Origin of the sequence: Aeromonas sp. 604282 (assembly GCF_049170575.1) — a bacterium.
In the GTDB taxonomy this organism is placed as follows: Bacteria; Pseudomonadota; Gammaproteobacteria; order Enterobacterales; family Aeromonadaceae; genus Aeromonas; species Aeromonas veronii_A.
Genome location: NZ_JAAKMV010000005.1, coordinates 57,672 through 173,014, shown reverse-complemented (window position 1 = coordinate 173,014; position 115,343 = coordinate 57,672). Strand labels below are relative to the sequence as shown.

The window sequence follows — 115,343 nt, the reverse complement described above, 5'->3', positions numbered from 1 at the left end:
ACTCGGCATCAGCCCGCGCACCCTGCGCTACAAGCTCGCCCAGATGCGGGATGCGGGGATCGATTTGCCCGCCTGAGTCAGGTTGTTTGCCCGAGAGTGAGGGCGAAGCTTCATCGTGCTGGCGCTGTCATGGTCTTGACAGCCCGGCTCGATTATCATGGGGCCCTTGGCGCTTTGAGCCTGGCCCCTGTTTTTATTGGTAAAGCAGGGGACCGAGCCTTAATAAGGGACCCCTATGATCTCTCATCGAAAACTCGAAACCGTACTGAACCATCTGCTCGAACCTCACGCCATAAAGGATTACTGCCCCAACGGCTTGCAAGTGGAGGGGCGCGAGCGCATTCGCAAGGTGGTGACCGGAGTCACCGCCAGTCAGGCGCTTATCGACGCGGCGGTGGCTGCCGAGGCCGATGCTATTCTGGTCCATCACGGCTACTTCTGGAGCGGTGAACCGGCCCAGATCACCGGCATGAAGCAGCGTCGGCTCAAGACCCTGCTGACCCACGATATCAACCTGTTTGCCTACCATTTACCGCTGGATGTCCATCCCGAGGTGGGTAACAACGCCCAGCTCGCCAAGCTGCTCGACATCAAGGTGCGTCGCGGTCTGGAGCCGTGGAACAGCAAGAGCGTCGCCATGGTGGGCAAGCTGGAAGAGCCGATGAATGGTGCCGACTTTGCCAAGCTGATTGCCGATCGCCTTGGCCGCGAACCACTCTATTGTGGCGACAGCGGCCCCGAGCTTATCCGTTCCGTAGCCTGGTGCACCGGTGGCGGTCAGAGCTACATCAATCTGGCGGCGGAGCAGGGCATCGATGCCTTTATCTCTGGCGAAGCCTCCGAGCAGACCATTCACACCGCTCGCGAGATGGGGATGCACTTCTACGCCGCTGGCCATCACGCCACCGAGCGTTATGGTGTCAAGGCGCTGGGGGAGTGGCTGGCGACCGTGCATGGGCTGGATGTCACCTTTATCGATATCGACAATCCGGTCTAGGGTCGCTTGGCCGCGTAGCGGCGTAATCGGACCTGACCTAAGCCATCGTGAGGTAGGTAGAAATGACAAGGGAGGCCTAAGCCTCCCTTGTTGTATCTGACATGCAGTTGTTAGCGGTTACTCGCAGGCGTAACCCGCGGCACCCAGCAAGGTGCCATCCAGTTGTACGGCGCCATCAACCATCTGCAGCCTGCCTTCGCAGAACCAGCGTACCACCAGCGGATAGATGCTGTGCTCCTGCGCCTGTACCCGTGCCGCTACCTCGTCCGCACTGTCTCCTTCAAAGATGGGCACACGGGCCTGCAGGATCACCGGGCCACCATCCAGCTCTTCGGTGACGAAGTGGACGCTGGCGCCATGCTCGCTATCACCGGCATCGATAGCACGCTGGTGAGTGTGCAAGCCCTGATACTTGGGCAGCAGGGAGGGGTGGATATTGATCATCCGCCCGGCGAAATGGCGCACCAGATCGCCGCTCAATATCCGCATAAACCCGGCCAGCACCACCAAGTCCGGCTGATAGTCTGACATCAGCGCAAGCAGGGCGGCGTCATACTCCTCCCGGCTGGCAAACTGCTGCTGGGCCAGAATAGAGGTCGCCACGTCTGCCTCTCTGGCGCGAACCAGACCATAGGCATCGGCCTTGTTGCTGATGACGCCGACCACCTCACCGGCAATCTTGCCGCTGGCACAGTGGTCGATGATCGCCTGCAGGTTGCTGCCGCTGCCGGAGATTAGCACCAGGATGCGTTTCATAGGGGAGGTCATTTGGCTGTTGATCCGGTCATTCATTGAATGACGACCTGCTCCTCACCATCGGCTGCCTTGGCGATATGGCCGATATGCCATGCATTTTCGCCTTCCGCCTTGAGCAGGGTCAGCGCCTTCTCCAGCTGGTTGGCGGGCAGGACGATGATCATGCCGACACCGCAGTTGAAGGTGCGATACATCTCGTGACGGGTAACGTTGCCAGCCTGCTGCAGCCAGCTGAACACTGCCGGCCACTGCCAGCTCTGCTCATCGATTACCGCTTGGGTGTTGGTGGGCAGGACGCGGGGGATGTTCTCCCAGAAGCCACCACCTGTGATGTGGGAGAGGGCGTGGATCTCGCACTCCTTGATGAGCTTGAGCACAGGTTTCACATAGATGCGTGTCGGCTCCAGCAGGGCGTTGGCCAGGGTCGTGTCACCCAACGGTTGATGCACGTCGGCCTTGGAGACTTCCAGAATTTTACGGATCAGGGAGAAGCCATTGGAGTGAGGGCCGCTGGCGGCCAGGGCGATCAGGGCATCCCCTTCACCGACCTTGCTGCCGTCGATAATTTTGCTCTTCTCCACCACACCGACGCAGAAACCGGCGATGTCGTAGTCTTCCCCTTCATACATACCCGGCATCTCGGCGGTCTCGCCGCCCACCAGGGCACAGCCTGACTGCTCGCAACCGGCACCGATCCCGGTGACCACTGCGGCCGCGGTGTCCACGTCCAGCTTGCCGGTAGCATAGTAGTCGAGGAAGAACAGCGGCTCGGCGCCCTGTACGATCAGATCATTGACGCACATGGCTACCAGGTCGATGCCCACAGTGTCGTGCTTCTTCAGGTCGATGGCCAGCCGCAGCTTGGTGCCCACACCATCGGTACCGGAGACCAGTACCGGCTCCTTGTAGCCCGCAGGGATTTGACACAAGGCCCCAAAGCCGCCAAGACCACCAAGGACTTCAGGACGACGAGTGCGCTTTGACACGCCCTTGATACGTTCAACCAGTGCATTGCCGGCATCGATATCTACGCCAGCATCCTTGTAGCTCAGTGAGGTTTTGTCAGTCACGAGTATTCCCCGTCATGTAAAGAAGTGGAGGGTAAAATTCGGGGCGTATTCTAACAGTGGCGGTGAAAAACCAGAAAGGAAATCGTTTGCGCGTTTTTGCGCGGAAATGCTCTACAAGCGGTGGCTTTTGTTGTATGATTCCGCGATTTTTTTGCGGCAGGTTAGAGGAGATAATAATGAAAGTCGTTGAAGTCAAACACCCCCTGGTCAAACACAAGATCGGTCTGATGCGTGAAGGCGATATCAGCACCAAGCGTTTCCGTGAACTGGCCAAAGAAGTGGGCAGTTTGTTGACCTATGAAGCGACCTCTGACTTCGAAACCGAGAAGGTTATCATCGATGGCTGGAATGGGCCAGTAGAAGTTGACCAGATCAAAGGCAAGAAGGTAACCGTCGTACCCATCCTGCGTGCCGGCCTTGGCATGATGGATGGCGTACTGGAGCACATGCCGAGCGCCCGTGTCAGCGTGGTCGGTATCTACCGTGATGAAGAGACCCTGCAACCGGTTCCCTATTTCGAGAAGATTGTCAGCAACATTGAAGAGCGTCTGGCGCTGGTCATCGATCCGATGCTGGCCACTGGTGGCTCCATGATTGCCACCATTGATCTGCTGAAGAAGAAAGGCTGCCAATCCATCAAGGTGCTGGTACTGGTTGCCGCGCCGGAAGGGATCAAGGCGCTGGAAGCCGCTCATCCTGACGTAGAGCTCTACTGCGCTTCTGTCGACCAGGGGCTGAACGAGAAAGGTTACATCGTGCCGGGTCTGGGCGACGCCGGCGACAAGATCTTCGGTACCAAATAAGTTTATGCCTTGACCTGCTTCCCATGTGGAAGGGGTGATCGGAGCCGGCGCATCGCCGGCTCTGCTGTTTGTGGCCGCTTGTGCCAGCCTTGCCGCAGGGCGCTCCTTGCCGCTACCATAAGCTTACTCTCCCATTTCGAGACTCTGTTCATGTTCAAACGTGTTGTGACCGCCCTCTGCTGCGGCTTGTCGTTCATGGCCTCGGCCGCTCAGGTGACCGACCTCTATCAGGGCAAGGCCCCGACCAGTGGTGACATGGTGGCCGCTCAAGGGCAGGCACTGGGTCAGGTACTGATCAAGGTGACCGGCAAGCGCGACATCCTCACCCAGCCGGTGGTGGTCAAAGCGCTGGCGGCCCCGGGCGACTATGTCAAAAGCTATGGCTATCAGGATCAGGACTCCGTCAAGTATCTGAAAGCCGAGTTCAAGAGTGACAAGGTCAACAGCCTGGTCTCCGAGAGCCAGTTTGCCCTGCTTGGCCCGGCTCGTCCCCAGATGGCGATCTGGCTGGTGGTGGATCAGGGGGAGCGTCGCCTGCTGGCAGATCAATCCAGCGATGGTTGGGCGCAAGCCTTGCGCGAGCAGGCCCAGGCGCTGGGGCTACCCATCAGCATTCCGCTGATGGATCTCGATGACAACATGGCGGTCAGTGCCACCGACGTCTGGGGACGCTTTGCCGACCCGATTTTGCAGGCAAGCCAGCGCTATGGCGCCGAGATGGTGGTGCTGGGCAAGCTGACACCGGAAGGTGACAAGTGGAGCATCGATTGGGGACTCTACGGTCCCAAAGCGGCCGGTGAAGTGACCGAGCTGACCCGTGGCAATAGCACCGGCACTCAGGCCGAAGTGGCGCAAGGGTTTGCCGATACCCTGGCGGCCTGGCTGGTGAAAAACTACGGTGCCCGCATTTCGGGTCCGGCAACCAGCCAGACCCTGGTGGTGGATGGCCTCTCCGAAGTGGACAGCATGATCGCCGTGCAGAAGATGCTGCAGGGGATGGCCAACGTCAGCAAGGTGGCGATCGGCAAGCTGGAGGGAGACCAGGTCACCTTCAACTTTACCCTGCAAGGGGATCAGGCCGAGCTGGTGCGGGCGCTGCAGCTTGAGAGTCGTTTGCGCAAGGTTGACGATAATGGCAGCGGTTTGCGTTACCAATGGTCGCAGCCCTGATTTTATAAGGCTTTTGTAGACCGCCCGGCTTGCCCGGGCGGTTCTCTATCTGCCATTGCGATGGTACACTTAGCCACAAATGTCACAGTCAAAGCCCAACGAGTGAAGCAACCGGCCCAACTGTCTTTAGCCGTACAACTACCGGATGATGAAACCTTCGTCAGTTTTTATCCCGGCAACAATGCTCATCTGATCACCGCTCTCAAAAACGCGGCCATCGGTCAGGGATCGCCTTTCCTCTATTTCTGGGGAGCCAAGGGATCCGGACGCTCTCATCTGCTCCACGCCACCTGTGCCGAGGTCAACGCCCGCGATGCGGCGGCGGCCTATCTCTCCCTCGATCAGTTTGAACAGCTCGACCCCAGCATGCTCGATGCCCTCGAAAGCTTGCCGCTGGTCTGTCTCGACAGCCTTGAGGCGATCGCCGGCAATGCCGTGTGGGAGCGGGCGCTGTTCGATTTCTATAACCGCTGGCAGGAGAAGGGCGAGGGAACGCTGGTGGTCACCGGCTGCAGCGCACCGCGCAAACTGGGGCTGCAGCTGCCGGATCTCGCTTCGCGCCTCGACTGGGGGGTGAGTTTCCATCTCGAAGAGCTGGATGACGAAGGCAAGCTCAGTGCCCTGCAGCTGCGTGCCGAGCTGCGGGGCTTCAAACTGCCCATCGATGTGGGCCGCTTCCTGCTGAACCGACTCTCCCGCGATATGCGCACCCTGCTCACCACTCTCAATCAGCTCGACAATGCCTCATTTCGCGCCAAGCGCAAGCTCACCATCCCCTTTGTTAAAGAGATCCTCGAGCTCTGATCCTCTCGGCGGTGTGCGGTTGTGCACCTGACTTTCGTTTGAGTGGCAGATAAAAAGAAACCCCGGCTTCAGACCGGGGTTTTGCTATTTCAAAGGGCTCTGCCTATCAGTGGAACTGATCTTCTTCGGTGGAGCCGGTCAGTGCGGTGACCGAGGATTGGCCACCCTGAATGACGGTGGTCACCTTGTCGAAGTAACCGGTACCTACCTCCTGCTGGTGGGCCACGAAGGTGTAACCACGGCTGGCGGCGGCAAATTCCGGCTCCTGCACCATCTCGACGTAGTGCTTCATCCCTTCGCCACGGGCGTACTGGTAGGCCAGCTCGTACATGTGGAACCACATGTTGTGGATACCCGCGAGGGTGATGAACTGGTACTTGTAACCCATATCGGAGAGCTCCTGCTGGAAGCGGGCGATGGTGGCATCGTCCAGATTCTTCTTCCAGTTGAAGCTCGGGGAGCAGTTGTAGGCCAGGATGCGATCCGGGAACTTGGCCTTGATTGCTTCGGCAAATTTACGCGCTTCGTCCAGATCCGGCTTGGCGGTTTCACACCACACCATGTCGGCGTAGGGGGCGTAAGCCAGACCGCGAGCGATGGCCTGATCGATACCGGCACGCACCTTGTAGAACCCTTCGGCAGTGCGCTCGCCAGTCAGGAAGTCTGCATCGTACGGGTCGGCGTCGGTGGTCAGCAGGTCAGCGGCGTTGGCGTCGGTACGGGCGATCACCAGGGTGGTGGTGCCGCACACATCGGCTGCCAGACGGGCGGCAACCAGCTTTTGCACCGCTTCCTGAGTCGGTACCAGCACCTTGCCGCCCATATGGCCACACTTCTTGACGGAAGCGAGCTGATCTTCGAAGTGCACGCCAGCGGCGCCCGCTTCAATCATTCCCTTCATCAGTTCGAAGGCGTTCAATACGCCACCGAAACCGGCTTCCGCATCGGCCACGATAGGCAGGAAGTAGTCGATAAAACCCTCGTCCTGCGGCCCGATCTTGTTGGCCCACTGGATCTGGTCGGCACGGGCGAAGGAGTTGTTGATGCGCTCCACCACGGACGGTACAGAGTTGGCCGGGTAGAGGGACTGATCCGGATACATGGTGGAGGACAAGTTGTTATCCGCCGCCACCTGCCAGCCGGAGAGGTAGATCGCCTCGATCCCCGCCTTGGCCTGCTGCACCGCCTGACCACCGGTCAGGGCGCCGAGGCAGTTGACGTAGCCTTTCTTGGCGTCGCCGTGGATCAGGCCCCACAGCTTGTCGGCACCGCGCTGAGCCAGGGTGTGCACCGGCTGCAAGCTGCCGCGCAGGTTCACCACATCTTCGGCGCTGTAGCCGCGCTTGATCCCTTTCCAGCGGGGGTTTTCCGCCCAGTCTTTCTCGATAGCCTGGATCTGTTGCTCACGGGTCAGTGCCATATCAGTTCCCTCTTTCATTGATTTCACGTTTCCATTGACTTGTTATTGGCGAGCCCCGCTGGGGGCCCGTGATTCAGAGCCGCTCGTAACCGGGCAGCGTCAGAAAATCGATCAGGGTGTCGGCGCAGGTGATCTCTTCCATCAGTTCACTCGCCTCGGCAAAGCGTCCTGCTTGCCAGCGTGCGGCGCCCACCTCGGCTTTGACCACCTCCAGCTCCTCGGCCAGCATCTGGCGGAACAGCTCTTTGGTCACCACCTTGCCATTCGACAGGCTCTTGCCGTGGCGGATCCACTGCCAGATGGAGGTACGGGAGATCTCGGCGGTGGCGGCATCTTCCATCAGACCGTAGATGGGCACGCAGCCGTTGCCGTTGATCCAGGCCTCCAGATATTGCAGGGCAACCCGGATATTGGTGCGCATCCCCGCCTCGGTGCGCTCGCCCTCACAGGGTGCCAGCAGGTCGGCGGCGGTGATGGGGGCATCCTGCTCACGCAGCACGCCGATCTGGTTCTTGGCACCAGCCGCAATGGTGGCATTGAACACCGCCATGGCGGTATCGGCCAGGCCAGGGTGGGCGACCCAGGTGCCATCGTGGCCGTTGTTGGCTTCGCGCTCCTTGTCGGCCTTGACCTTGGCGAAGACCTGCTCGTTGACGGCGGCATCCTTGGCCGGAATAAAGGCCGCCATACCGCCCATCGCCAGCGCTCCGCGCTTGTGGCAGGTCTTGATCAGCAGCCGCGAGTAGGCGGAGAGGAACGGCTTGTCCATGGTCACCACCTGACGATCAGGCAGTACCCGATCCGGATGGTTCTTCAAGGTTTTGATATAGCTGAAGATGTAGTCCCAGCGGCCGCAGTTCAGCGCAACGATGTGATCCTTCATCTGATAGAGCAGCTCATCCATCTCGAATACGGCTGGCAGGGTTTCAATCAGCACGGTGGCCTTAATGGTGCCACGGGGCAGACCGAACTTGTCCTCGGTCCAGGCGAACACCTCGCTCCACCAACGCCCTTCCAGATGGCTCTGCAACTTGGGCACGTAGAAGTAGGGGCCCGAGCCTTTGGCCAGCAGTGCCTGATAGTTGTGCAGGAAGTAGAGGGCAAAATCGAACAGGCCGCCGGGGATGGGTTCGCCATCGAAGGTGACATGTTTTTCCGGCAGGTGCAGACCGCGCACCCGGCAAATGAGGACGGCCGGATTGGGGTTCAGGGTATAAGCCTTACCTTCCGGACTGGTGTAAGAAATGGTGCCGTTGACCGCATCGCGCAGGTTGATTTGGCCCTCGATCACCTTGTTCCAGGCGGGTGCCAGTGAATCCTCGAAATCCGCCATGAACACCTTGACGTTGGCGTTGAGGGCGTTGATCACCATCTTGCGCTCGACCGGGCCTGTGATCTCCACACGGCGGTCTTGCAGGTCGGCAGGAATGCCGCGAATGGTCCAGTCACCTTCACGGATGTGGGCGGTTTCCGGCAGGAAGTCCGGCAGCTCGCCACCATCGATACGGGCCTGACGTGCCACACGTTGTTTCAGCAATTCCCCTCTTTGGGGAGCAAAACGTTCCACCAGTTCGGAGACCAGAGCCACCGCGTCCGGCGTCAGAATTTGCGCGTATTCGGGCAGCATCTCGCCCTGGATGCGAAGGCGGGCGCTGCAGTGGGTCTGAGCCGGTGCCGACATAAGGTTCACTCCTTTGAGAATTACATTTTGAACTTACTAACTACGACTAAAGTCGAATCCCTGTTCCTGAAACGTTCCCGCAACAACGGGATAACACGATTGATAAGGTGCGAAATATTGTTGATTACGTCAACAGTTTTTTTTAAACGCCTGTTTTTTTGATATAGTTAAGTTGATGTTTTTTATTGCTTTATTTGGTTGGTATAAAAACTCTACGCAGATGGTTATGCTCCTGCTTTTTCCCATCTGACAACGGCTAATTTGGGCCGTTACCTTGCCCCTCGTTCTGTAACTTATTACGTAATAAAATTACAGATGCAAAAACAAATCCCGACCTAACTCCAGGCTTTGCCAAAACAGCCGTATAAAGTGCGTTTGAATGTGGCAATGAATGTTTTGCTATTGCTAGATCTAGTTGGTGAACGTGTGTTTTAAACTTGGTGTGGTGATGCAGGCTCTGTTGGCACCAGCGGTTGCAACGATGGAAAGTGAAGCGCAATAACGTAGGTTTGTATCAATTGTCGGGGGGGATGCCGGGGAGGGAAGAGGGAGACGCATTAGTCAATAATACTGCCATCCTTGATAGAATTAGCAGTTTGTTGTTTTTTGCAGATTTCTCGCCAAGGGTGTGAAACTGAGTGTGTTGAACAGGCGATGCCCCAGTGATTGAGCGGCCATCTGGCCGGGCTCAATAGTCATCATCCGGTTCGGCAAGATCGATCACATCCAGCTGGATGACCTGTTCATTTTCGCTTTCGGTGTGGCAAGGGGTGTCGTGAGGAACGGAATAAAGCGTAATGGCGGGTGCGAAATCGGTGTTCTGGTTCATGCCTGGTCCTGTGTTGCACGCAAGCCGGACAAGTGATCCCTTCACTCGTGTTTCCACCTCCCTGTGTTGTCTACCGGCGGAAAGTTGCGCATCTTAATGAGTTCGGCAAAAAGATTCAAGTGGTTCTGAGTGTTTTTTGTTCTTGGTAGGCTGGCGTTGTCAGGAGGATAAATCGGAGGCAAAAAAATAGCCCAGTCGTTTGACTGGGCTATTCTCGGGGAAAATGGTCGGTGTGAGAGGATTCGAACCTCCGACCCTCTACACCCCATGCAGATGCGCTACCTGGCTGCGCTACACACCGACGGAGTCAGACTCGGCTGACGGGGAGGAAGTCTAATAGCATGGCCAAACGGGTGCAACTCCTTTTTTATCATAGAGATGCCGATTGCTTCTTTATTGCTCAGTCGGGATGCGGCTTGGGTCTGACGTGCAGATTTGGCATAATCGCCGCCCTGTCACTGCGAGCTATCATGCCTGCTATCTATGGATTCATCTGAAATGTATGGATAGCTGGAATGTAAACAGCACAATTGAACAATATAAAGAGGGGATGGGCGTGAAACCATTAGAGGTCCCAGAAATACCGAGTCAGGCACAGAGCCAAACCGAGCAGGACGAACAGTGGATGCGCCATGCCATGGCATTGGCCGCCCGGGCCGAAGGGATTGGCGAGATCCCGGTCGGTGCCGTACTGGTGCTGGATGGTCAGGTGGTGGGAGAGGGGTGGAACCGCTCCATCAGCGAACACGATGCCTGTGCCCATGCCGAGGTGATGGCAATCCGGGCGGCGGGCAAGCAGCTGGCGAACTACCGCCTGCTCGACACCACTCTTTATGTGACGCTGGAGCCCTGCTGTATGTGTGCCGGTGCGCTGATCCATAGCCGGGTCAAGCGGGTGGTTTACGGCGCCCGAGATCTCAAGACCGGTGCCGCGGGGTCGGTGTTCGAGATCTTGCAGGACCCGCGCCACAATCATAGAGTCGAGCTGACCGGCGGCGTGCTGGCCGATGCCTGCTCGGCTCAGTTGTCGGCCTTCTTCAAGCGCCGCCGCGCCGAAAAAAAGGCGGCCAAACTGGCGCTGCAACAATCAAACGATACCCTTTCCTGAATCATTCGGGGGCAGCGCAGGCTGCCCTTGCTGATTATCCTCATAAATATCCCTTTATAAACAATATATTGCGTCCATCTTCCTTCGAAAGGATCCCCGCCCATTTTTCCGTTAACAACCTCTGTTAAAGCACTCTCGATGTAACAAAACTGTCATGCAACCGCCATATAATGCCGCGAAGCCTAGCTTACATTGAGGTCTTGCATGTCATCGGAATCGTTAAACCTGGTCATGGCGGGCAGTAGAAAACGCCGGATCAAGGATAAATTGGCCAAATATGGCGTCACCACAGGCGGAGCTCTGGTACTGGTGGCGCTGCTGCTTATCTTCTTTTATCTGCTCTATGTGGTGAAACCCATCTTCAATGGCGCCTCCATGGAGCAGACCGCCTCGTTTACCCTGCCTGCCGCAGGGAAGACCGCCTGGCTCGGCGTGGAAGAGCAGAACGAGATCGGCTATCGCTTCAGCGATAAAGGGCAGGTCAACTTCTTTGCGGTGCAGGGAGATGACAAGATCAAGGTCGGCCAGTCACTGGGTCAGGCCCAGGTTGCTGGTGACATCACCACGGTAGCGACCCCTGCTCCTGGTCAGCGGCTGATCGCCTACGGCTTTGCCGATGGTAAGGCGCAGGTCGTCCAGCCAGCGTTCAAGGTCTCCTATCCCAACGATGTGCGGGTGATTGAACCCAGCCTGCAATATCCCTTCGGCGAAGAGCCTGTGGTGATCGACCCGCAAGGGAAGGCACTGCAACTGATGGTGTTCGAAGCCACCAAGGACAAGATGGCGACCGCCGCCGTGACCGAAGATGGTCGTGGTGTGATGACGGTGATGAGCGGTGAGGAGAACTTCATCTCCGGGGAGATTGAGTGGAGCAGTGAAAACTATACGATTCCCTCCCTGCCGCGCCATGTGGATCAGATGTTGCTTACCCCCAATCTGCGGATCCTGTTCGTGCGCGAGGGCAATCGCCTCTCCGTCTATGACATTCATAACCTGAGCGAAATCTCCCTGCGCAACGTGTTGGAGATCAATGCCCCCAACGCCAATGTGACCCGGGTTCAGCTGCTCTCCGGCGCCTCTTCACTGCTGGTGGGTAATGACAACGGCGTGATTTCCCAGTGGTTCGAAGTGGCGAAGGATGGCAAACGCCAGTTCACCCAAATTCGTGACTTCAAGGGCGATGGCGCGGTAGATCTGCTGACTCCCGAGCACTTTCGCAAAGGCTTCATCAGTGCCGACAAGGACGGCATCATCAGCTTCTTCCACGCCACCGGCGAGACCAAGCTGCTGACCGAGACGGTGGAAGGGGGCGAACTCTCTGCTCTGGCCATCTCCCCCCGTCACAACCTGTTGCTGATGCAGCAAGGGAATACCTTCAAGCTCTTCTCGGTGGAGAACGAGCACCCCGAAGTGACCTGGTCTGCCCTCTGGCAACAGGTGTGGTACGAAGGGTATCCGGAGCCCCAGTATGTGTGGCAATCCACCTCCGCCAGCAACGACTTTGAAGCCAAGCTGAGTTTGGTGCCGCTGGTATTCGGTACGCTGAAAGCCTCTTTCTACGCCATGGTGTTTGCTGTGCCGCTCGGCGTGGCCGGTGCCATCTATACCGCCTACTTCATGTCGGCGGGGCTGCGCAAATACGTCAAGCCGACGGTCGAGATCATGGCGGCGCTGCCGACCGTTATCCTGGGCTTCCTGGCGGGTCTGTGGTTGGCGCCGATCATCGAGGGGGCGCTGCCCGGGGTGATCCTGCTACTGGTATTGCTGCCGATGGGGATGCTGCTGACTGCACTGCTCTGGAACTATCTGCCGGAGCGCGGCAAGTCCTTGCTGCCGGATGGGTGGCACGCCATCCTGCTGATCCCGGTGCTGCTGCTGATTGGCTGGGGGGCCTTCGCCCTGAGCCCGCTCATCGAGAATGCTTTTATGCACGGCGATTCGCGCATCTGGCTGACTCACGAAATGGGCATCAAGTTTGACCAGCGCAACTCGCTGGTGGTCGGTATCGCCATGGGCTTTGCGGTCATCCCCACCATCTTCTCCATCGCTGAAGATGCGGTCTTCTCGGTGCCCAAGCACCTGACCCAAGGCTCGCTGGCGCTGGGGGCCACCCCGTGGCAGACCCTGAGCCGGGTGGTGATCCTCACCGCGAGCCCGGGCATCTTCTCTGCGGTGATGATGGGCCTCGGCCGCGCCGTGGGCGAGACCATGATCGTGCTGATGGCTACCGGCAACACCCCCATCATGGACTTCTCCATGTTCCAGGGGCTGCGCACCCTCGCCGCCAACATCGCGGTGGAGATGCCGGAATCGGAAGTGGGCAGTTCCCACTATCGGGTACTGTTCCTCGCGGCCTTCGTCCTGTTTGTGTTCACCTTTTTGTTCAACACCCTGGCCGAGTTTGTCCGTCAGCGGTTGCGTGAAAAATACAGCTCGATGTAAGGGGCGGCTCTGTAATGGACAAGGAATCGACAATGGGTAAGTGGTTTAAATCAGGGGCCCCCTGGATCTGGATGACCGGCGGAGCCGTCAGCCTGAGTCTGGTGGCGGTACTGGGTCTGCTGCTGCTGATCGGATGGCGTGGTCTGGTCTACTTCTGGCCGCACCCCATCTATGAGTGGCAGCTGGAGGACGCCAGCGGCAACAAGAGCGTGCTGATCGGCGAGATCAACGATCGCGAGCTGGTGCCGGTGGAGCGACTGCGCGCCGCAGGTCTGCCGCTGGAGGGGGAAGAGCGCGAGCTGCTGACCCGCTATCTGGTCAAGACCGGCAACCGTGAGTTCGTCGACCTCGATTTTCGCTGGGTATTGGAGACGGACATCAAGTCCCAGAGCCAGCCAGCCGAGCTGGCCATGGTTGAGCGTGCCACCAACGGTAACTTCTACGGTTATATCGTCGGGGTAAAAGAGGATGGCCGCGAGCTGACTTCGGATCTGCATCCTGCCCTGCAGCGGGTGCTGGCGAGAGCCAATGCCCTCTCCGAACAGGCCAACGATCTGCAAAAAGGGGACATCGGCAGCATCAACTATCAGCTGGAGCGGCTGCGCCTGAAAGAGCGCAAGGCCGAGCTGGAAGAGAAGCTGACCGATCAGCTGAAAGCTCAGCTGGAGCGTGAACGTCAGGCCCTTAACGATCGTTATCAGGTGCTGGAAAAAGAGCTCTTCTCACTGCGCAGTCAGGCTGACCGGGACAGCATCACCGTCAAGGATATGCGTGGCGAGCTGGTGACCATGCCCATGTCCAGGGTACTGGATGTGGTATGGCCCAACGACATGAGCCTGCTGGCCAAGGTGGGTCACTGGTTCCACCAGATCGGCAAGTTTGTATCCGACGATCCCCGTGAGGCGAACACCGAGGGCGGCGTCTTCCCGGCCATCTTCGGCACCGTCTTCATGGTGTTCCTGATGGCGATCATCGTGACCCCGCTCGGCGTGGTGGCGGCGGTCTACCTGCACGAGTACGCAGGCAAGAACAGCCTGACCAAGATCATCCGCATCGCGGTGATCAATCTGGCGGGCGTGCCCTCCATCGTCTACGGCGTGTTTGGTCTGGGCTTCTTCGTCTACACGCTCGGTGGCTCGCTGGATCAGCTGTTCTACCCGGAAGCGCTGCCGAGCCCGACCTTTGGTTCACCTGGCGTGATCTGGTCGGCGCTGACCCTGGCCATCCTGACCCTGCCGGTGGTGATCGTCTCCACCGAAGAGGGGCTGGCGCGGATCCCGAGCACCATCCGTCAGGGCTCGTTGGCACTGGGCGCCACCCAGGCCGAGACCCTGTGGCGCATCGTGCTGCCGATGGCGAGCCCGGCCATCATGACCGGCCTTATTCTGGCTATTGCCCGTGCAGCCGGTGAAGTGGCGCCACTGATGCTGGTGGGGGTGGTGAAACTGGCACCGACCCTGCCGATGGATGGCAACTTCCCGTATCTGCATGTGGAGCGCAAGTTCATGCACCTGGGCTTCCACATCTATGACGTCGGCTTCCAGAGCCCCAACGTCGAGGCGGCCCGCCCGCTGGTCTATGCCACCTCCTTCCTGCTGGTGACGGTGATCGTGGGTCTGAACCTGACCGCTATCGGTATTCGTAACCACTTGCGCGAGAAATTCCGGTCGCTGGAACATTGATAGGCCAGCCACCACAGAGACGGGCAGGGGACAGGGTTCCCTGCCAGCCAAGCGTTCCGGCCGCGGGCGATGAGATTGCCCGCCGCCACCGACAGATTTTGAGGTAACAGATGATCAACGTAACGACCACGTCTACCCAGCACACCGCGCTGGACCTGCTTAACCTGAGCCCGGAGCAGACCGCGCTGGAGGTGAAGGATCTCAACCTGTACTACGGCAGCAAGCAGGCGTTGTTCAACGTCAACATGAAGATCCCCAAAGGGCAGGTGACCGCCTTTATCGGCCCGTCAGGCTGTGGCAAATCGACCCTGCTGCGCTGCATCAACCGGATGAACGATCTGGTGGAGATCTGCCGCATCGACGGGGAGATCCTGCTGCACGGCCACAACATCTATGACAAGAGCGTGGATGTCTCCGCCCTGCGCCGTCAGGTGGGCATGGTGTTCCAGCGCCCGAACCCGTTCCCCAAGTCTATTTACGAGAACGTGGTCTATGGTCTGCGCCTGCAGGGGATCAACGATCGCCGCACTCTGGATGAGGCCGCCGAGCGCTCCCTGCGCGGTGCGGCCCTGTGGGACGAAGTGAAGGATCGTCTGCACGACAACGCTTTCGGTCTCTCCGGGGGTCAGCAGCAGCGTCTGGTGATCGCCCGCGCCATCGCCATCGAGCCGGAAGTGTTGCTGCTCGATGAACCGACATCGGCGCTCGACCCCATCTCCACCCTCACCATCGAGGAGTTGATCAACGAGCTCAAGAGCCAGTTCACCGTGGTGATTGTGACCCACAACATGCAACAGGCTGCGCGGGTGTCGGATCAGACCGCCTTCATGTATATGGGCGAGCTTATCGAGTACTCGGATACCAACACCATCTTCACTACACCGGCCAAGAAGAAGACCGAGGATTACATCACTGGTCGCTATGGCTAAGGCGTGGTTGAGCCAGGGTTATGGATATGAACATGATGAGCAGCAATAAACAGATTACCGGTCAGTTCAACGGCTAAGGCATAATCGGAGCAATCAAGGATTATTTGTATGGACAATATGAACCTCAATAAACACATCTCCGGTCAGTTTAATGCCGAGCTAGAGAGCGTGCGCAACCAGGTGCTGGTGATGGGCGGTCTGGTGGAGCAGCAGCTCACCGACGCCATTGCGGCGATCCACGATCAGGATCTCGATGCGGCGCGCAAGATCGTGGCCAACGACCACAAGGTCAACGCGATGGAAGTGGCGATCGACGAGGAGTGCACCCGCATCATCGCCAAGCGTCAGCCGACTGCCTCCGACCTGCGACTGGTGATGGCCATCATCAAGACCATCACTGATCTGGAGCGTATTGGCGACGTGGCCGACAAGATCGCACGCATGCTGACCGACAACGCCAACAAGCCGCAGCCGCCGCTGGTGTCGCTGGAGAACATGGGCCGTCGCACCATCAAGATGCTGCACGATGTGCTCGACGCTTTCGCCCGCATGGATCTGGATGCGGCGTTGGCGGTCTACAAGGAAGATGACAAGGTAGACCGCGAGTACGAGTCCATCATCCGCGAGCTGATGACCTACATGATGGAAGATCCCCGCACTATCCCCCAGGTTCTCAACGTCCTGTGGGCGGCGCGAGCCATCGAGCGGGTCGGCGATCGCTGCCAGCACATCTGCGAGTACATCGTCTACTACGTGAAAGGCAAGGATGTGCGCCACACCAAGGCGGACGATCTGGGCACCCTGCTGGGCAAGGGCTAACCGGAAGTGAATAAAAAGGCGCGTGAAGCGCCTTTTTTGTTGCATAACTGGTCGGAGTAAGATAAAGCCCCCAACTGGCTGTTTTCTGATAGAATACTCCCCCTGTGTGAGTCCCGGATGGGCTCACGGTCCGGTCTCCCGGGCCCAGTTTGCCGTCTTGTGCTAAGGCGGGTGTAGCAATAGGTTAATCATGAGTTTTGCCGATAGTTTGTTCTTTTTAATGCTGCTGGTTGGCGGCAGTGTGTTCTTCTCCCTCTCCGAGATCTCTCTCGCCGCGTCTCGCAAAATCAAATTGCAGGTGATGGCGGATGAAGGTAATCGCCAGGCCGAAAAGGTGCTGGCCCTGCAGGCCCAGCCGGGCAACTTTTTCACCGTGGTGCAGATTGGCCTCAATACCGTCGCCATTCTGGGCGGTATCCTGGGTGAGTCTGCCCTCAACCCCGCCATCAAGGGGATTGTCTCCCAGTTCTACCAAGGGCCCTGGCTTGGCGAGATCAGCTCCGGTGCCTCCTTCGTGTTCGTCACCGGCATGTTTATCCTGATCGCTGATCTGATGCCCAAGCGTCTGGCCATGACCATGCCCGAGCAGATTGCCGTGGTGGTGGTGCGTCCCATGCTCTTCTTCGTCACCGTGTTGATGCCACTGGTGTGGGTCTTCAACGGATTGGCGAACTCCCTGTTCCGTCTGATGCGCGTCTCCACGGTGCGTAACGACGAGATCACCTCCGACGATATCTATGCGGTGATGGATGCCGGTGCCGAGGCGGGGGTTATCCAGCGCGAGGAGCATCAGCTCATCGAGAACGTGTTCGAGTTGCAGTCCCTTGGTGTCACCTCTGCCATGACGGCCCGCGAGAGCCTCATCTACTTCACCCTGCAAGAGAGTGAAGAGAGCATCAAGGCCAAGATCGCCGAACATCCCCACAACAAGTTTCTGGTCTGTGACCACAACCTCGACAGCATCAAGGGCTTTGTCGATGCCAAAGAGCTGCTGATCCGCGTTATCGGCGGCCAGAGCATCGACCTGATCGGTGGCAACCTGGTGCAGAACGTCATCATCATCCCCGATACCCTGAACCTCTATGAGGCGATGGAGTACTTCAAGAATCATCGTGGCGACTTTGCCGTGGTGATGAACGAGTACGCGCTGGTGGTGGGGATCGTCACCATGAACGACCTGATGAGCACCGTCATGGGCGAGTGGGCGACCCACGTGGTGGAAGAGCAGATCGTCCAGCGCGACGAGAACTCCTGGCTGGTGGACGGGGTCACCCCCATCTCCGACGTGATGCGCGCCTTCGATATCGAAGAGTTCCCCGAGAACCAGAACTACGAGACCATCGCCGGCTTTATCATGTACATGCTGCGCAAGATCCCCAAGCGTACTGACTCGGTCAAATACGCCGGTTACAAGTTCGAAGTGGTCGATATCGACAGTTACAAGATTGATCAGCTGCTGGTTACCCGGGTCGAACCGGCTGTGGCCGAGAAGCCAGCTCAGGAATCGTAAAAGGAGCGACATAAGAGTCATGAAGATGCAGTCTCATTCCCGTGCGCTGGCCTGTGTCGCGCTCGCCCTGGCACTGGGTGCCTGTAGTCAGAGTGCGCCGCGCAAAGCCACTGTGGCAGCCAAGCCGGTAACCCCCAAGCCTGCCGTGGTCGTCCCGCAGCCGGATCCCGATGCGGTGGTACAAAGTGGCATGGCCGAGCCGAGCCCGGTCTTTGACGAGCAGTATCACGGCCCGGATCAGGGATCGCTGGAGTCGGTGACCGCCCTGTTTGCCCGTGGCTATATCGAGTCTGCCATGCGCGAGACCATGCTGGCGGCGGTGCACAACGACTATCCGCTGCTCGGCATGCGGGATGTGCGGTTGACCGATCCGGTCTCCAAATTCCTCACCTCCGAGCATGCGGCCACCACGGCCCATGACTACCTATATGCAGGCGTACAGCGTCGCCTCGGTCGTCCGCTCAGCCCTGCTCAATGGGAGCAGATCTGGCGCGGTTTGCCGCAGCAGGGCCGGGTCTCCGACTGGGTCAAACAGATTAAGCGAGTGCTGGCCGGGCGTTAAGTCGCCAGCGGATCAAGATTGTGATGAGGCCACCTTCGGGTGGCCTCTTGCATTTCTGCGTTTGCCTCGCCGTTTGCACGCTGATTTCTGCTGATACTGATTGCCGCCCGTGGCACTTTGCTTTATCTTGCTTTGGCCATCTAAACATCTATATGTTTTTATGGCTGCATAATGGAAGGGCTTCCCAGGATGAAGCAGGACGATCTGCAGCGATTCAGCGTGAAACCGCAGATCAACAAAACAAACAGATAAATACGCAAATAAACAACGCACATAACAAAGAGACACGACAGATGGAAACCAGGGAATTGTGGGTGCTGGATGGGGGCATGGGGCGCGAGTTGGCACGGCGGGGGGCACCGTTTCGTCAACCCGAGTGGTCGGCGCTGGCCTTGATGGAGGCGCCAGAGACGGTGCGTGACGTGCATCAGGCCTATGTGGCGAGCGGGGCCAGGGTCATCACCACCAACAGCTATGCGCTGGTGCCGTTTCATATCGGCGATGAGCGTTTCTTTGCCGACGGGGAGGGGTTGGCTGCGCTGGCTGGTCAGCTGGCCCGCGAAGTGGCTGACGAGCAGAAGGGGGCCGTGCAGGTGGCGGGTTCTCTGCCACCGCTCTTTGGCTCCTACCGTGCCGACCTGTTCAAGGCGGACAGGGTGAACGAGCTGGCCACGCCGCTTATCCGGGCGCTATCCCCTTATGTGGATATCTGGCTGGCCGAGACCATGAGCCTGATTGCCGAGCCACTGGCCCTGAAAGCGCTGCTGCCTGATGACGGCAAGCCGTTCTGGGTCTCCTTCACACTGGAAGATGAGGCGCCGGGCAACGAGCCGCGACTGCGCTCCGGCGAACAGGTGGCTGATGCGGTTAGCGCGCTGGTGGCGGCCGGAGCCGATGCCATCCTGTTCAACTGCTGTCAGCCCGAGGTGATTGAGGGGGCGCTCGAGGTGGCCAGCGCCCGATTGCAGGCGCTGGGCCGCGCTGACATTCGCCTCGGTGCCTATGCCAACGCCTTCCCGCCGCAGCCCAAAGAGGCCACCGCCAACGACGGACTGGACGAGATCCGCGCCGATCTGGGGCCGCTGGATTATCTCGGCTGGGCCGAGCGCTGGCGCGGGGCCGGGGCGAACTTGATCGGCGGTTGCTGCGGTATCGGCCCCGAGCATATTCAGGCGCTGAGCAGCCGGTTGCGCTAAGGAGCTTCCATGAAAGAGAGCAAGATCGGGCTCTGGTCCCTCACCGCGCTGGTATTCAGCTCCATGGTGGGGGCGGGGATTTTCAGCCTGCCCCAGAACATGGCCGAGGTGGCGGGGGCGCGCGCCGTGCTGATCGGCTGGGGCGTGACGGGTGTGGGCATCCTGGCGCTCGCCATGAGTTTTCTCTATCTGTCGCGACTCAGACCGGATCTCGACGGCGGCATCTACAGCTACGCCCGCGCCGGTTTTGGCGATCTGGTGGGCTTCTTCTCCGCCTGGGGGTACTGGCTCTGCGCCACCATCGGCGTGGTGGGTTATCTGGTCATTGCCTTTGCGGCGCTGGGCAGCTTCGTCGATACGCCGGAGCAGGTCTGGTTTGGTGAGGGCAACACGCTGGCAGCGTTTGTCGGCGAGTCCTGCATCCTCTGGGCGGTGCACCTGCTGGTGGCCCGCGGCGTGCAGCAGGCGGCGCTGTTCAATCTGGTGGCGACCCTGGCCAAGAGCCTGCCGCTGCTGCTGTTTATCCTGTTCGCCTGCTACTGGTTCGATCCGGTCACCTTCGCGGCGGATCAGCAGGGCAGCACCCTGGCGGTGCCGGTCTCCGAGCAGGTGCGCAACACCATGCTGATCACTCTCTGGGTCTTCACCGGTATCGAGGGGGCAGCGGTGCTGTCGGCCCGCGCCAGAAACCGGCGAGATGTGGGCACGGCCACTGTGCTTGGCGTGGTATTGGCGTTGCTGCTCTATGTGCTTATCTCGGTGCTGGCGCTCGGAATATTGAGCCGACCCGAGCTGGCGGCGCTGCCCAACCCCTCCATGGCAGGGCTGATGGCCAAGATGACCGGCTCATGGGGCAAGCTGCTCATCAGCGTCGGCCTGATCGTCTCGGTGCTTGCCTCCTACGTGAGCTGGACCCTCTTCTCCGCGGAGGTTCCGTTCAGCGCGGCTCGACACGGTGCGTTTCCCGCCATCTTCCGGCGCCAGAACCCCAACGGGACGCCTATAGCATCGCTCTGGCTCACCAGCTTGACGGTGCAGACTTGCCTGCTGCTGGTATGGCTGCTCGGCAAGGGCTACACCAGTCTGCTGCTTATATCTACCTCGATGATTTTGGTGCCTTACCTGCTGATCGGCCTGTTCTTGCTCAAGCTCTCGTTCAGCAAGAAGGGTGAGGGTGGTCAGGGCCGCGGTCTGATGCGGGCGGTGGCACTGATGTCGAGCGGTTACGGCTTCTGGCTACTCTATGCCGCCGGGGTGGAGTATCTGCTGCTGTCGTTGTTGCTCTACGGGCCGGGTCTGCTGCTGTTTCTCTACAGCCGTCGTCAGCTGGGCGCAGATCTTTGCCTGAGTGGTCGCGAGCGGCTGTTGGCCGGAGTGACCTTGCTGAGCCTGATCCCCGCCGTCTGGTCGTTCGCCCATCTCTGACATCGAAGATGTGACTGATCATAAAAGAGAGCGCCGCCGTGGCGCTCTCTTGTTATTAGGGACTGGTTATCAGGGGCTTGCTATCCGGGAGTTGTGACCCGGGGAGAAGGCTTAGCGGCTGGCAGGCCCAGCCGGTTTGCCAAACAGCACTGCGAGCTTTTGTCGCCAGGGTAGGCCACGGGCGTCGTGCAGCATGTCGCGCCACTCGTGGAAGGTGAGGGTGAGGGGATTGAAGCTGTGGATCGGCTTGGTGATGCCAAAGCGACACGGCTCGGCCGGATCTTCTTCGACAAAGGTGCCAAACAGCCGATCCCAGATGATCAACACCCCGGCAAAGTTGCGGTCTATGTACTTGGCGTTGCTGGCGTGGTGCACCCTGTGGTGGGAGGGGGTGTTGAAGACCCACTCAAGCCAGCCGAGTTTGCCCACCACCTGGGTGTGGACGAAGAACTGGAAGCCCAGACTCAGCAGCACGGTGGCGACCACCGCCTCAGGCGGGAAGCCGATGACAATCATCGGGATCCAGAACAGCCACATGCCGGAGATGGGATACATCAGGCTCTGGCGAAAGGCGGTGGAGAGATTGAGCCGCTCCGAGCTGTGATGTACCACGTGGGAAGCCCACAGCCAGCGCACATGGTGGCTGGTGAAGTGGAACAGCCAGTAGCAGAGATCCTGCAACAGGAACAGCAGCAATACGCTCCAGAAGGTGATCTCGATGTCGAACAGTCGCCAGCCCCAGAGGGTGTCATACAGATAAGCAATGGCGATGGCCGCCAGCGCATCTCCCCCTTGGTGCATCAGGGCCAGGGCGGCGTTGGCGAACAGATCCCGCCACTGGTAGGTGGCGGTGGGAAAGGCCGCGCCATGTTTGCGCAGGTAGAGCATCTCCCAGCCGATAAAGGCCAGAAAAACCGGGGAGAGGTAGAGCAGAAGCAGTTGCACATCCATATGCGGCCATCCATTCAGAGCAATTGCTCTCCAGCATAAAGGATGGCTTTAATATTTCATTAACATTTTTCTGCCAACGAAGAGATGGCATGAAATATGGCGCGGCAGCAGAGGAAGGTGCGGCGGATGGCTATGCTTGATGCAGGCTTTTTCAGGAGGTGCTGGCTTATGCGCGTCTGGTGTTGCTTGTTGCTGGGGTTGTGCATGATGGCCCAGGCCAAAACCCGTGTTGAAATTTTGGCCGATGCCAACTATCCCCCCTACTCCTGGCAGGAGGGGGAGGAGGTCAGGGGGATCTATGCCGATATTATCCGCGAGGTGACCTCTGCCATGCCTGACTATGAGGTGGTGCTCAAGCCGATGCCGTGGCGGCGCGGTCTGAGCATGGTGGAGCAGGGCAGCGCCTTCGCCATCTTTCCGCCTTACTACCAGCCCGACAGTCGCCCCTGGATGTGGCCCTACTCCCAGCCGATGCTGGATGAAGAGCTGGTGGTGATGTGCGGCGCCAGTGTGGCGGCCAATACTCCGCAGGCCAGGTTTCCGCTCGACTATCATGGTTTACGCTTTGGCATGAACGCCGGTTTTGCCGTCGGCGGTGATGCCTTTTGGCAGGCGGTAAAAGAGAAGCAGATCGACGTGGAGGAGGTGAAAAGCAATCGGGAGAACTTGCTCAAGATTGTCCGCGGCCGGGTCGATTGCACCATCAATGATCGCCTCTCCCTGCTCTATGAGTTGCTCAACATGATAAAGGCCGATCAGCTGGCGGTGGCCGATATGTCCTTGCTCAAACAGGGGCCGGTGCTCAGCAAGGAGCAGGGGTTTCTCGGCTACAGCCGCAAGGGGGAGTACCCCTACAAACAGGCCTTTATCGACCAGTTTGACAAGGAGCTCTATCAGCTCAAAAAACGTGACGGGGTGAAAGTGATCGTGGAGCGCTATTTGGGAAAGTCCCCGCGCTGAGCCGATGAGAGGGGCACTCGGGTTCAGCTGGGTTAAGCCTGCTCAGCGTGACGCACAAGAAGAGGGACCTTGCGGTCCCTCTTCGTTTATCCAGCAGAGCGTGTTGGCTACAGCACCTGACTGAGGAACTGGCGTAGACGCGGGGAGGGGGGATTGTCGAAGAAATCGGCCGGTTTTTCATCTACCAGCAGTTCGCCACTCTCCATAAAGAGCACCCGATCCGCTACCTCGCGGGCAAAGCCCATCTCGTGGGTCACCACCACCATGGTCATTCCTTCGCGGGCCAGCCCCTTCATCACATCCAGCACTTCCCCCACCATTTCGGGGTCGAGCGCACTGGTGGGTTCGTCAAACAGCATAATGCGTGGCTGCATGGCGAGTGCCCGGGCGATGGCCACCCGCTGTTGCTGACCGCCGGAGAGTTGGGAGGGATAGCTGGCCGCTTTCACCGACAGCCCCACTTTCAGCAGCAGCGCCTTGGCTCTGTCTTCGGCCTCACGGCGCGACAGGCCACGCACCTTCTGCGGAGCGAGGCAGATGTTATCCAGCACCGTCAGGTGGGGGAAGAGGTTGAAGGACTGGAACACCATGCCCACCTCTTCCCGCAGCTTGTTGACATCGCCCGGCTCTGTCAGGCAGATGCCGTCCACCACGATATTGCCGTCGTTGATGGTCTCCAGCTGGTTGAGGGTGCGCAGGAAGGTCGATTTGCCCGAGCCGCTGGGGCCGACGATCACCACCACTTCCCCTTCGGCCACCTCGGTGCTGACATTTTTCAGGGCGTGCACTTCGCTACCGTAGAACTTCTCTACGCCGGTCGCTTTGATGATGGGATCAGTTGCTTTTCGCATATTTCACCTCGAGACGGCGTACCAGAAAAGAGAGGGTGCCGGTGAGCACCAGATAGAGCAAGGCGACGGTAAACCACACCTCGAACGGACTGAAGGTGGAGCTCACCACCTCGCGTCCCGCCTTGGTCAGATCGGTGATGGAGATGACCGAGACCAGCGAGGAGTCCTTGATCAGGTTGATGAATTGGCCTGCCAGCGGTGGCAGTACCCGCTTGAACGCCTGCGGCAGAATGACATAGCGCATGGTCTGGGCCGAGGTCATTCCCAGGCTGCGGCCCGCCTCCATCTGCCCCTTGTGGATGGAGCTGATACCGGCGCGGACGATCTCCGCCACATAGGCGCCGGTAAAGACCGCCAGCGCGGCGACCCCGGCGGTGAAGCGGTCGAGGTTCAGCACGGTGCCGATAAAGAAGTAGACGATGAAGATCTGTACCAGCAGCGGCGTGCCGCGGATGAGCTCAACGTAGGTGACCGCCAGATTGCGCAGGGCGGGATTGGGGGAGAGGCGCGCCAGCCCGGCCAGGGTACCGAGCAGGATGGCGAAGATGCCTGCCACCAGCGAGAGCTTGACGGTGACCCAGACGCCCCAGGCGATGGGGCCTGCGGTCCAGCTCAGTTGGGTGTCGAGGGTATCGCCACGAAAAACGGTATCCCCTTCGGCGACTTGTACGCCGGTACTGGCGATGGCTTGCCGCACGTTGGGGTCGAGATCGTCTTGCAGGAACAGCTTGCCCTTCTCGGCCTCGCTTGTACCTGCAATCACGGTGCCGTCAAATTCGGCGAGATTCTTCTGCTCCGCCTGATAAGCGATGTATTGGGGAATGCGTTCCCAGCGCCAGGTGTAATCCACAGACTGGACAGCCTTGTAGATGCCGAATACGGCAACCAGCAGCATCAGCAGGAAAACCCCATGCCAGAGTAGCTGATTGGGCTGTTTTTCCATCTGTCTTGTCGGTTTGGGTGTGTGCACAGTCACAACCTCTTCTCGTTATTGTGTGGGGAGCTGCGTGGTGCAGGGGCGGCATGTGCCGCCCCCAAGAGGTTATTTGAGCTGATTCAGCCAGGCGTTGGATTCGAACCACTTCTTGTAGAGACGGTCGTAGCTGCCATCGCCCTTGATCTGGCGAAGGTAGTTGTTGAACCAGTTGAGGGTGTCCTGATCCCCTTTGCGGATGGCCCAGGCCAGCGGCTCGAAGGTGAACGGCTTGTCGAGGTGCACCACGGCGCCCTGATTCTGGGAGGCGAAAATAGCGTTGTAGGGCAGGTCATAGACGAACGCATCGACCTTGCCGTTGATCACCTCCAGCTTGGCGTCATCCTGGGTTTCAAACTGCAGCAGGGTGGCTTTGGGGATCAGGCGCTTGACTGCCTGCTCGCCGGTGGTGCCGAGCTTGACCGCGATCTTGTATTTCGGGTCGTTGAGGTCGGTGAAGGATTTGATTTCGCCCGCCTTCTCTTTACGCAGGACTATGGTCTGGCCGACCACGATGTAGGGATCGGCAAAGTTGACCCGCAGGTTGCGCTGGGGAGTGACGGTCATGCCGCCCATGATGACGTCGAACTTGTTGGTCAGGAGTGCCGGAATGATGCCATCCCAGGCGGTGTTGACGAACTCGACCTTCACGCCCATCTCTTTGGCGACCATCTTGGCGAGATCCACATCAAAGCCGATGTATTGGCCCTGCTTGTTGGTCATCTCGAAGGGTTGATAGCCGGCATCAAAGCCGACTCGCAGCACGCCGCGTTCGAGCACGGCATCCAGGGTGGAGGTAGGGGCTGGGGTCGGGGCCGCCGTGGCGATCCCGCAAAACAGCAGGGTAGAAAGAATCAGTTTTTTGATCATAAGTGACGTCTCTGTCGGTGGTGTGTTCGGCCTTGAACCTGATCCCGTGCGACTCCGTGGCACAAGAGACTGCTGCATCCGGCAACAGGCAAGACAGGATGAATGTCTTGAGCGGGACAAAAGCCCCATATGAGATGCTATGAATAGTGGTTGAGTGAAAAATGTACCAAAAACAGATTGTGTCAGAAGACTCAACAGGTTAGAGACATTTATTGCTCATGGCTTCATTCATAAAATCACACGAAAACAACATATCTATCTAATGGGGTGGGTTCAAGCCCAAATTATCCCCAAGACATTTTGTTACAAAGCCTGGGTGTCGCTTGCGGCTCTTATTGAGTTGCTGGGCTCCGTAAGAGGCTTTTTATGGGGCTAATGCGGATACGTATTGGTGGGATATCACACGCATTGCTCTGTTTGTCAGCAAACGAACGGGCTTTATTGTGAAAACCATCAAGTCGCACTGGGTCTTGGCAAACGCTTCTCATATACTCAGTTACCCTCTCTGCATGGCTTTGGTATGGACGCCTCACTACTGCTTAAGCTGGATATTTTTACCTTGATGATCATGGCCTTGTGTGGCTATTGTCTCGGTTTCCTCACTCTCACCATCATCCGCGTTACCCACAACGATATTCCCGGCGTCGGGGTCTGGTGGTGGTCCAGTCTGTTTGCCATGCTGGGTCAGGCGGGATTTGCCAGTCTGCTGCTGACACCCACCCCCTATGGCTCCTGGGTGGGCAATGTCTTCCTGATTTTTCATGTGTCGTTATTGCTGGTCGCCCAACGCTGTTTCTTCCGTCAATCGCCGGGCTGGCCTGTCTGCTGGGGATTCATCCTGCTGTTTGCCGCCGTCATGACCTGGTCGGTCGCCATCGATGGCCGGATTGCGGTGCGGGTGATGATCAGCAGCGCCACCTTCCTCATGCTCAGTTCGCTCATCATCTGGCAGCTCTGGCGTCACGGTCGACCCGATTATCAGGTGGCGGTCTGGGTGCTGATTGGCCTCAATCTGGTGCTGATCGCCATGACCCTGATGCGGATGTTTACCGTGTGGGGCGAGGTGATCGAAAGCCCGTTCCAGCGTCAGCTGTTCAACGTGTTGCCCTATGTCTCCATGCTGGTGGGTAGCTCCATGCTCACCTTCGGGGTGCTGCTGCTCTGCAACCAGCACCGGGCGCTGGAGCTGCGCTATCAGGCCAGTCATGACCCGCTGACCGGGTTACTCAATCGCCGTGGTTTTATGGAGCGTCTGGCCCGGGGACGCCCTGCACAGCAGGGGGCGCTGGTGGTGCTTGATCTGGATGACTTCAAGCAGATCAACGATCGGCATGGTCATGAGGTGGGGGATCGGGTGCTGGAGCGGGTCGGGTTGGCACTGCGCGAGCTGGAGGGCGTATTGGCCAGTCGCTTCGGGGGCGAGGAGTTTGTGCTGCTGTTTCGCCATGCCACCGCAGAGGAGGCGATCGCCCGTTGTCAGTCACTGCGGGTTCAGCTTGCGGCCAGCGAGGTAGAGGGGATCCATATCACCGTCAGCATGGGTATTGCTCACTGGCAGGGGGAGTGGCACTTTGACAGCCTGTTCAGCCGTGCGGATGACGCTCTCTATCGGGCCAAGCGGGAAGGAAAGAACCGGGTCTGTCAGGCTGCCTGATGCAGGAATAGGTTCAGGAATAAAATCAGGGCGAGGTGATCCGCGCCCTGGCTGTTTCTGTTTGCCGGATATAGCTTGTCAGCTGCCACCCGCTAATCTGCATTCGCTTGAGCGGCTCTCGGTGCCTGCGCCTTGAGGAAGGGGAGCAGCAGCAGAGCCGAGACGCCCGCCGCCACCGAGATCACCACGAAGAAGCCGTTCCAGTGCCAGATCTCCATCACCTTGGCCAGCGGATAGCCCGACAGCGCTGCTCCCATATAGGCAAAGAGGCCGACAAAGCCGGTGGCCGCCCCCGCCGAGTTTTTGTGGGAGCACTCCGCCGCCGCCATGCCGATCAGCATCTGGGGGCCAAACACGAAAAAGCCGATGGTAAAGAAGCAGGCCGCCTGCATCACATAGCTGAAGAAGGGCATCAGCCAGAGCGACCCCACCGCCAGCAGGATCCCCACCGCAAAGATGAGGTTCATCGGGCCACGGTTGCCGTTGAACAGCTTGTCCGATCCCCAGCCCGCCACCAGCGCACCGATAAAGCCTCCCACCTCGAACATGGAGATGGCCGAGTTGGCGCTCATCAGATTGAAGCCGCGCTGCTCGGTCATGTAGAGATTGCCCCAGTCGTTGATGGCGGTGCGCACCACATAGACCAGCACGTAGCAGCAGGCGAGCAACCAGATATAGGGGTTGCCCAGCACATATTTGCGCAAGATCTGGCGATGGGAGAGCCCCGCATCCTGGGTCTGCTGGGCAAGCTCCATGGCGTCCTTGCGCCACTCGCCTACTGTCGGCAGCCCCATGGCGCTCGGGGTATCCCGCAGCCGCCAGCAGAGGAACAACCCCGCAAGGATGGCGATAAGGCCGGGCACTATCATGCCGTAGCGCCAGCCATGTTGCAGGGCGATGGTGCTGACGATAAGGGGAATGAGCGCCCCGCCGACGTTATGGGCGGTGTTCCAGGCCGACCACCAGACCCCGCGCTCGGTACGCGAATACCAGCTTGTGAGCAGCTTGGAGCAGGGGGGCCAGCCCCAGCCCTGGAAGAAGGCGTTGGCGACCCAGAGGGCGGCAAACATCCAGAGTGCCGACGAGAGGCCGAACAGGATATTGATAACGCCGGTGGCCATCAGTCCGACACCCATAAAGTAGCGCGGGTTGGCGCGGTCACTGATGATGCCGGAGAAGAACTTGGAGCAGCCGTAGGTGATGTAGAACAGGGTCCAGAGCATGCCGATGTCGGACTTGTCCAGCATGCCGCTCGCCAGCATGTCCGGCATGGCGAAGTTGAAACTCTTGCGAGTGAAGTAGAAGACCGCGTAGCCCAGATACATGGTCAGCAGCAGGTGCAGCCGCCAGTGGCGATAGGTGGCGTCGATCTCGCCCTGATCCCGGATAAGGGGCCGGGGCGGCGCGCTTCTCATAAAACTCAGCACAGGCAGGCCCTCTGGTGGTGATTAGCCATGACTCTCTTCCCGTCTGCGACTGGGCAGGTTGACCGTCAGCTGGGTGCCGTGGATGCAGGAGAGTTGCAGACTGCCTCCGAGGGCCTGTACCCGTTCGCGAATGCCGAGCAGGCCATAGCCCTGTTGCGGGCGGCTTTCAGGCAGACCGCGGCCATCATCTTCCAGTACCAGTTGCAACAGCTCGCCGCTGGCCCGGGCGCGAATGGTGACCGAGTGGGCGTTGGCATGTTTGACCACGTTGTTGAGCCCCTCCTGACAGACCCGAAACAGGGTGACCCGCTGGGCATCGGAGAGATCGCCATCTGCCAGTTGCCACACCAGCCGGGTGACGATGCCGTGACGCTCCAGCTCCAGCTCTCTGAGCAGTGCCCGTACCGCCTGTTCCAGAGTCATGTCGTCGAGCTGGCGCGGGCGCAGCCGCCCGAGCAGACCGCGCACAGCGTCATAGATCCCGAGCGACAGTGTGTCGATCAGGGCGCTGCTCTGGCCCACCCCGGCATTATCGGGGGCAAGGCGGCGCACGATCCCTGCCTGGGTACGAATGGCTGTGATGGTCTGGCCGATGTCGTCGTGCAGCTCGCGCGCCACCTCCTTGCGGATGCTCTCCTCGGTCTCCAGCAGCCGCTCAGTGAGTTGGCGATTGTGGGCAAGCTGGCGGGTCAGCGCCTGATTGAGCTCGCGCTGGCGCTGGATCCCGGCACCCAGCAGCAGGCCGGTGAGGCTCTGGGCCAGCAGGGAGAGCAGCAGATCGAGGGGGTGGTCATGCCAGGCTTGGCTCGCCAGCAGGGCGATGGTGTTCATCAGGGTGGCGAGCAGCGCCCCCTGCCAGCCGTAGCGCCACGCCATGGCGATGATGGGGATGGCCAGACAAAACGGGGTAAAGCGTACCAGCGAGTTGGGCAACCCCAGTTGCAGCCAGAGGCTCAGCACGAACAGCAGCAGATACCAGACCAGATGGCGAAAACGCCACTCCACCGGCTGATCCACCAACGCAGGCCCCAGCGGCACCCAGGTGGCGCGGGTGAGGTAGTGCCAGATCAGCATGCAGGTGGAGGTCAGCGTCAGCCCGCCGGTCAGGCTGAGCAGCAGGGCCGAAAGGCCATCTTCCCCCGCCAGATACCAGAGCAGGGCTTGCAGCAGCGCAGCTGCCGTGACGGTGGCGAGCAGCAGCAACAGTTGTTGCCAGTCGTTGCGCACCTGCTGGCGGCGGGCAATCAGCAGCGGTATCAGGGTCAGCAGACTGCCCGCGACCAGCCACGGCCAGTGGGGTAGCCCCACTTCCAGATTGAGCCAGTAGAGCAGCAGCCCTTCGCACAACAACAGCGGCGGCCAGTAGTGGCCCGGGCTTTGCAGCAGCAAGCCGAGGCGCAGGCCGAAGGGGAACAGCAGCACCGCCAGCGCCGGGCCGCCCGCCAGATGCAGGCTGATGCTCCAGAGACAAAACCAGCCGGCGGCAAAGATGAAACAGGCCGCCAGCGCGATGGCGACATAGCTGGCAAAACGGGAGATCACCAGCTATCCAGCATGCGGTGGGCCAGCTCGACGTTGTTGCTGACCTTGAGCTTGTCCATCAGATTGGCGCGATGGACGTGAACCGTCTTGGGGGAGAGGCCAAGCTGCTCGGCGATGGCCTTCACCTCCAGCCCCTGTGCCAGCAACTGGGCAATCTCCCGCTCCCGATTGGTGAGGGGATCCCGGCTGCTGCTGGCCAGTTTCTGGGCGATGTCCGGCGTCAGATAACACCCACCCAGGGCGGCGGTGCGCACGGCAGCGATCAGCTCGTCCGGACTGCAGCGTTTGGAGAGAAAACCCTTGGCGCCGGTCTGCAGCGCCTGCTCGATGAGGGCAGGGCTGTCATGCACCGAGAGCATCACCACCGCAAGGCCGGAGGGGAGCTGCTTGAGCAGATCCAGCCCCGATTGGTCGGGCATCGAGATGTCGCAGACGCAGACGCGCGCCCCGCTGCCGGGCAGGCCGGCAAGGGCGTCGCTGGCGGAGCCGAATTCGGCGACCACCTGCAGGTCGGGCTCCAGATTGAGCAGTTGGGCAAAACCGGATCGGACGATCTGGTGATCGTCGATGAGGGCAATTTTTATCATGATGTCAGCCTGAAATTCGGTGCGTCATGACCATGACGCGGCCAACAAGATACCTGCCCCCCGAGTCAGGCTCAAGCAGCAGCAGGAAAAGGGGCTAAAAACCGGGGGGCAAGGTGTGTAAAGCTTGATCGGGATCAGCTGGCAAGGGCGAGCAAGCGGGCTGATCAACAGGGGGATGACCAGCCCGGGGGACTCAGCGGTGCAGCTCGCCGGCGCGCTCCGGCTGATAGACCACTTCCAGAATTTCGACCTCGATGGTGCGACCGGCCGGGCCCGGCCAGGCGATGCTGTCGCCCACTTTCAGACCGAGCAGGGCGCTGCCCACCGGCGCCAGTACCGAGATGTTGCTCTCGTCGCCCTTGGCATCGCGCGGGTAGACCAGGGTGAGGCAGAACTCGTTGCCGCTGCTCTGCATCTTGAAGCGTACCTTGCTGTTCATGGTGACCACGTCCGGCGGCATGTCGGCCGGTTCACGGATCTCGGCGCGGTCCAGCTCCTCTTGCAGGGCCAGATGCTGCGGGTGGTTGCCGAGCAGTTGTTCGATTCGGTCCAGATCAAGGCTGGAGATAACCAGATGAGGTTGTTTCATAAGATATTCCTTATCAAAAGCGGATAGGCCCAGACCGGCGGGCGCAGGTTGGCCATTACACTGGGTGTTACAAAAATGGATTCAACAGGTTCAATCGATAGAAAATGCCATGCCCCCAAACGACTCGCGGCCGAAGGAGCGAGGCGGGGGCTCACCAGGGTGTGAGCAAATGCGAAGAAATAGCGAGTATTTTCATAGGCCTACCATAACCATTCTGGTCAGTCTTGGCAACCGCGATTGAGTGACTACTCAGGAGCCTGATAATTGTACTGGCGGATGATCCGCGTGAGCGAGCCATCACGGCGCATCTCGTCTATCACGGCTTGCCAGCGCTGCGCCTGTTTGAAGGGGAAATCCTTGTGGGCAGCCAGATAAAACTGGGTGCGCATCAGGGTTTCTCCTCTCATCAGCCGCTCGGTTGAGAGTCCGGCAAGCTGCTGGTTGTAGAGAATGGCATTCCATGCGCCGACCCAGGCATCGATGCGGCCCCGATGCAACTTCTGGGCATTGAGCTCTTCGGTGGCTACGGTGTCACTCTCAAGCTGGAGCCGCTGTCTGAGTAGATGCTGGCCGAAGGAGTAACGCAGAGTGCCGGTCTGCAGCGGAGGGAGGTCCGTTACTTTCAGTGGTGCGGGACGAAAGCGACGATCGCTAACGATGACGAAGTCATCCTCCAGTAGCGGTGTGATCCAGTAGTAGAGGTGTTCCCGTCGGGAGCTACGTACCGGCGGGATCAGCAGCACATCCTTGCGGTGAATAGCTTGGGTAAGAGCCCGAGCCAGTGGCATCAACTCGATAGTGAGCGGTTCTTTGAGGCGTCGGGCGGCCTCTTCCATGATTTCGATGGCCATGCCGCTTGGTGCCCCCTGCTGGGAGCGGATGGCATAGGGGGGCAACTCGGCCGCTACCAGCACAATAGCCTGGGCACTGGTGTTCACCAGCAACAACAGCAGGGCAAAAAAGGGCAGGCAGAGAGCGCGCATCAAGGTCGTGAGCCAGAGTCGAATATGCAGAGTGTAACATTCCTGCCTGCGTTGTCGTTGTGCCCGCTGAGAGGTTGGGATCTCAGTCGAAGAAATCCCGCAGATCGCGCATTTCGTAATCAGCGAGTTGCTGCCAGGGGAGCTGGGCAGGCAGCTTGCGCAGGGTCACCTCCATCCGGTAGCTGCGATAGCCGTCGAGACTGGCCGATTCGACCACCAGCGGGAGCTGCCACTGACTCGACCAGAGAATGCGGGTTCGTTGCTGCCCTTCGCGTTTTTCATACCAGCGGGCCTGCTCTGGAGCGGCCTCATCCAGCGGGGTCATTCCCTCGATCAGCGCCGGGTTGACGAGATGGCGGATCCGCGGCCAGTCGGGCTTGAAGGCCACCTGGCCATACTCTTCCACCGGCACCTCAACCAGCTGGTTGTGCCAGCTGTCGGCATAGCGCAGCTGAATTTCACCCTCATCACTGCGACTGACCCAGCGGGCCGCCATCTGGTGGGTAAAGTGCTTGTGGCCGGGCGTGGCGTCGTGAGTGGCGTGATAGGCACGGGCAAGGGGGAGGGGAATGAGCCGCTGGCTCCACACCTGATTGCCCACCCGCAACCACTTCTCTTGCCAGACACGCTCTCTGGCGATGCCATCGCTGCCGGTGTTCCGGTCGTGATAGCTGATCCGGGCGGCGAGATCCGGGGGCGTGTCGTCAGCATGCAGGGGGAAGGCGAAGGTGCTGCCAAGCAGCCATAACGAAAGCAAAAGTCGCATCATCATCTGTCGCTCGAAAGAGCCGGGGCCCGGGCCGCTGAGTCAATTGCTCAGATGCACCCTGGCCCCTGCTGCTTACAGGCCGAGCGCCTCCCGCAGTTTGCCAAACACCTTGGTGTTATCGAGTGTGCCCTTGAAGCGGTTGCTGCCGGCGCCATCGGCAAACAGCATCACATCGCCGCCGCCGTGGGTTTCCGATGTCAGTTTGACGCCGGTCTCCTGCAGATACTCATTAGCCATCACCTGATCGCTGGTGAGGACGGAACGCACATCGGGGCGGTTGGGGCCGTTACCGAACACCAGGGTGGTGAAGGGCTTGCCATCCACGTCGTTCTGGGTCGAGCCGTCGCCATTTTTCACCAGATCCAGCACCGGATTGCCCTTGGCGGAGTAGCCGTTAATGGTCATGGTGTGGTCATGGTCGGCGGTGACCACGATCAGGGTATTGTTGAGGTCCACTTTACCCAGCGCCGTCTTGACCGCCTCATCCAGAGCCACTGCGTCGGTGAGCGAGCGCTTGGCATTGGTGCCGTGCAGGGCGTGATCGATACGGCCACCCTCTACCATCAGGAAGTAACCCTGGCTGTTCTGGCTCAGCAGGTCGATCGCCTTGGCGGTCATTTCGGAGAGGGAAGGCTGGGTATTGGCAGCCCCTTTGGCGACCCGATCCAGCTCGTAGTCGAGGTGGGATTTGCTGCTGAACAGACCGAGCACCTTGCCGCTGGTGACCTTGTCCAGTTCACTTTGGGTGGTGACATAGCTGTATCCCTGCGCCTTCATCTCCGCGGTCAGGTCGCGGTTGTCATTGCGACCGCCCTTGTTGCTGGCGCTGTAGGGGGTCCAGTGGTTGGCACCACCGCCCATCAGCACATCGACCCCATCCTTGAGGGCACTGTTATAGCCAGCGCCCCCAGGAACGGCCTGTGCGGCGATGTCATAAGCGGCATCCCGATGGCAGATGTGGGCGTAGGTAGCCGCCGGGGTCGCGTGGGTCAGCTCGGTAGTTGTGACGGCCCCGACCGATTTGCCTGCCGCCTTGGCCAGCTCCAGGATGGTGGGCACCGGCTTGCCGTTATCGCTGCTGCAATTGTTGACGGTTTTGTTGCCATTGACGTCTTTGCCGGGGGCAACGGCTTTGGTGTCGCTGCTCATGGCGATCACCTCGTTGTTCATCTTGACCCCGGTGGTGTAGGCCGCCATGGAGGGGGCCGAGTCGGTGGTCTGGGCATCGTTGGAGAAGGTCTTGATGCGGGCACTGCGCGGCAGTTTCATCATCTCCAGATTGCCCTCTTCCCCCACCTTGAACAGGCGGGTGGCGGTGAGCACGGTGGGGCCCATGCCATCACCGATAAAGAGAATGACGTTTTTGGCATCACCGGCTTGTGCCTGGGAGGTTGCGCCCAGCGCACTGAACAGGGCGGCGCAGACCAGCGTGTGCTTGATGGATGTGTTCATCTGTTTGCTCATGAAAGTGCTCCTTACAGCTTGGCCGCAGCCTTGATCTTGCCGAACACGGCGGTGTTATCGAGTGAGCCATGGAAGCTGTCAGCCCCCTTGCCGATGGCGCCGAGGAAGACATCGGTGCCGCCGTGGGTCTCGTTGCCGATCTCGCCCACCTTGACCACCACTTCCTGGTGGTAGTCATTGGCGGAGACGGTGGCATCGTCGAGCGGGGCGACGCTGCTGCGCGGGCCATCTACCCGGTTGTAGCCGTTGCCAAAACCTATGATGGTGTAGGGCATGCCCTCGCTATCCTTGCTTGGCTCGCCAGTCTCGTAGTTCTTCACCAGCCCGAGTACGCCGGGGTTGTCGGCGGTGGTCTTGCCGGTGCGCTTGGCATAGCCGTTGAGAACGAGCGTATGGTCGTGGTCGGCGGTGACCACGATCAGGGTGTTTTTCAGCTCGGGGTCGCTCTTTTTTACCTCGTCGATGGCGGCCTTGATGGCGTTGTCGAAGGCGATGGTGTCCTGCAGCGCCCGCTTGGCGTTGGTGTCGTGCAGGGCGTGGTCGATGCGACCCCCTTCCACCATCAGGAAGTAACCCTTCTCTTTGCCCTTGAGCTGCTTGATGGCGGCCAGGGTCATCTGGGCCAGTGACGGCTCGCTGGCGGGACGGTCCAGGTCATATTTCATGTGGCTGGAACCAAACAGACCCAGCAGTGGCTTGCCCGCCTCGGCCTTGTTCAGCTCATCCAGATTGCTGGCAAACTGGTAGCCCTTGGCCTGCATTTCGCTGATGAGGTTGCGGCCATCCTCCCGCTTGCCCTTGTCGGCTTTGGGCAGGAAGAAACTGCTGCCGCCACCGAGCACCACATCCAGCCCCTCCTTGAGGGCGCTGTTGTAGCCTTTGCCGCCCGGTACCAGCTGGGCAGCGATATCCGCTTCCAGATCCCGGTTGCAGATATGGGCATAGGTAGCCGCCGGGGTGGCGTGGGTTACCCGGGTGCTGGTTACCACACCGGTACCGCGGCCATCGGCTTTGGCCAGCTCCAGCAGGGTAGTCACCGGCTTGCCGGCGCTCTTGCTGCAGTCACTCTCATAGGTGGCGTCGCCGTCCATGCTGATGACGCCGTTGTTGCTCTTGACCCCGGTCATGTAGGCCGCCATGGAGGGGGCCGAGTCAGTGACCTGGGCATCGTGGGAGAAGGTCTTGATAAAGGCCGTCTCTGGCAGGGTATCGATGGTGAGATCACCCTCTTCGCCGATACCGTAGATGCGGGCCGCCGTCAGGGTGTTGAGGCCCATGCCGTCACCGAGGAAGAAGATGACGTTGGTGGGTTGGGTTGCGGGCTTGGTCGCCACCGTGTCATTGTCTGATTTGCAGCCGGCAGCCAGGGCGGCGCCGATCATCACTGCAAGTCCTGCCATTTTTCTCATTGGGGTTCGCTCCTTGTAAAACCTGAGCGCAGCCTAGAGGGGGCAGATGACACTTTTACTGACTATCGGTGACGGTTGTGTGAAAAAGTGATGAAAATGTTACACTATATCAAAGTGTTATCTATCAATTGAGCCGGTTGGTCCGGTCGCTTCCGGCAAGGTTGCTCCGCCTCGGCGGTTTGCTGATTTGATGAGGTGATGGTTAGAATGACCTGTCAAAAGAGGCCTGCAGCAGGTAAAATGCGCCCCCTTCGTTCGATGCCCGCGGCAGAGCGCCTGTTGTTCCATGCGCGCGCCCGCAGCCCCCACAGAGAGTAACGGATATGTCCATCAACTGGTTCCCCGGTCACATGCACAAGGCCCGCAAAGAGATTGCCGAGGTCATGCCCCAGGTCGATGTGATCATCGAGATGCTCGATGCCCGCATCCCCTTCTCCAGCGAAAACCCGCTGGTGCCCGAGCTGCGTGGTGATACCCCGGTGATCAAGGTGCTGAACAAGGCGGACCTCGCCGATCCGGCGATCACCGATCTGTGGGTGGCGCACATGGAAAAAGAGAAGGGGATTAAGGCGCTGCCGTTGACACAACAAGAGCCGGAGAAGATCAAACAACTGCTGACCCTCTGCCACGAGATGCTGCCGGAACGCAACTTTGAGCTGCGCGGCGTGCGGGCGATGATCATGGGGATCCCCAACGTGGGCAAGTCCACCCTGATCAATACCCTGGCCGGGCGCATCATCGCCCGTACCGGCAACGAGGCGGGGGTGACCAAGTCCCAGCAGCGGATCAAGCTGGATAACAACGTCATCCTGACCGATACCCCGGGTTTCCTCTGGCCCAAGCTCAACCCGCCCTCCTGCGGTTATCGTCTGGCCATCACCGCGGCCATCAAGGACACGGTGTTCGACTATGCCGATATCGCCATGTTCGCCGCTGACTACTTCATCAAGGCCTATCCGGAGCGGATCAAGGCGCGCTACCAGATTGACGAGTTGCCCGAAACCGAGATCGAGCTGCTGGAGATGATCGCCCGCCAGCGGGCCTTTATGCGCAAAGGGGGGCTGGCCGACTTGCACAAGGCGTCCGAGATCCTGATCAACGAGTTCCGCTCCGGTTTGCTTGGCCGCATCTCGCTGGAGACGCCGGAGATGGTGAGCGTCGAGATTGTCGAAGCCGCCGCAGAAGCCGAGCAAAAAGCCAAAGAGAAGGCCGAGCGGGAAGAGGAACGTCAAGCCCGCGCCCGCCGCAAGTACGCCCGCAAGCGTCAGAAATAGTTATCCTCAGGCGTCCCGAGCTTGCCCGACAACGAGCGAGCTTGTGTGACCCAGATGACGAAACAAGAAGAGGCGACCCCAGGGGTCGCCTCTTCTGTTTTATCTGGTGAAATGCCCGACATATAAAGGCATGTAATCAGCCAAAACGTTGTCGCGCCGTCTCAAACAGCGACATATGAAGCGGGATCAGCTGTTGCCAGTCGCGGCGATAGCCGCCACCGGGCACTGCAGCGATGGGCACGCCGTGCAGCAGTGCACAGTCAAACACCATGGCATCGCGCAGGCGAACCGCTTCATCACTCAGGGAGAGATAACCAAGTTCGTCGGCATGATGCACATCGACGCCCGCCTGATAGAGGATGAGATCCGGCGAATAGAGGCGCAGTGCCAGTGAGAGCGCCTGTTGCAGTGTAGTGAGATAGGCATCGTCCGTCATGCCGCTAGGCAGCGGAAAATCGAGGTGAGAAGCGGCTTTGTGATGGGGAAAGTTGTGCTCCCCATGGAGGGAGAGGGTGATGATATCGCGCCGCCCGGTGCACAAGGCCGCACTGCCATCTCCCTGATGCACATCGAGATCGACGATGAGTACCTGTTCACAGCCCCCCTCGTCGAGGCAGGTCTGGGCGGCAATCACCAGATCGTTGAACAGACAAAAACCGCTGCCGTGATCCCGATGGGCGTGGTGATAGCCGCCGGAGATCTGCAAGCCGCAGCCCTGCTCAATTGCATAGCGGCTGGCGGCAATGGTGGCACCCACCGAGCGCAAGGTGCGCTCCATCAGCATGGGTGACCAGGGAAAACCAATCTTGCGGATGGCGCGATCTTCAAGCTGGCCGCTCAGGGCCGCCGCGACATAATCAGCATCGTGAATGCGGCAGATTTGCTCCCGGGTGGCCGCAGGTGCTTCGCCAAGGGGGTAACCCCGTGCCTGCAACTGCTCAAACAGCCCCTGATACTTGGCCAGCGGAAAGCGATGGCGTTCGGGTAACGTCAGGGAGGAGTAGAGGGGGTGATAGAAAATGCGCAACGACATGGTGCCATTCTCCCTGGCAAGGTGGCGCTTTCTATATATGGAATCAGCAGATGAACCCATATATGCACTCTCTACATAACAAGAAAGAGGAAGCGCGTAAATCAAGGCGAGTCGTGAGTGAGGCCACAGGATATGGAAAAGGGGAGCTTGGCTCCCCTTTCTGTCAATATCTCAGCCCGGCTTATTGCTGCTGGATAACCCAGATCTGGAAGGCTTTGCGGGTTTCCGCATCCGCCTTGTTGTACCAGTTTTGCAGCTGGGTCAGGGCTTCCGGATTGCTCTGTGCCTTGCTCGGCGCAGCCACGACTGGTGCGCTGGCGGCTGCCATCACGGCAGCAGAGGAGACAGCAACGGTTTTGGGCTGGTTGAATGCTTTGCCCATGTTGATCAGCTCTTGCTGATAGTCACGGGTCAGCTGGAAGCCCTCTACTTTTGGCATCACGAATTGTTCGCTGCTCACTTGCTGCCCTGTGACCTTGTCTTTCAGCGCCACTTTCTGATCTTTCAGGAACTGTTTGGCTTCTGCTTCATTACGGGGCTTTTTATAGTCCAGCACCAGTTGCTGATTGTCGGCGGCGGTGAAGTTCAGCACCAGCGGCTCGGCGGTCACCAGCTTGATTTCGTTACGGCTGGAGTAGTTGCCTTCAAAGGCGACGACCAACTGGTGCTTGCCGGCAGAGAGGGGGAAGGTGCTGGTTTTGTCGAGCAGCTTGGGGTTGATGGATTGGCCATCGATCAGCTGCACGATGTAAGGGTTGGATACTTCCAGTTGGGCATCAGCCAGGGCGCTACCGGCCCACAACAGACCAGCCAGCGCCGGTACCAGAACAGTCAGTTTCATTTCATCTCCTTGAACAGTCAGGCGATTGCCCACTGAAAACAGGGGCTCATTTTTACAGGTTTGGCCTACTGCGGCAATGGCTCTTTCCGGTGGCTAAAGAGTGCTCTGCTGTTGATTTTTTTGTTTATACAGTGGTTTGATTACTCGATCCGCCGAGAGAACGGCGGGAGGGCATCGAGCAACCCCTTGCCATAACGTTTGGTCAGCAATCGCCGGTCAAGGATGGTGACCCGCCCCCGATCGGCCTCTTTGCGGATGAGTCGACCACAGGCCTGTATCAGTTTGCGCGATGCCTCCGGCACTGTCAGTTGCAGGAACGGGTTGCCTCCTCGCTGCTCCACCCACTCGGCGGTGGCCTCCTCGACCGGCGAGTTGGGCACCGCAAAGGGGAGCTTGGTGATCACCAGATTGGTAAGGTAGTGACCCGGCAGATCCAGCCCCTCCGAGAAGCTGCCGGTACCAAACAGGATGCTGGCCTGACCGCCATCGCATTTTTGCTTGTGCAGGGTGAGCAGGGCGCTACGGGAGGCTTCCCCCTGCACCAGCAGTGATAGTCCCTTGGCTCGCAAGCCAACAGCCACCTCATTCATCTGCCGGTAGGAGGAAAAGAGCACCAGACTAGCCTCCTTGCCCGCCAGAATGCGCGGCAGCACGCTGACAAGCTCGCTGGTAAAAGCAGGCGAGTTGGGTTCGTGCGCCATTTTGGGCAGATAGAGCTCGGCCTTTTGGTAGTCAAACGGTGAGCGCAGGCGCAGATATCGGGTGCCGTCATGCTCTTTGAGCCCTACCTGATGGCGAAAATAACTAAAGGATGAGAGGGCGGTGAGCGTTGCCGAGACCAGCACGGCCCCCAGGCATTTCGACCAGAGCCACTCCTCCAGCAGATATCCCACCTCTATGGGGGAGGCATGCAGCCAGATATCGCCATCATCGCTCTTGGCCATCCAGCGGGCGAGCGGGGTTTTGCCTGTCGGGATATGGCGCCCCAGCATCTCCCACAGGGCGCAGAAACTCTCCAGCCGCTGCAGATGAAAACCGCTCTCGGCCAGCAGGGGTTCTGCCTCCTTACGGCGGATCTCGCCATCTTTCAGTGCTTCACCGATCGCTCCCTGCATCCTATCCAGCGCCCGCAACGCTTTCTTGCTCGACTCCTTGAGGTTCTCTGCCAGCATGGGCAGGGGATCCGGCAACACCCCCTCGGCGAAACGATAGTGGGGGTCACTGCCAAACAGCCGATCGTTGGCGCCGAGCCACTGCTCGACCGCCTTCAAGTCGGGTTGGATGGAGGCCAGCGCATCCTGCAATTTGAGTTGGGGGTCGAGCAGGCTTTCCTTATTAAGCGTCCGCGCCAGCTTGCCTGCGCTTTGCACCAGCTTCTCCAGCCAGCGGCGTGAACCTTTGATACTGGCCGACGCCGCGCCGTGATCCCGGGCAATGGTAGGCAGGTGATGGGCTTCATCCAGTACATAGATGCATTCATCTGGGGGTGGCAGGATGATACCTCCGCCCATGGTGAGATCGGAAAGCAGCAGCGCATGGTTGACCACCAGTACATCGGCGCTATCCATGTCGTTGCGGGCGCGATGAAAGGGGCAGTGCTGGTGATGGCTCAGCGCCTTGTTGCAGGTGTGGCGGTCGGCGGCGATGCGATCCCAGCAAGTGTCGGGAATGGGCTCTGGCCAGTTGTCCCGATCCCCATCCCATTTGCCATTGGTGTAGGCCTGCCACAGGGCCTGGTAGCGATCTTTGTCGCTGTCAGATGGCTTGGATTTGCTCAGACTGCCAAAGTCGAGCTCAAAGTTGGCCATCTCGGCACCACTGGCTGCCTGCTCCAGCAGATGTTCGCAACAGTAGCGCTGGCGCCCTTTGACCAACATGAAACGAAACGGCAGCTCGCTGTGGCGGTGGTAGAAGGGAAGGTCTTTGTGGATCAGCTGCTCTTGCAGCGCCACGGTGGCGGTGGAGATCACCAGCTTCTTCTGGGTAAGGCGAGCTACCGGAATAGCGCCTTGTGCATAGGAGAGTGATTTGCCGATGCCGGTGCCGGCTTCGGCAACCAGAATGCGGCGCTGTTTATCGTACTCCCCGGTTAACGTCTTGGCGATTTCGGCTACCAGAAAATTCTGCTCCTTGCGCGGTACAAAACCGGGTAATTCATCCGCAATCTGGCGATAAGTTTGACGGATGATGGCTTTGAGGCGAGTCGAGAGCATAAAGATAAAGTCAGCTTGGGAGTTAATCGGAAGACAAGGATACCCGTAACCCCTTGGAGAGGTCGAGGAGACATCCATTCTCACAATGGTTTCTCGCTACTTAGACAACCTTGGGGGTTTATCAGGCATCTGGCTTCATGCGCATACAAAACACACCGTTTAAGTTCAAAAAAGCAGCTAAATAGATTGCAAACGTTTCCCTTTTAGCTGCTTTTTAGGTGAGATCTGGCTCACATTTTTGTCTCCATGACTATGGTTTCCATAAAAAGTTCCAAGTTTTTTCATTGCGGTTCAAAAAATCCGGTGCTAGTCTCGGCGGCATAGTGATGCAAAGAACATCGCTAACACAGGGAATAACAACAACTTAGTGTTTAATTACAGTAGGCATTGGAAACTATGAAAAAGACAATTCTGGCTATTGCTATTCCGGCTCTGTTTGCATCCGCCGCTAACGCAGCAGTGATCTATGACAAAGACGGTACCACTTTCGACGTATACGGCCGTGTACAAGCTAACTACTACGGTGAACACGATGATACCGACGGCGAGCTGATTGGCTCCTCCCGTCTGGGTTGGTCCGGTAAAGTTGCTCTGAACAACACCTGGTCCGGTATTGCCAAGACCGAGTGGCAAGTAGCTGCTGAAAACTCTGACAAGGGCAGCGACGGTAAGTCTAGCAAGTTCGATGCTCGTCATATCTATGCAGGTTTTGACGGCACCCAGTACGGTAAAATCATCTTTGGTCAGACCGACACCGCTTTCTACGATGTGCTGGAGCCGACCGATATTTTCAACGAATGGGGTGATGCAGGTAACTTCTATGACGGTCGTCAAGAAGGCCAGGTTATCTACTCCAACACCTTTGGTGGTTTCAAAGGCAAGGTTTCCTACCAGACCAACGACGACGTAGCTGTCAAGATCACCGACGTAGGTCAGAAAGTTAAAGAAGATGCAATCTTCGGTTCCGATGTTAAGCGTAAGAAAGCCTATGCAGCTGCCGCTGGTTACGACTTCGACTTCGGCCTGGGCTTCAATGCCGGTTATGCCTACTCTGATCTGCAGAACAAAGTTAACGGCAACACTGGTAAGAAAGACGAGTGGGCTGTTGGCGCGCACTACGCTATCAATGGTTTCTACTTTGCTGGTGTTTACACCGAAAGCCAAGTTAAGAACAAGAGCCTGGGTATGAAAGATGACGGCCGTGGCTACGAGCTGGCTGCATCTTACAACGTAGACGCCTGGACCTTCCTGGCTGGCTACAACTTCAAAGAAGGCAAGGCCAACGCTCAAGCTGCCGGTTCTACTTACAAGGATCTGGTTGACGAAACTCTGCTGGGTGTTCAGTACGCCTTCACTCCGAAGCTGAAAGCTTACACCGAGTACAAGATCCAGGGTATCGAGAAGCATGACGACGAGTGGACTGTTGCTCTGCAGTACAACTTCTAATAAGTTGAACAAGAGTAATATCCAGGCTTGAGTCTTTGACCAGGCTACGAATGGCCGAGATAATTTCTCGGCCATTTTCTTTTTTGGCGACAACGTATTGGCGCCATGATAAATCGCCGGATTGCTGTGTTAAGTGATCTTTGGCAAACCATCTGTCTCGGTTAATCTCTCCTGCTTCCTGCTTCCTGCTTCCTGCTTCCTGCTTCCTGCTTCCTGCTTCCTGCTTCCTGCTTATCTCTTTGATGGGAGGCACTGTTCTTCTTTGCGTCGTACAGCCTTGCTCGCAGCCGTTTGGTTTGACCGTTAGAATCTGGCAGCCCTTGCAAGGGGCGGTGCTATTTGCGCGGATTGCGTGGATATTGAGGAGGCATACTTGCTGGATGTGAGGCAGCGCCAGATGAGGGCATTGAGGCCAGTCAGCGGTGGGGCTCGACGTAAGGCCGAGCGTGACTGACGTCAGTGTTTAAATATGTAACAAATAAAATGGGAAGATGCTCAGGCATCTTCCCATTCTGGCGATATGAGGTAGCTGCTTTTGCAGGATCAGCCGTGTTGGCGGCGGTCGTTGGCCTGGGCCAGTAGCATGCGGCTTTCACGCAGGAACTGGTCGGCATGTTCGCCGAAGAAACCGGAGACTTGCGAGAAGGCCTCGATGAAACCGTCCCTGTCTCCCCGATCCAGCAGCCCCAGCGCTTCGCCGAAGTTTTGGTAGTAGCGGCGGATCATCGCCAGATTCTGCGGTGACGACAAAATGATGTCGGCATAGAGGTGGGGATCCTGGGCAAACAGCCGCCCCACCATGGCCAGCTCCAGCCGGTAGATGGGGGAGCTCAAACTCAGCAGGCGATCCAGATTGGCCTGCTCCCGGGAGAGGTGCCAGCCATAGGCAAAGGTGGCGAAGTGACGCAGCGCCTGAATGAGGGTCATCGCCTCATCGTGGGCCTTAGCTTCCACCTGTTGCAAGCGGGCGCCCCAGATGGTCATCTGATCCAGCAGCCATTGGCTGGCTGCGGGGTTACGACCCTGACAGCAGACGATCACCTGCTTGGCGAGGCTTGCCACATCCGGCCCGAACATGGGGTGTAGTCCCAGTACCGGCCCCTGATGTACCGCCAGCATATGTTCGAGCGGCGCCGCCTTCACGCTGGTGACATCCACCAACAGGCAGTGGGTGGGCAGGTTGCCGAGGCGGTCGATGATCTGGCAGGTGATATCGATGGGCACCGCCACCATCACCAGACCGGCTCCGGCGAGGATCTCGTCAGCGCGCGCCCAGTCGGCTTGTTCCAGCGTCTCGACCCAGTAGCCTGAGAGGCTGAACATATGGCCGAACAAGCGACCAAGCTGGCCCTGACCACCGATGATGACCACTTTGCCAAGGTCCGGCTTTATGCATTTGAAGCCGGTATCTTTCTCGCTGGCGTAAGATTCGCGCATCACCCGGCGCAGTACGTCTTCGATGAGATCGCCGGGCACTCCCAACTGCTCGGCCTCGGCGCGGCGGCGGGCCAGCATGCTCGCTTCCCGATCCGGTGCATATATGGGCAGGCCGTGGCGGCTCTTTACCTCACCCACTTCTCCCACCAGGGCCAGACGGGCGGCCAGCAGATCGATAAGCTGCTTGTCCACCGCATCTATCTTGTCCCTGAGTACATTCAACTCTTCAGCCATATGCAGTCCCTGCTGGCGCCGCAGCGGCGGCGCCATGAAAATCAAGATGCAACAAGGTATCACGGCATGAGCTGCCAGATGCCACCTGCGGTGATACCCAGATTGTTCAATAGGTTACGACAAGATACCACGGCTTACCGCGCAGTTCTGCCCTTGAGAGGGTCAGCCAGCTGGCTGTGGCAGCGGGCCAGCAGGGTGGCGGTGGTGTCCCAGTCGATGCAGGCATCTGTGATGGAGACCCCGTAGCGCATCTGCTCCTTGGGCTGCTCGCTGGACTGGTTGCCCTCGAACAGGTTGGATTCGAGCATCACCCCGATGATGGAGCGGTTGCCCTCCTGGATCTGGTGGATGACGTTGTCGGCCACCTTGGGTTGCAAACGGTGATCCTTGCTGGAGTTGCCGTGGCTGCAATCCACCACAAGGCTCGGCAGCAGGCCCGCTTTCTCCAGCGCCTCTTCCGCCAGCGACACGTTGACCGAGTCGTAGTTGGGATGTTTGCCGCCGCGCAGGATCACGTGGCCATCCGGGTTGCCCTGGGTCTGCAGCAGCGCAACCTGGCCCTGCTGGTTGATCCCCATAAAGGCGTGAGGGGAGGAGGCCGCCTGCAGCGCATTGATGGCGGTCCCCAGGTTGCCGTCGGTGCCGTTCTTGAAGCCGACCGGCATGGAGAGGCCGGACGCCATCTCCCTGTGGGTCTGGGATTCGGTGGTGCGGGCGCCGATAGCCGACCAGGAGAAGAGCTCGGCCAGGTATTGCGGGCTGATGGGGTCGAGTGCTTCGGTGGCCAGCGGCAACTCCAGCTCCGCCAGCCAGCAGAGCAGCTCGCGGGCACGGTGCAGCCCCAGCTCCACATCGAAGGTGCCATCCAGATTGGGGTCGTTGATAAAGCCTTTCCAGCCTACCGTGGTGCGCGGCTTCTCAAAGTAGACCCGCATGACAATGTAGAGAGAGTCCTGATAGGCATCATGCAGCGCTTTGAGTCTGGTTGCGTACTCTTTGGCGGCGTCCATGTCGTGGATGGAGCAGGGACCACAGATCACCAGCAAGCGGTGATCGCGACGGTGAATGATGTCGGCGATGGTATTGCGGGCCCCTTGCACGAATGCCAGCGCCTTGTCGGAGATGGGTAACTTCTCCTTGAGCTGGGCAGGCGTGATCATCACTTGTTCGGACTGGATGTGGATGTTGTTCAGGGGGTCTCTTTGCATGATTTCATTCTCTCTACTGTATTAAGCCAAAAGCGATTGTACCGATATGTTTACGTTGGTACCTGCTTTGTTACGCAACCGCCCTCACCTTACCAAGGAAAAACAAACAATCAAGTGAAACTAGCGGATTTACCGCTAAAAAGTCAGATAAAGGAGCTGCTATATAGCGCGAACAGGAATAATACAGAGGGTTTTTCGGAGGGGTAATGGCTTTTGTGTAACTTAAAATTTACAGCCTGAGGGGGGAGGCTGCATTGCCCAGCTGTTTACCCACAGTAAATGGTATCTCTGGGAGACTGCAACGCGATGGCAATGATGGTGTGAGGTGGCTATCTGGTCAGCCATAGAAAGAGGGAGCCGTTATGGCTCCCTTTGCGGTAGGAAGGGGGATCCCGTCTGGCTGCGGATCAGCGCTTCTGTTTTCCCTGCAGCTCTTTGTTCAGGCGAGTGAGCATCCCCTGGGTGACCAGCACTATGCCCTGCTCGGAGCGGTGGAAGCGACGTGCATCTTCATCGGCGTTTTCACCGATCACCGTGCCTTCCGGCAGTTTGCACCCCTTGTCGATCACCACCCGGCGCAGTCGGCAACCGGCACCTATCTCCACACCCGGGAAGATCACGGCCTGATCCAGGGTGCAGAATGAGTCGACCCGCACATTGGTAAAGAGCACCGAACTCAGGATGAAAGAGCCGCTGACGATGGTGCCCCCGGCAAACATGGAGTTGATGGTCATGCCGTGCTGGCCGTTTCGGTCCTGCACGAACTTGGCGGGAGGAGTCATGTTCTGACTGGTCCAGATGGGCCAGTCCTGATCGTAGATATCCAGCTCAGGCGTGACGGAAGCGAGATCCATATTGGCCTCCCAGAAGGAGTCCACGGTGCCCACATCGCGCCAGTAGGGGCGGCGATCCGGACAGCAGCCGACACAGGACATGCCAAACGGGTGAGCGAATGCGGTGCCCTCTTTCACCACGCGGGGGATCACGTCCATGCCGAAATCGTGATGGGACTGCTCGTTGGCAATGTCCTCTTCCAGCAACTGATAGAGATACTCCGCATCGAAGATATAGACGCCCATGGAGGCCAGCGCGGTATCGGCCTTGCCCGGCATGGCGGGCGGGTTGGCAGGCTTTTCGACGAAGGCGTTGATCTTGCGATCATCATCCACCGCCATGACCCCGAAGGCGCTTGCTTCACTGCGTGGCACCTCGATGCAGGCAACGGTCACCTTGGCGCCCATATTGACGTGGTCGAGCAGCATGGCGGCGTAATCCATCTTGTAGATGTGATCGCCTGCCAGCACCACCACATATTTGGGGGCGTGATCGCGGATGATATCCAGATTCTGGTAGACCGCATCGGCGGTACCCCGATACCAGTTCACCTCATCCACCCGCTGCTGGGCAGGGAGCAGATCGATAAACTCGTTCATCTGGTAGCGCAGGAATGACCAGCCGGATTGGAGATGGCGCAACAGGCTGTGGGATTTGTACTGGGTCACGACACCGACCCGACGGATGCCGGAGTTGATGCAGTTGGAGAGCACGAAATCGATGATGCGGAATTTGCCGCCGAAATGAACGGCAGGTTTTGCACGGTTGTCGGTTAACTGTTTGAGGCGACTACCCCGCCCTCCTGCGAGTACCAAAGCCATGGTCTCGTTCAGCAACTGTCTGGATTTTGCTGTATTGGCAGGTTGTAACAACATCTCATATCCCTTTGTAGATAAATCACTACAATGTTGCCTCCTTTGAGCCCTCAAGAAAGTGCTTTCAGTCACATTTTATGGTTTCTGACGTAATAAAATGACCTTTTTGTTATTAAAAATGACGGGTTGATCCGTCATTGCTTTCAATATGGTCAGTTGTCAATTGAGGCGAGCCGAGCAACAAAAGGGGCGGCGAGAGACCGAGAGGATGGATGGAAATTGCCCCTGCCAATGGTTTGCAGGGGCCCGGTTCGTTGAGACCCGGTGAGCCGGGCCTGGTTAACAAGGTTCAGGCTGCGTTGGCCAGTGGCTCCTCGCTCTTTTTCTGATAGGCCTGCGGGGTGAGCCCAAGCAGCTCCTGCACGGTCGAGGCGACGGTAATGGAGGAGACGGTGCCCACCAGGATCCCGGCAAACAGGGTGAAGGAGAAGCCGTAGAGGGCGTCACCGCCAAACAGCAACAACGCGCCCACGGTAAACAGGGTGGTGCCCGAGGTGATCATGGTGCGACTGAAGGTCGCCTTGATGGCCACATCGGAGCACTCGTGGATCCCCATCTGGGTACGCGAGCTCAGCAGATCCCGCAACCTGTCCGAGATGACGATGCTGTCGTTGAGGGAGTAGCCGATCACCGCCATCAAACCGGCGATGATGTTCAGGTCGAATTCGATCTGAAAGAGTGACAGCAGCCCAAGCGCCATGATGGCGTCATGGACCACCGAGAGCAGGATGCCGATGGCCTGACGCCACTCGAAACGAAACGCCAGATAGGCCGACATCGCCAGCGAAGCCACCAGCACGGCCAGCATCCCCTGCTGGAACAGCTCGGCACCCACCTGGGGACCGACGATGGTGGTACGCAGCAACTCGACCGGCATCCCCAGTTGCTGGGTCAGCATGGTGGCGAGATCTGCCGCGGGCCAGGGCAGTTCGTGGGGGGGCAGCTTGATCAGCCACTCGCCGGGAATTCCGGCCGAGCTCAGCTCAACGGCTCCCGCCAGCGGGGAGACCAGCATGGCATTGAGCTCATGGGCCTCTTTCAGGGTCTGGATATGAAACTCCAGCAGGATCCCGCCGGTAAAATCGAGCCCCAGAGTGAGGCCGTTCACCAGCAAGATGGCGACGCTGGCCACGGTCAGCAGGATGGAAGCCCACAGGCCGATATAACGCCAACGGGTCAACCCCATGGCAACGATCATTCTCAACATAATTCTCTCCTTGGCCAGCCAGCATCAGGCTGTTGGCCCATCACGACGTGTCGCGACACGCCGGGAAAATAGTGTTCTGCTTTGGCCGCTCCGGCCATATCCATGGCCGATGGCGCAGTCAAAGCCGCTCATCAGAGGGACTGCTGTCCCGTTACACCTTCAGCGTGCGCTCGCTGCTGCGTCCCCACAGGGGGTTGATGATGGCGCGCGTCCCCCAGATCCCGGTGATCATGCTGGAGAGCAGACCCAGAATGAGGGTGATGGAGAAGCCCTGCAGCGGACCGGAGCCAATGGAATAGAGCACCACGGCGCAGATGAGCGTAGTGATGTTGGCATCAAAAATGGTGTGGAAGGCCGAGCGATAGCCAAAGTCGATGGCGTTGGCCAGTGAGCCCCCTTCTCGCAGCCGGTCCCTGATCCGCTCGAAGATCAGCACATGGGTATCCACCGCCATGCCCACCGTCAGCACCAGACCGGCGATCCCCGGCAGGGTCAGCACGGCGCCCGGCAGCACCGCCAGCATGCCGACCTGCATCAACAGGTTGGCGACCAGCGCCGTGATGGCAACCCAGCCGAATTTGCGGTACCAGGCCATCATGAACAGCATCATGCCTGCCATGCCGAAGGCCAGAGCGGTGAAGCCCGCCTCGATATTCTGCATCCCCAGCGTCGGGCCAATACTGCGTTCTTCCAGGATCTTGAGCGGGGCGGTGAGGGCGCCGGCACGCAGCAGCATGGCCAGCTCTTGCGCTTCTGGCAGACTGCCAATGCCGGTGATGCGGAACTGGTTGCCAAGGGCGGTCTGGATGGTGGCGACGTTGATCACCTCGCTCTGGGCGCGCAGTTTACCCTGAGCGTTGGTCTTGTACTCGGTGAAGACGGTCGCCATCGGCTTGCCCACATGCTGGCGGCTGAACTGGTTCATCTTGCTGCCACCCAAGGTGTCGAGCACGATATTGACCTGGGGTTGACCCATTTCGCCCATGTTGGCGCGGGCATCGACGATGTGCTCGCCGGTGAGTACCGGCTTGCGCGCCATGCCGACGGCCTGACCGTTGCGATCGGCGATGTAGAAGTGGCTGTCGGCTTTGGCCTCGTAGAAGGCCAGCGAGGCGGTGGCGCCGATCACCTCTTTCGCCTGCTTGGGGTTATGTACCCCGGGCAGTTCGATACGGATGCCATCCTGACCTTGACGCACCACCGAGGCCTCGACGATGCCTAGCTCGTTGATCCGTTTTTTCAGGATCGACAGGTTCTGGGTCACGGCGTTGTTGACCAGCAGGGTACGCTCCGCCTCGCTCAGCACCAGTTTCAGATCATTGCCGGAGCGGGTCAGCTTCCACTGATCCTGACGGGTACCGGCACTCTCCTTGATGATGGCGAGCCAGCTCTCCTGTTCGGCCACCTCCGGCAGGGTGACGGCTACGGCGCCCTGTGCGCTGCGCGTGACGTTGGCGCCACGCAGGTTGGCTTCACGGAAGCGGGTGCGCAGGGTATCCACCAAATTCTTGGTCTGATTGTCGATGACAAAGTCCACGTCCACCCCGATCAGCAGTTGGGAGCCGCCACGCAGATCCAGCCCCAGCTTGATGGGGTCGGCGCCGAGGCGGGTGATCCAGGCCGGCGCGTTGGAGTGAAACTCCAGGGTCAGGGCGGCACTGTCGACCCCTTGCTGCTCCAGCAACTGCTTGGCGCGCTGCTGATCGCCCTGACTGGCAAAGACCAGCTCGACCCGCTCAGGTTGCTCAATGACCTTGACCGGGGTCAGGTGTTTGTCGCTCAGCAGCATCTGCTGCTGGGTGGTCAGGCGCTGCTGTCCGTGCAGGCCGAGGGAGGGCTGCTCACCGAAAAAGGTGGGCAGGGAGTAAAAGGTAAAGGTCAACAGCATCAACAGCAGCAGTGCGTACTGCCACTTGCTCATGCGGTTGAGAACGGTGCGATTGCTCTTTCTCATGGCAAACAAACCTCTGTCAGGAGAATGGTGCCCGGGCCGATAGCAACAAGGCTCGGCAAGGCGCAAAAAATGGGATGCATCAGATGCGGATCAGGCAGTTGCCGGATCCGTCAGGAAGAGGAGATGAGCAAACAGTGGATGTGCCAGCCCCTCCGGGGTCAGGCGCTCAGATAGCTCTGGGTGAAGCGGTATTGCAGATGTTGGCGCTGTAGATGGCGCCGGTGGATCGCGCCAAAGCGATCGCGAAAACTCTGTTTGTGATAGAGCTCGGGGGCCAGCATCAGCCAGCCGAGCAGCAACAGCAGGATGGCCTGGGCCGACCAGCTCTGGATCAGCTCGTAGACCACACTCTTGGGCTGGTTGTCACTGCGCAGGGATTGTTCGAGACGCAGCAGGTGATTCTGATGGCTGCCGACAAACTTGATGATGTCATCATCGCTGTCGCTAAGCTGATTGAACACCTGAGTCTGCTGCTGTTCACTCTGGGGAGATGCGGGTAGCAGCGGGCCTTCCATTCGGGCGATGGAACAAAGCAGGGTGAGGGCGATAACCAGAGTTACCAGCACCAGTTTTACTTTGTCGATAAGGCGCAAAAGTTAATTCCCGATAAATAGGAAGGGCAAACTACCATAAGCGCCCGGTTTGAACAAGGTTGCTCGGGTGTGCGGCACCATTCGGCGCCGTTTGTCAGCTGCCGCTCATCTGCTTGAAGTCGCGGGCGTAGCCCTTGAGCAGGGAGTAGAGATGGGCCCGCTGGGAGATATCCAGCGACTGGCTCATGGCGCTCAGCCAGTTGACGGTACGCTGGCGCGACTGTTCGGTATAGCCGGTAAAGCGGCCATCCATCAGCCCATCCCCCTCGGCCAGCAGGTCAGTCAGCTCGCGGGTAAAGTCGGGACTCTGGCGCTGCTTCATCAGCCTGTCCAGCTCCTGGGTCCAGGACTCCTGAAACTCGAGCCAGGGGGGCATCAGCTCGTATTGCCATTCGGCCCACTGGGCCACCAGTGGTGCCTGTGCCGGTTTCACCTCGCCAATCCAGAACTCGAGCCGCTTGTTCATCTTGTCGCGAAACTCTGCCAGCATCTGCTCTTTGGGCTCAGTGGCAAAGTCCTTTTGCCGCTCCTGTTGCCGCTTGACCCGATCGGTCATAAAGCGGGCCACCTGCTCATCGGTCAGGGTGCGCGCCAGCCTGACCGCGCGGGGGATAGTGTTTTCCAGCGTGCGGGTCAGACTCTGCTGCACCGCATCTAGGTTGGTCGAGATCTGCTCCGGCGTCATGGGGCTGGCCACCGCCTTGGCCAGTGCATCGAGATCCTTGGCGTAGCGCGGCAGCTCGTGCTGGCGGTGCCAGGCCATCAGCCCCTTCACTTCGCGGCTGAGCAGATCCTTCTGCGAATAGGAGAGGGCAAAGTAGTCATCCAGCTGCCAGATGATGGCGGTATCGAGCCAGTAGTAGATCACCCGGGTGGAGCAGCCGGTCAGCAGCAGGCCGATCAGCAGCAGACCCCAGGTTTTCGGCTTGTGCCAGCGCACCTTGTTTATCATCTGTTACTCCAGTCGTTGCCGGTTGATGGCGATCAGGGTGTCATAGTCGAGTGAGGGCTGTTGCTCTGCCATCAGCAGGGCCCAGAGCAGGCCGATATAGTCGACCCAGGGTAAAAATGCCTCGCTCTGAAAATCGGGCCACTGGTGGCGCGGCACGGCCTGCAGATAGTGCGCTTCCAGCTCGTCGCGCCGCTCGGCGGGCCACTCATGGGTGCGCTGGATGCTGGCGAGCTCAAAGCCGGGGTGACCTGCCGCGCCATACTCCCAGTCGATGACCCAGGGTTTGCTTCCCAACAAGTTAGCCGGATTGAGATCATGGTGGCAAGGGCGCCAGCAATCATTTGGCTCACTGCTGGCGAGCAAGCCCCGCTCCAGGGCGGGCAACCAAGAGGGAATGCGGGCCAGCCGGGCGCGATAGCCTGCCGCGTGGGCTCGCACCGCCATCACCACCGCAGGCAGCGGCAGGCGATGGAGCTTGCGCAGCACCTCAGCCAGCAGACGGGGCTGATCGGCTTCCGGTGGCGCCGCGTATACCCAGTTTGGCTCATCGCACCATTCGAGCAGCATCAGACCGCTGGCGGGATCGCCATAGTGGCAGGGCAGCGCCAACCCTTCGCCCATCGCCCCCTGATAAAGCTGCCACTCGGTGGAACGGTCGATACCAAGGCGCACCGGGTCGGAGTGGCCCTGACGCAAAAAGTAACTGCGCCCCGAGGGGAGGCGCAGTCGATAGTTGCAGTTGGTCAGGCCTAACCCGAGTGGTTCCAGCTGCCCCTCCCGCCAGGGGGCGGGCAGGCTGGCCAGTAGCGGATCACAGTTGCCTGTCACCAGGAGCCTGTTACCAGCCAAAGGTGGATTTCTTCGCCTGTTTGCGGATCTCTTTCTGATCGGCCCATAGCAGTTCGCCGTTTTGCAGGTCCATCAGGTTCATGGTCATCTGGTAGTAGACATCCTTCACCTTGCCATTGTCCTTGACGATGCTGGCGAGGTTGCCATAGACCATGTAGCGGGCACCAGTCTGCTTGCCAAGCCGCACCATGGAGGCAGGATCCACCATGCCGCTGCTCTGCTGGTATTCGAGCTGCTGCTTGACGGCGGCCACCTTGCTCATGTCGACGAAGCGGAACTTGCCGGCCCGCAGCAGCTTGGTGCGGATGGTGTCGGTGATCGCTTCAGTATCGATGTGCTCGGAGGTCTTGTTGCGGATAGAGTCCATAAACATCACCGGACGACCGCCTGCGGTGATCTCGCTGGTGGCAGGGGAGGCGAGCATGGAGTCCGCCATCTTGTCGGCGATGGCCTGCAGGTCGCTTGAGCCGTAATCGACGGTGACGGTTTCGGTTTCAGTGGGATCGCCATAGCTGACGGTAGTGCTGGAGCAGCCGCCCAAGAGCAACGCGCCGGTTAGGATCAGCAGGGCATGATTCATTTTCATCAGTAGGATTCCTCAATCACTTCGCGTACGTAAATCCGGTAACCTTGCGCCGCCGGGCTGGGCGCCAGGGCCGAGAGGGTGCGGGTCTGATAGCCATGCAGCTTGATGGGGGTCCAGCCGCGGCCATCGCTGGCGACCTCCTGACCGGCCTCATCATACCAATAGAAGATATATTGCAGCTTGTTATCGCCGCGCTGGGTGCTGGCGGCGGCCACATTGACCTGCAGCAGGCCATTTTGCTGGCGGCGGCTCAGCTCGGTCAGGGTGACGTTGACGTTTTGATGCTGCTCTGCCACTGGTGCACCGCCCGCCGGGCCATAGAGCGCCACGCCGGAGGTGTTGGTGGCGCAGCCGGTCAGCAGCAGCGCGAGCCCGAGGGCCAACCCGTATGCTTTCATCTTGCTCTCCTTAATCGGGGTGAGTGGGGCCGCGAGTGTGCCTGCCCGTTTAATTGTCTTGCTCATCTCTCTTCGCCGTCTGCTCAGAGCGGCATCACCCGGGTGGTCAGACCAGCTCCGAGGCGCTGTACCCAGACCAGGGTGATGCGTCCCTTGTGGATGGTGAGCGGCAATTGCCGCTGCGCAGCCCCCGCGCTCAGGGTGAGGTTGATGTCACCTGCCGGCACCATCCCCTGCCAGCTCGATGCCTGAGCTGGCAGCGTCAGCCAGCTGCGGGTATCGGCTCGCTCCGAGAGGGTATTGAAGATCCCCACCAGAATATTGCCCACATCGCCCCCCTCTTTGGCGGCGGTGCGGCGCATCTGCTCCTTGGCCACCAGTCGCAGCGCCTGGCGGGTCAGCATACCGGGCAGCCGCTCTTGCAGATCTTTGGCAGCTAGTGCTTCCAGCCTGACCAGCTCGCTGGTCTGCTCGACCCGCTTGCCGACTTCCACTGTCAGCGGGCCGGTGTCGCTGGCCCGATTATCGTAATAGGGGATGGCGACGGTAAAGGTGCGAAAATCGCCGCGGGAGGTGGAGATGGGCAGCGGCAGGAACAGTTCGCGCCGCGCCGGGATCAAACCATCTTCAAACAGCACCACCAATTGGCCCTGATTTTTAGCTGGCAATGGCGCTTTGCGGCCTATCTTTTTCTCTGTCTCGCGGATCTCGTCCGGTGAGCCACGCAGCCGCGCCAGACGCAGCAAGGCATCTTGCAGGCTGCGGTTGTCCGGCGCTATCTGGTAGCCGCGTTGATAGTCGACCCAGGCGTCGTTGAGATCCCCGGCCGCCTCATAGAGCACGGCAGAAAAGTAGAAGGTGTAGGCGTTCTGAAAACCGTTCTTGACCTTGCCGATCAACCGGTCGAGATCCGGTGCGCCGCGCGACATCAGCTGGCGCATCTCGCCTTCTGCTTCGGCCTCTTCGCTCTCATCCTTTGCCTTGCGTACCTCATCGGCTCGCCGTTTCAGGGCCTGCTCCTGCACCTGATTGGCCCGGCGCACCTCCACCAGGGCGCCATCGGCATCACCCCGTTGCAGGTAGTTGAGGGCCAGATAGTGATGCAGCATGGTGCGTTCGTAATCGGGGGTGAGATAGGCAATCGACTGATCGTTGGTGAGCAGACTGCCCACCTGATCCAGACCGTGGCTCAGCCGGTATTCGGCCTGATTGTCTTCCCACTGAAGGCTGCTGTCGGCGGCGGTGAACGCCTGCTTGCTACCCGCATCATGACCCGCCAGCCAGGTAATGCGCCCCTGTTCGAGCCGATCCAGCACAAAGGTGTCATCCCCCAGGGTGGAGTCGCGCACCTCGGGCAACGCCTCGGCGGCATGGCCCAGCAGCAGCTGGTTGCGCAGGGGCACCATCTGATCGGAGTAGGAGACGAACATATCCTGCCAGCGGGAGGCGCAGCCTCCCAGCAACAGCAGGGCGCCGCAGAGCAACAGGGCGCTGCGGCAGGTTGAGGCGTTGCGATTCATTACAGGCTGAGCAGCGGTCCCAGCGGCTGGCCACCGACCAGATGCATGTGGATGTGGTAGACCTCCTGCCCGCCATGGCGGTTGCAGTTCATGATGAGGCGGTAGCCATCTTCGGCGATACCCGCCTCGCTGGCCAGCTTGCGGGCCACGGTGAACATCCGGCCAAGAGCCAGCTCATGCTCGGCTTCCACGTCGTTGACGGTGGGGATCAGGGTATTGGGGATGATCAGAATATGGGTCTTGGCCTTGGGTTGAATATCCCGGAATGCGGTGACCAGATCGTCTTGATACAGGATGTCAGCAGGGATCTCTTTACGGATGATTTTGCTGAAAATGGTTTCTTGCGCCATGGCTAACTCCCTTATATGAAAAAGAAAATCGAACTTGCACCCCAAGTGGCTCCCGAAAGGGGGCGAGCTGCGCGTCAAGTGTGACACAAGCCGAGATTTGACACAGCTGATGTCCCATTCCCTTCAGTTATTGTTAAGAATACCGATAGCCAGAGGGACGTCATCTGCATCACCTGTTCAGGGTTCTGCAGGGTATCAAAAGGACGGGGTACTCAGGCAAGGGACTTTTGCATATACAGCGGGACAATAATGAAACAAACAATGTCGGATCTCTCCATCTTGCAGCGAGTCTACCTTGGCTTCGCGATCCTGGTGGCCGTGATGGTGGCCAGTTCACTGCTCACATTTCGTAGTCAGGAGACTCTGGGGAACGCGCTGGAGCAGGTTACCCAGCAGTCGATGCCGCTGGTAATTGCCAGCAGTCAGACCCAGATCACCCTGCTCAGCGCCAACAAGTGGCTGGGGGATGTGCTCACCGAGCAGGATCCCAAACAGCTGCCGGCCGAAGTGGCCGAACTGAAACAGGCCAAGGCCGCGGTAGGCAAGAGTCTTGACGCCTTGCGCCAGCAGGTCGCCCACCACCCCGAGCTGCAAGGGGAGATGAGCACGCTCAGCCAGCAGGTCGACAGCTACCTGCAACTGACCGACACCCTGCCCGGCGAACACGAGGCACTGCTTACCCGGCTGCACAAGGTCAATCTGGCCAAGGGGCAGTTTCAGGTCAGTCTGCCCCAGTTCAAGAAGAGTCTGGGGGACATGATGGTCACCATCGACGACAGCTTTATCAAGATGCTCTCCGAGACCCTGACCACCAAGCTCTCCGCCATCGAACTCTCTACCATGGATGCCCTCAATCAGAGTATTCCCGCGCCCATTGAAGCCGCGCTCAAGCGCAACAGGATGCAGATTGAAGGGTTCAACAGCACCATCAAGGATCTGCAGGGGGAGCTCAAGGATTTCGATAACAACATGGGTCACTACGTCCATGGTTTCGTGCGCGATACGACCGCAAGCGAAGGCGTGCTCTCCCAGTATTTGGCGCTGATGAAGCAGCAGGAACAGATGCGGGAGAAGAGCAAGCAGGCCAGCGCGCTCATCGTGGCAATTCAGGATCGGCTTGAGCGGATCACTGCTCAGAGCCAGCAACTGATGAACCAGAGTATTCAGCATGCCAAAGCCGCACAGAGCCAGAGCACCCTGACTCAGGGCGCCAGCATAGCGGTTGCCATCCTGATCGCCATGCTGGTGGCTTATACCCTGGGCAAGGCCATTCGCCGTCCGCTCAGGGAGCTGCTGCGGGTGCTGACCGAAGTGACCCAGGGCGACATGACCCAGCGCATCGGTTTTCGCAGCAAGAACGAATTCGGCCAGCTGGGCAGCCAGATCAACTTGCTGATTGCCCAGATGGGGGAGGTGCTGGCGCAGCTTTCACAGGCGTCCGCCCAGCTTAACGATGCTGCTCACGGCAACCGCCATACCACCGAATCAGTGCGGGCGGATCTGGAGAAACAGCGGCAGGAGACCGCCTCGGTCGCCGCCGCTATGACCCAGATGGAGGCCTCGGTGCGGGAGGTGGCGCAGGCGGCCAACCAGACCCTGGAGCGGGTGCAGGATGTGGAGAAGGCCTCCGAGATGGGGCGTAAGGTGATGGCAGGCAATATCACCACCACTCATCAGCTGGCGGGCAAGCTGCAACAGACTGGCAAGGTGATTGGTGATGTGAGCAGCATGAGCAGCCAGATCGGCAACATCCTCGATGTCATTCGCGGCATCGCCGAGCAGACCAACCTGCTGGCCCTCAATGCGGCCATCGAAGCGGCGCGGGCCGGCGAGCAGGGGCGCGGTTTTGCGGTGGTGGCCGATGAGGTGCGCAGTCTGGCGGGTCGTACCGCCCAGTCCACCAGCGAGATCCAGACCATGATCGAGAACCTGCAGCAGGGGGTTGCCAAGGCAGTGACAGTAATGCAGGAGTGTTCTCGCGAGATGGACAGCTGCGTCGAGCAGAGCTCTCACGCCAACAACGCCATGGAGGAGGTGCAGGGGATTGTGGTGCTGATCAGCGACATGTCGAGCCAGATCGCCTCTGCTGCCGAGCAGCAGCAGGCCACCAGCGCCGACATCGCCACCAATCTCAACCGCATCTCCGATATCTCGGATCTCAACTATCAGGGGATTGAGCGGGTAGCCGAGACCAGCCAGCAGCTGGACTCCCTCGCCGAGCAGCAGGAGAGCCTGGTCAAGCGCTTCCGCCTCAGCGCCTGATGGTCGAGAGTTGAAACAACAAGGCCCCGCAGATGCGGGGCCTTCTCTTTATTGCTGCAGCGACAAGGGGATCAGGCGTAGGCAATCGCACCCTTGCCGACCCCTTCATAGGCGACAATCTTGACGAACTTGTCGCCAACCATCTTCTTCACTTCGCGAGCAATGTAGCAGGCCAGCAGCTCGACCGTGGTGTCGGTGTCGATCATCTCCACCTCGGCGGTGGGGATGGCCAGCTGGAACAGCCCTTGCGGCGCCATATATTTGAAGCCGCAGTGATGCTCGCCAAGCTGGGCATTGGCGCGAGGGCTCAAAGCGAGCTCGGTCAGCGCCACCTTGTCCTCCTCGGTGCCGAGGTAGATATCGCCCCAGCGCTCGGCCCAGTTGAGCTCAAGCTCCTGGTCGCGCTCGCCATCGATGTGGATCTCGATGGGAGAGCGGTGGCCGTGGGCGATGCGCTGGCAGTTGCCATCGTGCTTTTTCAGGCCGTGGCTGTAGTGGTAGAAGGCACCGGTGATCGCCTCCTGACGCAGGGTCAGCGACAGATCCTTGATGTTGCCCGGCAGCCGTTTGGCCAGCACCGCCAGCAGGTAGCGGGTCACCGACTCTTTATCAACTTGCGGGGCAGGGATAAAGGCAAAGCCCTGGGATGGGCAGCGCAGATGGATGGAGCGACCCGGGCGCAGCAGATCCACTGTGCTTTCGTCACCATCCAGTGTCTCGACGTGGATCAGCGGGCACTCGGTCGGCACCAGCAGCTTGTGGTCCACCTCTTCATCGATGATCGACTTGATCAGCTTCTTTACCCGGCCAAAGTCCAGCAGCATGCTCATTTCGTTGAGCTCACCGCTCATTTCGATATCTACCAGCCAGCTCTCGCCCACCATGCCGCGGCGTTCGCAGAGGTAGCTGGAGTCGATCACGGTCAAATCTCTTACAAATAACTTCATCAGTCAGGCCTTGCTACAGAGAAAGGGCAGTTTTGCGCTATTATGACCCGCGATTATCGGCAAAGGAACTGGAACCCCCCATGAACAAACTGCTTATCAAGAATGCCACCCTGGTCAACGAAGGCCGCATCTATGCCTCCGATGTGTTGATCGAGGGGGAACGGATTGCCCGCATTGCCCCGGATATCGAGGCGCCCGATGCGCTGGTTATCGATGCCGCAGGTCGTCATCTCATTCCCGGAATGATCGATGATCAGGTCCACTTCCGGGAGCCGGGGCTGACCCACAAGGGGACTATCGCCAGCGAATCCCGCGCCGCCGTCGCCGGTGGCACCACCAGTTTCATGGAAATGCCCAACGTCAATCCCCAGACCACCACCCTCGAAGCCCTCGAAGCGAAATACCAGATCGCCGCCAACTCCTCCGTCGCCAACTACAGCTTCTATCTTGGCGCCACCAACGACAACCTTGAAGAGATCAAGCGTCTCGACCCCAAGCAGTCCTGCGGGGTCAAGGTGTTTATGGGCTCCTCGACCGGCAACATGCTGGTGGACAATCAGGAGACCCTGGCGGCCATCTTCCGCGAAAGTCCGGTGATGATCGTGACCCACTGCGAAGACACCCCGACCATCGCCAAGGCGGAAGAGGCGGCGCGGGCCAAGTGGGGCGAGAATGTGCCGATGGGGGAGCACGGCCGCATTCGCAGTGACGAAGCGTGCTACAAATCCTCCAGCATGGCGGTGGCGCTGGCGAAAAAATACGGTGCCAAGCTGCATGTGCTGCATCTGACCTCGGCCAAGGAGCTGTCGCTGTTTACCGCCAGCCACGACCTGAGCGAGCTGAAGGACAAGAACATCACCGCCGAGGTGTGCGTTCACCACCTCTTCTTCAATGATGCCGATTACGAGACCCAGGGCAGCCTGATCAAGTGCAACCCTGCGGTGAAGAGTGCTGCCGACCAGCAGGCACTGCTGGATGCGGTACGCAACGACGTGCTCGACATCATCGCCACCGACCACGCGCCCCACACCTGGGAAGAGAAGCAGAACAGCTACTTCAAGGCGCCGTCCGGTGTGCCGCTGGTGCAGCACTCTTTGCAGGCGCTGCTGGAGCTCTACCACAATGGCGTGTTTACCCTGGAGACCATCGTCAAGAAGACCTCCCACGCGGTAGCCGAGCGCTTCCAGGTGCAGGATCGCGGTTATATCCGCGAGGGGTATTTCGCCGATCTGGTGCTGCTGGATCTGGGCAAGCCCTATGTGGTCAACGATGACAACATCCTCTACCACTGTGGCTGGTCGCCCTTCAACGGCTACCGCTTCCACAGCACGGTGGAGATGACGCTGGTGAACGGCCAGATCGCCTGGCAAAACGGGCAGGTGACTGACCAGATCCTGGGCAAGCGGCTGACCTTTAACCGCTGATTGTTCGCAAAGCAGGCGAACGCACCGTGGCCGAGGAATTGACGGCGTTTCCCTGTTGACAGGGCAGGGTCATCTCCATAAACTCTGCCCCCGTCAGCCGAGCTGACTCCGTCGGTGTGTAGCGCAGCCAGGTAGCGCATCTGCATGGGGTGTAGAGGGTCGGAGGTTCGAATCCTCTCACACCGACCAAATTCCCCGGTAAAGGCCTTGTCAAACGACAAGGCCTTTTCTTTTGCCTGCGATTCGCCGCACAGGCGTGAAGCCAGTGGTGATGCGTGCCGGTCGCTGTTGGCGCGAGCGGATTGTGCAGCCACCGCGCTTTATGGTGTAGTAACAACACTGTTGCTCATTTGCCTGGCGAGGCCTCTCGTGTCTGCATCCGTATCTAAACCCTGTTGTCTGCTGATGCTCACCCTGCTGCTGGTGGGCTGCGCCACCCCTTACGAGAGTGAAAAGTCATTCTGGAATGGCCAGACCGGTTTCTCCCAGACCCGCCTTGGCCCGGACAAGTGGCAACTGGAGTTTGTCGGCAACGATCTGGTGGACAGGGAGACTGCCCGCAAATATGTGCTCAAGCGGGCAGGGGAGCTGGCACTGGCAGAGGGTTACTCCTGGCTCAAGGTCGATGAGCTGACCATTAACCGCGATGCCGTCAGGGTGACCCCATCACGGCCGATCTTCGGCTTTGACGAGGATGAGCCGGAGCTCTTTATGGCCCAGATGCAGGTGCAGCACACCATCTCGGCGCTGCTTACTTTTCGCCTGTTGCCACGGGCACTCGATGAGCGAACTCTGAATGCGAAAGATCTCGCCAAAATCAAAATAAGCAGCGATTAATATTGGTGGTTTGCAAGATCTATATCACATACACCTAATGGCAGGATAAAATTCTGGATAAAGCCTCTAGATTTACCCCCTGCTTTTAGGCATTCTCCCAGCATACCAGCCGCCAGGAATCAACGGCTCGGATCACAAAAACGGACTGTAGTGGCTCCCACGCCACTGTTTACGGCTTGCACCAATCAAAACCGGGACTCCCCCATGAAAATGAATAAACTGACGGTCGCCATCCTCATCTCCATGATGTTTGGCATCCTCACCGGCCAGGGCTATCGTATGTTTGCCGCAGATCAGGCTGCGGATTTCGCCAATAACATCACTATCCTGACCGATATCTTCCTGCGCCTGATCAAGATGATCATTGCCCCCCTGGTCTTCACCACCCTGGTAGTCGGCATCGCCAAGATGGGTGACACCCGCACTGTCGGCCGCATCGGCGCCAAGACCCTTGGCTGGTTCATGTTGGCCTCCCTGATGTCCCTGAGTCTGGGTCTGGTGATGGTGACCCTGATGCAGCCTGGCGTGGGTCTTTCACTCTCCCTGCCCAATGACTCCGCCACTTCCGGTATTGCTGCCGGTGCCATTACCCTGAAAGATTTTGTGACCCATGCCATTCCCAAAAGCGTGGTCGAGGCGATGGCCACCAACGAGATCCTGCAGATTGTGGTGTTCTCCCTCTTCTTCGGACTGGCTGCCGCTGCGCTGGGCGATCTGGCCAAGCCGGTAGTGGTGCTGATGGCCAGCGCTGCCGAGATCATGCTGAAAGTGACCGGTTATGTGATGAACTTTGCGCCGTTCGCGGTGTTTGGTGCCATCGCCGCCATGGTCGCCAAAGAGGGCCTGGGTATTCTGGTCACCTACGGCAGCTTTATGGCCCAGTTCTACATCGCGCTGGCCTGCCTCTGGTTGCTGCTGATCGCCATGGGGAGCGTTTTCCTGCGTGGTCGCGTCATCAAACTGCTGGCGCTTATCCGCGAACCTATCCTGCTGGCCTTCTCGACCGCCAGCTCTGAAGCGGCCTATCCGAAGACCCTGGATCGTCTGGAGAAGTTCGGCTGTGACAAGCGTATCGCCAGCTTCGTGCTGCCGATGGGGTACTCCTTCAACCTCGATGGTTCCATGATGTACTGCACCTTTGCGGTGATGTTCATCGCCCAGGCGTATGGCATCGAGCTCTCCATGGCCCAGCAGATCACCATGCTGCTGCTGCTGATGGTTACCTCCAAGGGGATGGCCGGGGTGCCGCGTGCCTCTCTGGTGGTGATTGCCGCGACCCTGAACCAGTTCCATATTCCGGAAGCGGGCATCCTGCTGCTGTTGGGGATCGACCATTTCCTCGATATGGGCCGATCTGCCACCAACGTGCTGGGCAACGCCATCGCCGCCAGCGTGGTTGCCAAGACCGAAGACAGTTTGGGCGAAACCGATGCGCTGGGTGAGAGTGAGCCGGCCAAGGTCTGATCACAACATTATGAAAAATAAACAACAACGGCCCGCTAAAGCGGGCCGTTGTTGTTTATGAGTCGTCTACACTGCTAGATAGTTTCCATCTGGAGTGTATGGTTATGAATATTGCTCGCCGACTTCAATTTATCGCCCTGTTGGTGATGCTGACGCTCATTTTCCTCAGCTGGTTCAGTATCAATCGCCTTGGGGCTGGCAACCGTGATTTGAGCTATGTGACAGACAATACGGTGCCGAGTATTTCCCTTATCAAGGAAGTCCAGGCCGATTTCTATGAGCTGCATTCGCATGTGCAGACTCATATCCTCAACACTGACAATAGCAAGATGCAGCAGATCGAAACGAATATTGCAGATATGCGTAAACAGATCAGCTCACTGTTGGATAAATACAAAAGCGATATGCTATCCAATGATGAAGATCGGCGCCTGACTGACGATGATCAACGCATTATTGCGCAATACTATCAGGCGATAGACAAGGTTCTGCTGCTTTCCAGCCAAAACAAGAATGATGAGGCAAGAGACGAGCTAGCAACGGAAGCCTCCAGACTGTTTGAAGAATTTGCCAAGGCAATCGAGCTTCACGTCAACTTCAATATGGATTTGGGACTGGCGCTCAAGAAGCAGGGCCAGGAGAACTACGACAACAGCCTGCAAACCCTGTTGCTTATCGCCGGTGGTGCCACCGTACTGACGATGGGGCTGTTTGTCTGGTTGTTCAATCAGGTGGCCAATCCCCTTCGCACCGCCATGGATACCCTGACCCGGATCCAGCGCGACCTCAACTTTACCCTCAGAGCGGATGTGAAACAGCAGGATGAGATTGGTCTGACCCTCAATGCGGTCAACCGGTTGCTCGATACGCTGCAACAGACATTTACCGAATTTTCCGTCGGCAGCTTGCAGATCAAGAGTACTGCCGAATCCCTCTCTCAAGCGGCGCAGCACCTCGCCAGCTCGGCCAGTCAGGCCAATGATGCTACCAGTCTGATCGCCGCCGGTGTGGAAGAGATGACTGTCAGCATCACAGATATCTCCCAGCGTACCCAGGAGACGAGCCGTATCACCAATGAGTCAGGGCAGCTGGCTAGCGAAGGAAGCAGAACCATAGATCGTACCGTTCATGCCATCAACGAGATCGCCGACTCCATTCGGCAGGCCTCGGCCGAGGTCATTGCGCTGGGTGAGGGCATTTCGCGCATTGGCGGTGTGGTCAACGTGATCCGTGATGTGGCGGGGCAGACCAACTTGCTGGCCTTGAACGCGGCCATTGAGGCGGCGAGGGCCGGGGAGTCCGGCCGTGGCTTTGCGGTGGTGGCAGATGAAGTGCGCAAACTGGCTGAGCGCACAGCCCAATCCACTCAGGAGATATCTGCCACTGTAGAGGCGATCCAGCAGGAGTCGAACAATACGGTCTCCCGCATGCATCTGGTGGAGGAGAAGGTGAGCCAGGGGGTCAACATGGCTACCGAGAGTGGCGCCATTATTGCCGAAATCCGCAGTGCGTCGCACCGGGTGATGGAGCAGGTGGGCGAGATCACCAATGCCATCCGCGAGCAGAGTTCGGCCGCCGAGTCGATCGCTCATCAGGTAGAGCAGATTGCTCAGGTCGTGCAGCAAACCAGCAGCACAGCGGAGGAGACCTCAGCCGCAGCCGAGGAGCTCAATGTCACCACCGAGAGCATCCACCAGCAGATATCCCGCTATCGCATTCAGTAACGCCGAGAGTTGTTATCCATACGCTATCCCCGCCAGCCAGCTGGCGGGGATTTTTTATATGGCCTGCTTAGAAGCCTGAGCCCGGTTGCTGCAAAAATGTCGCCTCTTCCGGTGTGCTGGTGCGACCCAGAATGTCGTTGCGGTGGGGGAAGCGGCCAAAGCGTTCGATGATCACCTGATGGCGGCGGGCAAAGTCGGCAAATCCGGCAAAGGTCGCCTGCGCCGGTGTGCCAGCTTGCTCGGCAGCCAGTGCCTCGAACAGCGCCACACTTCTGGCCTGTTGTTCGCGGGATTCGGCATGCTCCAGCGGCAGATAGAAGAAGACCCGCTCCAGTGGTGAGAGGGATTTGTCCGCCCCGATGGACAGCCCTTTCAGGCAGAGATCCCGTGCCAGCGGATCCCGGGCAAAGGCTGCAGGCGTGCCGCGATGGATATTGCGGGGCAACTGGTCGAGCAGCAGGATCAGCGCCAGCCGACCGCTGGGGAGATCGGCCCAGTGGGCGAGACTGCCCTTGGCTGCGGCCTCTGCCAGCTCGCCAAAGCGGCTGGCCAGCAGGGCATCCGTTTCGCTGCTTTTTCCCCACCAGAGCGGGGCTTGCCGTGTGGCCCGCAGGACGTCATCGGCTTCGTTGCCAAACCAGAGAGCGAGCAGAGATTGCCAGGGTTGCATGGGAACTCCTTGAGGTGATTCAGAGGGAACCAGGAACAAATGGCTCAGGGGTGCTGCCGAAACGGCGGCTTCTCGTTACACTGTGCCATCTTTTGCCCGAAAGACGTAACCCCCGATGGTGAGCGCCGGATTCTTGGCGCGGCCGATGATGGCCTGCGATCGCCATGAGGTGGTCCTGTTGACCCTGGTGGTTATCGGGACGTACACCTCTCTCCCGGGGTTGTTCTCACTGATATAAGGAAGCTTTGATATGGCCGGAACCAGTTTGTTGGCCCTGCTCGATGATATCGCCAGCGTGCTTGATGACGTGGCGCTGATGACCAAGGTCGTGGTGAACAAGCGCGAGACATTTTTCGGGAAGACGTTTCTCACTGATATAAGGGATCTTTGATATGGCTGGAACCAGTTTGTTGGCCCTGCTCGACGATATCGCCAGCGTGCTTGATGACGTGGCGCTGATGACCAAGATGGCGGCGAAGAAGACCGCCGGGGTATTGGGGGATGATCTGGCCCTCAACGCGGAGCAGGTTTCCGGAGTGCGTGCCGAGCGGGAGCTGCCGGTGGTGTGGGCGGTGGCCAAAGGCTCATTTCGCAACAAGCTGATTCTGGTGCCCGCCGCCATCGCCATCAGTGCCCTGGTGCCCTGGCTTATCACGCCACTCTTGATGCTGGGAGGCGCCTACCTCTGCTTTGAGGGGGCCGAGAAGCTGGCCCACAAGTTCCTGCCTCATGAAGTGAGCGAAGGTGAGGCACACACAGCTCCTATTCCCGATGATCTGGTCGCCTTCGAGCAGCAGAAGGTAAAAGGGGCGATCCGCACCGATTTTATTCTCTCTGCCGAGATCATCGTCATCGCTCTTGGCACGGTACAGGGAGCAAGCCTCGCGCTGCAGCTATCGGTGGTGGCGGGCATTGCCCTGCTGATGACCATCGGGGTCTACGGGTTGGTGGGGCTGATCGTCAAGCTCGATGACATCGGTCTGCATCTGCTGCAAAAGCCCGATGGCAGCGCCTTGCGCCGCGCTGTGGGGCAGGGACTGTTGGTGACGGCGCCTCGTCTGATGCACCTGCTGGCACTGGTCGGTACCATCGCCATGTTTATGGTGGGCGGCGGCATTCTGGTGCATGGCTGGCCCTTTGCCCATCACCTGATTGAAGGCGCAGCCGCTGTCGTTGCCACCCTGCCCACAGTGGGGGCCGTACTGGCGGCGGTGACGCCGACGCTGCTCAACGCCGTGGCCGGTGTGGTGGCGGGTCTGCTGCTGGTTGCCGTGATGACGCTGGTGAGCCGTCTCGCCCCGGCCAAGGGATAAGCGAGCTTGCGGGCCATTGTCTCTTTTTTCCTCTCTTCATTTTTTGGCCTTCGGGTTGCCCGGTTTCGGACTTGCTGCCCGCAGGTCTGCTGCGCCTCCCGATAAAGGCCTTTGCGAGAAGCTATGTATCAACAACAGTGGAATAACGACCATATCTACCCGGGCCTCGACAGCCCAGAGCTGGAAGCGGACATGCGCGCCGCCCGAGGCGCGCTGGAGGAGCTGACCAGCTATATGGCGGGTCTGGACATGGTGCGCGGTGATGACGCTGCACTGCTGGATTTCTTGCGGGAAGTGCGGCTGCGCGCCCGTGATATTCGCCATATCGGCTGGAACGTCGCCATTCTGGCCGCATGCCGAGGCAGTCAGGATGCGCGGGATCCGCAGGCCAAACAGTTGGCGTCCCGTGCCCGCGCCCTTAATGCCGATCTGTTCAAGACGCTGGCGCCGGTGGAAGATCTGATGCTGGCCTTGCCGGAAGAGGAATTCGCCGCGCTGATGGCGGATCCGCTACTAGGCGAGGAGGCGTTCCGCCTGCGCCACGAGCGTCGTTTGCAGGATCAGCGCCTGCCGGTGGCGGCAGAGCAGCTGGTGATTGGTCTGGGCACCGATGGCCTGCACGCCTGGGGCAACCTCTACAACGATCTGGTGGGCAAGATCCGCTTGACCATTGATGGCCGCGAGATGGGGCTGGCCGAGGCGAGCAATCTGCTCTCCAGCCCGATACGTGCGCTGCGTTTAGAAGCCTTTGATGCCATCAGCGCCGGTTGGGAAGGTGAGCAGGAGACGGTTGCCGCTATCCTCAATGCCCTCAACGGCTGGCGGCTGGAGCTGGCCCGTCAGCGTGGCAAAACCCGTGTGCTCGATGCGCTGGATCTCTCCTGCCACCAGAGCCATATCGAGCGTGCCACCCTCGATGCCCTGATGAGCGAAACCTGGCGAGCCCGTGGGTTGGGCCAGCGGGCGCTGGAGCTGATGGCCGAGTGCCTTGGTCTCGACAATCTGGGGCCGGAGGATCTCTTTGCGCCGCCGCCAGCTGCCAGCAGCCGCGAGAGCCCGTTCGAGGAGGCGATCGAGTTGATTGCCGATGCCTTTAGCCGTTTCGATCCCGAGATGGGGGCGTTTGCCCGCATGATGGCCGAGAAGGGGTGGATTGATGCGGCCCCCACGCCAAATCGCCGCACCGGCGCCTACTGCACCAAGTTTGCCGAACCGGTCGAGCCGCGGGTCTTCGTCACCTATGCCGGCACTATGGACAACGTCATTACCCTGGCCCATGAGCTGGGCCACGCCTGGCACAACTGGGTCATTCGCGATCTGCCGATGAGTCAGCGCAGCTATCCCATGACGCTGGCGGAGACGGCCTCCATCTTCGCCGAAACCCTGGTGCGCAGCGCCCTGTTCGAGCAGGCGCAAAGCCCGGAAGAGCAGCTGGCCATCGCCTGGGCCGAGGCCGACGGCGCAGCCACCTTCCTGGTCAATATCCCGGCTCGCTTCGATTTCGAGCAGGCGCTGGTGGCCGAGCGGGCGCAGGGTTATGTGCCGGCAGAGCGACTCAAGGCACTGACCGACGAGGCGTGGGGACGCTGGTATGAGGGGAGCCTGACCCGCTATCACCCCATGTTCTGGGCGGCCAAGGCGCACTTCTCCATCCCAGGGCTGGGCTTTTACAACTACCCCTATCTGTTTGGTTATCTGTTTAGCCTCGGGGTCTATCAGCAGTTGATGAGCCGCAAGGCGGCGGGGGAAGAGGGAGTGGCCGAGGCGTATCGCGCCTTGCTGCGCGATACCGGCCGGATGAGCGCCGAAGATCTGGTAGCCAAGCATCTGGGGCAGGATATCCGTGAGGCCGCTTTCTGGCAGGGGAGTCTGGCACAAGTAGCGCAGGCGGTAGAGCGCTTCGCGCAGTTGCCTGCCTGATTGGGTCAGCGGTGATATGAACAACAGGCCCCCGGACAGTCTCGCTGTCCAGGGGCCTGTTTGTTATGCCTGCTCTTGCTGCGGTTTGATGGGACCTACGAACAGAGGACGGGTCTGGTGAGTCAGATCCGGCTGATAGCCGTTGAAGAAGAGGTTGAGCAGCACCGAGCTGATGGTGGCCAACAGAATACCGCTATGAAAAAGCGGTTGTAGCTGCGCCGGAAGCTGCTGGAAAAAATTCCCGGAGACCGTCGGGATCATGCCAATTCCAAGACTGATGGCGACGATATAGAGGTTGTGACGGTTGCTGTTGTAATCGGTGCGCGCCAGGATGCGAATGCCGGTTGCCAGCACCATGCCGAACATGACGATACCGGCGCCCCCCAGCACGAAGGGCGGGATGGAGGCGACCAGCACCGACATCTTGGGGATGAGGCCAAAGGCAAGCAGGATCCCCCCCGACATCACGCAGACCCAGCGACTCGATACTCCGGTCACGCTCACCAGACCGATATTCTGGGAGAACGATGTGTGGGGGAAGCTGTTGAAGATCCCACCAATGATGGTGCCTATGCCATCCACCCGCAGCCCGCGCACGATATCACCGCGCCTGGCCGGATGGCCGACGATGTCGCCAAGGGCCAGAAACATCCCCATCGACTCGATAAAGGTGATGAGCATGATGACTGTGAGGGTGGCGATGGAGATGGGATCGAAGGTGGGCCAGCCGAAGGCGAAGGGCACGATGGGGGCAAACCAGGCTGCCTCGCCGAGGCCGTCGAGGCTCACTTCGCCCATGGCGATGGCCACCACGAAGCCGAAGATGATCCCGAGCAGCACCGAAATATTGCTGAAAAAGCCCTTGGTGAAGCGGGTCACCAGCAGGATAAAGACGAGCACCAGAAAGCTGGTGCCGATGTAGCGCAGGCTGCCATATTCCGGATTGCCCTTGCCCCCCGCCATCCAGTCGATCCCCACCTGCATGATGCTGATCCCGATAGAGGTGATGACCACCCCGGTCACCACCGTGGGGAAGAGCGGCATCAACCGACCGATCAGCGGTACCAGCAGGGTCGAGATGATACCGGCGGCGATGGTGGCGCCAAAGATGCCCGTCAGCCCCAGATCTGGGTTGGCTCCGATGGCCAGCATCGGCATCACGGCGGCAAAGGTGACCGACATGATGACCGGCAGCCGGATCCCGGCAAAGCGGCCAATCCCGACACATTGCAACAGGGTGACGATACCGCAGCAGAAGAGATCTGAACTGATAAGGTAGGAGATCTGCTCCTTGGGCAGCCCCAGACTGCCGCCGATCACCAACGGCACCGCCACGGCGCCGGCGTACATCACCAGCACATGTTGCAGGCCCAAGGTAAAGAGTTGGCCCATGGGGAGCATGCGCTCCACTTCATCCACCGGGCGCTTGCGCGTGCCCGGTCGGGGGGAGGGGGGGTTGGTCTCGTTCATGAACAGATCACTCCTTGAAGCCCGCGCAACTGCTACAGGCAAGATAGTGAAAGCCGCAGCTTTCCCGGTCATTGATCTCGTGTATTGACTGACGTGCCAGATCCCTTTGCAGTGGCGAGAGGGATCCGGTGCAGCACGGGTCAGTGCACAAAACATGCACAATGCCGCTCATGAGCGAAAACGTTTGGCGATAACGCCTTGTTTTTGCGGGATGAGTCACATACCGGCCAGATAAGTGTCCGGCTGTTGGCAGGGGAAGGAGGTGGGGCATCTCAGATTGGTAAGGGATTTATCATTATCGGTCTGGCGATCTCACTTTGATAGCCAGGCACCAGAGCGTTGCTCGCAATGCTCCCCCCTGCATGTGACAGCGCTCGCGGGTCACAAGGCGCAATCGGGGGCGGGGGCGTGATCCAAAGCAAGAAAGTTGGATGTTTTGGTGGCGCGCGGGGCAGCCGCTGGGGTAGTTTCGATAAAACCGACACAGTTCCTGAGGTCTTATCCATGATCATCTATCTGCATGGCTTTGATGCCACCAGCCCCGGCAATCACGAGAAAGTGCTGCAGTTGCAGTTTATTGATGATGATGTGCGTTTCGTGCACTACAGCACGGTTCACCCCCGTCATGATATGAGCCATCTGCTCAAGGAAGTGAAAAAACAGCTCGATATGAGTACCGATCCCAAACCACTGATCTGCGGTGTCGGACTTGGTGGCTACTGGAGCGAACGGATCGGCTTTCTGTGCGGCATTCGCCAGGTGATCTTCAACCCCAACCTGCACCCAGAAGAGAACATGCAGGGCAAGATCGACCGGCCGGAAGAATATGACGATATCGGTACCAAGTGTGTAACTGAATTTCGTAAGAAAAATTCAGGAAACTGCCTGTGTATCCTTTCCGTTCAGGATGAAGTGCGCGATAATCGGGACACTGAACGTGAATTGAAGAACTATTACGACATCGTGTGGGATGAGCGCGAGACTCATAAGTTCAAAAATATCTCGCATCATCTACAGCGGATGAAGGCCTTCAAAGAAGCCTGATCCATCACGTCGACCGATTTCGTTTTAGGGAGCCAATGGCTCCCTTTCGTTTTGAGGAACCGAGGAAAATCATCATGATGAATATTGTCGTTGTAGGCGGCGGCGCCGGTGGCCTGGAGCTTGCTACCAGTCTGGGTCGCAAGCTTGGCAAAAAGAACAAGGCCAAGATCACTCTGGTCGATCGCAACCGCACCCACCTGTGGAAACCCTTGCTGCACGAAGTAGCCACTGGATCCATGGATGCGGGCATCGATGCCCTGAGCTATCAGTCTCACGCAAAAAACCACGGTTTCGATTTCCAGCTCGGCACCCTGACCGATATCAAGCGCGATGAGAAACGCATCGTGCTGGCCCCGATCCACGACGACAGTGGCGACATCGTGGTCAACGAGCGCGAGCTGCCTTACGACTATCTGGTGATGGCCATCGGCTCTGTTTCCAATGACTTCAACACCAAGGGCATCAAGGATCACTGCATCTTCCTGGATAGCCCCTCCCAGGCGCACCGCTTCCACAACAGCATGATGAACCGCTTCCTGCAGTTCGCCACCGAATATAAGCCGGGCGACAAGGTGAAGATTGCCATCGTTGGCGGCGGCGCCACCGGCGTCGAGCTCTCTGCCGAGCTCTACAACGCGGTCGAGCAGCTCTATGCCTACGGCTTCAAGAACCTCACCACCGACAGCCTGAAGGTGACCCTGGTGGAAGCGGGCCCGCGCATTCTGCCGGCTCTGCCGGAGCGCATCAGCGGCGCCGCCCATCAGGAGCTGGTCAAGCTGGGTGTGGACGTGCGTACTGCCACCATGATCACCGAGGCGACCGCCGATGGTCTGCACACCAAGGATGGCGAGCTGATTGAAGCTGACCTGATGGTGTGGGCGGCCGGTATCAAGGCGCCTGACTTTATGAAGGATATCGCCGGTCTTGAGACCAACCGTATCAACCAGCTGGTGGTGAAAGAGACTCTGCAGACCACCCGTGACGAGAACATCTTCGTTATCGGTGACTGCGCCGCCTGCCCGCAGCCGGATGGCAAGTTCGTGCCGCCGCGCGCCCAGTCTGCCCACCAGATGGCCAGCCAGGCATTCAAGAACATTCTGGCCAAGATGAACGGCGGCGAGATGAAGCCCTACCTCTACCACGACCACGGTTCGCTGGTCTCCCTCAGCCGCTTCTCCACCGTGGGCAGTCTGATGGGTAACCTGATGCGCGGCTCCATGATGGTCGAGGGCTACATCGCCCGTCTGGTCTACATCTCCCTCTACCGGATGCACCAGATCGCCCTGCACGGCTACGTCAAGACCGGCCTCATCATGCTGGTAGGTCGCATCAACCGGGTACTGCGCCCGACCCTGAAGCTGCACTAAGCCGGGATTTGGCACCATGTTGAATACCAAAAGGAGAGGCTATGGCCTCTCCTTTTTTATGGGCGCAGATCAGGAAAGAGAGCGTTACTTGCCCAGATAGGTGCGGTCGAAGAAGGTATTGACCCAGTGAGGGCGGTAGATGGCCAGCACCGTCATCGCCATGCCGTTGAGCAGGGCTTCGGGGAACAGCAGCAGTGGCCAGATGGAGAGGTAATCCGCCGTGATGGTGTGCCAGGGGTAGCTGTGACTCAGCCCCATCAGCAACGCACTGGCTACCACCTTGACCGAGATGGTGAGGGCGCCGCCGAGAAAGGCGGCCACGAAGATATAGACAAAGAGATGGCGTGGCAGCCAGGCCCAGCTGGCCAGAAACAGCAGCCAGCTGGTGGCCACCGGCAGGGCGATGCCCACCAGTGCCTGCCAGCCAAAATCGGCCATATTGGTGACACCGAAGTAACCGAGCACCAGCAGGGTCAGACAGGGGGCGAGCAGTGCCAGCCGCCAGCCCAGCAGCAGGGTGAGGGTGGTGAGCCCGAGAAAATGGACCTCCAGCCCCTCATGCAGACCGGCCCTTAGATACCAGAGCGGCACCAGCGCGATGGCACTCCCCAGCAACAGGTGCTGATAGAGGGGGTTGTCATGGAGGGTCTGCCACAGGGAGCGGCGCAGGCTGAAAGCCAGCAGTACCAGCCAGATCAGGAGGGCGGCGAGTTGTCCTTCACTCATCTTGTCGTCCATTCATGCAGTAAAGTCAGGGTGGCCTTCCCGACCGCCCCATAGCAGAGCAGGCTGACGAATCAGCCTGCTTTTACCATCAATATTTGACGTTGTTGTGGTACTTGCCGAGGATGCCCTTGACCCGTTCCATGGTCTCCTTGCTGGGGGGCTTGATCCCGCTCAGCTCGTACGGGTCGCCCAGCACATCCCACTTGTGTTTGCCGAGCTCATGGTAGGGGAGCAGCTCCACCTTCTCCACGCTCTCGCCCAGCTCGGCGATAAACTGGCCCAGCCCTTCGGCGCTCTCGTCGTCGTCGCTCCAGGTCGGCACCACCACGTAGCGGATCCACATGGTCTTGCCTTTGGCCGCCAGATAGCGGGCAAACTCCAGGGTATATCTGTTGCTGACGTGGGTCAGTGGAATGTGTTTCTCGTCATTGATCTGTTTGATATCGAGCAGCACCAGATCGGTCTGGTCGAGCAGCTTGTCCACCTGTTCGTCGAGATGACGGACGAAGCCGTTGGTGTCGAGACAGGTGTGGATCCCTTTCTCTTTGCAGGCGGTAAAGAGTTCGGTAATGAAGGCCGGTTGCAGCATGGCTTCACCGCCGGACGCTGTCACGCCACCGCCGGAGGCATTCATGAAGTGGCGATAGCTGGTGATGTCACTCATCAACTCCGGTACGGTCACTTCGCGGCCACCTTCGGTATCCCAGGTATCGCGATTGTGGCAGTACTTGCAGCGCATCAGGCAGCCTTGCATGAATACGATAAAGCGTATTCCCGGGCCATCGACAGTGCCGCAGGTTTCGACGGAATGGATCCGGCCAATGGTGCCGTGAGCTCCGGCTGGCTGGCTGATTTCAACGGCAGGGATCCGATTAATGACAGACATAAACAACTCCAACGATTCGAGCAGGCCGTTATTTTATTACATAAACCCCTATTGATCCTACACCTTTAGTCCGCCGCCCGGCTGCCAAGCAGCTGCTCCAGCCCCTTGACGGTGAGCGGCCGACTGGTGAGATACCCTTGATAATGCTGGCATCCCAAGGTTTTGAGGATGGCCAGTTGCGCCTCATCTTCCACCCCTTCGGCGGTGACGGTAAAGCGGAATACCTGGGCCAGATCGAGGATAGCCTTGACGATAGCCCTGTCCTGTTCGCTGTGCACCAGGGTCTGAATGAAGCTTCTGTCCAGCTTCACCTCATCGGCGGGCAGATCCCGCAGATAGGCCAGCGACGAGTAGCCGGTGCCGAAGTCGTCGATGGAGATGAGGATGCCCAGCTCCTTGAGCTGGCGCATTCTGGCGATACTCTCCTGCCGATTCTCCAAGACTACCGATTCGGTTACCTCCAGCAGCAGGCGGGAGGGGGGCACACCGGTGTCGCGCAGAATGTACTCCACCTGTTGTACGAAGCCCTGGGTGTGGAACTGGCGGGCACTGACGTTGACCGACAGATGGGGGATCTGTAGGCCACGGTTGAGCCAGAAGCTGTATTGGGCGCAGGCGGTCTTCATCACCCAGTAGCCGATCTCGAGGATCAGGCTGGTCTCTTCGGCGATGGGGATAAACTCCCCGGGTGGCACCATGGTGCCGTCGCTGCGCTGCCAGCGCAGCAGCGCCTCGATACCTGACAGCGAGCCATTGTCGACCCGGTATTGCGGTTGATAGTGGAGTTGCAGCTCGTGATGACGCAGGGCATCGCGCAGCTCATTGGTGAGGGTCAGCCGATTTTTCTCGTGCTGGGCCATCGCCTCGGTAAAGAAGACGTAGTGGCCCTGACCGGCCCGCTTGGCCATGTGGGTCGCGGTGTCGGCCTGTTGCATCAGGACCAGATGATCCGTCTCGTTGCCGGAGAAGAGGCTGATCCCCACCGAGGCGCTGCAGTGCAGCTTGTGATCGCCGATGTCGAACGGGGTGCGAAACAGCCCCATCAGCTCGCGGGCAAAGTGCTCTGCCAGAATTTTGGCGGTGACTTCCCCTTGTCCCAGCTGGGTAAAGAGCAGGGCAAACTCATCCCCCGAGATGCGCGCCTGCACCAGATTGTCCTGGGGCAGATCCTTGAAACGCTGTACCACGGCCTGCAGCAGCAGATCGCCGCAGGCGTGGCCGAGGGAGTCGTTGATTGACTTGAAATTGTCCAGATCCACCAGCAGCAAGGCGCCCCACTGGCCGTTTGGCTCGCTCAGGGTCTGCTGCAGAATATTGTTGAGACTGCGCCGGTTATGCAGGCCACAGAGATCGTCGTAGTAGGCGAGCAGCTCGATATGTCTGGCCGCTTCCTTCTCACGGGTGATGTCGTAGAAGCTGCAGATAAAGTGGCTGAGATCCCCCTGATCATCCCTGACCCCGTTCACCATCAATCGCACCGGAAAGAGGTGGCCATCCTTGTGCAGACAGCGCTCCTCACCCAGCCAGAACGCCTGCTCGTTGACGGCCCGACTGACATCCTCCTTGAGGTGATCGCCAAAATAGGTTGGGCGCAGCTTGCGAATGGAGTGGCCGAGCACCTCTACCTCGCCAAAGCCGGTGATCCGGCTGAAGGAGTGGTTGACCTTGAGGATGATGCCGTTGTGATCCATCACGATCAGTCCATCGTGGGTATTGAAGGCTACTTCCGCCAGCCGCAGGGCGTCGTCGGCGGCGAGGCGCTGCAGCTCGATAGCCGCTCGCTCATGCTGGCTGCTCAACAGATCCAGCAGAAGCTCTGGCTCTTTCAGTGGGGCGTCGAGCAGCAGGGTGATCTGCCCCATGACGGCACCGTGCTGGTCATGAAGCGGGATACCGATATAGGTGTCGGCCTTGAGGGCCAGCAGCCGGGTCGCCTTGGGGTAACGCAGTGCCAGATTTTCCACATAGATGGCCTGACCGTGCTGGAACAGCTCCAAAGCGGGGCCTTGCTCTAGCTGGATGGGCTTGAGGGTAGAGAAGAGCTCCCCGTTAAACACGCAGCGGGGAATGAGCCAGAGCTCCTGACCGCGGGGCTGGAACTCGCCGAGCCAGCCCGCGCGGGCACCACTACGGCTCATGGCCCAGTGGATCAGCGTCTTGCAATAACTCATCCCGGTCAGTTGGCTTAGCTCGGCAGGTAAACTTGCTTCCCCCTCCTGCTCTTCGCACTGTGGTTGCCAGTGACCGAGCAGTTGAGCGCTGTTGCGCACCAGTTGCAACATCTCTTCGCTGAGCGGTGTGGGATCGAGATACTCCAGACTCAGCACCCCAAAGAGCTTGTCCTGCTCCAGCAGGGCGCCATCGAGGCGCGAACGCACACCGGCACTGGCCAGATAGAGATGATTGCTCAACATTGGCTGATGGGCAGCCTCCGAGAAGCTCAACGCTTTGCGGGTGCGCAGGGCACGGATATAGCGGCTGTCACCTCGGATCGGATAAATGCTCTCTATGCCGAGGGTAAATACGGGGGTGAGCTGCTCGCTGCCGAGATCGCCGTTGGCCTGATAGTGCCAGAGAATGAGCCGATCGGCCCCCAAACTCTCTTTAAGGGCTTCGAGCAGGGGGGCATACTGTTGCTGGCTTGCCATCTGGCTGAGGCGCGGCAGTTGCAATGCAAGATCGGAGATGGGCTCCTGACGAAGGTTCTGCAGACAGATGAGCCAGAAGCCATCCTGCTCGTGGGCGAGGGCGATATGCCACAACTGGCTGGCAAAGCGCACGGTGATTTTGCCGCCATGGCCGTTGGCCAGCAGTTGTTCGATGGGCAGGCGCAGGGCATCGGGAAGCTGGGCAGGCCAGGGCGCGCGCGGCTCATCGAGCCAGTAGAGCGGGGTTTGCATCACGTCGGTCAGGGCGACCAGCCGTTGACTGCGCAGATCCAGACGGAAAAAGAGCGGCGTCTGGAGGGCAGGAGGAAGATGACTGAGAGCGGTAGACGACATGAACAAACAACATCCTGTTAAGCAACCGTCGGGGTTGCAAGAATACTGCAAAATGGTGTGAAACAAAATTTCATTGAATTCTAAATTAGAAAAGCCTAATTTATTGCCCATTATCATGTATGAGGAGTCTTGCAGATGAAACGGATCCTGATTATCGGTGGTGTCGCGGGGGGCGCATCGGCGGCTGCCAGAGCACGCCGGCTGAGCGAAGAGGCGGAGATCGTGATGTTCGAGCGGGGCGAGTTTGTCAGCTTCGCCAACTGCGGTCTGCCCTATCACATCGGGGGCGATATCCCCGACCGGGATGCCTTGCTGCTGCAGACTCCCCAGAGTTTCAAGCGCCGTTTCAACGTCGATGTGCGGGTCTTCCACGATGTGATTGAGATCGACAAGGCGGGCAAGACCTTGCTGGTGCGCAACCTGCAAACCGGTGAAGAGCAGCGCGAGCATTACGATGTGCTGCTGCTGAGCCCGGGGGCGGCGCCGATCCGTCCTCCCTTCCCCGGTATCGACAGCCCCCATGTTTATACCCTGCGCAACATCCCGGACATGGATCGCATTCTGGCGGCTCTGCATCACGATCAGCCGCGCCACGTCACTGTGGTGGGCGGCGGCTTTATCGGGCTGGAGATGATGGAGGCGCTGCATCAGCGCAAGCTGGATGTCACCCTGCTGGAGCTGGCCGATCAGGTGATGGCTCCGGTGGACAAGGAGATGGCCAACATGCTCCATGCCCGCATCCGGGAAGAGGGGATCGACCTGCGCCTGCGCACCGGCCTCACCGCCATCGAGAGTCTGGATCTGCCTGCCGAGAAGACCTCTGCCGTGCCGAACGCCAAAAGTGGTGGCCTGCGCCTGACCCTCAATGACGGCTCCCATCTTGATACCGGTCTCTTGATCCTCGCCATCGGCGTCAAGCCGGAAACTCTGCTCGCCGCCAAAGCGGGGCTGGAGCTGGGCCCACGGGGCGGCATCAAGGTCGATGCCGGGATGCGTACCTCGGATCCCTTTATCTATGCGGTGGGGGATGCGGTGGAAGAGATTGATTTCGTCACCGGCGAATCTGTGCTGATCCCGCTGGCGGGCCCGGCCAACCGGCAGGGGCGCATCGCCGCCGACAACATGCTGGGCCGAAGCGAAACCTACAAGAAGACCCAAGGCACCGCCATCTGCAAGCTGTTCGATCTGGCGGTGGCCAGCACCGGCCTCAACGAGAAGCGACTGGTGCAACTGGGATTGCCGTTCGAGAAGGTTTATGTCCACCCGGGCAGCCACGCCGGTTACTACCCCGGCGCCCATCCGGTCAGCCTCAAGCTGCTGTTTGCCCCGGATGGCAAGATTTATGGCGCCCAGGCCATCGGCAAGGATGGCATCGACAAGCGCATCGATGTGCTGGCGGTGGCCCAGCGTGCCGGTCTCACCGTGTTTGATCTGCAGGATCTGGAGCTTACCTATGCGCCGCCGTTCGGGTCGGCCAAGGATGTGATCAACATGGCGGGCTTTGTGGCAAGCAACCACCTGAAGGGGGACACCCTGCTCTGCCACGTGGCCGAGGTGCAGGCTCGTAACCCCCATCAGCTGGTGGTGGATGTGCGCAATGGCCCGGAGCTCGACAAGCTGGGCCGCATTCCGGGGGCACTGCATATCCCCCTCGACGAGTTGCGTGGTCGCCTCCATGAGTTGCCCAAAGAGAAAGAGCTGCTGATCAGCTGTCAGGTCGGGCTGCGCGGCCATGTCGCCTGCCGCCTGCTGAGCCAACACGGCTTTAAAGTGAAGAATCTCTCCGGCGGCTTTAAAACCTGGCAGATGGCCACCGCCGAGTAACCGTTTTATTTCTGTGCCTGTTTGCCCCTCTCCCTTGTGCGTGCAAGATGAGGGGCTTTTTGTTTCTGCTTTTCGCCCTTCTTGCATTCCCCCTCGTTGCTGCAATATTTCGACACACTTTATTTCCTGTGCCGGACAAAATTAACGTTTTGTTCAGGGGATGGGTGCTATAACCCCTGCCTCGTTCATGATGAACCGTGTAGTAGGGAGAGTGACATGCTGGATATGCTGATGGCCATTTGGCATCAGGATTTTGACGCCCTGGTTCAGATGCAGGCGGTACCCCTGCTGATCAGTTGCCTGATGCTGGTACTGCTGCTGGAGTCCGCATTCGTCTTTCTGCCCCTGCCGGGGGACAGCCTGGTACTGCTGGCCGGTGGGTTGGTGGGCATGGGGGTGTTTGGCCCCGAAGTGACCCTCTGTTTTCTGCCGCTGGCGGCGGGACTGGGATCTGTGCTGGCGTACTGGCAGGGACGGGCACTGCAGCGCACCCGCTTTATGGATCATATCGAGCGGATATTGCCTCCCGACAGCCTGCCCAAGGCGACCCGGCTGCTGAAAAAGTACGGTTTTCTGGCGATGTTCTCCTCCCGTTTTATCCCGTTTGTGCGGGTGCTGACCCCCATGCTGATGGGGATTGGCCGCCTGAGCGTGATGCGGATGTGCGTGGCCAGCTTTGCCAGTGCCTTTATGTGGGCGCTCTGCCTCAGTTTGGTGGGCAAGCTGGCGATGAATACCCCCTTCTTCCTCCATCACAGCGAACTGTTGACCCGAGCCCTGCTGATTACCTCGCTGGTGCTGTTTCTGGCGGCCGTCATGGCCATCCTGTTTCGCTGGTTCAAAGGGGGAGCAAAAAACGAGACCAGCCACGACTAGATGACAACACTTGCCGCACTGGATCTGTGGGCATGGGGGTTATCGTGCTGCAGGGGTGCGGAATTGTGCCCATTCGGGTAATGAGCTTTGTGTCGGGTGAGCAGGATGCCTTATCCTGTTTCCAGCCACGCTGCGTTTGCAGCGCTCCAACTCGGGATGGAACCTATGCGCCTCTTCGACTCTCCCTCTGCTTCTCACCGCTCTACCGCTGGAACCGGCGCTCTGCGCCACCGCTGGTCAACCCTGCTGCTTTGCGGAGTGGTCGGTTTGCTGTCTGGTTGCGGCCCTGACAAGCCCGCCAGCCAAGTACCGACCACCGAATCCACTGCGCAGCAGGAGACCGGGGCACCAACATCTGTAGTGCAGGCCAATGCCCGCCAGTATCGTGATGCGCCGGCACTGGCGCTGGTCTTCTCCGGCCCCCTGGCGCCGAAGGCAAACTGGCAGAGCTGGCTCGGGGTCAGTGAGGGGGGCAAGCAAGTGCAGGGGGAGTGGATCCTCGCCGACGATGGTCGCACCCTCTATTTCCCGAACGTTCAGCCCGATAAAAGCTATGAAGTGAGCCTCAAGGCGGGGCTGGGCCCATCCCCCCAGAGCTGGACCCTCAAGGCCCGGCCGCTGGAGGCGGGAGCCTCCTTTACCGCCAGTGGCATGGTATTGCCGCTGCGTCAGGAACTTCGCTTGCCCATCAGCGCGGTCAATGTGGACGAGGTCAATATCGATTTCTTTCGGGTCGATGCGGAATATCTGCCCCGTTTTCTGGCGGAATATCGCCCCGGTGCCGGCATGGGTAACTGGGAGCTTGAGCAGATCTCCAAGCGGGCCAAGCGGGTGTTCAGCGGCCGCTACGCGCTGGAGCTCGATGCCAACCGGCGCGAGACCCGCCTCATCAATGTGAAGGAGCCGCAGCTGGCGGAGGCTGGCGTCTACTTTGCTGTGATGTTCCCCCTTGGCAACTATGACTGGCGCAAGGAAACCACCTATTTTGCGGTGAGCGACATGGGGCTCAGTGCCCGCCGTTACCGCGATCAGCTGGAGGTGTTCGTCAGCTCGCTGGCTACGGCTGATCCGCTCAAGGATGTGCAGCTCTCCCTGCTTGACGAGAAGGGCAACCGGCTGCAGGTGCAAACCACCGATCCGCAGGGCCATCGCCGCTTCGATCAGGTGCAGGGGGCTCGCTTGCTGCTGGCCGAACAGGGCAACCATCTGGCAGTGCTGCGCCTCGATGGGGCTGCGCTCGATCTCTCCACCTTCGATCTCGGCACCCAGCCCTGGCAGGCCCAGCAGTTGTATCTCTTTAGCGGGCGCGACCTCTATCGCCCCGGCGAGCGGCTCGACAGCGAGATCCTGCTCAAGGGGCAGGATGGCCAGCTGCTGCCGGGGATGGCGGTGGAGCTGGAGGTGAAACAGCCGGACGGCCAGCTGCTCGAGCAGAAACGGCTGCTGCCGGACAATTTGGGCGCGGCCCACTACGGTCTGCGTTTGCCGGATGATGCACCGCTCGGGCGCTGGACCATCAACCTCAAGACCGCCGCTGGTAGTCGTTTCGAGTGGCCCTTTTTGGTGGAGGAGTTTTTGCCGGAGCGGCTCAAACTGCAACTCGGCAAGGGGCCGGATGGTGAAGTCACGAGTCTGGACGCCGCCCTGACTATGCCACTGCAGGGGGACTATCTCTACGGTGCGCCTGCGAGCGCCACCAAGGCGAAGGCGGAGGTAAAAATCAGCCGCGCCACCATGCCCTTTACTCAGTGGCAGGAGTTCACGCTGGGGGACGTGCTGCTCGCCGAGCAGGCCAAGGATCTCGAGGCGCGCAGTCTCACCCTCAATGAGCAGGGGCAGGGGACTTTTTCGCTTGCTGATGAGCTCGATGGGGTGCGAGCCCTCGGGCCGCTGGAGGTGGCCTATCGGGTGTCGCTCTCCGAGCCTGGTGGCCGCGCCGTCAATCGCAGCCGCACCCAGTATGGCTGGCCCGCGGGCAGCCAGTGGCCGGCACTCAAGGCTGATTTTGTGGCGGATCGGGTAGAGGGGGGCAAGCCGCTTCCCTTCCAGATCCTCAACCTCGATGACAAGGGGCAGCCAGTGGCGGGGGCGGTAAAGGTGCGCCTTATCAATGAGTACCGCGACTACTACTGGCACTACGCCGATGGTGAGGGGTGGAAGTACGAATTCAACAGCCAGCCCTATCTGGATCAGGAGCAGACCCTGCAGCTGGATGGCAAGGGGCCGACCCCGCTCACGCTGCAACTGGCGGCGGGCTGGTATCGGTTGGAGGTGGAGAACAGTCAGGGCCATCAATCGAGCCTGCGGGTGGAGATAGGCAGTTACGCCTGGGGCGGTGGTGGCGAGCAGGCGCGGCCTGACAAGATTGCCATCACCCTCGACAAGCGTGCTTATCTGGCGGGCGACAAGGCCAAAGTGACCCTGGTGGCCCCGCGGCCCGGCAAGGGCTTGCTGCTGGTGGAAGATGGCGACGGCCTGCGCTGGTGGCAGCGTATCGAGCTCAAGGGCGCCGCTGGCGATGCCAAGGATGCCCGCGGCGAGTTCGAGATCCCGGTCAGCCCCGAGTGGCAGCGTCATGACTTGCATATTTCTGCCCAGATTGCCGCGCCAGACAGCGCCTCCAAACCGGTCAGCAGCCAGCAGGGGCAGAGCCTGCGCTCGGTCGGGCTGGTGCCGCTCACGCTGGATCGGGAAGCGCGCCGTCTGCCGCTCACCCTGAGCGCGCCTGATAAAGCGGTGCCGCTCACCCGACTGGAGGTGACCGCCACCTCCACCCCCAACAGTCAGGGCCGCGTGGTGCTGACGGCGGTGGATCGGGGCGTGCTCAATATCAGCGATTATCAGCCGCTCGATCCGTTCGAGATCTTCTTTGGTCGCAAGCGCTTCTCCCAAGATTTGTTCGACAACTACGGCCAGGTGATCCCGCCGCAGGATGGCAAGCTGGCCCGCCTCAACTACGGGGGCGATCGGGCGCCGCTGAAAAAGGGTGGCGCGCTGGAGAGCCGGGTCGAGATAGCCGCACTGTGGAGCGGCGAGGTGAGTTTTGATGAGAGCGGCAAGGCGGTGATCCCGCTCGATCTGCCCAACTTCAACGGCGAGTTGGCACTGATGGCGCTGGCCTGGAACGAACAGCAAGTCGGTGAGGCCGAGCGCGCCGTCAAGGTAGTGTCGCCCTTGGTGGCCGAGATTGGCTGGCCGCGCTTTGGCGCCAGAGGGGATGAGACCCGGGCGCTGGTGCAGCTGCGCAACATGAGCGGCGAGGATCAGACCCTCTCCCTTGCCTGGACCCTCAATGGCGGGTTGAAAGCAAACGGCGAGCTGCCCGGCACCCTGTCCCTTAAAAATGGCGAAGAGCAGTGGTTGACCCTGCCGCTCACCGTGACCGGGGCGAGGGGTGTGGCAAGCCTGCAGTTGGCGGCCAGCGGCAAGGATTTTGCCATCAGCCGTGACTGGACTCTGCCGCTGCGCTCCCCCTGGCCGGCCGAGACTCGCCAGCGCTACCAGATGCTGGCTCCCGGCCAGCAGATGAGCTTTGCGCCAGCTGAGCTGGTCGGGCTGGATCGCTCCAACCTGCAGGGGCTGCTCAGCCTCTCCGGCACTCCCCCCTGGGATCCGGCAGCCCAGTGGCAGGCGCTGGCTGACTACCCCTACGCCTGTCTGGAGCAGACCCTGTCGCGGGCCTGGCCTTACTTGCTGACCACGGCGGATGAGCGGGCCGCCTGGAGCAAACCCGCAGAGGGCAAGAAAGCGGCGAGTGAGGCGGATGTGCAGCGCGCCCTGCAGCAACGGCTGCAGCGGTTGCAACTGCCAAGCGGCGGCTTTGGCCTCTGGGATGGTCGCTCCGATGAGGAGCAGTGGCTCACCGCCTATGCCGCCGACTACCTGCTGGCTCGCAAGGAGGCGGGTGACGCCGTGCCGGAGGCGATGCTGAATCAGGCGCTGAACCGGCTGCAAAGCTATCTCACCGACAGTCAGTATGGTGAGCGCTGGAGCAGTGCCCCCGAGCACAGCCGGTTGGCCTATCAGGCCTACAGCGCCTATGTGCTGGCCCGGGTGGGCAAGGCACCGCTCGCTACCCTGCGCCTCATCTGGGAGCAGCAGGCTGATCACGCTCGCTCCGGTTTGCCGCTCTTGCACCTCTCGCTGGCGCTCTCGGCCATGGGGGATGAGCAGAATGCCGCCAAGGCCCTCAGCCGGGCATTGGTGACCGAGCGCGGGGATGACTATCTGGGCGATTACGGCTCACCACTGCGCGATGAAGCCCTTGAGCTCTCCTTGCTGCGTCAGCACAAGCTGGCTGCGGAGCGCTGGCCTGATCTCAGCGCCAAGGTGGCCGATATCCTGGCTCACCGTCAGTGGCTCAGCACCCAGGAGCGGCTCGCCTTGTTGCGACTCGCCCGCTTCGATCCGGCCGTCGACTGGCAGGCCAAAGTCGCCTCATCCTCTGGCATCGAAGCCTTGAGCGGTTCGGCTTTGCTGCAGCAGGGCTCCCCCGAGGCGCTGGCCGCCAGCGCCGTTACCAACGAGGGCAAGGGATCCCTCTATGTGCAGCGCACTCTGGTCGGCTACCCCGAACAGGCGCCAGCACGGATTAGCAAGGGGATGAGTGTGACCCGCAGCTGGTTCAACAGCGACGGTCAGCGTTTTGACCCGGCCAAAGTGAAGGTGGGCGATCTGGTGGTGGTGCGACTCAACGTCAGCAGCGAATCCGCGGTGCCCGATGCCCTGCTGGTGGAGATGGTGCCCGCAGGCTTCGAGCTGGAGAACCCGGCCCTTGGCAACAGCATCAAGCTCGAAGAGCTCTCCATTGAGGGGAAACCAGCGTGGCAGAGCGAATGGAACGACTATCGCAAGCATCAGGAGTTTCGCGACGACCGCTATACGGCGGCGCTGGATCTGAGTGAGGGGAGCAACCAGCAGCTGGTCTACCTGATGCGGGCGGTGACGCCGGGTCGCTATCAGGTGCCACCGACCCAGGTGGAGGATATGTACCGGCCTGAACTGCGGGCTGTGGGTGAGGATATCCACGAGGTGCGTATCTCTGAGTAACAAACCCTCCCTTGAGCGGGTTCGCCCGCTCACTTTTTGGCAGCGTGGTTGGCTGAGGCTTCGCCGCAGTGGCCGCGCAGGCTGGCGCTGGCTTGGCGGTCTGCCGCGCTGGCTGCGCTTTTCGGTGCTGGGAGTTGTCGCACTGCTCCTGTCATTGCTGGCGCTGGATCGCATTTTCCCGCCGCCGCCACTCGACCCCGCCTACGCACGGGTGGTGCTCGACATGAAAGGACGGCCGCTGCGCGCCTTTGCCGATACCAGCGGCGTGTGGCGCTACCCGGTGACCCTGGAGCAGGTCTCCCCCCGCTATATCGAGGCATTGCTGGGTTACGAGGATCGCTATTTCTGGCGTCATCCTGGAGTCAATCCGGTGGCCATGGTGCGCGGGGTCTGGCAGTGGCTGCGCTATGGGCGGGCCGTTTCGGGCGGCTCGACCCTCACCATGCAGGTGGCGCGCCTTATCGAGCCCTACCACAGGAGCGTGCCCGGCAAACTGCGTCAGATGGCCCGTGCGCTGCAACTGGAGTGGCATTACGACAAGCGCACCTTGCTCACCGTCTACCTCAACCGGGCGCCGTTTGGCGGCAACCTGGAGGGGGTGCAGGCGGCAAGTTTTGCCTATCTCGGCAAGAGTGCGGCCAAGCTGACCTATGCCGAGGCGGCGCTGTTGGCGGTGCTGCCACAGGCTCCCAGCCGCAACCGGCCGGACCGTCATCCCGAGCGGGCCCGCGTCGCCCGTGACAAGGTAATGCAGCGGCTGGTGGCTCAGGGTGTCTGGCCCGAGCCGGTGTGGTTGGAGGGACGTATCGAGCCGGTGCTGGCCAGCGGTCACTTCACGCCGATGGAGGCGCCGCTCTTTGCCCGTCTCGCCGCCGACCATCAGGCCGGGGCGCTGGTGCACACCACCATTGATGGCGATCTGCAGCGCTGGTTGGAGGGGCGGGTGGCGAGCTACATTCGCCGCTTCCCCGAGCAGACCTCAGCGGCGTTGCTCTTGGTAGACAACAAAACCATGGCTGTGCGCGCTTATGTGGGCAGCGCCGAGTATGGCAATTTGCGCCGCCACGGTTATCTGGACATGGTGCAGGCGATCCGCTCTCCCGGCTCTACGCTGAAGCCCTTCATCTACGGTCTGGCCATGGATGAAGGGTTGGTGCACTCGGCCTCCTTGCTCTCCGATGCGCCGAGGCTGGGGTCTGACTATCGTCCCGCCAACTTTTCCGGCGCCTTTCAGGGGCCGGTGACCCTCGCTCAGGCACTGCAGCAATCCCTCAACGTGCCGGCGGTGCAGGTGCTGGAGGCGCTCGGGCCGGACAAACTGGTCAGCCGCCTCGACAACGCCGGGGTGAGACTGGCGCTATCCGACAAACCCAATCCGGCCATCGCGCTGGGGGCGGCGGGCATTCGGCTCGAGCAGCTGGTGGCGCTCTACAGTGCGCTGACCCGGGAGGGGCAGGTGGCGATGCCGGTCTGGCTGGCGGGGCAGCAGGCGGTGTCGCGCCCCTTGCTGAGTCCGGGCGCGGCCTGGATCATCTGGCAAATATTGAGCGCGCAGGGACGGGCGGACCAACCCTTTGCCAGCGAGGCGACCGGCCGGGTCAACCGACTGGCCTGGAAGACCGGCACCAGCTATGGCTATCGCGACAGCTGGGCCATGGGGGTCTCCGGTCGCTGGACCATAGGCGTCTGGCTGGGGCGCCCCGACGGCACCCCTTTGCCCGGTTTTTACGGCCAGAGCGCAGCGGTGCCGCTGCTGCTCTCGGTCTACTCGCGGCTCTCGGACAACAGCCCCCTGCCGGCACAACCCAGCACGGTGAGCGAGGCCAAGATTTGCTGGCCGCTGGGGCGCAAAATGAGCGCGACCCTGCCTGAGGCCTGTTTGCAGCGCCAGAGCGCCTGGTTGCTGGAAGGGCGCGATCCACCCACCTTGCCGGATCCCATGGATTGGCCCTCGCCGCTGCGACAGGTGGCACTCACTGCCGAAGGCAAGCCGACCTTGGCCCGCTGCCAGGATGCGGCGCAATCCGGTTTTCGGGCGCTCTGGCCGTTGTCGCTGGAGCCGTGGCGGTCCCCCGGCGAGCGACGTCAGGCGCTGTTGGCAAGTGGTTGTGCTGGGGAAGGGCAGAGTGCCGAGCTGCAGGCCCCTATTCGCATCGTGGCGCTGGGGGAGGGCAACCTCATTCGCAGCCAGCGCTATCGGTTGCAGCCCAAGGTGCTGGGCGGTGTCGGCAAGTCTGCCTGGTTTCTCAACGGCCAGCAACTGCGCTGGGACGGGGATCAGGTGCTGAGTGTGGCGGGTCGTTATCAGCTGGTGGTGGTGGATGAAGCGGGCAACAGCGATCGTATCGAGTTTCGCGTGGTGCATCCTGACAGTGATGCCAGCACCATCACCCGTTGATCGTTTTGCCGACAGCCATTGAGGTGAATGTAATTAACCATTTGAAATGCATCAATATTTGATTGGATGAATTAATTTGTGAATAATTACGAATTCATTCAAATCCAATCGGGAGTTCTCTTTTGCTGCGTGTTCTGTGTCCCTTGCTGGTGCTGATGAGTTCGGGTTGTGCCACAACCAATCATGGTGATCACCATGTTTCTCCTGAACGTACCGGCTTCTATTCACCTTTCGAACCTGCTTCCGAGAGTTTTGCGCGTTGCTATCAGAAACAGTTTGCCTGTACCCCTGCCAATATCCACCGTGACAGGGCGATGGAGGCGCGCAGGCAGGCGCAAGAGCGGGCCAATCACCGGGGTGATGATTGGTAGGCCGCAGATAACGAGAGGGGTTGGCAGATGCCAACCCCTTTTTCATTCCGCCAATTCAGCCCGGTTGGCGCAGATGGCCGAGCCGGGTGAAGAAGTGCTGGCTCTTGCGCTGGTGAAAGTGGCTCTTCTTGATGGGATGGAAGATAAGGTTGCTTTCGGGGTGGCTCGCCTTTAACTGGTGGAGCATGGCTACGGCGGGCAGGCTGGTGCTGACCAGGGTGGTGAGTGGCATGCTGAGGGTCTCGGGCCCGAGCAGTTGATTGAGCCCTTGCTGAGCCTGTTCAAAGCGGGTCAGGGCCGCCGGGTCGGCATAGCCGCCACCCAGCATGGCGAGCAGGTTATCGATGGCCAGATGAAATTCGGCCAGCTGTTGGCGAAAACCGCTGCGCCCGCGCAGGGCAATCAGCTCTGCCAACGGAATGTCGGCCAGGTGAGTGGGCACTTGCAACGGGATCTCGAGGTGGAAGCAATCCTGACCACCGCGATTGTGGTAGCGGGATTCGAGCAGATGGAGCAGGCGGTCGAGATAGTCGTGATCGGTAATTAGCACCCCGTCATTGGCGAGTGCCCACTCACGGGCAAGGCGCATGGAGATCAGGTTGGCAAAGCGCCGCGCCATTCTGACCCCACCCTCATCCCGGGTCGCAAAGCCGTGAGTCAGGCAAAAGCCGTGCAGTCGCTCCAGTCCCGCTTGATCCGGGCAGAAGCAGTCGTGGTTGGCCTCCTGACGCCAGCGACCAATCAGTTCCTTGTTGCCAAACACCTTGTGACGGACGAAATCGGGGGCCACCAGGCCGCTTATCTGGTTCTTCAGTTGCGGGGTAATGGCGGCAAAGAAGGCGGCATCGGGCCGCTCGGCCAGCAGATCGGTCTGCTGTTGAAGGGTATCGAGCAGGGCGGTGAGACCGCTCTTTTCGCTGACGGTGAAGACAAAGGCAAGCCGCTCCAGATAGAGCAGGGCAAATTTGAGCCAGAGCTCGTCGCGTACCTCCATGCCGGGGTAGTAGATATAGGTCTTCATCGGATCAGTCTGTTGTCAAAAATCTGGCGAGGCGCAGGGTCGGGAATATACGCAAGATTGGCGCTGCACGGCAAACACTGCGTGGGGTAATGTGAGCAAACGCTCATCCAGTAGGCGCTGGCCACAAAGTTCTGATATAATTCGCGCCCTTAAATCAAGGTCACCCGAGTCATTACCATGAAGTTCATTATCTTTTGACTCCATGTGTAACGCATTGAATTTATAGCTAATCAACAACTTACAGCACAAAGATGGAAACATTGGCGGTAACTTTTGTGGTAAGACTAGCATAAGTGAGGTGTGTATGAGAAGGCGTGAGACTTGGGCCTTACAGCAGAAGGCAAATTGCTGGTACTTGGTGTGGAATGTCCCCAAGGCTATCCGTGGCTTGCCGATGTTTGGAGGTCGGAGGCTCTACACAAAGACGTTACAAACAGGCGACCTCAAAGAAGCCCAGAGGAAGCGTGACCTCATCATTGCCAATTTTGACCGGTTGGTGGCACAGGCTGAAGAAGCCCCCAAGCGTCTGCGATTTAACGCTTACATCGAAGAGATTCAACAAGCCGTCAGGGAAGCAGAGCAGCGCATTGAGGTTGTCATGCTGCCAGATGGACAAGAGGTTGTCGTTGAATCTGAAGGGCTATACCACGCTTATGACGTCGAGGCAGCAATTGCGCGTGGGGATGAAGAACTGGCGGACGCCATAAGGCTTGCCCTCCACGGGGAGCTAGAGGTGGGCGATAAGTACGCCATCACTCTACAGGAAGCCTCCAAGGCATTCATCGAGAGTGAGAAGGCCAAGGCCGTTAAGGGTCTTAAAGCCGCAGCTCCGGCAACGTTGAGTCGCGCCAAACACGCAGCAGAAAGCCTTTCATCCTTCCTTGGTCGTCCAGCGGTTCTACTGAAGGATGTGGAGCGGAGGGACGTGACTTTGTGGCTTGATTCCCTGGCTGGTAGCAAGAGCGATAGCACACGGGTCGGTTACTTATCGGCTCTGTCCCTTGTGTGGGAAAGTTGCTATCTCACTCGGAGCGTGGAAGGGGATAACCCATTCAAGAGCGCAGGAATCAAGAGCACAGGCGACTCCCAGTCATACGCCCCTTTCACGCTTGAAGAGATGGCCCAAATCGTTGAGAAGGCACCGCATGATCTTCGCATGTTGACGAAGTTTGGACTTATCACTGGTTGCCGCCTAAGCGAAATTATTGGTCTTCAGGCTGATTCCTTTGAGGTTAGCCAAGGTGTTCCGCTGGTGCGTATCAAGGCTGGCAAGACAGCAAACTCCATTCGTGCCTTCCCTCTTCCGCTCGGTCTCTGGGAAGAACTCAGGCAATGCGTTGTCGGTAACGTGTGGCCTGTCCCTAAGTCGAAGAACCCCCACGGATGGTCCAGCAAGTTTGGCAAGCTGAAAGAGGCTGCCACAGGCGTCAGAGATCGCACCAAGGGCTTCCACAGCTTGCGTGGCATGGCTATCACAGCCTACCAACGTGCAGGCATCCCAGAGGATGTGACAGCGCCGATAGTTGGGCACGGGACCAAAGGGCTAACGATGTCTTATGGTCTCTATTCATCCGGCCATGACTATTCACGCCAGCTCGAAGCCGTTGAGACCATGCTTGCGTCCGCCTACATGTCCCAGTTCCTCAAGTTGTTCAACAAGTAATCAACACAAACAAAAAGCCCCCTCGGTGAACATCAGGTAGTCCTGAAGTCCGCCAAGGGGGCTTATTCGTTGAGCGGAGCGTTTTGTGCTTCTTTAGCTCTAAGAGAACACTCACACTTTTACAGTGACCCATTGTGTCAGTTGCAGGGCAGCACATCTTCGCCGAGCTATGGAATAGTGAACATGGGCGGTGAGATGTATGAGATTTAGAAATCCACCGGTGAGGCACAGAGAGTGCGCTGGTGAGGAACTTAGAATCCACCGATGTGGCACTGAGAGTGCGCGAGTGAGGAGATTAAAGTTCATTTCCGTGGCACTGAGAGTGCACGAGTGAGGAGATTAAAGTCCATTTCTGTGGCACTGATAGTGCAACTAATCGCGCGATGTGGCGCAATGTGGCGCCAGTAACTTAACATTAGGAGCCATAAATTGAAGGTAAGGCGACAAAGGGTGAAGTTATTTAATGCAAGGTGGCCAAATCAATAATGATTTATTGAGTGGGGATCGATGAAGAACGTTGATCAGCGAATGAGAGGGGAGTAAACTTGTCCGCATGAACTCTTTGGAGGGGACTGTGATGTTTGACAATCTCAATTTTAAAGCTGTGACAGCGGCAGGCAAATCATCATCAGAGCTTGTCAGCATAACCCACAGCTTCAAGACTAAAAAAAATGAGCTGCTTTTTAGGATCAGCCATGAAGCGATGGAGCGGTGTGGCTTCCAGTATCAGGACAAAGTCCAGCTTCTTTTTGCTAACGACAATACCGTCTGTCGGATCATGAAATCAGATAAGCCTGGCAGTGTCACTCTGAGCCAACAAACAAAGAAGAGCGACACATCTCCAGCAATCATTCGGCTGTCATTTCGCGCCGGACTGCCTGATTTTTTAGCTCAAGAGAGCAAAGGGACTAACAAGACTTTCAATCGGGTCAAGTATTTGCACAAAGACGACATGATTGAGTTCAAAGACGGTTGTTTAACCTTTCAATTAGATCTCGTTGATTCAGAAGAAGATGATGAGATCTAGAAAGACAAAAGGCATCCGTTAGGATGCCTTCTGAGGAGGGTAGGATTGAACCAAATTGACCAGCACGCCAATGCTGGAAGGTTACAACCCACAGTCATTCTCGACTTGGATAGTATGCCGTCAACGTCTGGAAATCAATCCTACTCAATTGGTTCACCTGCATTATGGGAGGCAAGATGCTGAACGCAGGTGCTTTAGAAAACAGGTTTAAGTTCGACAAAGTCGCAACTAACCCTGTGTGCCAATGTAGAAACCATCAGCTTTGCTTGTGGTGTTCTATGAGTAGTTCTGGACATGAGGAATGCTATAATGAGCGATAAAACATACCCTTACGTAGAAGATGGCTACGTCTACTGCAAGCGCTTCAAACATTGGCGCAGTGGTGAGTATGTATACCCTAAGACGGCAGAATGTTTCCGGTTTAAGATCGGCGGCAAGTAATGATGAAGAGGGAACCGCAAGGTTCCCTTTTTTTCATGAATAGCTTGAGTGACAAAATTCAATGGAGCAATCATCTTTGCGGTTCACTCATCGAGAATGAGTTAAGAGTGCTGATGAATACTCATCGCTTGCATTGCCCACTCATCATCCATTGCTTGTAGTAAAATCATCATACCTCCAGCTTTCGATTGCCTTCATAACATCTTTAGCAAGGGCTGCTTTGATCATCATGTAGTCCATCCCCGCGTCCAGCAGCGCTTCCACCTTGCCTTCAATGCGGGCCATCACTCCAAGCCGTTTGCCATCATCTTGAGACACCAAGAAGTCACGCGCGGACATACCATAGCGGTTTTTGAATGCCGTACCGTCCAGACCAGTCACTGCCTTGCAGACAAGAGACTGTATGTTAGCCATTACGTGGTTCAGGTTACCTTTCACGTTTCCTTCTTTTTGTGCAGTGTAGATAGCGTGACAGAAAGCCTTATTGCCTTCACGAAGGGTTTCACGCCATGTCAGAGTGACAGAGGATTGGGCGATCTTCACCGCCCCTTCAGCATCACCACGGGCAGCAGAGGAGAAGGTCTGGAAGACAGCGTTGTGGAAATCTTCGTCTAGCCATGAAGCGTAGGCATAGACCCCTTGCTCATTCGCATAGGTGCCGCCGTGTTTGCCCTTGAAGGTGATCAAATTGTAATGGCGACTTTTCTCGCCATTAAGAATCCCTTTGCACCAGTCGTGCGGCTTCTGTTTACGGCTCATACCACCAGTGTACGCACGGTGCAGGTCGTTGAGACAGAACAGGCCGTCCTTCTGGTTGACGGTCACTGTGTTGCCCATGAAGTGCAGGGAGATAGATTCGACTTGTTTCATTGAATGGGTTCCTTATGTTGTGCCTCTCATGCCGTTCCCCCTCCAGCAAGCCCCCAATCGCTTAACCCATAGGCAAGCTGGAGCAGCAGAGGAAGCACGACATAAAGACGCAATTGGTTGATTTACGGTCGGGGAGTGACCGGATGTATTGCTTAGGTCAGGGAGAAGTGACCTTGGGGAGGCATCGCTGCGTGAAATCTCGGGGCCAATCCCCCTGTCTCTTCCTGAAATTTCACGTAGGAGCGCAAATAGTTGAGTGTGTTGATCGGTTTTACATTCCAGCGCGATTCATACCGGTCACGGCCAGTTGATCCGCTCGTTCGTTCATCGGGTGGCCGCTGTGTCCCTTCACTTTCTTGAAGGTCACTTGGCGGGTGCTCAGTAGGTCATCCAACTGTTCCCAGCGGTCCTTGTTCTGGACTGGCTTGTTGTCTGCCTTCTTCCATCCCTTCGCTTTCCATCCGGCTAACCACTGGGTCGCCCCATTGATCACATAGGCGGAGTCCGTCAGGACCTCGACCACAGAGCCAGGTTTAAGGAGTGACAGCCCTTGAATTACTGCTTCCAGTTCTCCGGTCTGGTTGGACTCCCCAGCGCCCACGCAGTAGCCGCAGCGTTCAACTTTGCGGCCATCGCTACGGACAGCAAGGAAGCCCCAGCCAGCCACACGGACTGACGCTTTGGTGTGGTTGGTGTTGCAAGCGCCATCAGTGGCGAGTGTGTAGGTGTACGGTTGGGTCATTTGGTGTTGTCTCCGGTGGTCTTGATGTAGTGCCTTGCGAGAAGACGCAGGCGGCCATAATCGCGCTTCAGACTCTTTGCGGTAGTCCGGCAGGCTTTCTCCAAGCTGTCCCCTTGAAGAACCCGATAGGCCACGCAGAAGAGGGCATGACGGACTTTGGCTTTGCGTATGTGGCTCCAGTCCTCAATGGTGATCATCAGGCGGCCTCCTGTTCGGTTGTCGGGAACAGCTCACGGACAAGCGCAAGCATCGACTCTCGGTCTGTCCCGTTGGATTGCATGACGTATCGGTTGATTGCGTTCTGCACCTGACCAGTAGATGGACGGCGGCCAAGGGTCAGAGTGGCGAAGGCTTGAAGGCGCTTCACGAAGTCGCTGGGATGGACAAGAAAGGTTTCATTAGCGGTCATGTTGATAGGTTCCTTGGGTAGAGCAGGGGAGACGCTGGGCCTCCCCCGTGGATTGCATTAGGCGGTCAGCAGGGCAGCCAGTTTGGCCTTGACCTTCGGAAGGGTCCGCTGGGCATGTTCGCGGCGGTCCTTGTTGTGTTCTTCAGTCGCACGGCTCCAGCCCTCCAGATCCTTCAGGGCTTCCAGCAGTTCGTCTTGGGTCGGCTCGCGGTACTTAAAGGAGTGATCGCGGCCATGCTCGGAGCCGTTGCGTTCGCAGATAACCAGCCATTCAGTCGCCGCTGCTTTGCCCCACTCCTTCGCATTGTTGAAGTCGAAGCGGGTGGCGTAGACCCAAGCGGCCATCTGTTGGTGATCTTCTTCGTAGGCTTCACGGTTGGCCTTGGCCTTCGCTTCAGCAGCCTTGGCCCGTTGGTGTCGCTGGGAGGCTTCCATTTGGAGCACTCGGACTTGACCAGAAGACAGGCCAGCCAGTTCAGCCAGTTTGTTGATAACAGCGCGTTGGCCGTTGATTACGTCCAGCAGTTCTTCGGACAGGTCAGCAATGGTGATTTTGTTCATGTCGGTTTCCTTATGTGTGTGTTGAGACGGGCACAGTGGCCCCTCCAGAAGGCCGCAGAGGCTTTCCGGATGGTTGTGGTATGGGGTAACTAGGGGTTAGAGAAAGTGGGCTATTTGATGGATTGCAGGGCGCGACGCAGGCGATCCCATTTGGTCATCGCAGAGTCGTATTCCCCAGCGATACCGTCAGCGATAGCCTCCCGCAGCAGCTTCAAGCCAGACTGGGAGTTAAACGAGCGGACGCGGTTGATGTCGTTCTGAAGTTCGTTCATCAGGTAGTCGCTGGGCATTCCTACCTGTGCGGCCATGTCGATCATTACCGCTGTTGCATGGGATTGGATTTCCTCCCGACTCATACCGGAAGAAGAGACCACGGAGTCCATTCGGCTTTCGCCTAGACCCAGCAGCTCGTCAGCGTAGAACTCAGCGACGCCACCGCCTCCCAGCGCGTCATTCACAGCGTTCAAGCCTGAAAGAATGGTGTCCGGTAGGGACTCGGTGTCGTTGCCTTGGGAAAGCGAGTGATCGTCCTCGTCGTCGAAGAAGTAGTCCTTGAAGTCCTCGGCCTGTGCCTTGGTCATTTCGATCCCATCCAGTTCATAGAGGGCTTCCCCTTGGTCGTTCACGCCGCAGGAGTAGGAGGGCAGGTCGTAGGTCTCCACGCTGAAGCCGGAGTCGGCGGTCTGGTAGTCCATCACTGCACCTCCCCAGCCAGTTCACCTTGAGAGCGCAGCTTGTCGAACTCGCGGTTAATCAGTGCGTTGAGCATCTGGGTGCGAGTCAGGGCAAAGCCTGCTTGCTTGGAGAAATGGAGGGTCAGAGCGTCAGCCTTCGGGATAACGTCTTCCCACAGGATTGCAGTGGTACGGGCTTGGGGTTTCTTTCGTTGCAAGCTCGGGTGTTGAGTTTGAGTAGACATAAAATCTCCTTGTAGTTGGGAAGTAATAGGTCAGAGCAAAGTTATTCAAAGAAGAACCCCCAAGGGCAGCCCCCGTGTTAACCACAGGAACTACGCATGGGGGTCTAAGGAATCACCGAATGACCAGAAGCAATGCAAACCACCAGATGGTGAGAGGACCCTGACCGGAAACCTCTCTTCATCCTTTGGTCAGGGAAATCCCCTTACGCTTCCAGCAGAGCGACCGCACAGGCCGGACGCAGGATGTTGTGACCGACGAACATCTTAGCCAGCGCGGTGTTACCGACACGCAGAGGCTCAGGGACCCACTGGGTCACAATGTCGCGTACCTTCACGGTAGCCGCGCAGTCCTTCGTGTAGACCAAGCCAAGCAGCTTGGAGAAGTTCCCACGGTACGCAGCGGTACGGCCAGAGCCACCGTCTTCCACGCTCAGGGGTTCAGGTGAGCCGATCAGTCCGTTGCTTTCGTCTTGGTCCGGCAGGTTGTTGGACTCGTAGATCTTCATACCGGCGACACGAAGGCCAGTGTCAGCGTTACCGTTGGACTTGTCCTCGCCAGTCTGGCCCAAGAAACGCTTATCCAGCCAAGCCATGTTGCCGATACCAGCAGCCGCATTGGTCAGGGCCTCGAAGTCGTCCGGCTTCAGGACACACACAGGGATGCCTGGGACGCTTGCCTTGCGGAACTCGGTGCGGGCACGGTAGATGGCGTCCACGATTTGCTGACCACGGGTCATCGGACGGCCTGCCGCATCGGTTGCTCGCAGGGTAATGTTCTCGGTGAAGGTCTCGTCATCCAGTACGCCGTTCTCACCGAATTGGGCGATAGCCAGCTCCTTGTTGGTAATGAAGGCAGCCTTGGCGATGGTCCGGAAGACGTTCTTGTCGATCATGTTCGACAGCTCATAGGCCAGCTCACGGGCATAGTGGGAGCGAACCTCAAAGGTGCTCAGGTCTTCGTCTTGTTCTGCCACGAACACAGCAGCCACAGCGACGTCATCCACGGTGACAGTGCGCAGGACGTTCTTAATGCCGCCTGCTTGGATCAGCTCGCCGGGCTTGTGGTACTTCGCATTGTGGCTCATGCCAAGTACAGGGAAATCGAATGCCTTGCCGCCCTTCAGGGTCATCACTCGGGTGGTGCCCAAGGAGACGCATTGATTGCGGAACATCGTCAGGACTTCACCAGCGAACAGCTTCATAAAGAGGGCTCGGGTATCGCCTTGACCGTTGTTCTGACCTACATGGGTTACGTTTTGAAAAGTCGGGAAAGTGCCGTAAGCAGACATAGTTGTTTTTCCTTGTTGATAGGTGGATGGCCCTTCGGCCAAAGAGAAAGAGGGAAAGGGAGTCAGGACGTAGAAGAAAAAGGGAGCCCGCAGGTTTCCCCACGGGCTGGTCCTTGAGTTACGCGCTTTTGAGCGTTCTCATACGTTCTTAGGTCAGGGAAATCCGGAGGGAGGCGAGAGGGGATCGAGAGGGTGCAAATTTTGCGGATTCCGCAGTTTTTGCAGGGGGACGCTGGGTTAGTAATTTTGTTGCTGTAGCATTTTTACTAAGTGCGCAAGGACGTCCTCGGGTCTGTCTTGGGGTGTGTAATTTGGCGGAATCCGCAGTTTTACACAGCGTTACGCTTGGCCTCGACCTCGCGGTCCACCTCTTCCATCGTTGCGTCGAACTCGGCAGGTGTCAGACCCATAAACCCCCTGACAGCTTCACGATTCAGCTCCCAGCGGTTCTTCAGGTACTTCTCCGGCTCAGTGGTGATCAGGTGGGAGATCACCCGCAGGCGTTCCTTAACGACTTCAGGGTGTACGGTGGTGATAGAGATTGCAGTCATAGCGGCTCCTTGTGAGTTGATAGGTGTATCGCTATGGGCAGGGAGAAAGGGGGAGGTGCGGAATTTTGCGGAATCCGCATTTTTCCGCAGACAGACGGAGAGGGGAGTTACCGATTTTCCCGATTCGGGATTTTCGGTAAGGGGACGCAGAGGTGAGCGGATTCCCTGATTCCGTATTTTCGGTAAGTGGACGCAGAGGTGGGCGGATTTGCCCTCTGGCATTTTCGCTCAGGGTCACATGGGGCTACCGGATTTGCCCTCGGGCATTTTCGGTAAGTGGACGCAGGGGTGCGCGGTGTGGCGGATTCCGCTAGTTCGCGCAGGTGGACGCAGGGCCATCCTCGGGACAACAGAGGGACTGACCTCGGGGGTGTTGCATTTTCGGGAATCCCGATTTTGCAACAGTATGGCTTCAGGTCGTCCTCGGGGATGGCATTTTTGCGGATTCCGCAGTTCTGCCAAGGTGGCTTCAGGAGCGGGCGTCCTCGCGGGTATCGGAGCGGTCTTCAGTGGATGCCATCGGGACAGTGGAGTTGGAGACCTCGGGGGTTATGCATTTTGCGGATTCCGCATTTTGCATTAGCTCCTTCAGTGAGCGGGTCTCGGGGCGGTCTTCAGTGGATGCCATCGGGACGGCGGATGTGGAGACCTCGGGGGTGAGCGGTTTTCCGGATTCCGGATTTTCGCTCACTGCTGCAATGATGTCGGCGACAGTGCGCTGGCCCATCTTGAACAGCTCGGCAATCTTGCGCCCACTCATACCCTCCTTGTGCTTCTCCAGAATCGCAGCGTCCCGCTTCTCCTTCAGTTGCACAGAGAGGGCTGGGGGAGATCTCGGGGTTGGGATTTTTGCCTCAAGGGCATTTCTCCCAAGGCGGCTTCAGGTCGTCCTCGGGGCAGTCGCTCGGGATACTGTAATTTTGCCCCAAGGCCATTTTTACAGTATGGCTTCAGGTCGTCCTCGGGACCTCTTCCGGTTTTGGGCTGATCCCATTTCCGGAAACGCAAGGATAGACCTCGGGACTACGCCGGATTCCCTGATTCAGGATTTTCGTCATTCACCAAGACAGACCTCGGGGGTCACATTTTCCCAGATTGGGATTTTGTTACCCCCTCCAGACGGACCTCGGGGTCCCCAAAGTGTGCTCCCCCGTTTGGGGACCTCCAGACGAACCTCGGGGCTGTGCTAAAAGCCGTCGGGGCGTTTCGCACAACCTCAAGACAGACCTCGGGGGTACAGTTTTGCCCCAAGGCCATTTTTGTACCCCTCAAGACAGACCTCGGGGGTTGCTAAAAGGGGGCGTCCCGTTTCGTTACCCCCCTTCCGGATTTCCCTGTGCATAGGGGCCACAGGATAAGTACCTACAGATTACCTATAGATAACTCCCTCTCCTTCCCTTGCTTGGATGGACAATGTTGATAGGCGATAAAGGGCAGAGCGGAGGGAGACGCTGGGGAGGTGTACGGATTCCCCAATTTGGGATTTTCGTACAGTCCCAAGGTCAGTCGCTGGGGCGGTGGTAAGTTTTCCCAATTCGGGATTTTTTACCAGTCCCAAGGTCAGACGCTGGGAGGTGTCCAGATTCCCTGATTCAGGATTTGTGGACAGTCCCAAGGTCAGTCGCTGGGTGCGACATTCTCCTGATTCAGGGTTCTGTCGCAGGCCATCCCTTGGAGCCTCATAAGGAACTCACTATGTTCAACCAACGGATACTCTCACTTGCTCATCCTTACTAGCTATCTGTCCTGAAGTTGTCACTCGGTTGTCCTGGGGATGGTCAGGGGGAAGTCTTGGGGAAGCGACAACAGGACAGCCCGTAGGCCATCCTGAAGGAGTCGATTGGTAGACCTTGGGTAGTCTGTAGGTATTGAGCAGCTAGGGAGAAGCAAGCAAGGGAGACCTGAAGAAGCGACAACAGGACAGCCATTGAGGCGTCCTTGGGTAGTCTCTAGGTAGACCTTGGGTAGTCTTAAAGATACCTATAGTAAGTAGAGTGTAGAGTATAGAGAGATAGTATCTAGGGTATCTAATAGATGTCTTATAGTAGTCTTTTAGTATTGGTCTTATGTATCCCCCCTAGGGTCAGGGAAAAGTGACTAGCCCAATTAGCTCCTATTCTGGAAGTCTCTGGAAGGTGTCTTGGGGATGGTCTTGGGGGTGGTCGTCGGGAATGCTGGCCTCGGGATGGACCTCGGGGAGTCGTCGGGATTGACCTCGGGTAGTCCTCGGGATTGACCTCGGGACAACAAACAGGGGCACTCAGACGAACAGGCCCAGAGTCAGCCCCACAGTCCCCCTCTGCTCCCCTCCAGATAGCCCCTCAGACGATCTCTGTGCTCACCTTACGCCTTCCCCTATGCAACCCCACAGGCTCACCCCTGCACGATCTCAGAGATCCACAGAGAAAGCCTGAAGACAGCAGGGACAAGGATGAAAGGGAGAAGGGAGGCAAGGAGAAGGGACCAGAGGGAGACGGCAAGAGACACACGGGCCATCGTCGAGTCCTCCCAAACGACAAACCCCCAAGGTGTCGCAGTGAACAGCCTCGGGGGTCGATTGAAAGATTCGATCAAAGTGGGTCACTCGATCAGTTCTTTCTATTGGTCAGGGTAAATTAGCTTTCCCTAATGTACGTTGGGACAGTCTTGATGATAGGTCTTTTCGATGGCTCAAGGCTCTACCGATAGACACACTCGATCAACTCACAGCTCGCCTGCATCTTTCATCGCTTTCGCTATCCGGTAGGCTGTAGACCTCCCGATACCCAGCTCCTTAGCGACACCAGCAGGGGACAGGTCGCCTACCTTCAGACGCTCTTTGACCTTCTCTTCGTCCAGTTCCTTCGGTCGGCCCAAGTGCTTCCCTTGCTCCTTGGCCTTGGCGATCCCGTCCATCTGCCGCTCCTTCCTCAGCTCCAGCTCGAACTCAGCAAAGGCTCCCAGCATGGACAGCATCAGGCGGCCCTGTGCGCTCCCTGTGTCAAACGTCTGGTCCAGCACACGGAGGGTCACACCTTTCTCTTCCAGCTTCTCCACGATAGCCAGAAGGTCAGCGAGAGAACGGCCCAGACGGTCCAGCTTGGTGATCACCACTGTGTCCCCCTCTCGGACATACCCCAGCATGGCTTGGAGTTGCTGACGGTCTTTGGCTGACTTGCCGGACATCTTCTCCTGATAGACCTTCTCAGCTCCAGCCTCGGCCAGTTTGTCCAGTTGAACATCCAGCGATTGACCGACAGACGACACTCGCGCATAACCGATAACCTGTCCCATCACTCTCTCCTACTCAATCCACCAATGCCCAAGCTGTCATAGGGACTTTCCCCGCGTCGTAATGCCTTCCTGCTGCTATCTCAGCTTTCCGATGGTCAATCGCAGCAATGACCTTCAGTTCCTCTTGGAGGCCCGCAGAGGAAGCCCTATCGAGCATCCTTGGGGCAACTCTTTCCAGTGACTTCCTGCTCTTGAATCGGCGTAGTCTGATAACCAAGTCAATCATTCGGAAACCTCCTTCATCTTCTCCCAAGCGAATCGCCAGCAATCAACAAAGCCAGCGATTGTATAACTTGATCCCTCCATGTGCAGCCTGTAGATTCCCCTTCCGAGTGGTTCCATCTTCATCATTACTCTCCCCAGAGTTGATAGGTGATTCGCTCAGGCTTCCCCTAGTTGGCGCTAAGGGAAGCCATCCTCTTAGCAGTTGCGGAAGTAGTAGGTGCCAGACCTCACGAACTCCCCGTTAAGCTCCATGTCTCTCGCTACGGCCTGCCAGTCGATGTACCCACGGGCAGACGCTGGGATTGCCTCAAGTAGTCCTCCTTCCTCCCACAGCTCCATAGCCATGTCCTCGTCACTGTCCCAAGACCCCATGTAGCGGTCCTGAATCTCTTCTGGTGCAATCTCACAGGCCAGTCCTGCCGCCAGTACCTCGGGCTCACAGTCCACCTCCAGCAGTTCCTCCAGAGCCTTCCAGTCAAAGCTCCCGTACTTGTGCAGGCAGTGAGAAGCCAGCCCTTCAGCATCCTGACAGTCCCAGTCTTGGGTCATCAGCTCGGCCACGTCTGCCGGTTCCATCCCAAGGGACTCTAGGTAGTCGCTAAGACCCCCAGCGTTGACGACCTCTTCAGCGTCAATCCAGCAGCCGTAGTCGATGCGGAACCAGTAGATGTAGACGTTGTGTTCTCCCATCCCAGCGGTATCCAGCACAGCCACACAGCGGTTGATGAAGGCTTGGTCCTCCAGTCGCTTCAGTTCTTCTTCACGTTGACGAATGGTTTCACGCAGAGAGGCAACTTGAGCGCGTGTCTTGCAGTAGCAGAGGTCGCCAGTCATCAGCTTGATGGAGGTCCGCAGGTCAGCAGCACGGGATTCAATGTTCATCGCAGTGTCTCCTTATGTCTTAGTGGTTACGGGACTGTACTTTAGAGACGTTTTTGGGACGGGTCAATACCCTGCTATAAATTTTTCTTGGAAGGTATACCTAATGGGACGGATGGAAGGGCAGAGAGACACAGCAGGAGGCGATAGGAAAACGCAGGGGCTCGCCTATGTGTTAGCAATGGGATGGCTTGGGGCTAGTACAAAAAGAGGCACAGGCAGAGGCTCAGGCGGTGAGAGAAAGAGGACGGCAGGGCTGTCTAATGGCTGGTTCTTGGGGGGTATACGGGGGGAACTGGCGGGCGCTTTATCACTGAAATAGCCCTTCAGATTTTTTCCAGAATTTACCAAGGGTCAGACTCAAAGCTGACCCCAAGTTTCATTCGGATTTACCTCGCGTCTCCTACCTGATACCGTCCCGTGTTTCAGACCACAAGGAGGCGTTACATGACAGCAATTACTTCCCTGCGACTTAACGGTCAAGACTTCGGTTATGCAAGTGCTCGTTACGAAGCCACACCAAGGGTATCCAACGGTGAGCCCGTATCGAATAATTACATACTCGTCAGTTTTGACTTGGAGAACGAGGAGCAGGCGACAAACTGTGAGGTGCTGAAGAACCACAATGTGCGGGAGCATGTAGCACTCTCTGTAAACGGTGCGGACCAAGAGACGTTCTTCATCGAAGAGAACGAGGCCGATCCAGTGAACGTTGTCCGCTTCAGGATGCACTATTAACTTCCGTCTCGCGTAGACTCAGGCTCGAACCTCGGGCCTGTCTTCCAGCCCTGCACACGGCCAGACCGCTTGTTCACCTTCCGGTACTCACCGCCCAGCAGTATCTCCCACACACTCCCATTCTCTCCCAGCACAGGGAATCGCTGGCCTTCAGCTACCCCTAGCCCAGCCTCCACGCACACCAGAGTTTTACGCTCGGTCATCATTACGTCCTCTCAAGGTATTCACACAATCGACAGTCCAGACAGTCAAAGGGGATGCCACAGGGCGACAGAGGGGCGTCCTCTCCATCTTCCTCGAACTCTTCCAGTTCATCCCACAGGAAGGGCAGCAGGATCTCCTGTAGCCACTCCTGCTTGATCGCTGGTCCTATCCCCCAAGCATCCATAGGGTCATCCCTTCATCATCGCTATGAGCTTCTGTAGGGCGCTCCTGTTGTGCTCTTGGCTGGCCTTCTGGCTGGCTTCCCACTCTTCCGGTGTCTTGGTGACTCGCTTGCGGTCGAACATGGTGAACTTATTCACAGACGAAGAAACGGGAGCGTGATCCTTGTTACTTTGTTTCTGTTTAGAAGAAGTCAAAGACTTAGCCGGACGCTTGGTGCTGGGGGTACGGAAAAGGGCTAGGAGCGCTGACCCGATGCGGTACACAGAGGCCAGATTCCAGTTGGCTATCTGGTCGTGCTTCCGGAACTCTGTCTTGAAGAAACCGATGGACTCCAGACGGCGGAGGGAGTTGCGGACTGTGCGGGTGGTGCAACCGATACCCTTAGCGATGGTCCGCAGGTAGAGACTCGCAGCCCAGCCTTGGGCCTTGTTCAGGTGTCGTGCGATGAAGAGGGCGACTTCTTTGGTGTAGTGGGTCCCGAAGGTGGACACCGGCTGCTTGGCAAGGGTGGCAACAAGTTGGTCGCTGTGAGATAATGTGTAGCTGTTCACGGGAACTCCCATTCTAACATTCGTTCCCACATCTACTTGTAAGTCATTGATTTACCTTAAAATTTAAAGAGCCCCCATGAAGTTCATTATCAAGCTGTTCCCGGAAATCACCATCAAGAGCAAGTCGGTTCGCCAGCGCTTTATCAAAATCCTGCAGGGCAATATCCGCAATGTCCTGCGCCGCTTCGACGACGATGCCCGCGTACGGATGGATTGGGACAAGCTGATTGTGAGCTCCCGCAATGACCAGTTCCGCGAGCAGGCTATCGAAGCCCTGGCCTGCATTCCCGGCATTCAGGCCTTCCTCGAGGTACAAGCCAGCAAGTTTACCGATCTGCACGACATCTTCGAGCAGGTGAAAGCCGTATGGGGCGACCAGCTCAAGGGCAAAACCTTCTGCGTGCGCGCCAAGCGCCACGGCAAGCATGAGTTCTCCTCCCTCGAGGTTGAGCGTTACGTGGGCGGTGGATTGAATCAGCACTGCGAAAGCAATGGTGTGCGCCTCAAGAACCCGGACGTGAAGATCAACCTCGAGATCGACGGTGAGGAGCTCTTTATCGTCAGCGCCATCCATCAGGGCCTGAGCGGCATGCCCATCGCGACCCAGGAAGATGTGCTGAGTCTGCTCTCCGGCGGTTTTGACTCCGGTGTGGCTTCGTTCCAGTTCATCAAGCGCGGCTGCCGGGTGCACTACTGTTTCTTCAATCTGGGCGGTGCGGCCCATGAGATCGGCGTCAAGCAGGTGGCCTATCACCTGTGGAACCGCTTCGGTTCATCCCACCGGGTACGTTTCACCGCGGTGGACTTCGAGCCGGTGGTCGCCGAGATCCTCGAGAAGATCGACAACGGTCAGATGGGGGTGGTGCTCAAGCGGATGATGATGCGTGCCGCCGCCAAGGTGGCCGATGAATTCCAGATCCCGGCGCTGGTGACCGGCGAGTGTGTGGGTCAGGTCTCCAGCCAGACTCTCACCAACCTGAACGTGATTGACCGGGTGACCGACAAGGTGATCCTGCGTCCTCTCATCACCTGGGATAAGCCGGATATCATCAGTGAAGCCCGCCGCATCGGCACCCTGGAGTTCGCCGAAACCATGCCGGAGTATTGCGGTGTCATCTCGAAGAAGCCGACCGTGAAGGCCGAGCTCTCCCGCATTGAAGAGGAAGAGGCCAATTTTGACTTCTCCATTCTGGACAAGGTGGTGGCCGAGGCCCGTTACCTCGATATCCGCCGTATCGGTGAAGAGACTGCTGCTGAAGTGCAAGAGGTGGAAACGACCCAGGTGCTGGGCGCTGACGAGGTGATCCTGGATATCCGCTCTGCCGATGAACACGATGAGAAGCCGCTGGTGGTGGAAGGTCGTGAAGTGCTGCATATCCCCTTCTTCAAGCTGGCCACCGCCTTTGGCGATCTGTCCAAGGAGAAGACCTATCTGCTCTACTGCGATCGCGGCGTGATGAGCAAGTTGCAGGCGCTCTATCTGAAAGAGAAGGGCTTTGATAACGTCAAAGTTTACCGTCCGTAATTTGGCACTCAATCGCCTATAAAAAGGCTATGCACCCATTACGTTACATGTTGCATGGGGTGCCCAAGCACCTCATGCAAACACACATTGATATTCACCTCCTTCCCGTAATGTTCCAGTATTCTGCGCCAACCCATAACTAAACAGCTAGCCTCCGACGACGATAGATAAGGGCATGACGTTTCTGATGGCTTCGGCATTCATCTGCTCTTACTGAAAACCTGCATAGTCCTGCTCCACCATATAGTGCGATGTAAACCGGCCCGGTCCCCGGATTCGCTCTCTGTCTCCTGGCTGTCTTGTCGTGCCAGGTAAGCCCCGTAGCCTTTTGAGCAACTCAAGGAAGAAGGTCTCATCGACTTCAGCAATGCCCTCTTCCCGTGTGGCTTGATACTTGGCCATCGTACGCAGAGAGTGGGGACGTCAGCGCAAAGCGGTATGTTTGCTGACGTCGTAGCAACACAGACCTGTCTTGCGGACGGCCAATCTCTGGCTTACATATCGTCTTCCCAGCACTGCGCTTTACGCAATCTGGTAAGGGGGAGCTGTATAGAGCTGGTGTGTAGACAGTACTGGTTTTATTCAAACTTAATTTTTCGACATGCCATTGGGACAGTGTTTGTCCTGAGCACTTGGCGCGGAGACGCATGAAAAAGCCGACTCATTGAGTCGGCTTTACGGTGCAGAGAATGGTCAGGCTGTGACGGTGTCTGCTTTCGCGACTTCCGCTTCCGGTGCGGGGTTGCGGATGAGGTAATCGAACGCCCCCAGCGCGGCAGTGGCGCCGGCACCCATGGAGATGATGATCTGCTTGAACGGTACCGTGGTGGCATCCCCAGCGGCGTAGACGCCGGGCAGGGAGGTCGCACCCTTGGTATCGATCTCGATCTCGCCAAAGCGGGTCAGGGCAATCTCGCTCCCTTTCAGGAACTCGGTGTTCGGCACCAGACCGATCTGGACGAAGATGCCAGCCACCGCCAGGTGTTTGATCTCGCCGGTAGTGCGATCTTCGTAATCCATACCGACCACCTTGCTGCCATCACCGATCACTTCGGTAGTGCGGGCACTCATGATGATGTCGATATTGCCCATAGAGCGAGCCTTCTTCTGCAGCACTTCATCGGCGCGCAGGGTGTCAGCGAATTCCACCACGGTCACATGCTCGACGATGCCAGCCAGGTCGATTGCTGCCTCGATGCCGGAGTTACCGCCACCGATCACTGCAACCCGCTTGCCTTTGAAGAAGGGGCCATCGCAGTGCGGGCAGTAGGCCACGCCCTTGGTGCGGTACTCGAGTTCGCCCGGCACGTTCAGGTCGCGCCAGCGGGCACCGGTCGCCAGGATCACGGCGCGGCTCTTCAGGGTGGCGCCAGAGGCGAGATCCACGTTTACGTAGCCATCCTTGCTGATGGCGGCAGCGCGCTGCTCGGTGATCACTTCCACGCCGTACTGCTTGACGTGCTGCTCCAGGCTTGCGGCCAGCTTGGGGCCTTCGGTGTAGGGCACGGAGATAAAGTTCTCAATGCCGACGGTGTCCATCACCTGACCACCAAAACGCTCGGCGACGATGGCGGTGCGAATGCCTTTACGGGCGGCATAGATGGCTGCTGCGGCGCCAGCCGGGCCACCTCCGACAACCAGAACGTCGTAGGGATCTTTCTCATTCAGCTCGGCGGCTTTGCGCTCTGCAGCACCGGTGTCGAGTTTGGCGACGATCTCTTCCAGCGAGATGCGGCCCTGGCTGAACGGTTGACCGTTCAGGTAAACATTCGGCACCGCCATGATTTGACGCTCATTGACCTCTTCCTGGAACAGGGCTCCGTCGATCATGGTGTGAGTGATGCCGGGGTTCAGGGTGGCCATCAGGTTCAGCGCCTGCACCACGTCCGGGCAGTTGTGGCAAGAGAGGGAGATATAGGTCTCGAAGTGGAACTCGCCCTTGAGATTGCGGATCTGCTCCTGCACGGCCGCATCGGCCTTGGAGGGGTGACCGCCGCTTTGCAGCAGGGCAAGCACAAGCGAGGTGAATTCATGACCCATGGGGATGCCGGCAAAGTGAACGCGCGGGGCTTGGCCCTGCGGCGCGATACTCATTGAAGGCGTGCGGGTGGCATTGCCAGAGGTCTGGGTGATCTTGGGGGACATTTCGGCGATCTCGCTGGCCAGCGCCAGCAGCTCTGCAGATTTGTCGCTGTCGTTGCCGGACACGCTGATCTCGATGGGATTGACGATGTACTGCAGATAGGTGTTCAGCTGTTGTTTGAGGTTGGTATCCAACATCTTCGAATTCCTTCTTGGTGATTGCGGGTCGGCATCTTCACAGGTCAAAAGCGCGCGATGGCGTTTCTGAGGGCCGGAAAGCAGACCGGCCCTTATGCGGGCCGGTCTTGGAAGCGGAAGGCTTAGATCTTGCCTACCAGATCCAGGGACGGAGCCAGGGTAGCTTCACCTTCTTTCCACTTGGCCGGGCACACTTCACCCGGGTGGGAGGCGACATACTGGGCTGCTTTGACTTTGCGCAGCAGCTCCAGCGCGTCACGGCCGATGCCGCCAGCGTTGATCTCGACGATCTGGATGATGCCCTGCGGATCAATCACGAAGGTACCGCGGTCGGCCAGGCCGGCTTCTTCGATCATCACGCCAAAGTTGCGGGTAATGGTGCCGGTCGGGTCGCCAATCATCGGATACTGGATCTTCTTGATGGTGTCAGACGTGTCGTGCCAAGCCTTGTGGGTGAAGTGGGTATCGGTAGAGACAGCGTAGATCTCGACGCCCAGCTTCTGGAATTCAGCGTAGTTGTCAGCCAGATCGCCCAGCTCGGTCGGGCAGACGAAGGTGAAGTCAGCCGGGTAGAAGAAGACCACGGACCACTTGCCTTTCAGGTCTGCGTCAGAGACCTGCACGAATTTGCCATTGTGGTAGGCGGTAGCATTAAACGGCTTGATTTCAGTGTTGATGTAGGTAGACATGTAATTGCTCCTTGGTGATGTACATATGCCTGTCTGGTGTTGAAGAGTCTTGCCAGACGAGGCGCTTAACTTTCGATGGATTCATCATAGGGGCTACTGCTAATCGATAAAAGCCGCATTTTTGAATCGCTTAAATCTACTTATTAGATAGCTTACTATGGCTGTACCTAACATGAATATCTCTGGCCTACTGAGATAACTCCTTATCATGGTTCAATATCTGTGCGCTACATCGCCTTTTCAAGGCATGAGAAGAGGTGTGCAGAGGCATGGCGACGCGATGAGATAAGCGGTGGAGCAAACAGGTGGCGCAGGAGGTTGAGGGAACTGGTTGCAGCGATGGAGATGTGCTGACAAGGGGGAGAGCAGAAAACGCGGATAAAAAAATCCCGGCGCTATCGCAACGACAGGGCCGGGTCATCAAACAAGGAATGGCTATATAAACAAATGCTTTACAGCAAAGACTAACTACGGGGTGTGCAAACTTGCAGACATATGAGAGGAAGAGGATGGGTGCACACTCCTTCATCTCCCCCTCGGCAACTATTGCATGAGGGGGATAATAGTGTGATGAAGATCACATGGCAAGCGGTTGGTGTAATTTTTCAATCAAAATGAAACACTTTCACCTTTATTGCTCTTTATTACTGCTGAAAACGCTTTTTCTGTAATTAAATTACAGGTTGTTGTGTCAAAAATCGGTTGGGGGCTCCTGCTCCTCCATCAATTCCAGCAGGTTGATGGCCACCGAAATGAAGTCTGACTCGGTGACGATGCCGATGAGCTTGCGTCCCTTGAGCACCGGCAGACAGCCATACCGGTGGCGCTGCAGGTAGAGCGCAGCCTCCTTGATGCCGGCATGGGGATCCACGCTCGCAACCTGGCGGGTCATGATCTCGTCAAGGTGGACGCTGTCGGTAAATTCCGCCTCCCGCTCCGGGCTTATCAGCAGCAGCTTGGATTCGCGGGTGGCCAGGATGTCGGTGAGGGTGACCAGCCCCTGCAGATGGTGGTGTTCGTCAACGATGGGAATGTGGCGGATCCGCTCCTGCTGCATCAGATCCATCGCCTGTTTGACGCTGTTCTCCGGCCCCAGGGTAAAGGGATGTTCCGTCATGATTTCGGATATGGTCATCATGGTTGGCCTCCTGATTGCATTGGTTTTTCTTCTCCGCCTGTCTCCACCCTAGCCCAGCCATGGGTGGCAAAACATGATCAGGGTCAATACAAAACATTAAAGAGTCATTAACCGGTTAGTGCTCACAAAATTGCCCGCTACCCCTTGTCTCTCTTGGGTTTTTGGTCTTTTGGGTTGCCTTGGAAGATGGGGATAACTAGACTAGCCGCCGATTCCCCCCGAGGTGAAAGATGCAAGTATCCGATTTTCATTTTGATCTGCCAGACGAGCTGATTGCCCGCTATCCGATGGCGGAGCGTACCGCCAGCCGCCTGTTGCAGCTCGACGGTCAAACTGGCGCTCTGCGCCACGGTCAATTTGTCGATGTGCTGGATCAGCTCAATCCGGGCGATCTGCTGGTATTCAACAACACCCGCGTCATTCCGGCGCGCATGTTTGGCCAGAAGGCCAGCGGTGGCAAGCTGGAGGTACTGGTCGAGCGCATTCTGGACGAGCACAGCGTGCTGGCTCATGTCCGGGCATCCAAGGCACCCAAGCCGGGCACCCGGATGATCATGGATGGGGGCGTGGAGGCAGAGATGCGCGCCCGTCACGACGCCTTGTTCGAGATCCACTTCCTCGACCCGCGTCCGGTAATGGAGATTTTGGAAGCCATCGGCCACATGCCGCTGCCCCCCTACATCGACCGTCCCGACGAGGATGCCGACAAGGAGCGCTACCAGACTGTTTACAATCAAAAGCCGGGCGCCGTTGCCGCGCCGACCGCCGGTCTGCACTTTGATGAGCCGCTGCTTGAGAAAATTCGGGCCAAAGGGGTTGAAACGGCCTTCGTCACCCTGCATGTAGGGGCGGGGACCTTCCAGCCGGTGCGGGTTGAGAAGATTGAAGATCACCACATGCACTCCGAGTATGCGGAAGTGCCGCAAGAGGTGGTGGATGCCATCGCGGCCACCCGTGCCCGTGGTGGTCGGGTGATTGCGGTGGGGACCACATCGGTGCGTTCGCTGGAGAGCGCGGCCAAGGTTACCTTGGCGCAGGGCAAACCGCTGGCGCCCTTCTTTAGTGACACCGATATCTTCATCTTCCCTGGCTACCAGTTCCAGATTGTCGATGCCATGGTCACCAACTTCCATCTGCCGGAGTCGACCCTGATCATGCTGGTCAGTGCCTTTGCCGGTTATGACAACGTGATGGCGGCCTATCAGGCAGCGGTGGCCGAGCAGTACCGTTTCTTCAGCTACGGGGACGCCATGTTCGTCACCCGTCGCCAGGTTGAAGCATAAGCTTCAGCGTATTTACCGGGCCCTGAGCGGCCCTCCTATTGTCAGACTGTTTCTCTGACTGAATCGAGGTAGCAATGAAATTTGAACTGAAAACCACCGACGGCCGTGCCCGTCGCGGTCAACTGGTCTTCGAACGTGGCGTGGTACAAACGCCGGCCTTTATGCCGGTCGGTACTTACGGCACCGTCAAGGGGATGACCCCTGAAGAAGTGCGTGAAACCGGTGCCCAGATTCTGCTGGGCAACACCTTCCACCTCTGGCTGCGCCCGGGTCAGGAAGTGATGCGTGCCCACGGTGATCTGCACGATTTCATGAACTGGCAGGGGCCGATCCTGACTGACTCCGGTGGTTTCCAGGTATTCAGCCTGGGCCATATTCGCAAGATCACCGAAGCGGGCGTCCACTTCCGTCACCCCATCAATGGCGAGAAGATCTTCCTCGACCCCGAGAAGTCCATGGAGATCCAGTACGATCTGGGCTCCGACATCGTGATGATCTTCGATGAGTGCACGCCCTATCCGGCTACTTACGAAGAGGCGCGCAAGTCGATGGAGATGTCCCTGCGCTGGGGTAAGCGTTCTCGTGACAAGTTTGATGCGCTCGGCAACAAGAATGCCCTGTTCGGCATTATTCAGGGGTCAGTTTATGAAGATCTACGGGATGTCTCTCTCAAGGGGCTGCTGGAGATCGGTTTCGACGGTTATGCGGTCGGCGGTCTGGCGGTGGGTGAGCCCAAAGAGGATATGCACCGCATCCTCGAGCACGTTTGCCCGAAAATTCCGGCCGACAAGCCACGCTACCTGATGGGGGTCGGCAAACCGGAAGATCTGGTGGAGGGGGTTCGCCGCGGTATCGACATGTTCGACTGCGTCATGCCGACCCGCAACGCCCGCAACGGTCATCTGTTTACCACTGATGGCGTAGTGAAGATCCGCAACGCTCAGCACCGCAACGACACCAGCACCCTGGATGCCGAGTGCGATTGCTACACCTGCAAGAACTACAGCCGCAGCTACCTGCACCATCTGGACAAGTGCAACGAGATCCTCGGTGCCCGTCTGAATACGATCCATAACCTGCGTTATTACCAGCGTGTGATGCAGGGTTTGCGGGACGCGATCGAGCAGGGTAAATTAGACGACTTTGTAACTGAGTTTTACCGTCGGCAAGGGAAGCCTGTGCCTCCGTTAGCTGAAAATGACGTTAAATAACAACAATATATAATTTTGTTTTTCAAATCTACATCAATAAGAGGTTGTTAAATGAGCATTATCTCCAAGGCGTATGCAGAAGGCGCAGCACCGGGTGCACAGGGTGGTGGTATGGAAATGATCATCATGCTGGCCGTATTTGGCCTGATCTTCTACTTCATGATCTATCGTCCCCAGGCCAAGCGCGCCAAAGATCATCGCAATCTGATGAGCTCCTTGTCCAAGGGGGATGAAGTGCTCACTTCCGGTGGTCTGGTTGGCAAGATTGCCAAAGTGGCTGCTGACAGCGATTACCTGGTGATTGCTCTGAACGACCAGACTCAAGTCACCATCAAAAAGGACTTCGTCTCTGCCGTTCTGCCCAAGGGTTCTATCCAGTCCCTTTAATCTCCCAAGGAGCACAGCGTGTTGAATCGCTATCCGCTGTGGAAATACCTGATGGTGGTCTTCGTGATCGCCATCGGTTTTCTATATGCAGCCCCCAATCTTTACGGCGAAGACCCGGCCCTGCAGGTTTCTGCCAGCCGTGGTGCCGAAGTCAAGCTAGATACCCTTGACCTGGTGACACAGACGCTCGACGAGGCGAAAATCCCGGTCAAACATGCTGCGTTCGAGCACGGTCTGATCCTGATCCGTTTCAAGAACACCGAAGACCAGCTCAAGGCGCGCGATATTGTTGCCAACAAGCTGGGTGACAACTTCATTACCGCACTCAACCTGGCACCTTCCACTCCCGCCTGGCTCGAAGCCATCGGTGCGGCCCCTCTGAAGCTGGGTCTTGACCTGCGCGGTGGTGTGCACTTCCTGATGGAAGTGGACATGGCCGAAGCACTGACCAAGCAGCAAGAGCAGATGGTGCAGGATTTCCGTGCCGAGCTGCGCACCCAGAAGATCCGTTACTCCGGCGTGCGCCGGGTCGGTGATCAGGTGCAGGTGATCTTCCGTGACGAAGCCGATCAGGAACGCGCCGTTTCTCATCTGCGTCGTCAGAACCCTGATTTGACTTTCACTACCGAGCAGAAAGGGGATGAGTTCATCCTGCTGGCTGGTCTGAGCGAAGCCAAGATCAAGGAAGTGAAGAAGTACGCCCTGGAGCAGAACATCACCATCATCCGTAACCGGGTCAACGAACTGGGTGTGGCCGAGCCGTTGGTACAACAGCAAGGCGCCGAGCGCATTGTCGTTGAACTGCCCGGTATTCAGGATACTGCCCGCGCCAAGGAAATCCTGGGGGCGACCGCTACCCTGGAGTTCCACATGGTGGATGAGGCTGCTGATATTCAGGCTGCCGCGGAAGGGCGAGTACCTCCCAGCTCCAAGGTCTATACCGATCGCAATGGTCGTCCTGTGGTACTGCACAAGCGGGTGATCCTGACCGGTGATCACATCGTGGGTGCCCAGTCCGGTTTCGACGAGTACAGCCGTCCCCAGGTCAACATCAAGCTGGATGGCCAGGGTGGCAACAAGATGGCCAACTTTACCAAGGACAACGTGGGTAAAGGGATGGCGACTGTCTTCATCGAGTACAAGCCGGTTGGTCAGCCTGGTCCGGATGGCAAGCGCAAGTTCCGCAAGCAGGAGGAGGTGATCAACGTCGCCACCATCCAGTCGCGTCTTGGCAGCCAGTTCCGTATCACAGGTATCGACAACGCCAACGAAGCCCACAACCTGGCGCTGCTGCTGCGTGCCGGTGCCCTGATCGCCCCGATCCAGATCGTGGAAGAACGCACCATTGGCCCGAGCCTGGGTCAACAGAACATCGACAGCGGTATGGAAGCCATCGGCTGGGCCATGCTGGTGATCGTGCTGTTCATGGGGATCTACTACCGCGCGTTCGGCTGGGTCGCCAACCTGGCGCTCTGTATGAACCTGGTGTTGATTGTCGGCATCATGTCGATGATCCCGGGTGCCACCATGACCCTGCCTGGGATCGCCGGTATCGTCTTGACGCTGGGGATGGCGGTGGATGCCAACGTGCTGATCTACGAGCGTATTCGTGAAGAGATCCGCAACGGTCGCGGTGTTCAGCAAGCCATCCATCTGGGCTTTGATCGGGCATTCTCCACCATCGCCGACTCCAACGTGACCTCGCTGATCACTTGCGTGATCCTGTTCGGTATCGGTACTGGCGCCATCAAGGGCTTTGCCCTGACGCTGGGCATTGGTCTGACCGCCTCCATGTTTACTGCCATCACAGTTTCCCGTGCCATTATCAACCTGGCTTGGGGTGGACGGCGTATCGACAAGCTGCCCATCTGAGGATAGAGAGATGTTTCAGATTCTACATTTTGAAAAACCGATCCCGTTTATGCGCTATGCCAAGCCGGGTGTGGTTTTCTCTTCCGTGCTGATGGTGGTAGCCCTGTTCTTCCTGTTTGATCGGGGGCTGAACTGGGGTCTGGACTTTACCGGTGGAACCACCATCGAGGTGGGATTCCAGCAGTCGGTGAGCCTGGACAAGATCCACGACGTTCTGGAAGAGCAGAAGATTGAAGGAGCCACCCTGCAACACTTTGGCTCCAGCCGTGACGTACTGTTCCGTCTGACCCCGAAAGAGGGGGTCAAGGTCGAGCAGCAGGGTAACGAGGTGCTGGCAGCGGCCAAGCTGCTCGATGAGGGCGCTGTACTCAAACGCGTCGAATTCGTCGGCCCTTCAGTCGGTGACGAGCTTGCTACTGACGGGGCGCTGGCGATGCTGGCCTCCATCATCTGTATCCTGATCTACGTGGCGGTGCGCTTTGAATGGCGTCTGGCCATGGGCGGCATCCTCTCGCTGGTGCATGACGTGGTGATCACCCTGGGCGTCTTTGCCTACTTCCAGTACGAGTTCGACCTGACCGTGCTGGCGGCATTGATGACCCTGGTGGGTTACTCCCTGAACGATACCATAGTGGTGTTCGACCGCTTGCGGGAGAACTTCCGCAAGGTGCGCAAAGGGGATACCGACTACATTCTCGATCTCTCCATGACCGAGACCCTGAGCCGTACCATCATCACCTCCGGGCTCACCTTCGTGGTGGTGCTGGCGCTGCTGCTCAAGGGCGGCGCGCTGATCCACGGTTTTGCCGTGGCCATGGTGATCGGTGTGGCGTTCGGTACCTACTCCTCCATCTATGTGGCGAGTGCGTTTGCCATGTTCCTCGGCGTCAAGCGCGAGCACATGCTGCCCACCCAGGTAGAGAAAGAGGGTGCGGACCAACAGGAAATCCTGCCGTAACAGTGAAGAGCGCCTCATGGCGCTCTTTTCTTATCTCTGCGTGTCGTTTGCTGACGCAGATGATTTCAACAAAAGGAGCTTGCCATGCAACACAATCCCCGTTTTTTGGCGCTGGTTGACGGGATCCGCTCCCGCATCACCGAAACCGATGTTCACCAGATCAAGCGCTGGCAGGACGAAGGGCGCACGTTTCACCTGATCGACGTGCGGGAAGAGAGCGAGTGGGCCAAAGGCCATCTGCCCGGAGCCCAATATCTGGGTCGTGGAGTGATTGAGCGGGATATCGAGACCCTGTTCCCGGATCCCGAGACCACGCTCTATCTCTATTGTGGTGGCGGTTTTCGCTCCGTACTGGCGGCCGACAATTTGCAACAGATGGGTTATCGCAACGTAATCAGTGTTGACGGCGGTTTTCGCGGCTGGCTGGAGGCCGGATACCCTGTCGAATCCTGATTTATTTGATGGAGAGGGGCTCAGCTACATGACAAAGTGGCGGCTGACCTTTACCATATGCGGGGTCAAGCGTAAGCGTCGGAGTGTTCATTGAACGTCAGGAAAGGGATTGGATACCTCCTTGGTATCCTGTTGCTGCTACCCATGTGGGGTTGCAGCAGTAGCAGTCATGTCAACACCCCTAAGGTTCCCAAGGCGCAGCCTGCTTCACTGGTATTGGCGACCCCCCTGCAGGTCTCCTACCAAAGCGAGTTGGCGCTCGCCCGACTCGGGCAGATGCTGAGTGAAATGGAGTTGACCACGGAGCAACGGGCCGAGTTGTTCTATGAACGTGCCGTGGTGTTTGATCGCGTCGGCTTGCGTTCCCTTGCCCGTCTCGATTTCAACAGGG

100 protein-coding genes and 2 tRNA genes (2 of these 102 cut by a window edge) are annotated in these 115,343 nt (G+C 58.7%); 44 read left to right on the top strand and 58 right to left on the bottom strand.

Annotated features, from left to right (window positions below; all coding sequences use genetic code 11):
- Positions 1–76 carry the 3' end of a sigma-54-dependent transcriptional regulator gene (locus G5367_RS08670; protein ID WP_421243984.1) on the top strand. It extends 1,268 nt beyond the left edge of the window, so the window shows 76 of its 1,344 coding nt (coding positions 1,269–1,344); its start codon lies beyond the left edge, outside the window; it ends in the stop codon at positions 74–76.
- Between the two features lie 159 nt (positions 77–235).
- Entirely contained in the window at positions 236–997 is a 762-nt protein-coding gene (locus tag G5367_RS08665) for a Nif3-like dinuclear metal center hexameric protein (protein ID WP_216979065.1), read from the top strand.
- A gap of 117 nt (positions 998–1,114) precedes the next feature.
- Here G5367_RS08665 and purN read toward each other — a convergent pair whose 3' ends face one another.
- Both purN and purM read right to left on the bottom strand, forming a co-directional pair.
- Positions 1,115–1,753, bottom strand: coding sequence for a phosphoribosylglycinamide formyltransferase (gene purN, locus G5367_RS08660; RefSeq protein WP_421243983.1), 639 nt, complete (start codon positions 1,751–1,753; stop codon positions 1,115–1,117).
- A gap of 32 nt (positions 1,754–1,785) precedes the next feature.
- Positions 1,786–2,823 (bottom strand): phosphoribosylformylglycinamidine cyclo-ligase, encoded by a 1,038-nt coding sequence (gene purM, locus G5367_RS08655; protein ID WP_421243982.1) that lies wholly within the window; start codon positions 2,821–2,823, stop codon positions 1,786–1,788.
- A gap of 176 nt (positions 2,824–2,999) precedes the next feature.
- On the opposite strand from purM, the gene upp reads away from it, so the two are divergent.
- From upp to hda, 3 genes are all read left to right on the top strand, one after another.
- On the top strand, positions 3,000–3,626 hold the full coding sequence (gene upp / locus G5367_RS08650; protein WP_005334115.1) for a uracil phosphoribosyltransferase: 627 nt from the start codon (positions 3,000–3,002) through the stop codon (positions 3,624–3,626).
- Positions 3,627–3,776: 150 nt separating this feature from the next.
- Entirely contained in the window at positions 3,777–4,796 is a 1,020-nt protein-coding gene (locus G5367_RS08645) for a DUF2066 domain-containing protein (RefSeq protein ID WP_139406423.1), read from the top strand.
- A 102-nt stretch (positions 4,797–4,898) separates the two neighbouring features.
- Positions 4,899–5,600, top strand: coding sequence for a DnaA inactivator Hda (gene hda / locus G5367_RS08640; RefSeq protein WP_013723920.1), 702 nt, complete (start codon positions 4,899–4,901; stop codon positions 5,598–5,600).
- A 106-nt stretch (positions 5,601–5,706) separates the two neighbouring features.
- On the opposite strand, the gene aceA is transcribed toward hda, so the two are convergent.
- The 4 genes from aceA to G5367_RS08620 all read right to left on the bottom strand — a co-directional run bounded on the left by aceA (position 5,707) and on the right by G5367_RS08620 (position 9,831).
- A complete protein-coding gene (gene aceA / locus G5367_RS08635) occupies positions 5,707–7,020 on the bottom strand; it encodes an isocitrate lyase (RefSeq protein ID WP_139406426.1) in 1,314 nt (437 codons plus the stop codon).
- A 73-nt stretch (positions 7,021–7,093) separates the two neighbouring features.
- Positions 7,094–8,701, bottom strand: a complete 1,608-nt coding sequence (gene aceB / locus G5367_RS08630) for a malate synthase A (RefSeq protein WP_167572144.1) — start codon at positions 8,699–8,701, stop codon at positions 7,094–7,096.
- A 688-nt stretch (positions 8,702–9,389) separates the two neighbouring features.
- Positions 9,390–9,530: a hypothetical protein gene (locus tag G5367_RS08625; RefSeq protein ID WP_005334106.1), complete on the bottom strand. Its 141-nt coding sequence runs from the start codon at positions 9,528–9,530 to the stop codon at positions 9,390–9,392.
- A 224-nt stretch (positions 9,531–9,754) separates the two neighbouring features.
- Positions 9,755–9,831: transfer RNA gene (locus tag G5367_RS08620), tRNA-Pro, on the bottom strand.
- Between the two features lie 249 nt (positions 9,832–10,080).
- Here G5367_RS08620 and tadA point away from each other — a divergent pair.
- The 9 genes from tadA to G5367_RS08575 all read left to right on the top strand — a co-directional run bounded on the left by tadA (position 10,081) and on the right by G5367_RS08575 (position 21,203).
- Positions 10,081–10,638: a tRNA adenosine(34) deaminase TadA gene (gene tadA / locus G5367_RS08615; RefSeq protein ID WP_421244010.1), complete on the top strand. Its 558-nt coding sequence runs from the start codon at positions 10,081–10,083 to the stop codon at positions 10,636–10,638.
- A gap of 204 nt (positions 10,639–10,842) precedes the next feature.
- Positions 10,843–13,080 (top strand): ABC transporter permease subunit, encoded by a 2,238-nt coding sequence (locus tag G5367_RS08610; RefSeq protein WP_421243981.1) that lies wholly within the window; start codon positions 10,843–10,845, stop codon positions 13,078–13,080.
- Between the two features lie 32 nt (positions 13,081–13,112).
- Entirely contained in the window at positions 13,113–14,762 is a 1,650-nt protein-coding gene (pstA, locus tag G5367_RS08605; protein WP_042012620.1) for a phosphate ABC transporter permease PstA, read from the top strand.
- A 110-nt stretch (positions 14,763–14,872) separates the two neighbouring features.
- Positions 14,873–15,691 (top strand): phosphate ABC transporter ATP-binding protein PstB, encoded by an 819-nt coding sequence (pstB, locus tag G5367_RS08600; protein WP_216954080.1) that lies wholly within the window; start codon positions 14,873–14,875, stop codon positions 15,689–15,691.
- Between the two features lie 108 nt (positions 15,692–15,799).
- Positions 15,800–16,510: a phosphate signaling complex protein PhoU gene (gene phoU, locus G5367_RS08595; protein ID WP_005334097.1), complete on the top strand. Its 711-nt coding sequence runs from the start codon at positions 15,800–15,802 to the stop codon at positions 16,508–16,510.
- A gap of 190 nt (positions 16,511–16,700) precedes the next feature.
- Positions 16,701–18,020 (top strand): hemolysin family protein, encoded by a 1,320-nt coding sequence (locus tag G5367_RS08590; protein ID WP_005334094.1) that lies wholly within the window; start codon positions 16,701–16,703, stop codon positions 18,018–18,020.
- 19 nt (positions 18,021–18,039) lie between these two features.
- Positions 18,040–18,582 carry a hypothetical protein gene (locus tag G5367_RS08585; protein WP_041202118.1) on the top strand — a complete coding sequence of 181 codons (543 nt, stop codon included), beginning with the start codon at positions 18,040–18,042 and terminating at the stop codon, positions 18,580–18,582.
- 293 nt (positions 18,583–18,875) lie between these two features.
- Positions 18,876–19,778 carry a homocysteine S-methyltransferase family protein gene (locus G5367_RS08580; protein ID WP_421235707.1) on the top strand — a complete coding sequence of 301 codons (903 nt, stop codon included), beginning with the start codon at positions 18,876–18,878 and terminating at the stop codon, positions 19,776–19,778.
- A 9-nt stretch (positions 19,779–19,787) separates the two neighbouring features.
- Positions 19,788–21,203: a basic amino acid/polyamine antiporter gene (locus G5367_RS08575; RefSeq protein WP_421243980.1), complete on the top strand. Its 1,416-nt coding sequence runs from the start codon at positions 19,788–19,790 to the stop codon at positions 21,201–21,203.
- Positions 21,204–21,314: 111 nt separating this feature from the next.
- Here the strand turns inward: G5367_RS08575 and G5367_RS08570 are convergent, their stop codons facing one another.
- A complete protein-coding gene (locus G5367_RS08570; protein ID WP_421243979.1) occupies positions 21,315–22,154 on the bottom strand; it encodes a sterol desaturase family protein in 840 nt (279 codons plus the stop codon).
- 168 nt (positions 22,155–22,322) lie between these two features.
- Between G5367_RS08570 and G5367_RS08565 the strand changes: the two genes are divergently transcribed.
- Entirely contained in the window at positions 22,323–23,114 is a 792-nt protein-coding gene (locus tag G5367_RS08565; RefSeq protein ID WP_216979056.1) for a substrate-binding periplasmic protein, read from the top strand.
- 107 nt (positions 23,115–23,221) lie between these two features.
- Here G5367_RS08565 and G5367_RS08560 read toward each other — a convergent pair whose 3' ends face one another.
- The 3 genes from G5367_RS08560 to G5367_RS08550 form a co-directional block, all read right to left on the bottom strand.
- Entirely contained in the window at positions 23,222–23,965 is a 744-nt protein-coding gene (locus G5367_RS08560) for an amino acid ABC transporter ATP-binding protein (RefSeq protein ID WP_158113263.1), read from the bottom strand.
- The gene (locus G5367_RS08555) at positions 23,949–24,908 is read right to left on the bottom strand and encodes an amino acid ABC transporter permease (protein ID WP_421243978.1); all 960 of its coding nucleotides are present in this window, start codon (positions 24,906–24,908) and stop codon (positions 23,949–23,951) included. Before G5367_RS08555 ends, G5367_RS08560 begins: the two co-directional genes overlap by 17 nt.
- Before the next feature lie 99 nt (positions 24,909–25,007).
- On the bottom strand, positions 25,008–25,808 hold the full coding sequence (locus tag G5367_RS08550; protein ID WP_005334079.1) for a transporter substrate-binding domain-containing protein: 801 nt from the start codon (positions 25,806–25,808) through the stop codon (positions 25,008–25,010).
- 520 nt (positions 25,809–26,328) lie between these two features.
- On the opposite strand from G5367_RS08550, the gene G5367_RS08545 reads away from it, so the two are divergent.
- The gene (locus G5367_RS08545; RefSeq protein ID WP_139494541.1) at positions 26,329–27,462 is read left to right on the top strand and encodes a GGDEF domain-containing protein; all 1,134 of its coding nucleotides are present in this window, start codon (positions 26,329–26,331) and stop codon (positions 27,460–27,462) included.
- 92 nt (positions 27,463–27,554) lie between these two features.
- On the opposite strand, the gene G5367_RS08540 is transcribed toward G5367_RS08545, so the two are convergent.
- From G5367_RS08540 to G5367_RS08505, 8 genes are all read right to left on the bottom strand, one after another.
- On the bottom strand, positions 27,555–28,889 hold the full coding sequence (locus G5367_RS08540) for an MFS transporter (RefSeq protein ID WP_421243977.1): 1,335 nt from the start codon (positions 28,887–28,889) through the stop codon (positions 27,555–27,557).
- A gap of 21 nt (positions 28,890–28,910) precedes the next feature.
- Positions 28,911–30,431 (bottom strand): signal transduction histidine-protein kinase/phosphatase UhpB, encoded by a 1,521-nt coding sequence (gene uhpB / locus G5367_RS08535; protein WP_421243976.1) that lies wholly within the window; start codon positions 30,429–30,431, stop codon positions 28,911–28,913.
- A complete protein-coding gene (gene uhpA, locus G5367_RS08530; protein WP_224967934.1) occupies positions 30,428–31,018 on the bottom strand; it encodes a transcriptional regulator UhpA in 591 nt (196 codons plus the stop codon). The genes uhpB and uhpA overlap by 4 nt, the downstream gene beginning before the upstream one ends.
- 193 nt (positions 31,019–31,211) lie before the next feature.
- Positions 31,212–31,607 (bottom strand): nucleoside diphosphate kinase regulator, encoded by a 396-nt coding sequence (gene rnk / locus G5367_RS08525; RefSeq protein ID WP_005334070.1) that lies wholly within the window; start codon positions 31,605–31,607, stop codon positions 31,212–31,214.
- Positions 31,608–31,852: 245 nt separating this feature from the next.
- The gene (locus tag G5367_RS08520) at positions 31,853–32,590 is read right to left on the bottom strand and encodes a substrate-binding periplasmic protein (protein ID WP_216979052.1); all 738 of its coding nucleotides are present in this window, start codon (positions 32,588–32,590) and stop codon (positions 31,853–31,855) included.
- Between the two features lie 82 nt (positions 32,591–32,672).
- Positions 32,673–33,359 (bottom strand): hypothetical protein, encoded by a 687-nt coding sequence (locus G5367_RS08515; RefSeq protein WP_421294179.1) that lies wholly within the window; start codon positions 33,357–33,359, stop codon positions 32,673–32,675.
- Between the two features lie 72 nt (positions 33,360–33,431).
- The gene (locus tag G5367_RS08510) at positions 33,432–34,823 is read right to left on the bottom strand and encodes an alkaline phosphatase (RefSeq protein WP_421243975.1); all 1,392 of its coding nucleotides are present in this window, start codon (positions 34,821–34,823) and stop codon (positions 33,432–33,434) included.
- An 11-nt stretch (positions 34,824–34,834) separates the two neighbouring features.
- Entirely contained in the window at positions 34,835–36,232 is a 1,398-nt protein-coding gene (locus G5367_RS08505; protein WP_421243974.1) for an alkaline phosphatase, read from the bottom strand.
- A gap of 323 nt (positions 36,233–36,555) precedes the next feature.
- Here G5367_RS08505 and ylqF point away from each other — a divergent pair, with 323 nt between their 5' ends.
- The gene (gene ylqF / locus G5367_RS08500; protein WP_005334061.1) at positions 36,556–37,506 is read left to right on the top strand and encodes a ribosome biogenesis GTPase YlqF; all 951 of its coding nucleotides are present in this window, start codon (positions 36,556–36,558) and stop codon (positions 37,504–37,506) included.
- A 136-nt stretch (positions 37,507–37,642) separates the two neighbouring features.
- Here ylqF and G5367_RS08495 read toward each other — a convergent pair whose 3' ends face one another.
- The 3 genes from G5367_RS08495 to dinG all read right to left on the bottom strand — a co-directional run bounded on the left by G5367_RS08495 (position 37,643) and on the right by dinG (position 41,593).
- Positions 37,643–38,539, bottom strand: coding sequence for a histone deacetylase (locus G5367_RS08495; protein ID WP_421243973.1), 897 nt, complete (start codon positions 38,537–38,539; stop codon positions 37,643–37,645).
- 181 nt (positions 38,540–38,720) lie between these two features.
- On the bottom strand, positions 38,721–39,380 hold the full coding sequence (locus G5367_RS08490; RefSeq protein ID WP_005344612.1) for a DUF2057 domain-containing protein: 660 nt from the start codon (positions 39,378–39,380) through the stop codon (positions 38,721–38,723).
- A 140-nt stretch (positions 39,381–39,520) separates the two neighbouring features.
- Positions 39,521–41,593, bottom strand: coding sequence for an ATP-dependent DNA helicase DinG (gene dinG / locus G5367_RS08485; protein ID WP_216979049.1), 2,073 nt, complete (start codon positions 41,591–41,593; stop codon positions 39,521–39,523).
- A 396-nt stretch (positions 41,594–41,989) separates the two neighbouring features.
- Between dinG and G5367_RS08480 the strand changes: the two genes are divergently transcribed.
- Entirely contained in the window at positions 41,990–43,039 is a 1,050-nt protein-coding gene (locus G5367_RS08480) for a porin (protein ID WP_005344614.1), read from the top strand.
- Positions 43,040–43,582: 543 nt separating this feature from the next.
- Here the strand turns inward: G5367_RS08480 and tyrA are convergent.
- The 12 genes from tyrA to hinT form a co-directional block, all read right to left on the bottom strand.
- On the bottom strand, positions 43,583–44,710 hold the full coding sequence (tyrA, locus tag G5367_RS08475; protein WP_421243972.1) for a bifunctional chorismate mutase/prephenate dehydrogenase: 1,128 nt from the start codon (positions 44,708–44,710) through the stop codon (positions 43,583–43,585).
- A gap of 134 nt (positions 44,711–44,844) precedes the next feature.
- Positions 44,845–45,918, bottom strand: coding sequence for a 3-deoxy-7-phosphoheptulonate synthase (locus G5367_RS08470; protein ID WP_421243971.1), 1,074 nt, complete (start codon positions 45,916–45,918; stop codon positions 44,845–44,847).
- A gap of 407 nt (positions 45,919–46,325) precedes the next feature.
- The gene (gene glgC, locus G5367_RS08465; protein ID WP_005334047.1) at positions 46,326–47,627 is read right to left on the bottom strand and encodes a glucose-1-phosphate adenylyltransferase; all 1,302 of its coding nucleotides are present in this window, start codon (positions 47,625–47,627) and stop codon (positions 46,326–46,328) included.
- Between the two features lie 289 nt (positions 47,628–47,916).
- Positions 47,917–48,834 (bottom strand): protein translocase subunit SecF, encoded by a 918-nt coding sequence (secF, locus tag G5367_RS08460; protein WP_421294151.1) that lies wholly within the window; start codon positions 48,832–48,834, stop codon positions 47,917–47,919.
- A gap of 151 nt (positions 48,835–48,985) precedes the next feature.
- Positions 48,986–50,788, bottom strand: a complete 1,803-nt coding sequence (secD, locus tag G5367_RS08455; RefSeq protein WP_421294149.1) for a protein translocase subunit SecD — start codon at positions 50,786–50,788, stop codon at positions 48,986–48,988.
- Positions 50,789–50,946: 158 nt separating this feature from the next.
- Positions 50,947–51,381: a hypothetical protein gene (locus tag G5367_RS08450; RefSeq protein WP_204478938.1), complete on the bottom strand. Its 435-nt coding sequence runs from the start codon at positions 51,379–51,381 to the stop codon at positions 50,947–50,949.
- A 94-nt stretch (positions 51,382–51,475) separates the two neighbouring features.
- Positions 51,476–52,333 (bottom strand): DUF6279 family lipoprotein, encoded by an 858-nt coding sequence (locus tag G5367_RS08445; protein WP_005353080.1) that lies wholly within the window; start codon positions 52,331–52,333, stop codon positions 51,476–51,478.
- Between the two features lie 3 nt (positions 52,334–52,336).
- Positions 52,337–53,161 carry a phosphotransferase gene (locus G5367_RS08440; RefSeq protein ID WP_421243969.1) on the bottom strand — a complete coding sequence of 275 codons (825 nt, stop codon included), beginning with the start codon at positions 53,159–53,161 and terminating at the stop codon, positions 52,337–52,339.
- Positions 53,162–53,171: 10 nt separating this feature from the next.
- A complete protein-coding gene (gene lpoB, locus G5367_RS08435; RefSeq protein WP_005302153.1) occupies positions 53,172–53,768 on the bottom strand; it encodes a penicillin-binding protein activator LpoB in 597 nt (198 codons plus the stop codon).
- Positions 53,768–54,166 carry a YcfL family protein gene (locus G5367_RS08430; RefSeq protein ID WP_064339841.1) on the bottom strand — a complete coding sequence of 133 codons (399 nt, stop codon included), beginning with the start codon at positions 54,164–54,166 and terminating at the stop codon, positions 53,768–53,770. Before G5367_RS08430 ends, lpoB begins: the two co-directional genes overlap by 1 nt.
- Positions 54,167–54,249: 83 nt before the next feature.
- A complete protein-coding gene (locus G5367_RS08425; protein ID WP_421243968.1) occupies positions 54,250–55,686 on the bottom strand; it encodes a COG3014 family protein in 1,437 nt (478 codons plus the stop codon).
- Positions 55,686–56,036, bottom strand: a complete 351-nt coding sequence (gene hinT / locus G5367_RS08420; RefSeq protein WP_005344639.1) for a purine nucleoside phosphoramidase — start codon at positions 56,034–56,036, stop codon at positions 55,686–55,688. Before hinT ends, G5367_RS08425 begins: the two co-directional genes overlap by 1 nt.
- Before the next feature lie 249 nt (positions 56,037–56,285).
- Between hinT and G5367_RS08415 the strand changes: the two genes are divergently transcribed.
- A complete protein-coding gene (locus tag G5367_RS08415) occupies positions 56,286–58,298 on the top strand; it encodes a methyl-accepting chemotaxis protein (RefSeq protein ID WP_005344641.1) in 2,013 nt (670 codons plus the stop codon).
- A 71-nt stretch (positions 58,299–58,369) separates the two neighbouring features.
- On the opposite strand, the gene G5367_RS08410 is transcribed toward G5367_RS08415, so the two are convergent.
- The gene (locus G5367_RS08410) at positions 58,370–59,245 is read right to left on the bottom strand and encodes a 6-pyruvoyl trahydropterin synthase family protein (RefSeq protein WP_421243967.1); all 876 of its coding nucleotides are present in this window, start codon (positions 59,243–59,245) and stop codon (positions 58,370–58,372) included.
- Between the two features lie 80 nt (positions 59,246–59,325).
- On the opposite strand from G5367_RS08410, the gene G5367_RS08405 reads away from it, so the two are divergent.
- From G5367_RS08405 to G5367_RS08385, 5 genes are all read left to right on the top strand, one after another.
- Positions 59,326–60,669, top strand: coding sequence for a dihydroorotase (locus G5367_RS08405; protein WP_421243966.1), 1,344 nt, complete (start codon positions 59,326–59,328; stop codon positions 60,667–60,669).
- Between the two features lie 112 nt (positions 60,670–60,781).
- Positions 60,782–60,858, top strand: a tRNA-Pro gene (locus tag G5367_RS08400).
- 216 nt (positions 60,859–61,074) lie between these two features.
- Entirely contained in the window at positions 61,075–61,506 is a 432-nt protein-coding gene (locus tag G5367_RS08395; RefSeq protein ID WP_421213355.1) for a CC0125/CC1285 family lipoprotein, read from the top strand.
- A 204-nt stretch (positions 61,507–61,710) separates the two neighbouring features.
- Positions 61,711–62,970 (top strand): dicarboxylate/amino acid:cation symporter, encoded by a 1,260-nt coding sequence (locus G5367_RS08390; protein ID WP_421243965.1) that lies wholly within the window; start codon positions 61,711–61,713, stop codon positions 62,968–62,970.
- A gap of 104 nt (positions 62,971–63,074) precedes the next feature.
- Positions 63,075–64,694: a methyl-accepting chemotaxis protein gene (locus G5367_RS08385; RefSeq protein ID WP_421243964.1), complete on the top strand. Its 1,620-nt coding sequence runs from the start codon at positions 63,075–63,077 to the stop codon at positions 64,692–64,694.
- Between the two features lie 67 nt (positions 64,695–64,761).
- Here the strand turns inward: G5367_RS08385 and G5367_RS08380 are convergent, their stop codons facing one another.
- Entirely contained in the window at positions 64,762–65,364 is a 603-nt protein-coding gene (locus tag G5367_RS08380) for a DUF924 family protein (protein WP_421213329.1), read from the bottom strand.
- A gap of 250 nt (positions 65,365–65,614) precedes the next feature.
- Between G5367_RS08380 and G5367_RS08375 the strand changes: the two genes are divergently transcribed.
- The 3 genes from G5367_RS08375 (at position 65,615) to G5367_RS08365 (ending at position 68,597) form a co-directional block, all read left to right on the top strand.
- Positions 65,615–65,755, top strand: a complete 141-nt coding sequence (locus tag G5367_RS08375; RefSeq protein ID WP_021231002.1) for a hypothetical protein — start codon at positions 65,615–65,617, stop codon at positions 65,753–65,755.
- 1 nt (position 65,756) lies between these two features.
- Positions 65,757–66,677 carry a DUF808 domain-containing protein gene (locus tag G5367_RS08370; protein ID WP_042053196.1) on the top strand — a complete coding sequence of 307 codons (921 nt, stop codon included), beginning with the start codon at positions 65,757–65,759 and terminating at the stop codon, positions 66,675–66,677.
- A gap of 123 nt (positions 66,678–66,800) precedes the next feature.
- Positions 66,801–68,597 carry a M3 family oligoendopeptidase gene (locus G5367_RS08365; RefSeq protein WP_421243963.1) on the top strand — a complete coding sequence of 599 codons (1,797 nt, stop codon included), beginning with the start codon at positions 66,801–66,803 and terminating at the stop codon, positions 68,595–68,597.
- A gap of 63 nt (positions 68,598–68,660) precedes the next feature.
- Here the strand turns inward: G5367_RS08365 and G5367_RS08360 are convergent, their stop codons facing one another.
- Positions 68,661–70,067: a nucleobase:cation symporter-2 family protein gene (locus G5367_RS08360; RefSeq protein ID WP_421243962.1), complete on the bottom strand. Its 1,407-nt coding sequence runs from the start codon at positions 70,065–70,067 to the stop codon at positions 68,661–68,663.
- Between the two features lie 504 nt (positions 70,068–70,571).
- On the opposite strand from G5367_RS08360, the gene ycfP reads away from it, so the two are divergent.
- Positions 70,572–71,111 (top strand): alpha/beta hydrolase YcfP, encoded by a 540-nt coding sequence (gene ycfP / locus G5367_RS08355; RefSeq protein ID WP_005334000.1) that lies wholly within the window; start codon positions 70,572–70,574, stop codon positions 71,109–71,111.
- Positions 71,112–71,185: 74 nt separating this feature from the next.
- Positions 71,186–72,478, top strand: coding sequence for an NAD(P)/FAD-dependent oxidoreductase (locus tag G5367_RS08350; protein ID WP_421243961.1), 1,293 nt, complete (start codon positions 71,186–71,188; stop codon positions 72,476–72,478).
- 84 nt (positions 72,479–72,562) lie between these two features.
- Here G5367_RS08350 and G5367_RS08345 read toward each other — a convergent pair whose 3' ends face one another.
- The 3 genes from G5367_RS08345 to G5367_RS08335 all read right to left on the bottom strand — a co-directional run bounded on the left by G5367_RS08345 (position 72,563) and on the right by G5367_RS08335 (position 77,092).
- Positions 72,563–73,204 (bottom strand): energy-coupling factor ABC transporter permease, encoded by a 642-nt coding sequence (locus tag G5367_RS08345; RefSeq protein WP_421243960.1) that lies wholly within the window; start codon positions 73,202–73,204, stop codon positions 72,563–72,565.
- Positions 73,205–73,292: 88 nt separating this feature from the next.
- The gene (gene pflA / locus G5367_RS08340) at positions 73,293–74,090 is read right to left on the bottom strand and encodes a pyruvate formate lyase 1-activating protein (protein ID WP_323915005.1); all 798 of its coding nucleotides are present in this window, start codon (positions 74,088–74,090) and stop codon (positions 73,293–73,295) included.
- A gap of 65 nt (positions 74,091–74,155) precedes the next feature.
- A complete protein-coding gene (locus G5367_RS08335; RefSeq protein WP_421243959.1) occupies positions 74,156–77,092 on the bottom strand; it encodes an EAL domain-containing protein in 2,937 nt (978 codons plus the stop codon).
- Between the two features lie 135 nt (positions 77,093–77,227).
- Between G5367_RS08335 and G5367_RS08330 the strand changes: the two genes are divergently transcribed.
- From G5367_RS08330 to pbpC, 4 genes are all read left to right on the top strand, one after another.
- Positions 77,228–78,916, top strand: coding sequence for an FAD-dependent oxidoreductase (locus G5367_RS08330; RefSeq protein ID WP_158112308.1), 1,689 nt, complete (start codon positions 77,228–77,230; stop codon positions 78,914–78,916).
- 216 nt (positions 78,917–79,132) lie between these two features.
- Complete coding sequence (locus G5367_RS08325) at positions 79,133–79,792, top strand: DedA family protein (protein ID WP_421243958.1); 660 nt, start codon at positions 79,133–79,135, stop codon at positions 79,790–79,792.
- Between the two features lie 165 nt (positions 79,793–79,957).
- On the top strand, positions 79,958–84,841 hold the full coding sequence (locus G5367_RS08320) for an alpha-2-macroglobulin family protein (RefSeq protein WP_421243957.1): 4,884 nt from the start codon (positions 79,958–79,960) through the stop codon (positions 84,839–84,841).
- Positions 84,807–87,239 (top strand): penicillin-binding protein 1C, encoded by a 2,433-nt coding sequence (gene pbpC / locus G5367_RS08315; RefSeq protein ID WP_421243956.1) that lies wholly within the window; start codon positions 84,807–84,809, stop codon positions 87,237–87,239. The genes G5367_RS08320 and pbpC overlap by 35 nt, the downstream gene beginning before the upstream one ends.
- 426 nt (positions 87,240–87,665) lie before the next feature.
- On the opposite strand, the gene G5367_RS08310 is transcribed toward pbpC, so the two are convergent.
- Positions 87,666–88,631, bottom strand: a complete 966-nt coding sequence (locus G5367_RS08310) for a hypothetical protein (RefSeq protein ID WP_421243955.1) — start codon at positions 88,629–88,631, stop codon at positions 87,666–87,668.
- 304 nt (positions 88,632–88,935) lie between these two features.
- On the opposite strand from G5367_RS08310, the gene G5367_RS08305 reads away from it, so the two are divergent.
- Together G5367_RS08305 and G5367_RS08300 are read left to right on the top strand one after the other, a co-directional pair.
- Positions 88,936–90,294: a tyrosine-type recombinase/integrase gene (locus tag G5367_RS08305; RefSeq protein WP_128836005.1), complete on the top strand. Its 1,359-nt coding sequence runs from the start codon at positions 88,936–88,938 to the stop codon at positions 90,292–90,294.
- A gap of 577 nt (positions 90,295–90,871) precedes the next feature.
- A complete protein-coding gene (locus tag G5367_RS08300) occupies positions 90,872–91,321 on the top strand; it encodes a hypothetical protein (protein ID WP_075115341.1) in 450 nt (149 codons plus the stop codon).
- A 585-nt stretch (positions 91,322–91,906) separates the two neighbouring features.
- Here G5367_RS08300 and G5367_RS08295 read toward each other — a convergent pair.
- From G5367_RS08295 to G5367_RS08235, 13 genes are all read right to left on the bottom strand, one after another.
- The gene (locus tag G5367_RS08295) at positions 91,907–92,632 is read right to left on the bottom strand and encodes a KilA-N domain-containing protein (protein WP_128836003.1); all 726 of its coding nucleotides are present in this window, start codon (positions 92,630–92,632) and stop codon (positions 91,907–91,909) included.
- 271 nt (positions 92,633–92,903) lie between these two features.
- Positions 92,904–93,374 (bottom strand): ribonuclease H family protein, encoded by a 471-nt coding sequence (locus G5367_RS08290; protein WP_421294139.1) that lies wholly within the window; start codon positions 93,372–93,374, stop codon positions 92,904–92,906.
- Positions 93,371–93,571 (bottom strand): hypothetical protein, encoded by a 201-nt coding sequence (locus G5367_RS08285; protein ID WP_159162762.1) that lies wholly within the window; start codon positions 93,569–93,571, stop codon positions 93,371–93,373. Before G5367_RS08285 ends, G5367_RS08290 begins: the two co-directional genes overlap by 4 nt.
- Entirely contained in the window at positions 93,571–93,783 is a 213-nt protein-coding gene (locus tag G5367_RS08280; RefSeq protein WP_201921479.1) for a hypothetical protein, read from the bottom strand. The genes G5367_RS08285 and G5367_RS08280 overlap by 1 nt, the downstream gene beginning before the upstream one ends.
- 57 nt (positions 93,784–93,840) lie before the next feature.
- The gene (locus tag G5367_RS08275; RefSeq protein WP_421294137.1) at positions 93,841–94,344 is read right to left on the bottom strand and encodes a hypothetical protein; all 504 of its coding nucleotides are present in this window, start codon (positions 94,342–94,344) and stop codon (positions 93,841–93,843) included.
- 110 nt (positions 94,345–94,454) lie between these two features.
- Complete coding sequence (locus G5367_RS08270) at positions 94,455–95,039, bottom strand: hypothetical protein (protein WP_421294135.1); 585 nt, start codon at positions 95,037–95,039, stop codon at positions 94,455–94,457.
- Entirely contained in the window at positions 95,039–95,263 is a 225-nt protein-coding gene (locus tag G5367_RS08265; protein ID WP_064338567.1) for a hypothetical protein, read from the bottom strand. Before G5367_RS08265 ends, G5367_RS08270 begins: the two co-directional genes overlap by 1 nt.
- A gap of 203 nt (positions 95,264–95,466) precedes the next feature.
- Complete coding sequence (locus G5367_RS08260; protein WP_421294133.1) at positions 95,467–96,552, bottom strand: capsid protein; 1,086 nt, start codon at positions 96,550–96,552, stop codon at positions 95,467–95,469.
- Between the two features lie 329 nt (positions 96,553–96,881).
- Positions 96,882–97,103, bottom strand: a complete 222-nt coding sequence (locus tag G5367_RS08255; RefSeq protein WP_279992760.1) for a hypothetical protein — start codon at positions 97,101–97,103, stop codon at positions 96,882–96,884.
- 469 nt (positions 97,104–97,572) lie between these two features.
- The gene (locus G5367_RS08250; protein ID WP_421294131.1) at positions 97,573–97,863 is read right to left on the bottom strand and encodes a helix-turn-helix domain-containing protein; all 291 of its coding nucleotides are present in this window, start codon (positions 97,861–97,863) and stop codon (positions 97,573–97,575) included.
- A 1,943-nt stretch (positions 97,864–99,806) separates the two neighbouring features.
- Positions 99,807–100,376 (bottom strand): recombinase family protein, encoded by a 570-nt coding sequence (locus G5367_RS08245; protein WP_128343664.1) that lies wholly within the window; start codon positions 100,374–100,376, stop codon positions 99,807–99,809.
- Between the two features lie 13 nt (positions 100,377–100,389).
- Entirely contained in the window at positions 100,390–100,602 is a 213-nt protein-coding gene (locus G5367_RS08240; protein WP_139411564.1) for an Hha/YmoA family nucleoid-associated regulatory protein, read from the bottom strand.
- 194 nt (positions 100,603–100,796) lie between these two features.
- Positions 100,797–101,483, bottom strand: a complete 687-nt coding sequence (locus tag G5367_RS08235; RefSeq protein ID WP_421294129.1) for an antirestriction protein ArdA — start codon at positions 101,481–101,483, stop codon at positions 100,797–100,799.
- A 444-nt stretch (positions 101,484–101,927) separates the two neighbouring features.
- Between G5367_RS08235 and G5367_RS08230 the strand changes: the two genes are divergently transcribed.
- Complete coding sequence (locus G5367_RS08230; RefSeq protein WP_421294127.1) at positions 101,928–102,218, top strand: hypothetical protein; 291 nt, start codon at positions 101,928–101,930, stop codon at positions 102,216–102,218.
- A gap of 205 nt (positions 102,219–102,423) precedes the next feature.
- Here the strand turns inward: G5367_RS08230 and G5367_RS08225 are convergent, their stop codons facing one another.
- Both G5367_RS08225 and G5367_RS08220 read right to left on the bottom strand, forming a co-directional pair.
- Positions 102,424–102,606 carry a hypothetical protein gene (locus G5367_RS08225; protein WP_040318810.1) on the bottom strand — a complete coding sequence of 61 codons (183 nt, stop codon included), beginning with the start codon at positions 102,604–102,606 and terminating at the stop codon, positions 102,424–102,426.
- Between the two features lie 4 nt (positions 102,607–102,610).
- On the bottom strand, positions 102,611–103,168 hold the full coding sequence (locus G5367_RS08220) for a hypothetical protein (protein WP_421294125.1): 558 nt from the start codon (positions 103,166–103,168) through the stop codon (positions 102,611–102,613).
- Between the two features lie 64 nt (positions 103,169–103,232).
- Between G5367_RS08220 and thiI the strand changes: the two genes are divergently transcribed.
- Entirely contained in the window at positions 103,233–104,681 is a 1,449-nt protein-coding gene (thiI, locus tag G5367_RS08215; protein WP_421243954.1) for a tRNA uracil 4-sulfurtransferase ThiI, read from the top strand.
- A gap of 693 nt (positions 104,682–105,374) precedes the next feature.
- Here thiI and ahpF read toward each other — a convergent pair.
- The 3 genes from ahpF to G5367_RS08200 all read right to left on the bottom strand — a co-directional run bounded on the left by ahpF (position 105,375) and on the right by G5367_RS08200 (position 108,788).
- On the bottom strand, positions 105,375–106,961 hold the full coding sequence (gene ahpF, locus G5367_RS08210; RefSeq protein ID WP_005344672.1) for an alkyl hydroperoxide reductase subunit F: 1,587 nt from the start codon (positions 106,959–106,961) through the stop codon (positions 105,375–105,377).
- Between the two features lie 122 nt (positions 106,962–107,083).
- The gene (gene ahpC / locus G5367_RS08205) at positions 107,084–107,650 is read right to left on the bottom strand and encodes an alkyl hydroperoxide reductase subunit C (RefSeq protein ID WP_005344674.1); all 567 of its coding nucleotides are present in this window, start codon (positions 107,648–107,650) and stop codon (positions 107,084–107,086) included.
- A 691-nt stretch (positions 107,651–108,341) separates the two neighbouring features.
- Positions 108,342–108,788 (bottom strand): CBS domain-containing protein, encoded by a 447-nt coding sequence (locus G5367_RS08200; RefSeq protein ID WP_040066530.1) that lies wholly within the window; start codon positions 108,786–108,788, stop codon positions 108,342–108,344.
- A 230-nt stretch (positions 108,789–109,018) separates the two neighbouring features.
- Between G5367_RS08200 and queA the strand changes: the two genes are divergently transcribed.
- From queA to nlpI, 7 genes are all read left to right on the top strand, one after another.
- Entirely contained in the window at positions 109,019–110,071 is a 1,053-nt protein-coding gene (gene queA / locus G5367_RS08195) for a tRNA preQ1(34) S-adenosylmethionine ribosyltransferase-isomerase QueA (protein ID WP_421294122.1), read from the top strand.
- 74 nt (positions 110,072–110,145) lie between these two features.
- Positions 110,146–111,282 (top strand): tRNA guanosine(34) transglycosylase Tgt, encoded by a 1,137-nt coding sequence (tgt, locus tag G5367_RS08190; RefSeq protein WP_005337329.1) that lies wholly within the window; start codon positions 110,146–110,148, stop codon positions 111,280–111,282.
- 51 nt (positions 111,283–111,333) lie between these two features.
- Positions 111,334–111,669, top strand: a complete 336-nt coding sequence (gene yajC, locus G5367_RS08185) for a preprotein translocase subunit YajC (protein WP_005337327.1) — start codon at positions 111,334–111,336, stop codon at positions 111,667–111,669.
- Positions 111,670–111,687: 18 nt separating this feature from the next.
- A complete protein-coding gene (gene secD / locus G5367_RS08180) occupies positions 111,688–113,541 on the top strand; it encodes a protein translocase subunit SecD (RefSeq protein WP_005344680.1) in 1,854 nt (617 codons plus the stop codon).
- Between the two features lie 10 nt (positions 113,542–113,551).
- A complete protein-coding gene (secF, locus tag G5367_RS08175; protein ID WP_005344682.1) occupies positions 113,552–114,499 on the top strand; it encodes a protein translocase subunit SecF in 948 nt (315 codons plus the stop codon).
- 84 nt (positions 114,500–114,583) lie between these two features.
- Positions 114,584–114,952 (top strand): rhodanese-like domain-containing protein, encoded by a 369-nt coding sequence (locus tag G5367_RS08170; RefSeq protein ID WP_005344690.1) that lies wholly within the window; start codon positions 114,584–114,586, stop codon positions 114,950–114,952.
- A 90-nt stretch (positions 114,953–115,042) separates the two neighbouring features.
- Positions 115,043–115,343, top strand: the start of a protein-coding gene (nlpI, locus tag G5367_RS08165; protein WP_005344691.1) for a lipoprotein NlpI. 635 nt of this gene lie beyond the right edge of the window; the window shows 301 of its 936 coding nt (coding positions 1–301); its start codon is at positions 115,043–115,045; the stop codon falls past the right edge of the window.

What these genes read in the sequence shown, in the direction of transcription:
- ycfP (WP_005334000.1), top strand. Translation starts at nt 70,572, where the DNA reads ATGATCATCTATCTGCATGGCTTTGATGCCACCAGCCCCGGCAATCAC.
- G5367_RS08405 (WP_421243966.1), top strand. Translation starts at nt 59,326, where the DNA reads ATGAACAAACTGCTTATCAAGAATGCCACCCTGGTCAACGAAGGCCGC.
- G5367_RS08395 (WP_421213355.1), top strand. Translation starts at nt 61,075, where the DNA reads ATGCTCACCCTGCTGCTGGTGGGCTGCGCCACCCCTTACGAGAGTGAA.
- G5367_RS08550 (WP_005334079.1), bottom strand. Translation starts at nt 25,808, where the DNA reads ATGATCAAAAAACTGATTCTTTCTACCCTGCTGTTTTGCGGGATCGCC.
- G5367_RS08470 (WP_421243971.1), bottom strand. Translation starts at nt 45,918, where the DNA reads ATGCAAAGAGACCCCCTGAACAACATCCACATCCAGTCCGAACAAGTG.
- G5367_RS08410 (WP_421243967.1), bottom strand. Translation starts at nt 59,245, where the DNA reads ATGAAGTTATTTGTAAGAGATTTGACCGTGATCGACTCCAGCTACCTC.
- G5367_RS08225 (WP_040318810.1), bottom strand. Translation starts at nt 102,606, where the DNA reads ATGGATGCTTGGGGGATAGGACCAGCGATCAAGCAGGAGTGGCTACAG.
- G5367_RS08300 (WP_075115341.1), top strand. Translation starts at nt 90,872, where the DNA reads ATGTTTGACAATCTCAATTTTAAAGCTGTGACAGCGGCAGGCAAATCA.
- G5367_RS08200 (WP_040066530.1), bottom strand. Translation starts at nt 108,788, where the DNA reads ATGATGACCATATCCGAAATCATGACGGAACATCCCTTTACCCTGGGG.
- secF (WP_421294151.1), bottom strand. Translation starts at nt 48,834, where the DNA reads ATGTTGAGAATGATCGTTGCCATGGGGTTGACCCGTTGGCGTTATATC.
- G5367_RS08545 (WP_139494541.1), top strand. Translation starts at nt 26,329, where the DNA reads ATGGACGCCTCACTACTGCTTAAGCTGGATATTTTTACCTTGATGATC.
- lpoB (WP_005302153.1), bottom strand. Translation starts at nt 53,768, where the DNA reads ATGAAAATGAATCATGCCCTGCTGATCCTAACCGGCGCGTTGCTCTTG.
- G5367_RS08360 (WP_421243962.1), bottom strand. Translation starts at nt 70,067, where the DNA reads ATGAACGAGACCAACCCCCCCTCCCCCCGACCGGGCACGCGCAAGCGC.
- G5367_RS08610 (WP_421243981.1), top strand. Translation starts at nt 10,843, where the DNA reads ATGTCATCGGAATCGTTAAACCTGGTCATGGCGGGCAGTAGAAAACGC.
- G5367_RS08430 (WP_064339841.1), bottom strand. Translation starts at nt 54,166, where the DNA reads ATGAAAGCATACGGGTTGGCCCTCGGGCTCGCGCTGCTGCTGACCGGC.
- G5367_RS08445 (WP_005353080.1), bottom strand. Translation starts at nt 52,333, where the DNA reads ATGATAAACAAGGTGCGCTGGCACAAGCCGAAAACCTGGGGTCTGCTG.
- pflA (WP_323915005.1), bottom strand. Translation starts at nt 74,090, where the DNA reads ATGTCTGTCATTAATCGGATCCCTGCCGTTGAAATCAGCCAGCCAGCC.
- G5367_RS08390 (WP_421243965.1), top strand. Translation starts at nt 61,711, where the DNA reads ATGAAAATGAATAAACTGACGGTCGCCATCCTCATCTCCATGATGTTT.
- G5367_RS08590 (WP_005334094.1), top strand. Translation starts at nt 16,701, where the DNA reads ATGAGTTTTGCCGATAGTTTGTTCTTTTTAATGCTGCTGGTTGGCGGC.
- G5367_RS08325 (WP_421243958.1), top strand. Translation starts at nt 79,133, where the DNA reads ATGCTGGATATGCTGATGGCCATTTGGCATCAGGATTTTGACGCCCTG.
- secF (WP_005344682.1), top strand. Translation starts at nt 113,552, where the DNA reads ATGTTTCAGATTCTACATTTTGAAAAACCGATCCCGTTTATGCGCTAT.
- G5367_RS08250 (WP_421294131.1), bottom strand. Translation starts at nt 97,863, where the DNA reads ATGAGTGGGCGCAAGATTGCCGAGCTGTTCAAGATGGGCCAGCGCACT.
- G5367_RS08285 (WP_159162762.1), bottom strand. Translation starts at nt 93,571, where the DNA reads ATGATCACCATTGAGGACTGGAGCCACATACGCAAAGCCAAAGTCCGT.
- aceB (WP_167572144.1), bottom strand. Translation starts at nt 8,701, where the DNA reads ATGTCGGCACCGGCTCAGACCCACTGCAGCGCCCGCCTTCGCATCCAG.
- G5367_RS08330 (WP_158112308.1), top strand. Translation starts at nt 77,228, where the DNA reads ATGAAACGGATCCTGATTATCGGTGGTGTCGCGGGGGGCGCATCGGCG.
- G5367_RS08565 (WP_216979056.1), top strand. Translation starts at nt 22,323, where the DNA reads ATGCGCGTCTGGTGTTGCTTGTTGCTGGGGTTGTGCATGATGGCCCAG.
- uhpA (WP_224967934.1), bottom strand. Translation starts at nt 31,018, where the DNA reads ATGATAAAAATTGCCCTCATCGACGATCACCAGATCGTCCGATCCGGT.
- dinG (WP_216979049.1), bottom strand. Translation starts at nt 41,593, where the DNA reads ATGCTCTCGACTCGCCTCAAAGCCATCATCCGTCAAACTTATCGCCAG.
- G5367_RS08265 (WP_064338567.1), bottom strand. Translation starts at nt 95,263, where the DNA reads ATGTCTACTCAAACTCAACACCCGAGCTTGCAACGAAAGAAACCCCAA.
- G5367_RS08380 (WP_421213329.1), bottom strand. Translation starts at nt 65,364, where the DNA reads ATGCAACCCTGGCAATCTCTGCTCGCTCTCTGGTTTGGCAACGAAGCC.
- G5367_RS08335 (WP_421243959.1), bottom strand. Translation starts at nt 77,092, where the DNA reads ATGTCGTCTACCGCTCTCAGTCATCTTCCTCCTGCCCTCCAGACGCCG.
- purN (WP_421243983.1), bottom strand. Translation starts at nt 1,753, where the DNA reads ATGAAACGCATCCTGGTGCTAATCTCCGGCAGCGGCAGCAACCTGCAG.
- upp (WP_005334115.1), top strand. Translation starts at nt 3,000, where the DNA reads ATGAAAGTCGTTGAAGTCAAACACCCCCTGGTCAAACACAAGATCGGT.
- pstA (WP_042012620.1), top strand. Translation starts at nt 13,113, where the DNA reads ATGGGTAAGTGGTTTAAATCAGGGGCCCCCTGGATCTGGATGACCGGC.
- G5367_RS08230 (WP_421294127.1), top strand. Translation starts at nt 101,928, where the DNA reads ATGACAGCAATTACTTCCCTGCGACTTAACGGTCAAGACTTCGGTTAT.
- G5367_RS08425 (WP_421243968.1), bottom strand. Translation starts at nt 55,686, where the DNA reads ATGAATCGCAACGCCTCAACCTGCCGCAGCGCCCTGTTGCTCTGCGGC.
- ahpC (WP_005344674.1), bottom strand. Translation starts at nt 107,650, where the DNA reads ATGTCTACCTACATCAACACTGAAATCAAGCCGTTTAATGCTACCGCC.
- G5367_RS08310 (WP_421243955.1), bottom strand. Translation starts at nt 88,631, where the DNA reads ATGAAGACCTATATCTACTACCCCGGCATGGAGGTACGCGACGAGCTC.
- G5367_RS08645 (WP_139406423.1), top strand. Translation starts at nt 3,777, where the DNA reads ATGTTCAAACGTGTTGTGACCGCCCTCTGCTGCGGCTTGTCGTTCATG.
- glgC (WP_005334047.1), bottom strand. Translation starts at nt 47,627, where the DNA reads ATGTTGTTACAACCTGCCAATACAGCAAAATCCAGACAGTTGCTGAAC.
- G5367_RS08505 (WP_421243974.1), bottom strand. Translation starts at nt 36,232, where the DNA reads ATGAGAAAAATGGCAGGACTTGCAGTGATGATCGGCGCCGCCCTGGCT.
- G5367_RS08290 (WP_421294139.1), bottom strand. Translation starts at nt 93,374, where the DNA reads ATGACCCAACCGTACACCTACACACTCGCCACTGATGGCGCTTGCAAC.
- G5367_RS08255 (WP_279992760.1), bottom strand. Translation starts at nt 97,103, where the DNA reads ATGACTGCAATCTCTATCACCACCGTACACCCTGAAGTCGTTAAGGAA.
- G5367_RS08625 (WP_005334106.1), bottom strand. Translation starts at nt 9,530, where the DNA reads ATGAACCAGAACACCGATTTCGCACCCGCCATTACGCTTTATTCCGTT.
- G5367_RS08495 (WP_421243973.1), bottom strand. Translation starts at nt 38,539, where the DNA reads ATGTCGTTGCGCATTTTCTATCACCCCCTCTACTCCTCCCTGACGTTA.
- G5367_RS08585 (WP_041202118.1), top strand. Translation starts at nt 18,040, where the DNA reads ATGAAGATGCAGTCTCATTCCCGTGCGCTGGCCTGTGTCGCGCTCGCC.
- G5367_RS08490 (WP_005344612.1), bottom strand. Translation starts at nt 39,380, where the DNA reads ATGAAACTGACTGTTCTGGTACCGGCGCTGGCTGGTCTGTTGTGGGCC.
- G5367_RS08170 (WP_005344690.1), top strand. Translation starts at nt 114,584, where the DNA reads ATGCAACACAATCCCCGTTTTTTGGCGCTGGTTGACGGGATCCGCTCC.
- hinT (WP_005344639.1), bottom strand. Translation starts at nt 56,036, where the DNA reads ATGGCGCAAGAAACCATTTTCAGCAAAATCATCCGTAAAGAGATCCCT.
- rnk (WP_005334070.1), bottom strand. Translation starts at nt 31,607, where the DNA reads ATGAAACAACCTCATCTGGTTATCTCCAGCCTTGATCTGGACCGAATC.
- G5367_RS08520 (WP_216979052.1), bottom strand. Translation starts at nt 32,590, where the DNA reads ATGCGCGCTCTCTGCCTGCCCTTTTTTGCCCTGCTGTTGTTGCTGGTG.
- G5367_RS08260 (WP_421294133.1), bottom strand. Translation starts at nt 96,552, where the DNA reads ATGTCTGCTTACGGCACTTTCCCGACTTTTCAAAACGTAACCCATGTA.
- G5367_RS08345 (WP_421243960.1), bottom strand. Translation starts at nt 73,204, where the DNA reads ATGAGTGAAGGACAACTCGCCGCCCTCCTGATCTGGCTGGTACTGCTG.
- yajC (WP_005337327.1), top strand. Translation starts at nt 111,334, where the DNA reads ATGAGCATTATCTCCAAGGCGTATGCAGAAGGCGCAGCACCGGGTGCA.
- phoU (WP_005334097.1), top strand. Translation starts at nt 15,800, where the DNA reads ATGGACAATATGAACCTCAATAAACACATCTCCGGTCAGTTTAATGCC.
- ahpF (WP_005344672.1), bottom strand. Translation starts at nt 106,961, where the DNA reads ATGTTGGATACCAACCTCAAACAACAGCTGAACACCTATCTGCAGTAC.
- G5367_RS08480 (WP_005344614.1), top strand. Translation starts at nt 41,990, where the DNA reads ATGAAAAAGACAATTCTGGCTATTGCTATTCCGGCTCTGTTTGCATCC.
- tgt (WP_005337329.1), top strand. Translation starts at nt 110,146, where the DNA reads ATGAAATTTGAACTGAAAACCACCGACGGCCGTGCCCGTCGCGGTCAA.
- G5367_RS08385 (WP_421243964.1), top strand. Translation starts at nt 63,075, where the DNA reads ATGAATATTGCTCGCCGACTTCAATTTATCGCCCTGTTGGTGATGCTG.
- thiI (WP_421243954.1), top strand. Translation starts at nt 103,233, where the DNA reads ATGAAGTTCATTATCAAGCTGTTCCCGGAAATCACCATCAAGAGCAAG.
- G5367_RS08350 (WP_421243961.1), top strand. Translation starts at nt 71,186, where the DNA reads ATGATGAATATTGTCGTTGTAGGCGGCGGCGCCGGTGGCCTGGAGCTT.
- queA (WP_421294122.1), top strand. Translation starts at nt 109,019, where the DNA reads ATGCAAGTATCCGATTTTCATTTTGATCTGCCAGACGAGCTGATTGCC.
- G5367_RS08240 (WP_139411564.1), bottom strand. Translation starts at nt 100,602, where the DNA reads ATGATTGACTTGGTTATCAGACTACGCCGATTCAAGAGCAGGAAGTCA.
- G5367_RS08220 (WP_421294125.1), bottom strand. Translation starts at nt 103,168, where the DNA reads ATGGGAGTTCCCGTGAACAGCTACACATTATCTCACAGCGACCAACTT.
- aceA (WP_139406426.1), bottom strand. Translation starts at nt 7,020, where the DNA reads ATGGCACTGACCCGTGAGCAACAGATCCAGGCTATCGAGAAAGACTGG.
- G5367_RS08280 (WP_201921479.1), bottom strand. Translation starts at nt 93,783, where the DNA reads ATGACCGCTAATGAAACCTTTCTTGTCCATCCCAGCGACTTCGTGAAG.
- G5367_RS08275 (WP_421294137.1), bottom strand. Translation starts at nt 94,344, where the DNA reads ATGAACAAAATCACCATTGCTGACCTGTCCGAAGAACTGCTGGACGTA.
- G5367_RS08515 (WP_421294179.1), bottom strand. Translation starts at nt 33,359, where the DNA reads ATGATGCGACTTTTGCTTTCGTTATGGCTGCTTGGCAGCACCTTCGCC.
- G5367_RS08375 (WP_021231002.1), top strand. Translation starts at nt 65,615, where the DNA reads ATGGCCGGAACCAGTTTGTTGGCCCTGCTCGATGATATCGCCAGCGTG.
- G5367_RS08570 (WP_421243979.1), bottom strand. Translation starts at nt 22,154, where the DNA reads ATGGATGTGCAACTGCTTCTGCTCTACCTCTCCCCGGTTTTTCTGGCC.
- G5367_RS08575 (WP_421243980.1), top strand. Translation starts at nt 19,788, where the DNA reads ATGAAAGAGAGCAAGATCGGGCTCTGGTCCCTCACCGCGCTGGTATTC.
- tadA (WP_421244010.1), top strand. Translation starts at nt 10,081, where the DNA reads ATGGGCGTGAAACCATTAGAGGTCCCAGAAATACCGAGTCAGGCACAG.
- G5367_RS08555 (WP_421243978.1), bottom strand. Translation starts at nt 24,908, where the DNA reads ATGGAAAAACAGCCCAATCAGCTACTCTGGCATGGGGTTTTCCTGCTG.
- G5367_RS08235 (WP_421294129.1), bottom strand. Translation starts at nt 101,483, where the DNA reads ATGAACATTGAATCCCGTGCTGCTGACCTGCGGACCTCCATCAAGCTG.
- G5367_RS08415 (WP_005344641.1), top strand. Translation starts at nt 56,286, where the DNA reads ATGAAACAAACAATGTCGGATCTCTCCATCTTGCAGCGAGTCTACCTT.
- G5367_RS08365 (WP_421243963.1), top strand. Translation starts at nt 66,801, where the DNA reads ATGTATCAACAACAGTGGAATAACGACCATATCTACCCGGGCCTCGAC.
- secD (WP_421294149.1), bottom strand. Translation starts at nt 50,788, where the DNA reads ATGAGAAAGAGCAATCGCACCGTTCTCAACCGCATGAGCAAGTGGCAG.
- G5367_RS08245 (WP_128343664.1), bottom strand. Translation starts at nt 100,376, where the DNA reads ATGGGACAGGTTATCGGTTATGCGCGAGTGTCGTCTGTCGGTCAATCG.
- G5367_RS08580 (WP_421235707.1), top strand. Translation starts at nt 18,876, where the DNA reads ATGGAAACCAGGGAATTGTGGGTGCTGGATGGGGGCATGGGGCGCGAG.
- G5367_RS08560 (WP_158113263.1), bottom strand. Translation starts at nt 23,965, where the DNA reads ATGCGAAAAGCAACTGATCCCATCATCAAAGCGACCGGCGTAGAGAAG.
- G5367_RS08510 (WP_421243975.1), bottom strand. Translation starts at nt 34,823, where the DNA reads ATGAGCAAACAGATGAACACATCCATCAAGCACACGCTGGTCTGCGCC.
- G5367_RS08295 (WP_128836003.1), bottom strand. Translation starts at nt 92,632, where the DNA reads ATGAAACAAGTCGAATCTATCTCCCTGCACTTCATGGGCAACACAGTG.
- G5367_RS08305 (WP_128836005.1), top strand. Translation starts at nt 88,936, where the DNA reads ATGAGAAGGCGTGAGACTTGGGCCTTACAGCAGAAGGCAAATTGCTGG.
- G5367_RS08320 (WP_421243957.1), top strand. Translation starts at nt 79,958, where the DNA reads ATGCGCCTCTTCGACTCTCCCTCTGCTTCTCACCGCTCTACCGCTGGA.
- G5367_RS08370 (WP_042053196.1), top strand. Translation starts at nt 65,757, where the DNA reads ATGGCTGGAACCAGTTTGTTGGCCCTGCTCGACGATATCGCCAGCGTG.
- tyrA (WP_421243972.1), bottom strand. Translation starts at nt 44,710, where the DNA reads ATGGCTGAAGAGTTGAATGTACTCAGGGACAAGATAGATGCGGTGGAC.
- G5367_RS08270 (WP_421294135.1), bottom strand. Translation starts at nt 95,039, where the DNA reads ATGGACTACCAGACCGCCGACTCCGGCTTCAGCGTGGAGACCTACGAC.
- G5367_RS08665 (WP_216979065.1), top strand. Translation starts at nt 236, where the DNA reads ATGATCTCTCATCGAAAACTCGAAACCGTACTGAACCATCTGCTCGAA.
- ylqF (WP_005334061.1), top strand. Translation starts at nt 36,556, where the DNA reads ATGTCCATCAACTGGTTCCCCGGTCACATGCACAAGGCCCGCAAAGAG.
- pstB (WP_216954080.1), top strand. Translation starts at nt 14,873, where the DNA reads ATGATCAACGTAACGACCACGTCTACCCAGCACACCGCGCTGGACCTG.